Raw genomic sequence first — 115,008 nt, 5'->3', positions numbered from 1 at the left:
CTGGCGGCGCGCATCTGGTCGATCTCGCGCCGCCGCGTGAGGAGGTCGGCGGTCGTCATGGACAGAACAGTACCAGTATTCCTATAGAAATACTAGGAATTCTTAGATGCTGAGAAGCCGGTCAACTGCGGGAGTGGCCGGACTGGTCCGGTACTCCACGTCGCGGCTGCGGGCGAACCGGTAGCCGACACCGCGAACGGTGCCCACGAGTCCGTCGAATTCGCCGAGTTTGGATCGCAGGCGCCGCACGTGGACGTCGACGGTGCGGCCGGGGATGCCCGTGTCCGGTGTCTCCCAGACGTACTCGAGGAGTTCCGCTCGGGTGTGGACCGTCCCGGGGTACCGAGCCAGGAAGGCGAGGAGCTCGAACTCCAAGCGGGTCAGGGCGACCGGTTCGCCGCGCACCAGAACCTCGCGGCCGGGCACGTCGATGACCAGCGCGGGCCGGGGCGCGGAGGCCTGCGGCGGCGCGGTCGGGCCTTCCGGCGCGGCCGGGACGCCCTCGGAGGCGACCGAGACGCGGCCGCCGCTCAGGGAGAGCGCGCCGAGGGCGGCGGTGATCCGCCGCGCCAGACGGGGGTCGTCGGCGGGGACCTCGATGGTGACGGTGATCGTCGCGAGGCCGGAGCGGCGGTGGACCGGGGGTCGGGTGTGGGTCTGGACGGGAGTCATGGCGGCGCCTTCGCGTTCGGGTTCGAATGGAGTACCGGGAAGGGCGACGCCGTGGGCGGGAGCTCGGAGGCCTTGCGGCTCAGCGAGTTGGACCGGCGCCGACGGTGCCGCCCGGGCGACACAGGGCCGAGTCCGAGCGTGAGAAGTCGATGTGGCGGCGCTTGGTCCGCCTCGACTCCGCGTGTTCGCTGATGCGGTTCACTGTGCGAGCATATCCTATCGATCAAGTAGGATTCAAGTCGACGTTCCGTTCCGCCCCAGAACCATGAAGGGAGCCTGGCGCAATGCAGGTCTCCGCACGCGGCGAGTGCGCCGTCCGCATCGCCCTCACCCTGGCGACCGACCATCCGCGCACCATTTCCGCCGGCGCGCTCGCGTCCGCGCAGGGCCTGCCCGGCAAGTTCGCCGAAGTGATCCTCGGTGATCTGCGCCGGGCGCACCTGGTCGCGAGCGCCCGCGGGGTCGAGGGCGGCTACCGCCTCGCCCGCGGGCCGGAGCGGATATCGGTGGGGGAGGTGCTCCGCGCCGTCGACGGGCCGCTCTCCGAGGTGCGCGGGCGCCGGCCCGAGGAGACGAGTTATGAAGGGGCCGCGGTCAACCTGCCTCGGCTGTGGGTCGCCGCCCGCGCGGCGGTGCGCTCGGTCCTCGACGAGGTCTCGCTCGAGCAGGCCGCGACCGGCGAGTTCCCCGTCCGTGTCGCGGAATTGACAGCGCAGGAAGGGGCCTGGTTCCCCCGCTTAGGTTGCGCGGCGGGCACGCGAGACCTAAAATCTACATATCCTATTGAGTAGATAGGATAAGAACCGCTCGGAGGTCACCCATGTCCGACGCCTCGCTCTTCGTCGCGGCCCCGCCCCTCACCGTAGACGCGGCCTTCGACCACATTGCGGCCCAAAGCTTCCGACCCGCACCTCCGGAGCGGATCGGCGCCGAGGTCGAATCGATCGTGAGCAGCCCGGCCGACCGGCGCCGCCGCCTCGACCCCGAATCCCTCAAGGCCCTGCTCGCCGTCCGCGACGCCCTGCCCCGAAGCAGCCGCCTCAGCTTCGAACCCGGCGGGGCCGTCGAACTCAGCTCCCGGCCAACCGCGTCGGTGGGGGAGTGCTTCGCCGAGCTCGAGGCCGACCGGCTCCGCGTCGCCTCGGCCCTGAGCGGCGAGGGCCACGAACTCCTCGGCCTCGGCCTCGACCCGATCCGCCTGCCCCGCAGGGTCCTCCGCACGCCCCGCTACCAGGCCATGGAAGAGCTGTTCGACCAGGACGGCCGCGCCGGGCGCTGGATGATGTCGAACACCGCCTCCGTCCAGGTCTGCGTCGACATCGGCGCCGATGCGCCGGGCCCCCACGGGATCACCGAGCGCTGGCACCTCGCGCACCTGCTCGCACCCGTCCTCATCGCCGCGTTCGCCAACTCCCCGCTGCGCCGCGGCGAACCGAGCATGTGGCGCTCGACCCGCCAGCACGTGTGGGCCGCGATCGACCCCACCCGCTCCCGCCCCGCCGCACAGGGCCTTCCGCACGACCCGGCCGATCCTCGTGAATCCTGGGCCCGGTACGCCCTCGACGCCCGGGTGATGGCCGTCCGCGGCCCCGGCCGCTGGACCGTCCCGCGAGGACTCACCTTCCGCGACTGGGTCAACGGCGACTACCATCAGGCCCCCACCCTCGACGACCTCGACTTCCACCTCTCGACCCTGTTCCCGCCCGTCCGCCCGCGCGGCTCCTACCTGGAACTGCGCATGATCGACGCGCAACCGGGCCCCGACTGGATCGTCCCCGTCGCGGTCGCCGCCGCGCTCTTCGACGACCCGGTCGCGGCCGGACGCGCCCGCGCGGCCCTCGAACCCCTCTGGCACCGCGCCACCGCCGCCGACCTCTACCTCCGCGCCGCCACCGCCGCCCTCCATGACGACCCGATCCACCGCGCGGCGACCGCCTGCTTCGCCGCCGCCCTTGCGGCCCAGACCGATCCGGCGATCGCCGCGATCATCGACCGCTTCACCGGCGCCTACGTGGCCCGCGGCCGCACCCGCGCCGACGACCTCGTCACGACCTGAACCGCGGACCGGGGCGCCAACCTCAAGGCCGGAAGCGGTAGCCCATGCCCGGTTCGGTGAGGAGGTGCACCGGTCGGGCCGGGTCGGCCTCGAGCTTGCGGCGCAACTGGGCCATGTACTGGCGCAGGTAGTTCGTCTCGCGGTCGTAGTTGGGACCCCAGACCCGGTGCAGGAGTTCGCGCTGGCTCACCAGCTTGCCCGGGTTCCGCAGCAGCACTTCGAGGAGCTGCCACTCGGTCTTCGTAAGGCGCACTTCCTCACCGTCGCGCAGGACCTCCCGGGACGCGAGATCGACTGTGGCCGAACCGATCTCGGTGACCGGCGAGTCGCTGGCGGCGTTCCCGCGCCGCGTGGCCGCCCGGACCCGGGCGAGGAGCTCGCCGATGTCGAACGGCTTGGTCACGTAGTCGTCCGCGCCCGCGTCGAGGGCGGCGATCTTCTCCGCGCTCGCGGCCCGGCCCGAGAGCACCAGGATCGGCACGCTCGTCCAGCCCCGCAGACCCGCGATGACCTCGCTACCATCCATATCGGGCAGTCCGAGGTCGAGCACCACGAGATCGGGCATGAGCGCGGCGGCGGCGCGCAGGGCCTGCGCCCCGTCCGGCGCGGTCGCCACCTCGTATCCGTGCGCGCTCAGGTTGATCCGCAGCGCGCGCGCGATCTGCGGTTCGTCGTCAACGACCAGGATCTTGATCACTCCGTGCCCTTCTCATCCGCTTGCGGCAGCGCCAGCACCATCGTCAGCCCGCCGCCGGGGGTCGCCTCCGGGACGAGCGAACCGCCCATCGCCTCGGCCAGCCCGCGCGAAAGCGCGAGCCCCAGACCGACGCCCGTCGTATTGTCGCGGTCGCCGAGCCGCTGGAACGGCGTGAACATCAGCTCGCGGTCCTCGTCGGGCACGCCCGGGCCGCGGTCGACCACCCGCAGCTCCACCAGCCCGCCCTGCTTGCCCGCGATCACCAGCGGCGGCACGCCCTCAGGGCTGAACCGCAGCGCGTTCGCCACCACGTTGACCAGGATCCGCTGCAGCAGACCGGGATCGGCCCGCACCTCCGGCAGGTCCGAAGGCACGTCGAGCCGCACCGCGGCCGCAGCGCCGCCGAGCTCGTCGAGCGCCCAGGGCACCGCGTCGTCCAAGGCCACCGGCACCGGGTTCGCCCCGAGCACTCCGGCCTGCAGGCGGCTCATGTCGAGCAGGTTGTCGACCAGGCTCGTGAGCCGCGCCAGCGAGGTCTCGGCGGCTTCCAGCAGCTCGTCCCGCTCCTCCGGCGTGAACAGGTCCCCGGTGGTCCGCAGGCTCGAGACCGCGACCCGCGCGGACGCCAGCGGCGTCCGCAGGTCGTGCGAGACGGCCGCGAGCAGCGCCGTGCGGAGCTTGTCGGTGTCGGTGAGGCGCTGCACGGCCGCCGCCTGCCGCTCCAGCCGCTCGCGTTCGAGCGCGGCGGCCGCGTGCATCGCGAAGGCCTGCGCGATCCGCCGGTCCGCCGCGTCCAGCGTGTGCCCGCGCAGCGCCAGCGCGAGGTCGTCGTTGATCGGCAGATCGTTCTCGGCCGTTCCCGGGCTCGCGCAGCCCTCGCCCGCGCACGCGACCACCCGCCACAGCTTCGGGTCCTGCCGCTCGGCCGGGCCCGCGCCGGGCTCGATCCGCTCCAGCAGCGTCGCCGATTCGAGCGAGAACGTCTCCCGGAGCCGGTCCAGCAGGTCCTCGACCCGGCTGCCGCCGCGCAGCACGGTCCCGGCGAGCGTCGCCAAGGTCTGGGCCTCCGCGCTGGCCCGCGCCGCGAGCCGGGCCCGCGCCGCCGAGAGGTTCACGACGCTCGCCCCGCCGAGGGCGAGCGCGATGAAGATCGCCAGGGAGACCAGCTGCTCCTGGTCGTGCACCTTGAGCGTGTTGTACGGCTGGGTGAAGAAGTAGTTCAGCAGCAGGCTGCCCGACAGCGCGCCCAGCAGCGCGGGCCACATGCCGCCGGTGAGCGTCAGACCCATGACGGCGGTGAGCACGATGAGGATCATCGTGGTGAGGGAGAGCTCTTCATGCACCGGCAGCAGCGCCATGCACAGCGCCGGAATCCCCAGCAGCGCCAGCGCGTTCCCGAGCAGTTTGCGGCCGCCGCCGATCACGCCCCGGCCCGGCCGCGCCCGTTTCACCGTCGCGACCCGCTCGTGGCTCACGAGGTGGACGTCGATCTTTCCCGAACTGGCCGTGGTCGTCACGCCCACCCCGCGCGAGAGCGCCTGCGCGAACCGGCCTCGCCTGGAGGCCCCGAGCACCAGCTGGGTCGCGTTCACCCCGCGCGCGAACTCCAAGAGCGCGTTCGGGATCGCGTGCCCCACCACCTGGTGGTAGGAACCGCCGAGGTCCTCCACGAGGTTCCGCTGCCGGGCCAGGTTTCGCGCCGACCGGGCGGAGGTGAGCCCGTCGCCGGTGGCCACGTACACGGCCTTCAGATCGGCGCCGCCCGATCGCGCGGCGATGCGCGCGGCCCGGCGGATGAGCGTGTCGCCCTCGTCGCCGCCGGACAGCGCTACGACGACGCGCTCCTTCGACTCCCACGTCGCGGTGATGTGCTGGGCCTCGCGGTACTGCTCCAGCTGGTCCTCGACCTTGTCCGCCAGCCACAGCAGCGCGATCTCCCGCAACGCGGTCAGGTTCCCGACCCGGAAGTAGTTCGCGAGCGCCGGGCCCACCTTCTCCGGCGGGTAGACGTTCCCGTGGAGCATCCGCCGCCGCAGCGCCTCCGGCGTGATGTCGGCGAGCTCGACCTGGTCGGCGCGGCGCACCACCTCGTCGGGCACGGTCTCGTCCTGCGGCACTCCGGTGATCGCGGCGACCACGTCGTTGAGCGAGGCGAGGTCCTGCACGTTCACCGTGGAGATCACGTCGATCCCGGCGTCGAGCAGCTCGTCGATGTCCTGCCAGCGCTGGTCGTTGCGCGACCCCGCCGCATTGGTGTGCGCGAGCTCGTCGACGATCGCCACACTCGGGGCCCGCGCCAGCACGGCGTCCACGTCCAGCTCGAGGGAGCCTCCCAGGACCTTCCGCGGCACGACCTCAAGGCCGTCGAGCAGCTCGGTGGTATGCGGCCGCCCGTGCGCCTCGACGAAGCCCACGACCACGTCGGTGCCGCGCGCGCGGCGCCGGCGGGCCTCCTCGAGCGCGGCGAAGGTCTTGCCGACCCCCGGGGCCGCGCCAAGGTAGATCCGCAGTTGTCCACGTGACACGGACCCATCATTCCCCGCGCGCGGGGAAGCGGCCAGTGCGAAGGCGTGAAAGGTGACCTCGGCCGGTGCCGGCTGCGTCAATCACCCGAATCCATGCCGAACCGGACGCCCGCGACAGGGCGCCCGAGGTCGTCCCCGTCCGCAACGGTCTCGAGTGCCCGCAGGAACTCGAGTGGCCGCGCCGCCGAGCGGGCCCGCGTCCTCAAAGGGCGCTGGCCCGGCGCCTCTCACACCCCGCTGCGTGTGCCGACCGATCACAGGACCGGGTCTGGCAAGATGTCCCCGTCGCGCCGGGAGCCGCAACACGGCGCGCGCGACGACTGACCGTCGATGCGACGAAAGAAGCGCCAATGCACATTTCCCCCTGCAGGACCCGTGCCCGGAAGGAGGCCTCCCGGTGGTCGACATGACCTGGTTCGAGGCCATCGTGCTCGGGGTCGTCCAGGGCCTCACCGAGATGCTGCCGATCTCCTCCTCGGCGCACCTGCGCCTCACCTCGGCGCTGTTCTTCAAGGAGGACGCGGGCGCGTCCTTCACCGCGGTGACGCAGCTCGGCACCGAGACGGCGGTCCTCCTCTACTTCTGGAAGGACATCGTCCGCATCCTAGTGGCCTGGTGGAAAGGCTTGTGGGACAAGGAACTGCGCGGCGAGACCGACTACCGCCTCGGCTGGTACGTCATCATCGGCACGCTCCCCATCGTGTTCTTCGGCCTCATCTTCAAGGACGCGATCCGCGAAGGCGCCCGCAACCTCTGGCTGGTCTCCTTCAGCCTCATCTTCTTCGGCCTGCTGCTCGCGCTGGCGGAGCTGGTGGGCAAGAAGACCCGCACGTGGGACGACTTCCGGATGCGGGACGGCCTCATCCTCGGCTTCGCCCAGGCGGGCGCGCTCATCCCCGGAGTCTCGCGCTCGGGCGGCACGATCACGGCCGGGCTCTTCATCGGCCTCGACCGCACCGTGGCGGCACGGTATTCGTTCCTGCTGGCGATTCCGGCGGTGTTCGGCGCGGGCATCCTGAGCCTTGGCGACGTGTTCGACCCGGCCGCCGAGGGCTCGGTGCCGAGCGGCGCGCAGATGCTGGTGGCGACGATCATCGCGTTCTTCGTGGGCCTGGCCGCCGTGCACTGGATGCTGAAGTGGGTCGCGAAGCACAGCGTATTCCTCTTCGTCTGGTACCGCTGCATTCTCGGCGTCGCCGTCGTCATCATGCTCGAGACGGGCTACCTCTCCGCCACCTGACCCCGAGCACGACAAGGAGGGCCGGTCCGATGGACCGGCCCTCGCTGCTTGCTTCCTAGCGCCGGGATTCGGCCAGCGCGAGAGCCGTGATCGAGCCGAGGAGGACTACCGCGCCCGCAACGGTGGCGACGGTGAGCGGCTCCTCGAGGACCGCGACGGCAAGGAACGCGGCGGTCACGGGTTCGATCAGCATCATCACCGAGGCCGTGGTGGCGCGGACGCGGGCGGCGCCGGCGAAGTACAGCGGGTACGCGAGCGCGGTGGTGAACAGCGCGAGGTACCCGATGACCGCGAAGGTCCGCACCGGATCGCCCGTGGAGGGCGCGAGGCCTTCGAACCAGGCGGGGGCGAAGAGCAGCGCGGCACCGATCCCGAAGGACCACATGGTGAGTGTGAACGGGTTCTCGCCGTCGCTGCGGCGGCCGGTGGCGCGTCCGAGGAGCGTCACGGCGGCGTATCCGGCGGCGGAGAGCAGCGAGAGGGCCACCCCTGCCAGGTCGATGACCCCGGAGCCGTTGCCGAGGACGAGCACGCCGAGCCCGCTGACCGCTCCGGCGACGGCGAGCGCGCCGCCGCGTCCGAGGTGTTCGCCGAGGAGGATCCTGCTGCCGACGGCGGTGAGGACCGGACCCGAGCCGAGCGTGAGGAGCGTCGCGGCCGCTACGCCGGTGGCCTCCACGGCGGCGAAGTACGCGGTCTGGAAGACCGCCATGCCGGTCCCGACCCCGGCCAGGAGCAGCGCCCGCCGGCGCAGCGGGGTTGTCGATGCGGTGCGGGTCCGCTTGGGGCGCAGTGCGGTGAAGGCGAGGAGCAGGACGAGGCCGCCGAGGTGGCGCCAGAACGAGACGGCCGCGGGCCCGAGATCGCCTGCGCGGTAGACGAGTTCGGCGGCGGCGCCGGTAGTGCCCCAGGCGAGGCCGGTGACGGTGAGGTAGCCGAGGCCGCGCCTGGCGGCGGGCACGGCGGGGCGGGCGAGTGTGGACGTGGACATGCGTTCTCCAGATGAGCGTCGCGGATGAGTGGCACTCGTCTGCGGGCATGCCTGGAAAACGCGCCGGGACCCAGCCCTTGCGCGGTCGTTCGGGAGCCCGCCTTAAACGGCGGGCGGGGAGATGCCGAAGCCCATGGGCGCGACTCTATCCCGTCAGTCCTTCGCGCAGCCGCTTCAGGCCCTCTTCGAGCACGTCCACCGGCTTGCAGAACGCGAACCGCACCTCCGGCCGCGCCTCCTGGTCGAGGTAGAACGCCTGGTTGGGGACGGCCACGACCCCGCAGCGCTCGGGCAGTTCCAGGCAGAACGCCATGCCGTCCCCGTAGCCGAACGGCGCGACGCTCGTGGTCACGAAGTAGGTGCCCTCGGGTTCGTGCACCTCGAAGCCGATCGCTTCGAGCCCGGCCACCATGAGGTCGCGCCGTTCCTGGTAGCCCGCGATGTAGTCCCGGTAGTAGCCGTCGCCCGAGGCCAGCGCCTCCGCGATCCCGTACTGGAACGGGGTGCCGGAGGCGAACGACAGCCACTGCTTGACATCCTTGACCCGCGCGATCAGCCCGGCGGGGCCGGTCGCCCAGCCGATCTTCCAGCCGGTGACCGAGAAGGTCTTCCCGGCGGAGCCGATGGTCACCGTGCGGTCCCACATGCCCGGCAGCGACGCGAGCGGCACGTGCTCGCGGCCGTCGAAGACGAGGTGCTCGTACACCTCGTCGGTGACCACGAGGAGGTCGCGCCGGGTCGCGAGTGCCGCGATCGCCTCCAGCTCGTCGCGGTGGAGGACCGTGCCCGTGGGGTTGTGCGGGGAGTTGACCAGCAGCAGCTTCGTGCGGTCGGTGACGGCGGCGGCGAGGCGCGCCGGGTCGAGCCGCCAGTGCCCTTCGGCCCCTTCGGGGGTGTCGAGCCGCACCGGGACGAGGGTCCCGCCGGCCATGGTGACGGCGGCCTTGTAGGAGTCGTAGCTCGGTTCGAGCGCGATCACCTCGTCGCCCGGATCGACGAACGCGAGGATCGCGGCGGTGAGCGCCTCGGTCGCCCCGGCCGTGACCGTGACGCCGTCGTCGGGATCGGGCGCGAGCCCGTACCAGTGCCGCTGATGCGTGGTGATCGCATGGCGCAGTTCGGGAATGCCCGCGAGCGGCGGGTACTGGTTGTGCCCCTCCCGCATCGCGGTCGCGGCGGCCTCGATGATGTGCGCGGGCCCGGACTCGTCGGGGAAGCCCTGGCCGAGGTTCACCGCGCCGTGGCGCTGCGCGAGCGCGGACATGAGCGTGAAGATCGTGGTCTGGGGCCTCCGGCCGGGTCCGTTCATGGTGCCTCCTCCTTGACGAACCCGGCCATCATCCCAGGCGGCCGTCTCAATCGCCGGCAGGCCAGCGCCCGTCGGCCTTCGCCCGCTCGATCTCGGCCAGCCCGCGAGGCCGCATCCGGCCCGCCGCGATGAGCGCCTCGGCGATGCCCCGGTTCCGCTTCGACCAGGGGCTGCGCTTGGTGCGCGGCGAATAGCGCTGCAGGAACGAGTCGCCGTCGAGGCTCTTGCGGTGGCCGTCGATCCACCCGAAGCACAGTGCCGCCTCGAGCGCGGGCCCGATTCGCAGCCGCCCCTCGGGCGAGCGCTCCTTGCCGATGCGCAGCCACACCTCCCGCTCGCCCTGATGGGTTTCGAGCCAGGCCTCCCATGCCTCGCGGTCGGCGAGATCGAGCGGTTCCACGGTCAGGCCCCCTTGCGGACCGAGGCGAGCGTGTCGAGGTAGTGCTGGTTGTACATGACGGCCAGGAGGTTCCCGAAGGGGTCGACGAACGAGGCCGTCTCGAAGCCCTCGCCGCGCACGATCTTCGGCTCGTACTCCTTGGCGCCCATGGCGGTCAGCCGCTCGATGGTCGCGTCGAGGTCGTCGACCTGCCAGTACGCGATGGCGCCGCCGGGCGCGGCGCTCATGTCGTGCGGCGCCCACTCGGCTTGGGCGATGCCGATCTCGTGCAGGTAGTCGCCCACGCGGAACTCGATGTAACCGGGTACCTCGAAGTAGGGCCCGGCGCCGAGCAGGTCCGTGTACCAGGCCTTGGCGGCCTCCAGGTCCTCGGCGAAAAAGCTGATGGTGCTGAATCCTCGCAGCATGTGCGTACCCCTTCGTTGGTTGTTGAGTCCAAGCTATGGCCCATTGCGGAAGATTCGCTTCCTCAATGCGTGCGAGAATCGGGAAATGTTGGAGACCTCCGCGCGCCTGCTCCGGGTCCTCGCCCTCCTGCAGTCTCAGCGCGACTGGAGCGGCGCGGCGCTCGCCGAACGCCTCGGCGTCTCGACCCGCACCGTGCGCAGCGACATCGACCGCCTCCGCCAGCTCGGCTACCGCGTGCACTCCACGACCGGCAGCGCCGGCGGCTACCGCCTGGAGGCCGGGAACGCCATGCCGCCCCTGCTGCTCGACGACGAGGAAGCGGTGGCGGTCGCCGTCGGCCTGCGTGCCGCGGCCTCCGGCTCGGTGGCCGGGATCGAGGAGACCTCGCTGCGGGCGCTGGCGAAACTCGAGCAGACGTTGCCGTCGCGGCTGCGCCGCCGGATCGACATGCTCATCTCGGCGACCGCGTCGGCGGCGGGAGCGGGACCCACTGTGGATGCTCCGGTGCTCACGCTGATCGCCGAGGCGGTGTACCGGCACGAGCAGCTGCGCTTCGACTACCGCGACCGCGCGGGGCAGGAGACGCGTCGCCGGGTCGAACCGCACCGGCTCGTCTACACCGAGCGGCGCTGGTACCTCCTGGCCTGGGACGTGGACCGCGGCGACTGGCGCACCTTCCGCGCCGACCGCGTCAGCCCGCGGATTCCCAACGGCCCCAGGTTCACCCCGAAGGAGCCGCCGGAGGAGGCGGTCGCCCACGTCCTGCGCGGCCTCGGGCACTCGGCCTGGCGCCACCAGGCCGTGATCCGCCTGCGGGCGCCGGTCGAGCAGGTCGCGGCGATGCTCCCGCCGGGCAGCGGCCTCCTCGAACCCGCGGGCGATGCGGAGTGCTTGTGGCGCACGGGCAGCGACTCCTTGCGGGACCTCACGAACTACATCACCGGGCTCGATCTGCCGTTCAGCGTCGAAGCCCCGCAAGCACTCCGCGATCATCTCCAGGACCTCGCCTCCCGGTACACCGAGGCCGCGGGGCTCGATCCGAGAACATCGAAAAAAGTAATGGAATAAAGTATTCCGTTCTGCTATGATGGTGGTGTCGGAAGCGATAGCTACCGCAGACACCGCAACGGAGCATGACATGACCACGACCGCTTGGCCCCTCCTCGCCGAAGCCCACGAGGCACTCCTCAACGCCGTCAAGGGCGTCGGCGACGACCAGTGGCAGCTGCCCACCCCCTGCGACCAGTGGACCGTCACCCAGGTGCTCCAGCACGCCGCGGGGGACCAGCTCGCCTACGCCGCCGCGCTCACCGGCGGCGAGGGCCCGGCCGACAACCCGTTCGCTCCTTCTGGCACGCTCCTCGTCAACCCCGTCGCGCACCTCACGGCCGCGACCGAGGCCGCCGCCGAGGCTTGGGCGAGCGTCGCGGACGACGCCGCGGCCGTGCCGGTCCCGGTGCCGCCGAACACGCTCGACGCGGTGACCGGCGTGGGCGCCTGCGCCCTCGACGCGGCGGTCCACGCCTGGGACATCGCCAAGGCCACCGGCCAGGGCCAACCGCTCGGTGAGGACGCCGCTGGCGCGATCCTCATCGCCGCCAAGCAGATCGTCGAACCGCTGCGCGCGTGGGGCGCCTACGCTCCCGCGCTCGAGCCCCAGCCCGGCGACGACGCGGTCGCGGCCCTCCTGCGCTACCTCGGCCGCGACCCTGAATGGACCGCCTGAGGGTGGACTCTAGGCCGGGTTACGGCGGGCAACGACGAAGAGGCGGCGACGGGGGGCGGGGTGGAGGCGGTCCTCGGGTCGGCTTCGGGACCTGGCGGCGGTGGCCCTCTTGACCGGGGGCGTGTCTCCTTGCGGTGCAACGTGGCCGGTGCGAGAACGTGAGTGGCTTCCACCGTTGCGGGGGATGACGCTCGACCCTGCGCGACGGATACTTGAGGTACGTACAAGGACAGGGAAAACGTACAGGTGTTGAGTAGGTGCAAGCAGACTAAGCCAAGCCTCTGGCCTCTCGCAAACCGGACTGATTCCGAGGCGACGACCCGGTAAGCCAGGGTTCTCCTCCACATGGAGGCGTCCGATCTCATCCTCATCGTGCTATCGCGTTCCGCAGCTGACTACGGCTCCTCACCGGGCCGTACTGGGCGGGAGATCGCTGGCCGGGATCACCTCGACCAGCGGCAGTGCTCCGAACGAGGCACACGCCAGGCGAGCAAGCCCTGAGCGCAGCGGAGGTCTGGTCGGGCATGAGATGACCGGGCAGCAGAGCTGATTGCGCAAGGCACGCACCATCTACAGAGTTCCGTCGCGATTGAAGGAAAGGTAGACGAACGCACATGGATCGTGGCGTCTCAGCGATGGGCGCCGGGTCCCTGGTCGACTTGACTGGGGGACATGAGCAAAGAGAACGACATCATCCTGGTCACCGGCGCGACCGGCAAGGTCGGCCGCCGCCTCACCGCGCAGCTTCATGAAGCCGGGCACAGTGTCCGCGCAGTCTCGCGGAGCACCGAGATCCGCTTCGACTGGCACGACGAGTCGACGTGGGCGGCAGCCTTCGAAGACGTAACCGCCGCCTACCTGATTCCGCCGGACGAGCCGTTCCCGGCAGTGGCGATCGCGGCAGCTGCGGCGGAGGCCGGGGTGCGCCGCTTGGTCGCCCAGTCCGGCCGACGCATCGAAGTGCTCGCCGAAGCGGCGGGCGCCGAACCCGAGGCGATCGGGATGTACGCGGCCCAGGAGGCCGCGATGGCCTCAGGGCTTGAGTGGACTGTGCTGCAGGCCAACAACTTCAACCAGAACTTCAGTGAGGGGGACATGCTCGAGGCGATCCTCGCCGGCGAGCTCCGCCTGCCGGTGGAAGACACTGTGGAGCCGTTCATCGATGTGCAGGAGCGGCCCTGAATCGCTCACCTTCGCCGCAGCGGTCGAAGCGATCGCGGAGGCCACCGGCCGGGACATCGTGTTCCAGGACGTGAGGCCGCAGCGGTCGAAGCGATCGCGGAGGCCACCGGCCGGGACATCGTGTTCCAGGACGTGAGCCCCGAGGACTACGCGGCCGCGCTGCGCGCCGAGCAGCTCCCCGAGGACCTCGTGTTCTTCCTCGACGTCATGTACCGCGTCATGCGCGAAGGCAAGATCGGTGACGTCGCCGACGGTGTCGAGCAGGTCCTCGGCCGCAAGCCGGTCGCCTTCGCCGACTGGGCCAAGCGCACCGCGGCCGAAGGTGCCTGGGCCACCGCTTGACCGCATCCCGGCCGGGCCCGTCCAGGCCCGGCCGGGACTCATTCGTCGAGCGCGGCCCCGAGTTTCGCCAGCAACGCACCCAGCTCCGCCCGCTCCTTCGCTGTCAGGACCTCGATGAGCTTGCGCTGGTTCTGCAGGTGGACTTCCATGAGCGCCTCGGTGAGCCGCCGGCCCGTTTCGGTCAGCGTGATCCTCCGGCCCCGCGAGTCCTCTTCGGTCACCGATCGCGTCACCCATCCGCCCGCCTCCAGGCGGTCCACCCGCTTCGTGATCGCGCCGGTCGTCACCAGCACGGTCCGGCTCAGCTCGCCCGCCGATAGCGCATAAGGCTCGCCCGACCGCCGCAAGGCCGCGAGCACGTCGAAGTCCCCGTTGGCGAGGCCCGCTTCGGCGAAGGGCCCCCGCAGGGACCGGTCCCACCGGTTCGCCAGGTGAAGCACCCTGCCCACCACGAGCATCGGTGAGGCGTCGAAGTCCGGGCGCTCGCGCCCCCACTGCCCGACCATGTGTCCGACCGTGTCGGCCGTCGCTTCCGCATCCATGCCTTGCATTATATCTTCCACGGAAGATAGTATGTCTTCCATGGAAGATAAAACCGCTACGACCGCCGTCGACTGCTACTTCGACCCCGCCTGCCCCTTCGCATGGATCACCTCGCGCTGGCTCATCGAAGTCGAATCCCACCGCCCGATCGACCTCCGCTTCCGGATCATGAGCCTCGCGGTCCTCAACGAGCACCGCGAACTCGAACCCTGGTACCGCAAGTTCAACGACCGCGCCTGGGGCCCCGCCCGCGTCTGCGCCGCCGCCGAGCAGCGGCACGGCACCGCCGTCCTCCGCGACCTCTACACCGCCCTCGGCACCCGCATCCACCGCGACCGCGACAAGGACTACCACCGCGTCATCGCCGCCGCCCTCACCGCGACCGGCCTGCCCGCGGACCTCGCGGACGCCGCGCACACCGACACGTTCGACACGGCGCTGCGCACGAGCCACCAGCGCGGCCAGGACGCCGCCGGCGAGGAAGCCGGCACGCCCCTCACCGTCATCGACGGTATCGGCCACTTCGGACCCGTCCTCACCGCCATCCCCAAAGGCGAGCCCGCCGCGCGCCTCTTCGACGCCGTCCGCACCCTCGCGGCCGTGCCCGCCTTCGCCGAACTCAAACGCCGCCGCGGACCGCTCGACCCCTCCTGAACACCGCCGACCGAACGAGGACCCCATGAACCGCCCCTCTGCCCCCGCCCGCCGCCGCTTCATCGCCGCCAGCTTCGTAGACGCCGTCGGCAACGGCATCTACGTGCCCCTCACCATGCTGTTCGTCCACCACCTCACGGGCCAGTCCCTCACCGCGATCGGCACCGGCCTCACCGTCGCCGGACTCGGCGCCCTCGCCGCGATGCCCGCCGTCGGCGTCCTCATCGACCGCCACGGCGGCAAACGCGTCTACACCGGCGCACTCGCGCTCCGCGCCGTCGCCTTCGCGCTCTACCCCTTCGCCACCACCTACCCGGCCTTCCTCGCCGTGGCACTCGCCGTCGCCGTCGCCATGTGGGCCTCCGCGCCGGGCCAGCAGTCCCTCATCGGCGACATGGCCGACGGCGCCGAACGCGACCGCCTCCTCGCCTGGAACCGCAGCCTCCGCAACGGCGGCATGGGGTTCGGCGCCCTCGCCGCAGCCGCCATGCTCGCCCTCGGCAGCGGCGGCTACCTCGCGGCCGCGCTGGCGCTCGCCGGGGCCTTCGCCACGGCGGCCCTGCTCGTCGTCCGCATTCCCCTGCGGGCGACCAATACGCGCAGGCCTGTGCAAGCCGACGGCGGCTACCGCACCGTCCTCGCCGACCGCCGCTACCGCCGGCTCACGTTCGCGAACTTCCTCATCGGCTTCGGCTACACGGCGCAGGCGATCGCCATGCCGGTGTTCCTCACCCGCGACGCCGACCTCCCCGACGCCATGGCGGGCATCGTCTTCGCCGTCAACACCGCGCTCGTCGCCGGGCTCGGCGTCCCGGTCGCCCGCCTGATGGCCCGGATCCGACGCGGGCGCGGCGCCGCCCTCGGCACCGCCGTCTTCGCACTCTCCTTCGCGGCCTTCGCCTTCCTGCCCGCGCTCGACGGCACCACCGCGGTCATCGCGGTCCTCGCCGTCGCCGTCGTCTACACCGCGGGCGAACTCATCCACTCGGCACCGGCCGAAAGCCTCGCCGTCCACAGCGCACCGGACCACCTGCGCGGCCGCTACCTCTCGACCTACCAGCTCTCGTGGTCCCTCTGCCGCACCCTCGCCCCGATGCTCCTCGGCCTCCTCCTCGACGCCGGCACATGGCAGCTCTGGACGGCGCTTGCCGCCGCGGTCCTCATCGGAGGCGCGATCCTCCTGCACACCGACCGGAGTCCCGCCCGCCCTGCAACGCAGCGGGAACCGGTGCCCGCGACCGCCTGAATCCACGGGACCCTACGCACCGTGATCGGGGCGTAGCCTGGAGAGTGGCCGTGCCCCGATAGGACGGCCGACCCCCTCCGAAGAAGGCCGCCATGTCCAGACTCCTTGTGACCCTTCGCAGCACCGCCGACCGCGACACCGTCCTCGAGACCGGCGTCGAAGTCCTCGCCGAATACCCCGACCAGCTCCTCGTCACCGGCACGCCCCGCCAGGCCCGCGACCTCGACGCGCGGGGCCTCGAGACCACGCCCCTGCCCGAGCAGCCCGTCCAGACCGCGGGCGCCAGCTTCCAGTTCGCCGCCGCCCTCGACGCCCAGGCCGCCGTCACCCTCGCGCCCGAGCCCGGGCGCACCGCCTACTACCTCGTCAAGCTCATCGGGCCGCCCACCGCCGCCTGGCTGGACGAGCTCGCCGGAGCCGGGGCCGAACTCCACGGCAGCCTCTCCGGATTCACCCTGCTCGCCGGGTTCCTTCCCGAACGCGCCGAAGGGATCCGGGCCCTGTCCTGCGTCGAGGAGGTCACCCCCTACCGCCCGGCCATGAAGGTCTCCCCGAAGCTCCATCCGGCGCCGCGCCGCGACCTCGACGCCGCCTACCTCGCGGCGGTCGACCCCGAGGACTTCGCCGACGACGGCCCGCAGATGATCGAGGTCGCCGTCTTCCCCGGCGAGGACACGGTTCCGCTCGCGAGGCGCATCCGGGCCGCCGGGGGCGCGGTGTTCACGGCCCTCCCGAAGTCCCTCGTCGCGAGCGTCCCGCGCTCGGTGATCGCCGAACTCGCCGACCTCGAAGGCGTCCAAGCGATCGTGCCGTACGCGTTCTCGCAGACCAGCAACGACAAGGCCGCCGCGATCATGGGCGTGCCCGCCGACCACCGCTTCGGCGGCCTCGCGCTCGCGGGCGCGGGGCAGATCGTGGCCGTGGCCGACTCCGGGCTCGACAACGGCGACCCCGAGACCGTGCACCCGGACGTGCGCGGCCGGATCGCCGGGATCACCTCGTGGCCGACCCGGGAAGTCCTGGCGCCCTTCACGAACGACCCGCCCGGCCACGACGACGGCCCGGCCGACACGGACTCCGGGCACGGCACGCACGTCACCGGTTCAGTCCTCGGCAGCGGCGAGGCCGCCCGCCGGGCCGGAGCCGGACCGGTCCCCGCCGGTATCGCCCCCGAAGCGACTCTCTTCTTTCAGGCGGTCAATCAAAAAATCCGGTGGAAGACCCGCGCCGAACTCGCCGCGGCGGGCCTGCGGCCGTTCACGTCCCCTTGGCCGCCACCGGAATCCGGCCTCTACGGGATCCCCGGTGACATCGGGGCGCTGTTCGCCGAGGCCTACGAGGCGGGCGCCCGCGTCCACACCAACTCGTGGGGCGCGCCGGTCGCGGGGGAGTACGGGCAGAACTCGCGGGCCGTCGACGAGTTCATGTGGACGCACCCGGACATGCTGGTGCTCTTCGCGGCCGGGAACGACGGCGCGGACGCCGACAACGACGGCCTGATCGATCCCGACTCGATGGGCTCGCCCGGCACCGCCAAGAACTGCCTCACCGTGGGCGCCAGCGAGAACCTGCGGCCGAGCGGTTCCGAGCCGCCGCCCGGGATCGACCGGAACTGGAGCCAGCTCGGGCGCTATCAGAAGCTCGGCGCGGCCGGCCACGTCTCGGACGACGCCGACGGCATGGCCGCGTTCTCCTCCCGCGGCCCCACCGACGACCTGCGGATCAAACCCGACGTGGTCGCGCCGGGCACGAACGTCCTGTCCATGCTCACCTCGGTGTACGCCGGAGACGACGAGCCGCTGTGGGGCCGCCTGCCCGAGGGCCATCCGCTGCGCGAACGCTACTGCTGGAGCGGCGGCACCAGCATGGCCACACCGCTCGTCGCGGGCGCGGCGGCGCTGGTGCGCCAGCATCTCGTCGAGCAGGGCCACACCGAGGAGGGCCGCCGCCCGTCGGCGGCGCTCCTGAAGGCGCTCTTGGTGAACGGCGCGGTCGCGATGCCCGGCCAGTACCCGGGCGAGGTGCCCGCGGGCCCGAACCCGGTGAGCGGCTTCGGCCGCATCGACGTGACCCGCGCGGTCGGCGGAGCCGCCCGCAGTCGCTTCGCCGACGCGCCCGCCGATGCGGTGGCGACCGGCGAGATCCGCCGCTACCGGATCGAACCCGACGACCCGGGCGAGCCGCTCAAGGTCACGCTCGTGTGGACGGACGCGCCGTCCCTCGAAGGCCTCGGCGGCCTGGTGAACGAGTTGTACCTCCAACTCGAGACGCCCGCGGGCGAGCTCCTCAACTGGGACGACAACCCGGCCACGCGCGTCACCAACAACGTCCAGCAGATCATCGTCGCCGCACCGGAAGACGGCGTGTACACGGTCCGCGTGCGCGGCGTCTCGGTCACCCAGCACGCCCCGGGCGCGGCCCCTTCGGACGGCCTCCGCCAGGACTTCGCGCTCGCCGCGTCGAACGCGATCGCCGAAGCCGACGGCGACGCCGCACTCGCACCGATGAACGCCTCCCGGTGAGGCGGGACGGCGGGGTCCGCGTGGAAGCCCGCCGTCCCAAGGGATACGACAGGCCGTGACCGAAGGTGAAAAACCGGGTCGGTCGCGGCTCGAGGCGGTCTGCGTCGCGCTCGGGGACGGCCTCCAAGTGCGGTGGCTCTAATACCCCGACGTCGCCGATGAGCCCCGGGCCCACCTCGAGACGCTGCTCATCCGCTGACGTCCCGGCGGGCCATGGGCGGGCGGAACAGGATCTCCACGTAGACGATCCGCTCGTCGAGGACGTCGAGAACGAGCATGCCCTCCTCCGGATCGAGGAGGACATTCCGGTGCCCCGGCCCGTACGGAGCCCCCTCGGGGTGTTCAGCGGTGCGGATGCTCTGGCAGAAGTCGTCCTTGCACTCGCATTCGGCGACGAGCCGGAGGTCGTGCGCCAGGATCGCCAGGTACCGCTCGCCCTCGGCCTCCAAGAGGCGGGCGAGCTCGGCGACGAGTTCGGGATAGACCTCCCGGACCAGCGGATGCTCCTCCATGACCGCCAGCATAGTGAGGCCGCCTCCCGCCGATACGCCATTGCCCCGGCGCCTCCGATTCCCTAGGCTCACTGCATGGACTGGGTCGAGGACTTCTACTCCCGCACCGGCCGCTGGTGGGCCGAGGCCGAATCGGGCGTCGGCGACCGCGATCGCGGCCGCGTCGAACTGCTGCACCGCGTGTGCGGCCCGGATCCGAGGCGCGTCCTCGAACTCGGCTGCGGTTACGGCAGCACGTCCGCCGCCTTCGCCGAGGCCGGGCACCGGGTCGTCGGCGTCGAACTCACCGACCGCGCCGATCACGCCAAAGCCCACCTGGAGCGGCTCGGACCCGAGCGCCTGCGGATCGTGCGCGGCGACTTCTACACCGTCGACCTCCGCGACCGCTTCGACACCGTCACCTACTGGAACGGCTTCGGGATCGGCTCGGACGCCGACCAGCGCCGCCTGCTGCGCCGGATCGCCGCATGGCTCGAACCCGACGGGACCGCGCTGGTGGACGTGTTCAATCCGCTGGTCTGGGCCAGTTGGCACGGCGAGACCGAACTGCTGCAGGCGAACCCCGGGCGCGGCTACCATCACGAACTCCAGCAGGAGACCGTCTTCGACCCGGTCACTTCCACCGCCGTCGACACCTGGTGGGACGCCGCCGAGCCCGAACGCCGGATCACCCAGCGCCTGCGCTGCTACAGCCCGGCGGACCTGCGGCTGCTCCTCGAAGGCACCGGGCTCGCCCTCGCAGGCGTCCTGGCCGGAGGCGAACCGGTCGATCTCGCCGCCGACCACACCGGCGACGCGGCCTGGCTCAGGGACCACTACGAATACCTGGCCGTCCTCAAGCCTGCGACACGATCTGGTGAAGATCCGCAAGGCGTCTGAGCCCGGAGGGGCACGATCACAGCGACGATCCCGCCGGTGCAGACCGGGGCGGATCCCGTGAGAGTCTCAGTGCCCCGCGGCAGCCGGGCCGCTCGATCGGCGCCGCCGTCTTCGACGGCCCCGGTGTCGTCGACCTCCCGAACCGCGGCCCGTGACCGCGCCACCAGGAGCCCCATGGACCTCGACCGCTTCTTCGCGCCCTTGGGCGCCAACGTATCCGCCCACATCCGCGACCTCTCGGACGGCCGCGGCCTCGGCGTCCGCGAGACCGACCCGGTGATCCTCGTGTCCGTCGTGAAGCTCTTCATCGCCTGGGAGTTCCGGTGCCAGGTCGAAGCGGGCCTGATCGACCCCGCCGCCCCGATCCGGGTCACCGCCGCCGACCGGCTCGGCGGCACCGGCGTCGCCGGGTTCCGCTACGACTCGCAGATCGCCGTGTGGGACCTCGCGTCGCTCATGATGGAGGTCTCCGACAACTCCGCCGCCGACCTCGTCGTCAAGCACATGGGCGCGGGCGCCCTCCGCAGCCTCCCCGCCCGGCTCGGCCTCAAGCACACCCGCCTGCTCGGCTCGCCGCGCGTCATCCTCGAAGAGGTCGCCCGCGACCTCGACATCGCCGACCTTGAAGCGCTCGCCCACGTCCTCCAGAGCGGCGCGGTCACCACCGCGGAACTGCGTGCCACCAGCGCCTGGGACCCGATGCGCACCAACGCGTCCACACCCGCCGACATGACCGCGTTCCTGCGGCACGTCTGGAACGGCCCCGCGCCGGTCGCCGCCGACCTGCGGCACTGGATGGGCCGCCAGCTGACCGGCGGCCGCCTCTCCCGCCTCGCCCCCAGCGAAGTCAAGCCCTTCGGCCGCTCCGGTTCACTCCCCGGCTGGCTCAACGAGGTCGCCGTCTGGGAGTGGCCCGACGGCCGCCGCCACGCCATCGCCGTGTTCGCGCAGGTCACCCGCGGCAACTTCCGCGAAGTCGAACTCGCCATGAGCCGGGCCGCCCTCGCCCTCACCGAGGCGCTCGGTCAGTAGATCGACGACCACGGCCGCGGCGGATCCGCCCGATCCGTGGCGGCCGCCCGGCTCACCAGCGTCCGCATCCGCTGATGCGCGCGCAGCAGCTCCGGCGCCTCCCGCATGAGCACATGCCCTGCGGGCGTCAGGTGGACCTGCCCGCCGCTGCGGTCGAACAGGTCCGCGCCGAGCTCCTTTTCGAGGCGCCGGATGCGCTGGCTCAACGGCGGCTGCTCCATGCCGAGACGCTCGGCGGCCCGCCCGAAGTGACGTTCTTCACCTACCGCCAGGAAACACTCCAAGTGCCGCATGATGTCCACGCGGCAACGATATCAACGCCCGTATCGGCCCATAGGCGCGTTGATATTGGACGGTAGGGGACACGGCGGCTTGAATGTCACCCATGACCACAGCCATCGACCACACGCCACCGATCCGCCGCCGCGGCCTGCTCATGGGCACCGGCGCCGCCGCGCTCGCGGCCACCGCCACCGCGGGCGGCATCGCCGCCGCCCAGACCGACGACGCGACCGCTCCCGCGGTGCGGCTGCGCTGGCTCGGCACGAACGCCTGGGAGTTCACGACCGAGGCGGCCACGGTCCTCATCGACCCGTGGGTGAGCCGCTTCCCCACGGGGGCTTACACCTCCGAAGGGGCTGATCCGGAGACCGAGATCGAGGTCCACGAGGACGTGATCGACGAGCACTTGCCGAAGGCCGACACGATCCTCGTCACCCACGGCCACTGGGACCACATCGCCGACGTCCCGTACCTCGCGGCGCGCACGGGCGCGACGGTGCTCGGCACCGAGACGCACCTGAACCTGCTGCGGGCCATGGACGCCCCGGAGGCCCAGCTCTCGCAGGTCCTCGGTGGCGAGCTGTACCAGTTCGACGGCTACACGGTGGAGGTCTTCCGGTCCTCGCACTCGGCCAGCGGCGAGCACAAGCAGATCCTGTTCGGCGGCACCCGGCCCGGCCAGGTCCCCAAGCGCCCCAAGAAGATCAAGCACCTCATCGAGGGCGGCAGCCTCACCTACCTGATCGACTTCGGCGGCGTCTCGTTCTTCAACGCCGGCTCGGCGAACTTCCACGAGCACGAGATCGCGCACCTGCGTCCCACGGCGGTGTTCGTGCAGCCCGGCGGCGGGCACACGCCCGGGTACGTGGAACGGCTGCTGGAGGCCACGGGCTTCCCGCCGTATGTGATCGCGACCCACTGGGACGACTTCGACAAGCCGCTCACCGAGCCGGCCGTCGCGGGGGGCAATGTGGAGGCGCTGCGCGAGCGGGTAGCGGCCGCGAGCCCCGATTCGGAGTTCCTGCTCATCGACCACTTGGAGAGCCATGACTTCTGAGGTCCACGTCCGCTGGCTGGGCACGAACGCCTGGGAGGTCACGGGGAACGGCGCCACCGTGCTCGTCGACCCGTACGTGTCGCGCACCTACACCGGTGCGACCAAACCGGGCCAGTTCAACCCGGAGACGCCGATCGCGATCGACGAGGCCGCGGTCGACGAGCACATCGGCGCCGCCGACTCGATCCTCATCACGCACGCCCACTTCGACCACATCGCGGACGTCCCGTACGTCGCCGAGAAGACCGGCGCCACGGTCCTCGGCACCGAGACGCACCTGAACCTGCTGCGCGCCATGGGCACCCCGGCGGGGCAGCTGGCGCAGGTGGGCGGCGGTGAGCTGTATCAGTTCGAGGACTACACAGTGGAGGTCTTCCGCTCCTCGCACGGCGTCACCGGGAAGCACAAGAGCCTGCTGTTCCCGGGCACGCGCCCGGGCGAGGCCCCGGACCGGCCCGCGGTGATCAAGGACCTGGTGGAGGGCGGCAGCCTCGCCTACCTCGTGACGTTCGGCGGCGTCTCGCTCTACTTCAACGCGGTGCCGTCGTTCCATGAGCGGGAGATCGCGGGCATCCGGCCCACCGTCCTGTTCATGCAGGGCCCCAACCCGAACTACCCGGACTACGAGGAGCGGCTGTTCGCCGCGGTCGGCAGCCCCCCGTACGTGATCCCGACGCACTGGGACGACTACGAGGAACCGCTGACCGAACCGGCCGTGGACCTCTTCGGCGGCGCGGCATTGGGGGAGAAGGTGGCCCAGTACAGCCCCGACTCCGAGTTCGTGCTCCTCGACCACCTGGAGTCGTTCACGATCGGCTAGAGCGTGTTTGCGAAACCCCGCCGGGGCTTCTCAAACACGCTCTAGATCCAGCCCTGCTCCCAGGCGTGCTGGGCGGCGGCGTGGCGGGTCTTCTTGTCCAGCTTGCGCATCGCGGTCGACAGGTAGTTCCGCACGGTGCCCGGCGCGAGGTGGAGCTGGGCGGCGATCTCCTCGATCGTGCCGCCGCCCCTGGTCGCGCGGAGCAGGTCGAGCTCCCGTTCGGTCAGGGGCGAGCGGTCCTCGGTGAGGGCCGTCGCGGCGATCTCCGGGTCGATGTAGCGGCGGCCCTGACTGATGTCGCGGATGATCTGCGCGAGCCGCTCGGCCGGGGTGGTCTTGGGGACGAAACCCGAGACGCCGGCGGCGAGGGCCCGGCGCAGCACGCCGGGGCGCGCGTGCCGGGTCACGAGCATGACCTTGACGCCGGGGTTGTTCTCGCGGATGCGCATCGCGGCCCAGAGTCCGTCCTGCGGCGGCATCTCCAGATCGAGGACCGCGATGTCGGGGAGCCGGGAGTCGGCGAGCACCACCGCGTCGGCCCCGTTGTCGGCCTGGGCGATCACGGTGATGTCGGTTTCGAGCCCGAGGAGCACGGCCAGCGCCTCGCGCACCAGCGTCTCGTCGTCGGCGACCAGGAGCCGGATCATCGCCGCGTCCGCTTGCGGGCGATCCGCCGCACCGGCGTCCCCCGTCTCGGCTTCGCCGCCTGGCGCTGCGGCTGCGGCGGCACCTGCGGTTTCGGCACGGTTCCCTTGAGGACGAACCGGTCGCCGTCGTGGGTGTGCTCGACGGTCCCGCCCGCTTCGGCGAACCGGTCACGGAGCATCGCGAGGCCGTTGCCGTTCCCGCCGGGCTCGGGCGCCCCGTTGTTGGTCACCGTGACCGTGACCTCGGCGTCGACCTCCACGATGGACATGTCGGCGGCGGTCGGGTCCGCGTGCCGGATGAGGTTCGTGGTCGCCTCGCGCACCAGGAGCCCGAGCAGCTTCTCGGTGTCCTCGTCGAGCGACGGCGCCGCGTCGGGCACCGTGGCCTGCACGCCCGCCGATTTGAGAATCCTTGCAGCCGAGTCGATCTCGTCGGCGAGTGCGACCTTCCGGTATCCGCCCACGACCTCCCGCGCGTCCTTGAGCGCCGCCCGGGCGAGCTGTTCGACGGCCCGCATCTCGGCCTCGGCCCGCTCGGGGTCGACCTGCACGAGCCGCCGCGCGACCTGCGCCTTCAACGTGATCGCCTGCAGGTTCCCGCCCTGCACGTCGTGCAGTTCGCCTGCGAACCGCAGCCGCTCCTCGGCGACGGCGAGCTCCGCCGCGAGGCCGCGCGCCCGCTCGAGCTCCTGCGCCACCTGGTAGTGCCACAACTGGCAGACGACGGCCGTGCTCATGGTGGGCACCATCAGGATCGACACGATCACTGCTCCTGGCGAGAACCAGCCCAGCTGCGCGAACGCGATCACCGCGCCCAGCACGACCGCGCAACCCAGGAGCAGCGCCCGCGCCCGCTTCCCCGGCTTGAACCACAGCGCGAACTCCGCGACAAGCAGACCCGCGGGCGCCGCCCACATGCCCTCGATCTGGCCCGCCCGCGCCTCGACCGCGGCACCGAGCACCAGCGCCACGAGCGCCGCCGACCAGAAGATCTTCCGCCGCCACGGACCCTGCCCGTGCCAGTGGAGCGACAGCGCGGCCGTGCACAGCACCACCGAGACCGTCGCGGCGCCGCCCGCAAGCGCCAGCTCGGTGCCCCCGAGCCCGGATCCGGCGAGCGAGAACGCCGCGAGGAGCAGCACCGTCGGCCCGGTGCCGATCACGGTGAAGAACGTGTACGTGCGCAGGCGGCGCAGATTCCGCGCGGAGGACTCAGTTTCTGGGGGCACCGGGAGATTCAACCACCCCGGCCCCGGATGACATTTGTCAGACCGCCCCCACACGTCCGTCACCTCGACCGATGCGGTTCCGGCACTACCTGCGGCCCTTGGGAACCCGCAGGATTGAACCCATGAACGCGACCCCCCACGAAGACCGGCCCGCCGTCGAGGTCCGCGACCTCGCCTGCCGCTACGGCTCCTTCACCGCCGTCGACGGCGTCTCCTTCACCATCGCCCCCGGTGAGCTCTTCGCGCTCCTCGGCACCAACGGCGCCGGGAAGACCACGACCGTCGAGACCGCGGTGGGACTGCGCCGACCCGCCGCGGGCATCGTCCGCGTCCGCGGGCTCGACCCGTACCGGCACCGCCGCGACCTGGCCGGGCGCGTCGCCGTCATCGGCCAGGAGACCGGCTTCGCCGACGACCTCACCGCGGCCGAGACGCTCCGCCTGTGGACCGACCTGCACCGCCTGCCCTCACGCGGGGAGCTGATCGGCCGCGTGGACCTCTCCCACCGGGCGGGCGTCCGCGTCGGCGCGCTCTCGGGCGGCGAGCGGCGGCGCCTCGACCTGGCGCTGGCGCTGGCGACGGATCCGGTGGTGCTGTTCGCGGACGAGCCGACCACGGGCCTGGACCCGGCGTCGCGGCGGCGCACCTGGGCGCTGCTGCGCGAGCTCACCGATCGCGGGACGGCGGTGCTGCTGACCACCCACTACCTGGACGAGGCCGCGGAACTCGCCGATCATGTGGCGATCATGGACCGGGGCCGTATCGCCCGGTTCGGCACGGTCGAGGAGATCACCGGCGCCCACGAGGCCCGGATCACGGTAAGCCCCAAGCCGTTCGATCCGCTGGACCTGCCGGCGCTCGCGGGCCGTACCGCCGTGGCCGACGGGCGGTTGACGATCCGCACCACCGAACTGCAGGCGGACCTGCACCGCCTCCTCGACTGGGCCGCCCGCGCCGGTGTCGACCTCGGCGACCTGCGCGCCGGACCGGCCACGCTGGACGAGATCTTCGCCGAACTCGAAGCCCAGCCCGCCGCGTGAACCGCTCCCCGAACGGAGTCACGAGGGACCAGCCCTCATCAGCCACACCCAGCCCTCCCGTGCTGCCTAGTACCTTATGGAGACACTCATGACCGCCCTGACCCTCGCCGTGGCCGAGTCCCGCCTGATCCTGCGCAACCGCACCGTCCTCGTGACCGCCGCGATCCTCCCGATCGCCATGGCGTTCTTCGTGAGCCGCTCGAACATCGAGAGCCTGTCCGACCCTGGCACGCTCGCCTCCATGCAGCTGGCGATGCTGCTCGTGTTCGGCGTGTTCATGACGAGCACGATGACGCTCGCCGCCCGCCGCCAGCAGCGCTACTTGAAGCGCCTGCGCAGCTCGCCGGTCTCCACGACCTCCATTGTGGCCGGGTTGACCGGCCCGCTGGTGCTCGTCGCCGCCGTGCAGACCCTGGTCGTCCTCGCCTACACGGCTTGGGAGTCCGGCGTGGCCCCGGAGCATCCCGAACTGCTGGTCCTCGCCTTCGCCAACGGCGCCGTCACCTCGGTGGCGCTCGGCTTCCTCACCGCCTCGTTCACGAAGAGCCCCGAGGCCGCCCAGATCACGGTGCTGCCCGGCACGCTGGTGTTCATGGCCGGGATCGCCTTGGGCCTGTTCCCCTTCGAAGGCGTGAAGTCGGTCCTCGTCGCGGCGGTCCCGGGCGCGGGCATGGCCGAGCTGACCCGGCACGCCTGGGACGGCTCGCCCGACGGCTACGCGGCCGCCCTCGAACCGCTGCTGCTCTCCACGATCGTCGCCATCGCCGCCGTCGTCATCGCCGCCAGGCTCTTCCGCTGGCAGCCCCGCCCCTGAACCAGCGCGCCGAACGGGATCCCTTGGGCCCGCCGATGGGGCCAGGCCGCATCGACTGAACACCTGATTTACCAAACCGTTGCGCCGCGGACCTTGCCGTCCGTGGCCGCCGGCCATAGCTTGAAAGCATCGCGTCAATCGCGACCGGACCCCGTCCCCCGTGCACTCCGGTGCCCGCTCCCCAGATCCGGGGGAGCGGGCACCGGCTTTCTGTCCTAAGCCGAGGAGCAGGTCACCTTCGGCGCCGCGCTCGGCCCGGACGCGATGAACCCGAAGGCCTCCCGCGTCTGGCCCGCCGCGACACTGCCGTTCCAGCCCACGTCGCCGGCGGTCACCGCCGTCCCCGACTGCTGCCAGTCGACGTTCCACGACGAGCTGACCTGCTGCGAGCCCGGCCAGGTCCAGGTGAGGCTCCAGCCGCTCAGCGCGGCGTTCCCGGCCGTCACGTCGACGCGGCCCTGCCAGCCCGAACCCCAGTCGCCCACCACGGTCACCACGGCCGTGCAGCCGCTCGACGGCGGCGGCGTGGTGGGCGGCGGGGTCGTCGGCGGTGGCGTCGTCTCGCCGGTCCCGCCGCAGTCGGGGCTCGAGTTCGTCTGCGTCAGCAGCCCCAGCCGCCACGGCAGGCTGTTGTAGTCGCCCGACGCGTTCGGATCCATGCCCTGGTAGAGGTACTTCATGTTGCAGGGGTTGATCTCCATCTTCTGGTTCACCCCGGCCCGGATCATCTCGCCGTGGCTGATGTCCTTCGTCCACACCCCGCCCGGGAACGTCACATTGGACGCGGCCGCGAACGGGTTGGCGTTGCTGTCGGCCAGCGGCGTCCAGGGCCCCGCGATGCTCGTCGACGTCCACGACCGGAAGTAGCGGCCGACCGACCCGAAGGCCTCCACCAGCAGCAGGTACTGGTTCGTGCCCTGCACCTTGTAGATGTTGCTGGCCTCCCACAGCGCGTACTTGTTGTCGTCCTGCATGGCGATCACGGGCTGGCTCATGCCGTTCGGGAAGTTCGCGACCGAGGTCTGGGACCGGTAGAGGTGCCCGTTGTCGTCGGAGGAGAACAGGTGGCAGTTCACGTCGTCGCACGTGACCCACATGTCGACCCAGTAGCCCGAGCCGATGTTGTCCTGGATGATCTGCGGCATGCCGGAGTAGAAGTGCTTCGGCGCCGACCACCCGGCCGGGTTGGCGATGTCCGGGTTGGTGGAGTAGGCGGCGTTGCCGTCCTGGTACACGAGGTACCACAGGCCCTGCGGCTCGTAGTAGAACACCTCGGGCGCGGCCCGGTAGCCGGTGCCGATCGCGGACCGGTCGAGGAAGTAGTGGCTGGCGCTCGCCGCCTGCGACCAGTCGGCGAAGTTGAAGTACACCATGTTGTATCCGGCCGAGCTCGCGATCGACGCGAACACGTGCCACTTGCCGTTGTGGAAGACCACCGAGGGGTCCTTCAGCCCGGCGATGTTCGGGTGGGCCGAGTCGGGCTTGGGGCCCGCGAGGACGCCGCTGGAGCTCCAGGTGAAGCTCGCGGGGAGCGCCTCGGCCTGCACCGGGGCGGCCGCGTCCTCCTCCGTGTTCTGGGCGTGGGCCGTGAGGCCCGCCGCCATGGTGGCGGCCATCGCGGCGGCGAGCAGTGCGATGCGCACCGCCCGCAGCCGCGTTCGGATCGAGATGCTCATGGTTCTTCTCTCCTTGGGGTACAAGGCGTCCGCGCGTGCAATCCGAAAGTTTCAGGAGATTTCGGAATTATCGCGGACCGCACGAACAGGTTACCGATAAACATCGATACATGTAAATGGATGCTGAAGCAGTGAATAGTTTCGGAACTTCCGGACGGTGCCGATTAACGGCTCGCAAGCGTCGCCGAGGCCCGAGTACAGTCCAGCCATGACCATCATCGACGCCCAAGGCCGCCCCGAACCGCCCGCCGGCGGCGACGAGGCCGCCACCCTCCTCGGCTTCCTCGACTTCCAGCGCGCCACCCTCGCCTGGAAGACCGCCGGACTCGACAGCGCCGCACTCAACACCACCATCGCCGCCTCCACCATGACCCTCGGCGGCCTCCTCAAGCACATGGCCTATGTGGAGACCAGCTGGTTCAGCCGCTCCCTCTACGGCCGACCCATGGGCGAACCCTGGGACTCCGTCGACTGGAAGGCCGACCGCGACTGGGAATGGCACTCCGCCGCCGACGACACCCCCGAAGCCCTGCACGCCATATGGCAGCACAGCATCGAAGGCGCCCGCGCGTCCGTCGCCGAGGCGCTGGCGAACGGCGGCCTGGGCACGAGCGCGCGCTTGGTCTGGCCGAACGGGCTCAGCCCTTCGCTGCGGTGGATCCTCTGCCACATGATCGAGGAGTACGCGCGCCACAACGGCCACGCCGATCTCCTCCGGGAGGCGATCGACGGCGAGACCGGCGAATGATCGAATCCGACTGAATCAGTCTGAAATGGAGGTAGGGGCCGTGGCGGCGCGAATGCGGCAGAACGCTTCTCGCGCAGGACTTCAAACGGTGACCCGGTTGCGCTACGCTCCGGGGGCGTTACCCCCTTTGGCGTCGAATGCCAACGCAGAGAGGACATTCCATGCGCCGGACCACCGCACGATTGCGCCTTGTCAACGCCCTCACCGCTCCCGCCGCGCGGGCGCGCCACGATCCCTACCGCTTCTTCGACCGCCTCATGGACGCCCAGCGCTCCGCGAGCGCCGGTGTGTCCCTGACCGAGGAGGACGAGTCGGAGCTGCAGCACCTGCGGCGCTTCCTCGGATTCGTCGCCGAGGTCCCGTCGCTCAGCGGCGTCGGGTGGCTCTCGGTGCAGGACATGGTGAAGACCCGCATCCGCAACCGCTTCCTGGTGCGCCGCCTGCAGGCTGAGCACCCGGCGATCCGCGAGGAGCGGATCGAGGCGCCGGTGTTCGTGATCGGGCTGCCGCGGACGGCGACCACGTTGACCCACAAGATCCTCGCGAACGCGTCGGGCGGGCGCGGGCCGTACATGTGGGAGATGGACAATATCGGGCTGCCCCGGCCGGAAGCGGAGGTGGCGAGGCTCCGGCGCCAGACGCAGAAGCGGCTCGACCAGATCCTCATGCTGAGCCCGTCGTGGTCGCGCATCCACCCGGTGCGCGCCGACTGGGTGGAGGAGATCTACTTCCTGCTCAACCAGAGCCGTCTGCACAACACGATGGCGCCCATGCCGAAGTACGTCGAGTTCCTGCGCACCTATGACGCCAGGCCCGACTACCGGTTCGTGCGCGACGTGCTGCAGGTCCTGCAGTACGGGCGCGAGACGCCGCGCTGGATGCTGAAGCACCCGGACTGCCTGGGGGAGACGGCGGCGATCCACCACGTGTTCCCGGACGCGAAGTTCGTGTGGACGCACCGGGATCCGCACACGGTCATGGGCTCCATGTGCTCGATGGCGGAGTCACTGGGGTACCTGCACAACCACCCGAAGTCGGTGGATCCGGCCGCGATCGGGCGGATCTGGCTCTCGATCCTGCCGGAGATGGTGGAGCGGGCCCGGCGCGAGCGTATCCAGATGCCCCGCGAGGCGACAGTGGACGTCGCTTATCACGCGATGATGGCGGACCCGTCCAAGTACGTGCCGGAGCTGTTCGAGAAGCTCGACCTGAAGTGGACGGACGCCGACGAGGCCAATCTGAGCGAGGCGCTCAACCGGCCGCGGGACCAGCGCGGCCACGAGTACTCGATGGTGCACTACGGTCTCGAGCCGGCGATGATCGACGAGGCCTTCGGCGACTACGGCCTGTTCGTGGACAACCTGACGGCGAGCATCCGCTGATCCTCGCTCCTGGTCCTTAGGAGAAGTCGAGGCCGGTGAGGGGGACACCGCGGAACGCGGCGAGCTTCTCGGCCTCGGCCTCGATCGTCTTCCGCTCGGGCGCTTCGAGGTCGCGCCAGGGTTCGACGGCGACGGTGAACTTCTTCCCGGACTTGCGGGGGCGCCACAGGCAGGCGATCTCGCCGTCGAGGAGGACCGCTCCGGGCCGCCCGAGGACGGGCCACAGGGCTTTGACCTTGGCGGGGTCGGCGACGAGGGTGGACCGATCGCGGGCCTGGAGGTACAGGTCGTAGGGGCCGAGGAGCCGCGTCCCGGAGGCCGAGGCGTCCTGCAGCGCGGGGACGTCGGCTTCGAGCATCCACCGGGTCTCCCCGTCGACCTGGACCTCGACGGCGTCCTCGGGCCAGTGGGCCTTGACTTCGCGGACGGGCGCGTCGACGTATTCGGCGACCTGCTTGTGGGTGGCCGGTCCGAGCAGGTGGAGGTAGGCGCGGACGGGGTCGAGGCGGTCCTCGTAGGCGTCGGCGACGGTGAACTCGGGCATGGGCTGCAGCACGGGTGGGGAGGTGTCGGGGACCAGTTCGAGCCCGGCCTGCACGGCCGAGAGCCGGAACGGCATCTCGTAGAGGTGCACGGCCTGGCAGGAGCGGCAGTACCGCTGGTAGGGCTCGGGCATGACCTCGTGGAGGCGGGTGGACAACTCGCCTTTGACCATGGGCTCCTTGACGATGGTGCGCATCTGCCCGGCGACGGCGTCGAGCGCGTCGAGCACGGGGATGTCGGCGTCCTTCAGTGGCTTGGAGGCGTCGAAGATGCGTTTCGACGCGTCGGACTCGGACCAGGGGGCGACGGCGGCGGCGACCTGGGCGGCGTCGGCCCGCCGGTAGCAGTGGGGCGCGCCGCGCAGGGTCCAGAGCCACACGAGGTCGCCGTGGTGCTCGGCCGCGGCGCCGAGCCCGGCGGTGTCGACGCCGCGGGCTTCGAGGGCCCAGAGCGCGCCGTCAGGGCCGGTGTCCTGCACGCCGAGGTCGAGGACCGCGGTGTCGGCGATGGTCCCGTGCTCGCGGTCGAGCTGCTGTACCTGGACGCGGTAGCGGCGCACGTGCTGGCGTTCGATCATCCCTTCACGCTAGCGCCGGGTACCGACAAGCGGCGTCCGTTCCACACGTGGTCCCTTCGATGTCTGAACGATTTTCCGCCGGCGCGATGAATCCGGTCGGCGGGGCTCGTCTACATCAGCAAGAGCCCGATACTCCCGGCTGTTCCTCTTGAAAGGCGAACCCATCATGTCCACCTACGACCGCACCGCGGACGAGACCGTTCTCACCACCACTGCAGGCCCCGGGCGGGCTCTGGGCATCACTACCTGGGTGTTCCAGATCCTCCTGGGCGCGTTCATGATCGTCGCCTCGGGCGCGCCGAAGCTGTTCGGCGCGGAGGCCGCCGCCGAGGGCTTCGACCTCATCGGCTGGGGCGACTGGTTCATGTACCTCGTGGGCGCCTTGGAGATCGCGGGCGGCGTCGGCCTGCTCATCCCTCGCGTCTCGGGCCTGGCCGCGATCGGCTTGAGCCTGCTCATGGTCGGCGCCGCGATCTTCAACGTCGCGATCCTCGACTTCCCGGTCCTCACGCCCCTGATCCTGCTGGCCCTCTTCGCGGGGGTCGCGTGGGTGCGGCGGCACCAGACGCGCCGGTTCTTCGAGCACGGCTTGAAGTCCGTGCGGTGACCCCGCGCGGCAAGGGCCGGTGGCGCTGCCACCGGCCCTTTCGCGTGCCCGGCGCACGGCATGCAAGATACTCACGGCACCTGCTAACATCTGTTGGCAGGTATTTGGAGGCCGTATGGACGAAGGCATCCCGACCGGGGACGACCTGGTCGCGCTCCTGGCGGCGCTCGCCAGCCCCCACCGGCTGCGCGTCGTGGCCGCGCTCGCGGGAGGGCGCAACTACGTGAGCCAACTGGCGCGCGACCTCGGCATCAGCCGGGCGCTCCTCCAGGTCCACTTGAAGAAACTCGAAGCGTCCGGCCTGGTCACCTCCACCCTCGAAGTGTCGGAGGACGGCAAGGCCTTGAACTACTACGAGGTCGTGCCCTTCGCGGTGCACCTCACCCCCGCAGTCGTCGAGCGCGCCTCGGCGACGCTCACCCTCTGAGAAAGGACCGACATGGACAGCCCCTACGACTGGCAGGAAATCATCGGCACCATCGGGCTCTTCACCCTCCTCATCACCGTCGTGCTGTCCCTGATGTGGCGCAAGGCGTTCCTCAAGCGCGCCGAGATGCAGATCCGGCAGGACGACCGGTACAAGAAGCTCGCCGAACGCGCCGACGCCCACCAGGCCGAGCTCGCGCAGCAGCTCGCGGCGCTGGGCGAGCGCATCGCCCGCATCGAGACCAGCAACGCCGCCATCGAGGAGACCCTCAAAGTCGTCGAATAGCGCCGGTGCCCACCAAGCGCACCATCCGATAGCGACAAAGGCCCGGATACGGTCCGGACCGCCGAGCGGCAACTCGACGGACCGGACCCGGGCGCAGACCGCCGGGCGGCAACCCGGCGCCGCAAACCCAGGGAGACGAACCACCTCGCCGCCGCAACGCGACGGCGAGTTCCGCAGGGACGCCCCCAGAACAGGAAAGCAGATCGTGCTGCACGACTTCACCGCAGACCCCCGCACACGGCACACCCCGCACACCCGCCCAGGCGTCGTCGCCGCGATAGCCGACTGGTCCGCCCGGCACCGGGCCCTCGCCATCGGCGGCTGGCTCGCCCTCGTCGCCCTCGCCGTCCTCTCCGGCGCGCTCCCGCTGGGGGAGGACGCCAGGGCCCAAGACCCGGGCGAAGCGGGCCTCGCCGAGGACCTCATCGACGCCGAAGGCGGCTACGCCGTCCGCGAGAACGTCCTCATCACCGGCACCGACGCCGACACGCAGGCGGCCGTCGCCGAGCTCGTGACCGCACTCGACGCCGCCCCCGAAGCGGTGAGCGACATCGGCTCCCCGCTCAGCGAACACGGCGAGCGCTGGCGCGCCGACGACGCCGTCCTCGTCACCTTCGCGATCCTCGGACCCGACGCCGACTACGACGCCCACTACGCAACCGTGACCGACGCCGTCGCCGCCGTCCAAACCGACCACCCGGACGTCGAAGTCCTGCAAGCGGGCGATGCCAGCCTCTCCGGCGCCGTCGACGCCGGCATCAAGGACGACATGCGGCGCGCCGAGGCCACGTCATTGCCGCTCACGATCCTCGTGCTCCTCGCCGTCTTCGGATCGCTCGTCGCCGCCGGCCTCCCGCTGCTCCTCGCCGCCACCAGCGTCGCCGGGGCCTTCGGCCTCCTCGCGCTCCTCGGCCACTGGGTGCCGTTCAACGGCGCGGGTTCCGCCATCGTCCTGCTCATCGGCATGGCCGTCGGCATCGACTACTCGCTGTTCTACCTGCGCCGCTTCCGAGAAGAACGCGCCGCCGGCCACGACCCCGACGCGGCCCTGCGCACCACCGCCCGCACCTCCGGGCACGTCGTCGCCGCCTCCGGCCTCACCGTCATCGTCTGCATGGCCGGGCTCCTCATCACCGGCATCGACGTCCTCAAAGGACTCGCACTCGGCACCGTCCTCGTCGTCGGCCTCGCCGTACTCGGCTCCGTCACCTTCCTCCCCGCACTCCTCGCCGCCCTCCGCCACCGCGTCGACGCCGCCCGCCTCCCCTGGCTCGGCAAACGCCGCATCCAAGCCGCACCCTCCCGCTTCTGGGCCCGCACCGCCGCCACCGTCGTCCGCAGGCCCCTCGTCACCGGCGGCCTCGCCGCCGTCCTCCTCCTCATCGCCGCCACCCCCGTCATCGGCCTCCGACTCCAGGACGCCGCCGTCACCGCCAGCCTCCCGCCGGGCATCGCACCCGCCGTCGACGCCGCCGCGACCATGCAGGAGCACTTCCCCGGCGCCGCCACCACCGCCCGCGTCGTCATCGCCCCCGCCGGCGACGACACCCTCGACCCGACCGCGATCGACACCGCCGTCGAAACCCTCCACACCGAAGCCGCCGCCAGCAACGGGCGACTCCTCGAACCCATCACCACCACCGCAGTCGGCGACCTCCTCGTCATCCGCGTCCCCCTCGCCGGCGACACCACCGGCCCCGAAGCCGACGCCGCCCTCGCCTACCTGCGCGACCAAGCCCTCCCGAACGCCTTCGCCGACGCCGCAACCCGCATCGCCGTCACCGGCAAGACCGCACTCCCGCACGACTTCACCGAGCAGCTCACCGCCCGCACCCCCTACGTGCTCGCGTTCATCCTGCTGCTCGCCTTCGCACTCCTCGCCCTCACGTTCCGCTCCTGGGCACTCCCACTCGCCTCGATCGCCCTCAACCTCCTCTCGATCGGCGCGGCCTGCGGCGCCCTCACCTGGGTCTTCCAGCACGGCCACCTCGAAGGACTCCTCGGCTTCGCCTCCTACGGCGGCGTCGTCAGCTGGATCCCCCTCTTCATGTTCATCATCCTGTTCGGACTGAGCATGGACTACCACATCTTCGTGCTCTCCCGCGTCGCCGAACGCCGCCGCGACGGCGCCTCCAACCCCGACGCCGTCATCGGCGGCATCGCCGCCAGCGCGGGCGTCGTCTCCAGCGCCGCGCTCATCATGACCGGCGTCTTCTCCATATTCGTGACCCTCTCCGCGATCGAGTACAAGATGCTCGGCCTCGGCATGGCGCTGGCGATCCTCATCGACGCGACGGTCGTGCGCGGTGTGCTGCTCCCGGCTGCGTTGGCGCTCATGGGCGACCGCGCGTGGGGCCGGTCGACCGCTACCGGGGGCTGACCGGCGGGAACGCGGCTACCGCGCGGGTTGCGACCGTGAGGCGACTCCAGGGGGACGCGCGGCACCGGCGCCTCCCTCTAGCGTCGGTCCCCAACGACGAGAGGAGGCATCATGCGGGCCAAAGGCATGAGGAGGATCGGGGCCGTCGCCGCGGCGGTCGCGGTGACGCTCACCGCGGGCACGGCGGCGTCGGCGGGCGACCGGGGCCGCCTGAGCGACAAGGAGGCGTTCGACGCGATCCTGGAGCGCCAGCAGCAGGCGTGGGTCGACGAGGACGGGGCGGCGTTCGCGGCCACGTTCCACGAGGACGGCGACATGGTCACGTTCAACGGCGACTACTTGGCGGGCCGGGAGGCCATCGCGGAGGGGATGCAGTACTACTTCGACGGGTACATCGAGGGCAACCGGATCGCGATCCTCGACGAGCACGTGCGGTACGTAGAGCGGGACGTGGTGGTCATCGTGCGCGAGACGTGCCTGATCAACGACGGCGAGTCCGAGTGCCGCGCGGACTCGCTGTCCACTAACACGAACGTGCTTACCCGCGAGCGCGGCGAGTGGCTGCAGACCTCGTTCCAGAACACCCGGCAGTTCAGTTTCTGAGGGCGGAGCATGAGGGGCCGCCCCGTTCGCAGGCTGGGCTGCCCCTCGCGGGGGGTGCGCAACCGCGCGCCGCTCGCCCAAGGGCGTATCACGGCCTCCGGTCCGCCGACGGCGGTCTTCACCGCCGAGCGGCTCAGCGAGGTGTGCCGCCAGCACAAAGCGGAAGTGGATGCGGAAACCGTTGTGCTCCATGTGATCCCCCTGCGGTGATCTGTCCGATCGGGCCTGTCCCGATCGGTCGCCCAAGCATGGACCTCCGAACCTGAAGCCACCCTTAAGCCGCCTGAAGCCGACTTCAGGAATCGCGGCGCGGCACCGGCTCGCGGCCCCGCGCCTCCCGCCACTGCGCCGTGAGTGAGGCGGATGGGCTTTGAGTGTGTACCGGACCCCGGTGCGAGGTGGTGTCTGCTAGAAACCTCCCATGGCTCAGAAACCCGGATTGCCCCTGCGCAGAAGTCTCGCGAACACCCCGCCGCTCACCGCCGGCGTCCTCTTCGGCGCCGGCCTCGCCGTCGTCTCCGCCGCCGTTTGGGCCGTCCAGGAGCTCGGCACCGTCATCACGGCCCTCGTCGTCGCCGCGTTCCTCGCAGTCGGCCTCGAGCGCATCGTCGGCGGGATGACCAAGCGCGGCATGCCCCGCTGGCTCGCGATGGTCCTCCTCTTCCTCGGCGTCGCCATCGTCTTCTGCGGCGGCATCGCCGCGATCATCCCCGCGATCGCCCGCGAGGCCACCGAGTTCATCGAAAAGGCACCCACCTACTACCAGACCTTTATGGACAGCACTCTCGCAGACCGCTTCGGCGGAGAGGGCGGCCTGCTGAAACGCGCCGAGGGCGCCCTGACCGCCGCGAACATGACGAAGGTGTTCGGCGGCGTCGTCGGAGGGGTCGCCTCCTTCTTCGGCGGGCTGGTGTGGACGGTCACGACGATCCTGCTGGCCATCTTCATCCTCGCCTCGTACGTCCAGCTCCGCCAAGGCATGGTCCGGCTCTTCGCCGCCTCCCAGCGCGAGCAGACCGACCGGATCATCGACGGCATCCTCCGCCAGATCGGCTCCTACCTCATCGGCGCGCTCGCCATCGGCGCCCTCGCCGGGATCTCCTCCTGGATCTTCATGGCCATCGCGGGCATCCCGTACGGCGCGCTGCTCGCCCTCCTGGTCGCGCTGCTCGACCTCATCCCGCAGATCGGCGCCACCATCGGCGCCGTCGTCGTCACGCTCGTGGCGCTCGCCATCTCGCCCATGACGGCCCTGGCCTCGGCAATATTCTTCGTCGCCTATCAGCAGCTCGAGAACTGGGTCATCTACCCGACCGTGATGCGCAGCGCGGTGAAGGTGTCGAACCTGGCGGCGATCGTCGCCGTGCTCGTCGGAGGCACCCTGTTCGGCGTCGTCGGCATCGTCCTGTCGGTCCCCGTCTATGCCGCGATCCGCTTGATCGGCAAGGAGATCGTGATCCCGCGCCTCGACAACTCCTGATCCGACCCGAACACGACGAGGCCGGTGGCGTGTACCCGCACGCGCCCCGGCCTCGTCTTCGCGTCCAGGATATGCGGCTCGTGCCAGCCCGCCCGCTCTGAGCTCTCCGAACGTCCGCAGGCGCGAGTCCGGTTCTGCCGCTCATCGCGGGCATCTGGGCAAACGCTTGCGCGCCGTTGCCGCCGCCGCGAGACGCGGCGCAAGCGCCGGCGGGTCACCTAGACTTGAAAGATCAGCCCTCGGAAAGCACGAAGCCCAGCGTCGAATGCATCAGAGGAGATGAGGACCGTGCAAGCGAAAGTGGGCGACCGGCTGCGCTTCAAAGGACGCCAGGTCGGCATGAAAGAACACACCGCGGAGGTAGTCGCGGTACTCGGAGAGGACGGGCAGCCGCCCTACCGCGTTCGCCACGACAACGGACACGAAGCCGTCGTCGCCCCCGAGTCGGACTGCGTCGTCGAACACCACGACGAGCGCGGAACCGGCTGACCGCCGTCGGTCGCCGCCCCGCGGCTGCAACGCACCGAACCACCGCGCCGCTGCGGCCGCTCCGCGGGCCCGGCTACAGTCGAGGGGAGCGGAGCCCTTGGGCGCCAAGGGTTCCACCCCGCGAAAGGACACCCCCATGAGCGACGACCAGACCACCGCGTTCTTCGAGCAGATCGGCGGCGAGGACGCACTGCACGCGACCGTCGACGCCTTCTACGGCTCGGTCCTCAAGGACCCCGTCCTCCAACCTCTGTTCGGCGCGGGCGCACCCCACCACGTCGACCACCTGACCGCGTTCCTCGCCGAAGTCTTCGGCGGACCCTCCCGCTACACCGACGACCTCGGCGGCTTCGACACGCTCCTCACCGCCCACCGCGGACTCGCCATCACCGACGAGCAGCGCGCCCGGTTCATCGAACTCTTCGACCGCGCCGTCACCGAGCACGGCCCCGCCGACCCAGGACTGCGCACCTCGCTCCACGACTACATCGTCTTCGGCACCGAAGTGGCCCAAGTGAACTCGCACGCCAAAGGCGACGACGACCTCCACCCCTGCCAGGAAGTGCCGCGCTGGCCGTGACGGCAGCCGGGTGTCAGCCCGTGGCGAGCTTGGCGGCGAAGGCGATCATGACCGCGCCGACGACGCCGTTGCCCGCCGCGGCCAGACGCCTCCGGCGCCGGAACGTCTGCGCCAGGCCGTCACCCGCGACGATGAGCGTCGACAGGTACACCATCGAGCAGACCTGCAGGATCACGAAGAGCACGCCGTAACTGAGCACCGGCCACGCATAACCCGGGTCCACGAACTGCACGAAGAACGCCACGAAGAACAGGATCGCCTTCGGGTTCAAGAGGCTCGCGATCAGCGCGCGCACGAACGGCCGCTCACCCGCCCGCTCCGCCTCCACGGCCTTCGCCACCACCGGCTCGCCGCGACGCGCCGCCCGCCACGTCCGCCAACCCCCGCGGATCAACCCGAACGCCAGGAACGCCAGATACGCGACACCCGCCCACCGCACCAGGTTGTACAGCACCGGCGACGCCGCGAACATCGAAGCGAGACCCGCGGCCGACGCGACCATCAGCACCGAATCGCCGAGGAACACCCCCGCCGCAGCCTGGAACCCGGCCCGCCGGCCCTTCCGCGACGCCACCGACAGCACGTACAGCGAGTTCGGCCCCGGCAGCAGGATGATGAGCACGGTGGCTACGACATAAGTCCACAAATCGACGGTGCCGAACACGGGCGGATCCTCTCAGGGGCCTGACAGCGGGGGCGAGGAGCGTGAAACCCCGCCAGTCTATGACCGCCCGAACCACGCCGGCAACCGCGATCTCACCCGCCGCCGATCCGCCGCTGGCGCACCATCCCCCGGAACAGTTCCTTCGGGCCCGGCGCGGGCGGCAGCGGCTCCGAACCGCTCTCCGAGAACGCCCGCAGCATCTGGCCGACCAGCCGCTTCGACGCCGCAGGCCCCGCATCGCCGACCGTCCCGAGCACCCCCGCATTGGCCATCAACAGGATCGGCAGGTCCTCGGGGGAGAAGTCCTCCCGCAGCCGACCCTCCCGCTTCGCCCGGCCGATCAGCTCGGTGAACGCCTCGAACGCCTCCTGGCGCTGGCGTTCGAGCACCTTCGCCGTGCCGTAGTTCATGGTGAGGACCTCCGCGAAGCCGCGGTTGACGGCCTGCAGCCCGCAGACCGTCTCGACGTAGCCCCGGAACCCCTCCCAGGCGCTCTCCTCGTCCCGGGCCGCCACCGCGGCGTCCCGGTTGCGCCGCATGGGCTCCTCGAAGACCGCCGCGATCAGCTCCATGCGGGTGGGGAACCGCCGGAAGAGCGTCGCGATGCCGACCCCGGCCGCGCGCGCGATGCTCGCCATCGAAGCGCCGAGCCCCTCGCGCCGGTACACCTTCCGGGCCGCCTCGATGATCCGGTCGCGGTTCTGCTCGGCGTCGCTCCGAAGGCGCCGGGCGCGCTTGCACATGCCGCTCTCAGAGCTCGGTTCCATGCACACATCCTAACCAAGTGGAATGCCCTATCCGATTGTGTTGTTACACTGACCGCCGATTAACGGATAGGCCGCTCCACTTCCCCGGGGCGGTCCGGAACGATCGCCTCTCAAGGAGACCACCCGCATGAACGTATTCCTCTGGATCCTGCAAGGCCTGCTCGCCGCGGCCTTCCTCGCCGCCGGCACCATCAAGGCGACCCAACCCAAGGAGAAGCTCGCCGCGAACTTCACCTGGGTGACCGATTTCTCCGCGGGGACGGTCAAGCTCATCGGCGCCTCGCAGGTCGCCGGCGCGCTCGGTCTCATCCTGCCCGCGCTCACCGGCATCGCGGTGATCCTCACCCCGCTCGCCGCCGTCGGCCTGGGCCTGATCATGGTGTTCGCCGCGATCTACCACCTCCGCAAGGGGGAGTACTCCAGCATCGTGATCAACGCCGTCATCCTGCTCATCGCCGCGGTCATCGCCTGGGGCCGGTTCGGGCCCTACCAGTTCTAGTCGAAGCGGCGGCGGGCCCGCCGGGCCTGCCGCCGTTCACTTCCCCGCGCCCGCGCGCAGCCGCCTGAGCATCCGGGCGTCCGCGAAGCCGACCGCCCGGGCCGCCGCATCGACCGTGGCGCCCTGGCCGATCAGGTGCTCGGCGCGTTCGAGCCGCAGCACCGACTGGTACCGCAGCGGCGACATGCCCGTCGCCTCCGCGAACCGCCGCGTGAGCGTCCGCTGCGAGACCCCCGACTCGGCCGCGAGATCGGGGAGCCGCAGCGGCTCCGCGAAACGGGCGTCGATGCGGTCCTGAACCCGATGCACCGCATCCGACAGGTGCGAGCGGTACCGGAGCATCGCACTCGCCTGCGGCTCATCGCCGTTGCGGCGCGCGAACACGACCATCTCGCGCGCCACCCTCCCCGCCACGGCCGGCCCGTGGCGCACCGCCACCAGATGCAGCGCCAGGTCGATGCCGCTCGCGATCCCCGCGGAGGTCACCACTCGGTCGTCCTCGGTGAATAGGACGTCACGTACTACCGCAGCGTCAGGGAAACGCCGCGCCAGCTCCTCCTGCAGATCGTGGTGCGTCGTGCACCGGCGCCCGTCGAGCAGGCCCGCCTGCCCGAGTGCGAACGCCCCCGAGCAGACGCTCGCGACCGTGCCGCCGCCGCGGTGATGCTCGAACAGGTGCCGCGGCTGCGACGCGGAGAGCCGCGGCCCACCCGCGGTCCCCGGTGAGCGCCAGCCCGGCACCATGACCAGATCCGCAGCGCCGAGTTCCGGCCACGCCGTCTCGGCCCTCACCGGAAGACCTTGGGCCGTAAGCACCTCCGGCGCCTCGGCGACGTACCGCAGCCGATAGGCCGAGGGCCCGCCCGCTTCGGTCAGCACGTTTTCCGCGGTCGAGAAGACCTGCGCCGCGCCCGCCAGATCGAGCAGGTGCAGCTTCGGCACGAGCAGGAACACCACCTTGGACACGGCACCCCGCCTTCGCTCAGCTCACCCGGAAGCACGATCCTGCCACTCGCGCACGAGCGCGTCCACTCCCGTCACCGTCGCGAAGCGGCCCGAGAGCGCGTACTCGGTCCGCTCGATGATCGCGTCCGTCCCGAGCGTGCGCGGGTCCGCCAGGATCTCCTCCAGACTCCGGCCCTCGGGCGCGTCGCGGTGCTCGATCGGGTTCGTCGAGGTGGCGTCCGTGACGAACACGGTCCGGTACCCCAGGTCCGAGGCGACACGCGCGGTCGTCTCGCAGCACTGCTCGGTGCGGATGCCGGTCACCGCGACCTCGCCGACGCCGTGCTGCACCAGGAGCTGCTGCGCGTTCGTGGTGGTGAACGGGTTGTGCGAGGTCTTGAACAGCTCTGGTTCGCCCGCAAGGGGTTTGAGCCCGGGCAGGTACTCGACGAAGCCGCGCGCCGGGTCGAACACGTTGCCGGTGCCGGGTTCGATGTGTCGGACCCACACCACCAGGTCGCCGTTGCCGCGCGCGGTCTCGACGAGCGGGTTGATCGATGCGGCGAGGTCGGGGTTCGACATGGCGGCCCACATGGGGCGGCGGCGGAAGGATTCCTGGGCGTCGATGACGAAGAGTGCGGTTCTCATGCGGTCAATCGTCGTCACCGGGAAGCCGCACGGCCAGACACGATCGCGCCGTGCAGCGGAACGATCTGGTCAGCGAGGCAGCCGTGCCGCCCGATCCGCTCCAGCCCGGTCTCGACCCGGTCGGGCTGCGTCGGATCGGACGGCACGGCAGCCATTGAGGAGTGCCTTACAGGCTGCCGAGGGTCCGCAGCCCGGGGAGCGCCTTGCCGTCGAAGTCGAACAGTGCCTGGTTCTCCCAGCCATTCCCGCTGGCCGGGTCGGCCGGGTCCCAACCAGCGCCCGCGACGCCCGTCCAGGTCGCCTCCCACCAGAACAGGCCCTTGCCGAGCCCGTTCGGCACTGCCTTGACCACGTCGGCGATCGCCTCGATCCAGTACGACTGGTTCTCGGGGCTCGACGGGAAGCCCGCCACCGGCTCGGGGTCGGTCATGATGTTCGCGAACCCGTCCGAGTCCGACGTGGTGAACGGGTACGCCGTCTCGACCACGTACAGCGGCTTCCCGTACCGGGTCGCCAGGTCGTTCAGGTTCGCGGCCAGCCCCGACAGCTCGCCGTGCCAGTACGGGTAGAACGAGGCGCCGATCGCGTGGAAGGGCACGCCGTTCGCCGCCGCGTTGTCGAAGAACCACTGGAACGCGCCGCTGTTGCCGCCCTCGGCGAGGTGCAGGATCGTCTGCGCCTTCGGGAGGACGTCGGCGACGGCGTCGCAACCGGCGGTCAAGAGCCCGGCCATCTGCTCGAGCTGGTCCCAGCGGCCGTCGGGCCAGAGGAGCCCGCCGTTGGTCTCGTTGCCGACCTGCACGAGTCCCGGTTCGACGCCCGCGTCCTTGAGCGCGCCGAGCACGTCGGCGGTGTGGTCGTACACGGCGGTCTTCAGGTCGGCGAAGCTCAAGTCGGCCCATGCGGCGGGCTTGTACTGCTTGCCCGGGTCTGCCCACGTGTCCGAGTAGTGGAAGTCGACGAGGAGGTCCATCCCGGCCCGCTTGGCGCGCTTGCCGAGTTCGACCACCTGGGTCTTGGTGTTGTAGCCGTCGGCGGGGTCGACCCACACCTTGGCGCGGATGCAGTTGACGCCGTTCTCGGCCAGGATCTTCACGGCGTCGCCGCGGCGACCGTCGGCGCGGCGGTAGACCGCGCCGAAGTCCTCGTTCTTGATGAGGCCGGAGATGTCGGCGCCGCGGACGAAGGGGCGCTTCGAGGGTCGGCCGGGTGCGGCGCCGAGCGCTTCGGCCAGGGCGGGGGTCGCGGCGGCAGCCGCACCGAGGCCGAGGACGCCGGCCCCGGCGGCGGTGAGGGCGGTTCTGCGCTTCATGGAGTTCGGTTCCAATCGTCGAGGGATCGAGGGATCGAGGGATCGAGGGATCGAGGGATCGAGGGATCGAGGGATCGAGGGATCGCCCGGGTCCGGGCCCGCGAAGTGCGTCGCAGGCCCGGACCACCGGGGGGAGACGGGTCTAGAGGGTGCCGAGGGTCTTCAGCGCCGGAGTGGCCTTCCACGCGAAGTCGAACAGGGCCTGGTTCTCCCAGCCGTTCTTGCTGTTCGGGTCGTACGGGTCCCAGCCGTTGCCCGCCACCGCGGTCCACGTGGCCTCCCACCAGAACACGCCCGCGCCGCGGCCGTTCGGCACGGCCTTCACGACGTTCGCGATCGCCGTCAGCATGTTCTGCTGCCCCGCGTAGCTGGCCGGGTAGCCGGACACCGGCGTCGAGGCGCTGATGATGTTGCCGAAGCCGTCGCGGTCGCCGGGGTTGAACGGGTACGCGGTCTCGACCACGTACACCGGCTTGCCGTAGCGCGAGGCCATGTCGTTGAGGTTCGACTGCAGGCCCGAGAGCGAACCGTGCCAGTACGGGTAGTACGAGGCGCCGATGGTGTCCCACGTGACGCCGCGGGCCTTCATCGCGTCGAAGAACCACCGGAACACCGAGTTGTTGCCGCCCTCGGCGAGGTGCAGCATGACCTTCGCGGCCGGGACGGTCGCGCGCACGGCGTTGGCGCCCGAGATGAGGAACTGCGCGAGGTTGTCGAGCTGGTCGTAGCGGCCGGTCGGCCACAGCATCCCGGCGTTGAGCTCGTTGCCGACCTGCACCATCTGCGGGGCCGCGCCCGCGGCGACCATCGCGCCGAGGACGTCCCGGGTGTGGTCGTACACGGCGGTCTTCAGCTGCGCGACACTGTAGTTCGCCCAGGCCGCGGGCTTCGTCTGCGCGCCCGGGTCGGCCCACGTGTCGGTGTAGTGGAAGTCGACGAGCACGTTCATCCCGGCCGCCCGGGCGCGCTTGGCGACGTTCACGACGTGGGTCTTGTTGTTGTAGCCGTCGGCGGGGTTGACCCAGACCTTCAGGCGGATCCAGTTGACGCCGCTCTTCTGGAGGATCCAGATCGCGTCCTCCTTCCAGCCGTCGGCCCACATGTACACGCCGCCCTTGGCCTCGGACTTGGCGAGGCTGGAGATGTCGGCGCCGCGCGCGAACGCGGTCTGGGCCTGGGCGGACTCGGCCGCGCCGAGTGCCAGGGCCGGCGCGGCGAGCGCCGCCGCGGCGGTGGTGAGGGCGGTCCTTCGCTTCATTGCGATCACTTCCTTGTGAAGGTAAAGCCTGGTGATGGGGGAGCGGCCTGTGCCGCGGAAGGGTTCAGTTCCCCGCGTGCGCGAGAACGACGACCTCTCCGGCGGGTACGAGTACGCCGCTCTGATAGACGGCGCCGGTGAGGGCGTCGGTGCCCCGGAGGTCCGGGACGTGCTGGTCCTGACCGGTGTGGTTGATCAGGAAACTGAGGGGGCCGCGGCGGACCGCTTCGAGCCCGTCGGGAATGCCTTGCGGGCGTTGGACACCCGCGGTGTCGAGCACTTCGGCGAGGAGCTCGCGCAGGCCCGTCGCGTCATCGAGCGCGGTGGCCGCGTACCAGGCGGTGCCGGACCCGACGCGGTGCCTCGTGATCGCGGGGCGGCCCGCGTCGGGCCCGTCCGCGTCAGTGCCTTTCGCAAACCAGGCCACCGCTTCCGCGCCGTCGAGGCGCACATGCTCGGACCAGATGCGGCCGGTCCCACCAGAGCTGAGGGCGAGCCGGGCGCCCTCGTGCACCGGGTGGAACTCCTCGACCCACAGGCCGAGCGTCTCCCGCAGCACGGAGCCGTGCGCGCCGGGGTGGACGGTGTCGTACTCGTCGACGACACCTGAGAAGTAGGAGACGAGCAGGTGGCCGCCGCCTTCGACGTACCCGTGCAGGTTCTTCGCCGCCGCGGCGGTGAGCAGGTACGAGGACGGCGCGATCACGGCCTTGTAGCGGCCGAGGTCGGCCTCCGGGTGCGCGAAGTCGACCGTGACGTGCTGCTTCCACAGCGACGAGTAGTAGGCCTCGACGCGCTCGCGGAACTCGAGCTCCACCGAAGGGCGCCATTCGAGTTCGAGGGCCCACCAGGACTCCCAGTCCCACAGGACCGCGACCTCGGCGCGCACGTCCGCGCCGACCACAGTGGAGAGCTTCTTGAGGTCGTTGCCGAGGGCGGCGACATCGCGCCACACCTCGGTGTCGGTGCCGCCGTGGGGGAGCATCGCGGAGTGGAACTTCTCGGATCCGGCGCGGGAGGCCCGCCACTGGAAGAACATGAGGCCGTCGGCGCCGCGCGCCACATGGGACAGCGAGTTGCGGCGCAGTTCGCCGGGGGTCTTGGCGATGTTGCGCGGCTGCCAGTTCACCGCGGAGGTGGAGTGCTCCATGATCATCCACGGGCCGCCGGCGACGGCGCGGGTGAGGTCGGCGCTCATGGCGAGCTCGATCTCGTGCTCCGCGCGCTCGGCGATGAGGTAGTGGTTGTTGGAGACGACGTCCACGTGCTCGGCCCAGCGGAAGTAGTCCATGTCCTTGCAGTTGGGCACCATGAAGTTCGTGGTCGCGGGTGCCTCGGAGTGCTTGGCGATGATCTCGCGCTGGAGCCGGTAGTTGGCGATGTGAGCGTCGTTCGAGAAGCGCATCCAGTCGAGCTGCAGGGCGGGGTTGACGCCGGGCGGGGCGATCGCGGGGGCCTCGACCTGGTCGAAGTCGCGGTAGGTCAGGCCCCAGAAGGCGGTGCCCCAGGCCTCGTTGAGCGCGTCCACGTCGCCGTGCTTGTCGGCGAGCCAGCGGCGGAAGTGCGCGGCGGAGACGTCGCAGTAGCACTGGACGTTGGCCCAGCCGTACTCGTTGTGCAGGTGCCACATCTCGACCGCCGGGTGCTGGCCGTATCGGGCCGCGAGCTGCTCCACGATGGACGCGCACGCGTCGTTGTAGACCGGGTGGGAAGGGCACACGCCGTGGCGTGAGCCCGAGGCCATGGTGCGGCCCTCGAAGTCGACGAGGCGGATCTCGGGGTGCGCGCGGCGCAGCCACGAGGGCGGGGCCGAGGTGGGGGTGCCGAGGTCGACGCCGATGCCGTTCTCGTGCAGCAGCCCGATGACCTTGTCGAGGCCGGTCCAGTCGTACTCGCCGGGGGCGGGCTCGATGAGACCCCAGTTGAAGATCCCGAGGCTGACGAGGTTCACGCCTGCTTCGCGCATGAGGCGGACGTCTTCGTGCCAGACCTCCTCGGGCCACTGTTCGGGGTTGTAGTCGCCTCCGTAGCGAATGGTCTGCACCGTGTCTCCTGTGAGGTTCCTTGCATCAATGCCTGTGAACGTGCACAGTACTCGATGCGTGCCGATCACGCAACCTGAGGTTCTGTCGAGCGCTGTTTCAAAATTGTGATCGTTTCATGAAGAATCTTTGTTCTAGAAGCGGACATTAGGCGCATAACTTGGTTGCTAAGTGAGTCTTGAGTCGCTAGATTCGTGTAAACGTTCACAGCCTGGTGGCGCGCTTCATACGCCCAGCGCCGACCAGGCCACCACTCACCGAGACAAGGACTTGACATGCGCAGCAAAGGTGCTCACGCGGGACCCTCCCTCAACCGCCGCAACCTCCTCGCCCTCGGCGGCGGCGTCGCCGCGGCCGGAACCCTCGCCGCCTGCGGCAGTCCCGAGGAAGATGAGGCTGCCCAGAGTGGCGGCCTCGAGTGGGACGCCGACGCCCAGCAGTACGTGATGGAGGACGACATCGCCTCCGGCAAGGCCGCCCTCAAGGTCTGGTTCGAGCAGGACTACGTCGCCGAGGCGATCATCGCCGCCTTCACCGAGCAGTTCAAGGGCGTGAAGGTCGAGTACGAACTCGTGCCCCAGAACGACGCCGTCGAGAAGATGACCACCGCGGGCGAGGCCGGCCAGGGCGCCGACGTCTACATGTCCTTCTACGACCAGCTCTCCCGCGCCATCGACCAGGGCGTGGCCGCCCCCCTCGGCGAGTACGAGACCGTGCTCAAGGGCCGCATGAGCGAGACCTTCACCGGCGTCGTCTCCGGCGGCGAGGACGGCACCATGCACGCCGTCCCGGTCACCACCGAGTCGATCGCCCTGTTCTACAACAAGACCCTCCTCAAGGAGCTCACCGGCTCCGACGCCCCGGCCGCCACCTGGGAAGAGATCAAGGCCCTCGCCGCCGAGTACAACGACGCCTCCAAGAACCAGTGGACCGTCCAGTTCACCCCCGGCGAGATCTACCACGCCTACTCGATCCTCTCCGCGGTCGGCTGGCAGCTCTACCCCGACCTCGACCCGGCCGAGCCGAACTTCGACGACCCGAAGCTCGTCGACGCCCTCGACTACTACGCCGGCCTCCGCGAGGTCTTCAACGTGCCCGCCGCCGACGCGACCGAGGAGAACATCCGCCAGGAGTTCGCCGCGGGCAACACCCCCTACGCGATCAACGGCCCCTGGGCCTTCGCCGACTCCGACGCGGGCGCCGAGGCCAACGGCTTCGAGTACGGCGTCACGGTCCTCCCGAGCGTCTCCGGCGGCCAGCCCGCGAGCTCCTTCGCCGGCATGCACACCGCCGTCGTCTCCGGCTACACCAAGTACCCGGCCGCCGCCCGCGTCTTCGCGGCCTTCCTGGCCTCCGACGCCGGCGCCGCCGCGCTCTACGCCGCGACCGGCCAGATCCCGGCCCTCAACGCCGATCTGCTCGCGGGCATCGAAGGCCTCGCCGACGACCCGCACGTCGCGGGCATCGTCGAGCAGTCCGCCCAGGCCGACCTCATCCCGCAGGTCCCCGAATACTTCTGGGAGGTCGGCAACACCCTCGCCGTCGACGTGTGGGACTCGCTGAGCTCCGCCGCCGACGCCCAGACCAAGGCCGTCGACACCTACAACGAGCTGCACGGACTCTAGGAACCCTCACACGATGAGCAACGCTCCAAGCAGCAAGCTCCCCGCACTGGTGCCGGGCCTCGCCTCGGCACTGGTGTGGGGGGCCGGCCAGCTGATCAACCGCCAGGCGGGCAAAGCCGCCTTCTACTTCGCGTTCTTCGCAGGCCTGGTCGGCTGGGAGATCGCCTCCGGCAACTACTACGCCGGAATGGACTTCACGCCGCGCGGCAACGGCGGGTTCTTCATCAAGGGCCTGTGGGGCCTGTTCACCCTCGGCACCCAGTCCCGGCAGATGACCCTGACCGGACTCTCCGAAGGCGACAACTCCATCACCCTCCTGGCCAGCGGCCTTATCGCGCTGCTCGTCCTCGCCCTCCTGGCGATCATCTGGATCTGGGGCATCCGCGACGCCGCCGCCTACCGCACCGCACTCAACGCCGGCGGCCCCCGGGAATCCTCCGCGGCCTACTACCGCCGCCTTTGGGACAGCGCGTTCGCGTACATCATGCTCTCCCCGGGCCTCGTGCTCGTCGTGTTCATGTCCGTGCTGCCGGTCCTGTTCGTCATCCTCGTCGCCTTCACCAACTACAACCGCGACCACCTGCCCCCCAAGAACCTCGTCGAATGGACCGGCTTCGACAACTTCGGCGCGATCCTCTCCGGCTCCGCCTGGACCGACACCTTCCTCGGCGTCCTCGCCTGGACCTTCGTGTTCGCGCTCGTCACCACCGTCGCCTCGTACGCGCTCGGGTTCTTCCAGGCCGTGCTCCTCGCCAATCGAAGGACTCGTTTTCCGCGGGTGTGGCGCTCGATCTTCCTGCTGCCCTGGGCGGTCCCCGCGATCGTCTCGGCCCTGGTGTTCCGCTCCATGTTCAACGGCCAGTTCGGGCCCGTCAGCCAGTGGCTCGTCGACGTCGGCCTCACCGACGACCGCATCTACTGGTTCACCGACGCCTCCAACCCGAACCTCGCCCGAGCCGTGGTCCTCCTCATCAACCTGTGGCTCACCTTCCCGTTCTTCATGGCCCTCGTCGGCGGCGTGCTCACCAACATCGACGCCAGCTACTACGAGGCCGCCCGCATGGACGGCGCCAGCGCCCTCCAGCAGCTGCGCCACATCACCCTGCCGGTGGTCCACAAGACCGTCGCGCCGCTGCTCATCCTCTCGTTCGTCTCCAGCTTCAACAACTTCGGCGTGGTCTACTTCCTCACCGAAGGCGGGCCCGACAACGCCGACTACCGGTTCGCGGGCAGCACCGACCTGCTCGTCACGTGGCTGTTCAAGCTCACATTCGAGACCCAGCTCTACAACATCGGCGCCGTGATGAGCCTCTTCATCTTCCTCATCGTCGGCACCATCTCCGTGTGGAACCTCAACCGCTCCAAGGCGATTCGGGAGCTCTGACCATGACCAAGATTGCCGAGCGCGCCGCGCCGCGCACCGCAGCCCCCGCGGCCCGCCGCCGCAAGAGCACCCGCCGGGAGGGCCTCTCCACGGCCCTCATCCACCTCGAGCTCATCGTCGTCGCCGCCATCGTGATCTTCCCGCTCCTGTGGGTCGTCGGAGCCTCCCTGAGCCCGGGAGACGGACTCGGCGAGGTCTCGCCGTTCCCGTCGGAGGCGACCATGGCCCACTACGCCGACCTCTTCACCGAGACCGCCTACGGCCGCTGGTACCTCAACTCGCTCTACGTCGCCGTGCTCAACATGGTCGGATCGGTCGTGCTCGCCGCGATCTGCGGGTTCGTGTTCTCCCGCGTCAAGTTCAAGGGCCGCAAAGCGGGCCTGCTGAGCATCCTCATCCTGCAGATGTTCCCGGCCTTCCTGGCCGCCATCGCGGTGTACATGCTCTTCCTGAACTTCGGCCTGCTCGACTCGCTCACCGGCCTCGCGCTCGTGAGCATCGCGGGCGCCCTGCCGTACAACATCTGGCTCATGAAGGGCTACACGGACAACCTGCCGGCGAGCCTCGACGAGGCCGCCGCGATCGACGGGGCCGGGCGCCTCACGATCTTCGTGAGGATCATCCTGCCGCTCATGCGCCCGATGCTCACCTTCGTGGCGATCACGCAGTTCACGCTGCCGTGGATGGACTTCATCCTGCCCCGGCTGGTGCTGCAGAGCGCCGACAAGCAGACCGTGGCCCTCGGCCTGTTCAACATGATCAGCTCCGAGTACGCCAACTCGTACACCACGTTCGCGGCCGGCGCCGTGGTGCTCGCCCTGCCGATCACCATCCTCTACATCGTCCTCCAGCGCTACCTGGTGACCGGCGCGAGCGCCGGGGCCGAGAAGGGCTAGGTCCGCATGACCAAGCCGATCAGAGGCGCCGACGTCTCGATGACCGCCGAGATCGAACAGCTCGGCGTGGTCTTCCGCGCCGACGGCGCGGCGCACGACCTCTTCGAGCTCCTCGCCTCACAAGGCGTCAACTGGATCCGCCTGCGCCTGTGGGTGGACCCGCGCGACGAATCCGGCGCGCCGTACATGGGCGGCACGAACGACCTGGCGACGACGATCGCGCTGGCCCGCCGCGCCAAGGCGGCGGGTCACGCGGTCCTGCTCGACCTGCACTACTCGGACTTCTGGACCGACCCCAAGAAGCAGTCGACGCCGAAGGCGTGGCGCGGCCTCAGAGGCGCGGATCTCGAAGCGCGCGTGCACGACTGGACTTCCGACGTGCTCGCCGCACTCGCGGCGGCCGACGCGTCGCCGGACATGGTGCAGGTGGGCAACGAGATCACGAACGGGATGCTCTGGCCGGAAGGCAGGACACCCAGGTTCATCGACGCCGAGCGGCGCTTCGAACGCGACGATCCGGCCGCGTTCGACCGGCTCATCGGGCTGCTCGAAGCGGGGGTCGCGGCCGTGCGCGCCGCGACCCTCGAGCGCGGCGCAGACCCGCGGGTGATGATCCACCTCGACTTCGGCGGCGCCAACGAGCTGTACCGCGGCTGGTTCGACCAGGCGACCGCGCGCGGCCTCGACTTCGACGTGATCGGCCTGTCCTACTACCCGTACTGGCACGGGACCCTGAAGGACTTGGGCGCCAACCTGAACGACCTCGCCGCGCGCTACGGCAAGGACCTCGTGGTGGTCGAGACGGCGTACGCGTGGACGGGGGCGTCCCCGGCGGGGCACCACCAGGTGTTCAAGCCGGAGCTGGCCGAGGCGGGCGGCTATCCGGCCTCACCGGAGGGCCAGGCCGCGTACCTGCGCGACCTGTACGCCACTGTGGATGACGTGCCCGGAGGGCGCGGCCTGGGCATCGTCTACTGGGAGCCCGCGTGGCTCCCGGTCGACGGCACCACCTGGGCTTCGCGGGCCGGGATGGAGTACGGCGACGACGTGGTCGACGAGTCCGGCAGCTCGTGGGCCAACCAGGCGCTGTTCGACTTCGACGGGAACGCGCTGCCGTCGATGCGGGCGCTCGGCGGCGGTTGAAGCCGCAGCCGTGCAGTCGTTCGCACGCATCGTGCGGCAGGGGCGGAGAGGCCGCCGTCCCCTTGGGCGGCCTCCCCGCACACCGCTCGACCGGCGCATCGGAGCGGGCCTCGGCCCGTGCCGATGGCCGGGGCGAGCGATAATCGAGTGAGACACAAGGGAGAGCTGAGCATCTTGACACGGAAACGACCGACGATCCACGACGTGGCCGAGGCCTCGGGCGTCTCGCGCGGCACGGTCTCCCGCGTCCTCAACGGCAAGGCGAACGTCTCGCTGTCGGCGGAGGCGGCGGTGCGCCGCGCGGTCGCCGAGACCGGGTACGTGGTGAACCGAGCCGCGCGAAGCCTGAAGACGAGCCGGACCGGCTCGATCGTCATGGTGCTCTCGGAACCGCAGGAACGCCTGTTCGAGGACCCGAACTTCTCGGTGCTCATGCGGGTGGCCACGAACCAGCTCGCCGACCGCGACATGTCGCTGGTGCTCATGATCGCCGGCGACGACGGCGGTCGCGACCGGGTGGCCCGCTACCTGCGCGGCGGCCACGCCGACGGCGCGCTGCTCATCTCGACCCATGCGGGGGACCCGCTGCTCGACGAGATCGAGCGGGCGGGCGTGCCCGCGGTCGCCTTGGGCGCGGTCCTCGGACGCGAATCGGTCATCCCCTACGCCGCGGCCGACGAGCGCGGCGGCGCCCGAGCCATGGCTGAATACCTGGTCGAGCAGGGGCGCCGGAAGATCGGCATGATCACCGGCCCGCTCGACACGCCCGGCGGCTCGCTGCGCCTGGAGGGCTTCACCGGGGTGCTCGGCCGGAAGGCCGGAAAGCAGATGGTCGTGCACAGCGACTACACGCAGGCCGGCGGCGAGGCCGCCATGCGGCAGCTGCTGCGGAACGTGCCGGACCTCGACGCGGTGTTCGTCGCCTCGGACCTCATGGCCGCCGGTGCGCTCCAGGCGCTGCACGCGGCCGGACGCCGAGTCCCCGAGGACGTCGCCGTCGGCGGCTTCGACGACTCGGCGATCGCCTCGGCGACCCGACCCGCGCTGACCACGGTCCGCCAGCCCCTCTCGAAGGTCGCGGAGGAAACGGTGCGGCTCCTCATCGCGCTGCTGGACGACGAGGAAGTCGAGCCGGTGATCCTGCCGACCGAGCTGATCATCCGCGACAGCGCCTGACACCGGCTCGGCCTGAACGCTCCGGTTCCGGCGCCATCCTGTCCAAACACGACTGCCGCGGCCCGACCCCTTGCTAACCTTTCGTCACTGTACGTAACAGGACGATGTGGACAAGGTGGTGGCGGGCTTGACCGCTTGGATGGGCCGAGTTCCCGCGCTGCTGGCGGCGTTGGTCATCGCGACTATCGGCATGCTCGCCGTCCCCGCCCCTGCCGGGGCCGGCACCTTCGCGTCCGAGATCGTCGGCACGTACATCACGCCGACCGCGCACCCCGACCTCTGCATGTCGGCCTCCTCCGCGAGCAACGGCGGCACAGTCAGGCTGCGCAGCTGCGGCGAGAACGACGCCTTGCAGCAGTGGACCATCACCATCGACGACCGGCTGCTGCTCACCTCGAACCCCTCGCTCTGCCTCGACAACTCGGGGAACCAGAGCAACAACAACGCGCCGCTCCGACTCACCAGCTCGTGCTCCTCCGGTGCGAACAACGCCACCTGGCCCTACCAGCTCAAGGCCGTCGCCGACACCGGGACTCCCGAGGGCGCCTTCCGCAACACCTACGCCGGCGTGTGCCTGGCGGTGAAGGACGGCGACTTCAGCTCGTCGGTGCTGCTCGTCCGCCGCGCGTGCAGCAGCACCGCCGTCGACGAGCAGTTCTCCATCGGCGGTGCCGACATGAAGGTCACAGGAGTCGCGGGCGTCTCGGGCAGGCCCGGTGCGACCGTGGAGCCGCAGCTGCGGATCGAGAACCTCGGGCCGCAGGACGCGACCTTCAACAGCCTCGCGGTCACCGCCGATCCGGGCCTCACCGTCAACAGCCTCCATGGCTACCACGCCGCCAGCACCGGCTACGGCGACTGCGCCCTCGCCTCCGCCACGGCAGGGTCCTGCCCCGCCGGTTCGACCTGGTCGGTGGGCGCCATGGGCATGGTCTACGTCAACGCCACCATCCCCGCGAACGCCGCGCCCGGCACCACCTACGACGTCTGCGGCACCAACACGCTCGCCCCGACCAACGACGCGAATCCCTCCAACGACACCGGGTGCGCCCAGATCACCGTCGCCCACCGCAGCTCCGACCTGGCGATGACGGACACCGGCACCGGGGCCCGGACCACCGCGACCGCGGTCGATCCCGGTGCCACCGCCACCATCCCGTTCACCCTCACCAACAACGGCACTGATACGGCCGGCATCCCCAAGGCCACGTTCACGGCACCGGACGGATTCACTGTCACCGGCGTCTCCGGCCCCGGCGGCTGGACCTGCGACCTGCCCGCCAAGACCTGCACCGGACCGACCGACGCATTCGCGTCCACCGCCACCGCCGCGTTCACCGTCACTGGCACCGTCGCCTCAGGACTGACGGCTGGAGGCGGCATCGGCGACGTCACCGCCACCGCCTCGGTCTCCGGCAAGTCCAGAGACACGGTTCCGGGCAACAACACCGCCACCAACACGCTCTCCGTCGACGGCGACGTGACGGTCGACGTCGCCAAGACCGGAGCGCCCGCGGCCAATCCCGGCGACGACATCGAATACGTCGTCACCGTCGCCAACGGCGGCGACTCGGGCCTCGTCGGAGCCGAGATCGCCGACACCGTCCCCGACGGCGTCGCCGTCTCCTCATGGACCTGCACCGTCACGGGAGGCGGCTCGTGCGGCGCGGCCTCGGGCACCGGCAACGACATCGCCACCACACTCGACATCTCCGCAGGGGAGCAGTCCGTCATCACCATCAGCGGCGCCGTCGAGACGGCCGCGGCCGGGACGACGCTCACCAACACCGCCATCCTCACGATGCCCTCCGGCCTCGTGAACAGCGGCGGCGCCAGCGCCTCGGTGGACACGGCCGTCAACGCCCTCACCAATCTCGCGATCGCCTCGGAACCGATCGAACTCGCACCCGGGACCGGAGGCACCGTCACCACCACCGTCGAGAACACCGGCACCGCCGCCACCGTCGGCTCCGCCACCGTCACGCTCGAACTCCCGCCCGGCCTCACGGTGTCGAATCTGGACTCGCGCTGCACCGACGACGGAAACCTCACCGCCACCTGCACCCTCACCGGCTTGGAGGAAGGGGCTTCCGCCGAATTCAGCTACACCGCGGCCGTTCCGGCCGACACCGCGCCCGGCACCGCATTCTCAGGCACCGCCACCCTCGCCTACGACCTTGACAGCGACACCGGCGACAACACCGCCGAAATGCTCGTGAACACCGCAGACGCGGTCGCCGACTTCGGCATCACGGCCTCAGACGCGTCCACCGTCACCCCGGGTCGCAGTGGCGCCGTCATGTTCGCCGCCACCAACCACGGGCCTTCCACCTCGATCTCCGACACCACCGTGACCCTGAGGGCTCCGGCCGGGACCACCTGGGATTCCGGCAGTCTGCCCACCGAGTGCACCGCCTCCTCAGGCACCGATCTCACCTGCCTCATCGCTTCCGGGGCCGCGCCAGGAGCCGCGACGGAATTCGGTCTCGATTACATCGTGGACGCGAACGCCGCCTCGGGCACCGCCACCGGTACCGCCCGCGTCGTCAACGCCGAGGACGGCGAAGCCGCGAACGACTCCGCCGAATGGCAGGTCGACATCGCCGCCGCCTCCGCCGACCTCGGTATCGCGAAGACCGCTCCCGTCGACGCCGTCAGGCCCGGCGACCAGTTCTCCTACACGCTCACCGTCGACAATGCCGGGCCCTCCACCGCGGCGGGCGTCACCGTCGCGGACACGCTTCCCGCGCAACTGGCCTTCGTGTCCGCCACAGGCGAGGGCGCGACGTGCTCCCCGTCCGGTCAGACCGTCACCTGTGCCTACGCCCAGCTGGCGCCGGGCGCCCGGAGCGTCACGCTCACCGTGCGGGTGGACGCCGCTTACACCGGCACCGGATCCGACCTGCCCAACAGCGCCACCGTCGACGCCGACACCGACGACCCCGGCGCGTCGAACAACACTTCCGGCGCCGTCACCCCCGACGTCGCCGAGGCGAGCGCGGACCTCGTCCTGACCAAGCAGACCACGACAGAGGCGCCGGTCGCGCCCGGCGAGACCTTCACCTACCTCCTCGACGTCGTCAACGACGGCCCGTCGACCGCCACGGGCGTCGTCGTCACCGACACCCTCCCCTCGGCGCTCGCGTTCGCGGCCTCCGACTCGGGATGCACCGGCACCGCAGGGGCATACGGAGGCACCGTCACGTGCGCGGCAGGGACCCTCGGGGTCACTGACGAGGCGGCCCTCCTCGTGACGGTCCGGCTCGATCCCGCCTATGCCGGGACCGGTTCGGACGCCGCGGTCACGAACACGGCCGTGGCGAGCGCGGACACCGCCGACCCGGACAGTGCCGACAACAGCGGCACCGTCGGCCTGCCCGGCGGGGCGGCCGCCGCCGCGAGCGCCGACGTCGAGGTGGTCAAGGAACAGGTCACGGCCGGCACGGTCGCGCCCGGCGAGCCCGTCACGTACACGATCGCCGTTGAGAACGAGGGGCCCTCGACCGCGGTCGATGTGGACGCCACCGACACCCTGCCGGCCGGGATGACCTTCGTGTCGTCCCCGGACGGGTGCACCGCCTCGGGCCAGTCCGTCACCTGTCCGCGGATCGCCTCGCTCGCACCGGGTTCGGCCACCGCGTTCCACGTGGTCGCGAACGTCGACGCCGGCTACACCGGAGACGGCGCCGACCTCGTCAACGCGGCGGCCGCGGCCTCGCAGGCCACCGCCGACCCCGACACCGCGAACAACGCCGATTCGTCGCCGCTGCCCTTGGGCGGGTTGGCCGATCCGTCCGCGGATCTGTCCGTGGCCAAGTCGAGCGCCGCCGACGCCGGTCATGTCTCGCCCGGCGAGACGTTCACCTACACGCTCACGGCGGCCAACAGCGGCCCGAGCGACGCGTCTGACGTGGTCGTCACGGATGTCCTCCCCAGCTCGGTCTCGTTCGTCTCCGCCGACGACTGCACGGGGGTCGTGGGCGAATTCGGCGGCACCGTCACCTGTGGACCGCTCGGCGCGCTCCCCGCGGCGTCCGGGAGCAACACCGTCGACTTCGCCGTCACCGTGCGGCTCGACCCCTCGTACTCCGGCACCGGCGCCGACGTCGTGAATGCCGCGACCGTCGCCTCCGCCACCGCGGACCCCAACGGCGCCAACGACAGCACCGACCTGGCCGGCGTGCCGGCCCTCGCCGACGGCAGCGCCGACCTGGAGATCGCGAAGTCCGTGGTCGGCACGCCCGAGATCGCGCCGGGGGAGACCTTCGACTACCAGATCGGCACCACCAACCTGGGCCCGTCGACGGCCGTGAACCCGACGCTCACCGACACGCTCGGCGCGGGCATGTCGTGGGAGTCGTACCCGAGCGACTGCGTCGTCGACGGACAGACTCTGACCTGCCCGCCGAGCGCTCTGGGCGTGCTCCAGCTCCCGGTGGCGCAGACGGCGACGGTCACGACCACGGTCAAAGTGGACCCCGGCTACACCGGGGGCGATCTGACCAACACCGCAACGGCGGCCTCCGACACTGCCGACCCGGTGCCGGGCAACAACACCGCGACCGCCACCGGCGGCGTTACCGTGACCGGCCCGTCTGCCGACATCCAGACCACGAAGACGCTCACGACCACTGAGGAGGTCGCCCCTGGCGACCACCTCGACTACCGGATCTCGGTCCACAACGCCGGGCCGTCGAACGCCGCGGACGTGACGGCCCAGGACACCCTGCCCGACGGCCTCACTTTCGCGGGCGCGACGAACGGCTCCTGCACCGGGGACGGGCAGACCGTGACCTGCGGACCGACTGGCACGATGGCGCCGGGGGACACCGTCGTCCACCTGTATCAGGTCACCGTGGACCCCGGTTACACCGGCTCTGGCGCCGACCTCGGCAACAGCGCCACGGCGACCTCGTCGTCCACCGCCGACCCCGACACCGCGAACAACACCGCCGCCGCCGTCCTCCCGACCATCGGCGCGCCTTCGTCCGACCTGCAGCTGGCCATGCGGCGCGACGGCTCCGGCGCGGTGACGCCCGGCGACACCTTCCGGTACGCGCTCACCCTCCAGAACGCGGGCCCGTCCGCGGCGCAGAACGCGACCATCACCGACACGCTCCCGGCGGAACTCACCTTCGTCTCGTCCACACAAGATGAATGCTCGGCCGCGGGACAGATCGTCAGCTGCGGGCCGCTGGCGTCGATCCCGGTGGGATTGCGGACGATCGTGCTCACCGTGCGCCTCGCCGCGGACTACACCGGTGACGGCTCCGAGATCGCCAACACGGCGGTCGTCGCCGCCGACACGGCCGACCCGGACACCGCCGACAACACGGGCACCGCCGGGGCAGGGACCCTCGGCGCGGCCGCACCGAGCGCCGATGTCTCCCTCACCAAGGCCGCCATCGGATCCGACCCCGTCACCCCCGGCGGCCAGTTCGACTACACGCTCACCACGGCGAACGCCGGGCCCTCGGCCGCCACCGGCATCGTCGTCACCGACACGCTCCCGCCCGGCCTCGGCTTCGTCGCCAGCGACGACTGCACCGCCGTCGGCCAGGACCTCACCTGCACCCAGATCGATGCGCTCGCGGTCGGTGCGCAGAACGTCCACACGGTGACCGTCCAAGTCGACCCGGGCTACACCGGCACAGGCGGCGACCTGGTCAACACCGCCGCCGCGACCTCGGCCACGGCTGACCCCGACAGCGTGAACAACACGGGCACCGCGACCGTGCCCGCCGGGTCCGTCGCGGCGCCGAGCGCGGACGTCAGCATCACCAAGACCGCGCTCGGCACCGACCCGGTCACTCCGGGCCAGACCTTCGAGTACCAGCTCACCGTCCACAACGCCGGACCGTCGACCGCCAGGGACATCGCCGTCACCGACGCGCTCCCCGCGTCGCTGGCGTTCGTGTCAGGCGCGGACTGCACCAGCAGCGCCGGCTACGGGGCCACCGTCGCCTGCGCCACCATCGGCGAGCTCGCCGTCGGCGCCGACGCGGTCTACACCCTCACCGTGCGGCTCGACCCCGCCTACACCGGCACCGGGGCCGACCTGGTCGACCTCGCGACCGCCGCCCCCGCGACCGCCGACCCGGACTCCGCGAACAACACGGGCACCGCCACGGTTCCGAGCGGCAGCACGGCAGCGCCGCAGGCCTCGGTGTCGATCACTCAGACCGGCGGCTCCTCTGCGGCAGCCGGCGGCGGCAGCGAGTTCGCGGTGACCGTCTCGAACACGGGGTCCTCGACCGCGCAGAACGTGACCGTCATCGACACGCTTCCCGACGGGCTCGCTTTCGCGTCCGCGTCGGGCGCCTCCTGCACTGCGAACGGCGGCACCGTCACCTGCGACGTCGGCACGCTCGCCCCCGGTGAGTCGGCCGCCATGACGATCGCGGTCGAAGTGGACTCGGCCGTCCCGGACGGGACGGTCCTCACCAACGCTGCCGAGGTCACCACGAGCACCGCCAACAGCTCCGGCGACACCACCGCGAACGCCGAGCTCACCGTCACCGCTGAAGCGGGCCTGTCCCTCTCCCAGTCTCCTCCGGGGACAATGACCGCCGGAGCGGCGGCGGTCTACACCTTCACCGTCCAGAGCTACGGCCCGTCCGACGCGACCGGCGTGACGCTCGCCGATCAGCTCGACGACGGACTGACGTTCGCGTCCGCCGACGGCGCGACCTGCGCGGTCGACGGCGCGAACCTGCTCACCTGCGATTTCGGGACAGTGCCGGATGGAGCGACGGCCGACCTCGCCGTCACGGTCATGGTCGATGCCGCCACCGCCCCGGGCACGCAGTTCACGAACACGGCCACGCTCGCCACCGCGACGCACAACACCTCCACCGACACGAGCGCCGAGGCCACCGGCCCGCCGGTGAGGGCGAGCGCGGACCTCTCGATGACGAACGCCGCCATCGAGACCACCGCCGTGGCACCCGGAGAGACTTTCTCCTACCGCCTGACGGCCGAAAACAGCGGGCCTTCCGCCGCGGTGAACCCGGTCGTCAGAGACCGGCTCCCCGCAGCCCTGGCCTTCGTGTCCTCCGCCGACGGCTGCACCGGAAGCGCGGGGGTGTACGGCGGCGCCACGGTCACCTGCGGGGCCGGCGCGAGGCTGCCGGTCGGGGGCGAGGCGTCCTTCACGATCACGGTGAGGCTGCACCCGGCCTTCACCGGTACCGGCACCCGCATCGTCAACCGGGCTACCGTCGCCGCTGTCACGCCCGACCCGGTGCGCGCCGACAACACCGCGAGTGCCGGCCTGCCGACCGGCGCCGCCGCCGCGCCGAAAGCCGACCTCTCGGCCGTCATGACGCTGGATCCCACCGGCCCGGTGACGCCCGGCGGCACCTTCACGTACACGTTGACCCTCGCCAACGCGGGGCCGTCGGCCGCCGCGGGCCTGACCTTCACGGACACGCTGCCCGCGCCGCTCACCTGGGTCCAGGCCGTCCCGCCCGGCAACGCATGCAAGCGCGACGGCCAGACCGTCAACTGCTCCACGACCCAGGTCATCCCGGTCGGTGCCACCAGGACCGTCACTGTGACCGTGGCGCTCGACCCCGCGTACACCGGCGACGGCTCCGACCTCGTCCATTCCGGGGTCATCGATTCAGCCACCGCCGATCCGGTGCCGGCCAACAACACCACCACCGCCGCGACTGTCGACTCGGCCGCACCGCAAGCCGACCTCATGCTCACCAAGGGCTTCGCCGCCTACCCGGGGAGCCCGGTCGCGCCCGGCGACTCCATCGACATCCTGTTGAGCGTCAACAACTACGGGCCCGGGACCGCGACCGACGCGGTCGTGACCGACACGCTCCCGCCCGAGGTCGCATTCGAGTACTCGGACTACGGCTGCACCGGCGATCCGGGCGTATACGGCGGCACCGTCACCTGCGAGGTCGCGGACGCCATCGCCCCACGCGAGGCCCTCGCCTTCGTCGTCACCGTGCGCCTGCATCCGGACTACGTCGGGGACGGGTCGGACATCTTGAACACCGGCGTCGTGACCGCCTCGAGCAGCGACCCCGCCCAAGGGAACAACACCGCAGCCGCGAACATGGCGGGCGGCACGGCGCCGACCACGGTCGCGGAGACGGACGTGTCGATCGCCAAGACCGCCCCGGACCAGATGGTCGCCGGAGAAGCAGCGGTCTGGTCCGTGACGGTGGCCAACGACGGCCTGTTCCTCGCCACCGACGTCACGGTCATCGACGAGCTGGATCCGGGCACGACCTTCGTCTCGGCCTCTCCTGCCGTCTGCTCGGCCGTCGGACAGGTGGTCAGCTGCGACATCGGCAATCTCGGTGTCGACAGCACCTCCACGATCGACCTCACCGTCGCGGTCGACGAGGACGCGGCGGTCGGCGAAACGATCGCGAACACGGCCACAGTGGAGGCCCGAAACGATCCGACCCCCGACGAGGCGACCGCGGTCGGCCCGCCGGTCCAGAGCCGAGCCGACCTGGCCCTCACGAAGACGTTCGACCCGGACACGACGGGGCCGATAACGCCGGGCACCGCCTTCGACTACCTGGCCACCGTCGACAACCTCGACACCGCCGACACCGTCGAAGGGGTCACCGTCACCGACGCGATCCCCGCCGGGCTCGACTTCGTCGAAGCCCGGGACGCGGCGACCGATGATCTGGTCGACTGCACCGAAACCGCAGGGACCGTGGTGTGCCCGGTTGCCGACGCACTCGAACCGGACTCGTCGGCGACCATCGCCCTCACCGTCGAACTCGACCCGTCCTACCGGGGCGACGGCCAGGACATCACCAACACGGCGACGGTGTCCTCGGACGCGGTCGACCCGAACGACGGCAACGACACCGCCTCGATCACGGGCCTGCCCGGCGGCGCGGGTGATCCCGTCTACGACCGGATGGTCACGACCTCCGACGAGACCGCCGAACCGGGCGCGACCACCGAGGTGGTCGTCGCGGTCGAGTCGCGCGGCCCTTCGACCGTCGATGCATCGGTCACCGTCACGATCGGGATGCCCGAGCACGTCGGCGCGGTCGCGTCCGAGTTGCCGCCCGCATGCACGGCCACCGCCGACGGCGACACCGTGACCTGCGAGTTCGACACCGACCTGGCTCCCAGCACCGAAACCGACGCGACGGGCCCGCTGGAGCGGCTGATTGAGGCGGTGGCGCTCGCCGAAGCCGGTCCCGCGACCTGGTCGGCGTCGATCCTGGTCCACATCGACGAAGACGCTCCGGTAGGAGCCGAGCTGACCGGAGGGTCCACGGTGCTCAACGCTGACGCGAACGACCCGGACGGCTCCTCCGACGCCGACACGTGGATGATCCGCACGATGGACGGCGACGGGGACGGCGACGGCGACGGGGACGGCGACGGCGACGGCGACGGCGACGGCGACAACGGTGGCGATGGTGACGGCGACGGCGACGGCGGTGGCGGCAACGGGGACGGTGACGGCAGTGCCGACGGAGGCGACGACGGCGACAACGGCGACACCGACCGGGACCTGGCGTCGACCGGCGTCGGCGTCCTGGCGCCGATCCTCACTGGACTGGGCGCGATCGTGATCGGCCTTGTCGTCACCGCGGCGGTTACCAGTCGCCGCGCGCGGCGATAGGTCCCGTGTACACGGCCGTGTCGTCCGGCTCGGGGGCGGCAGGTGGGCTACAACGGACTCGGAACAGTGCACGAGGGATGCGGGAGAACACCATGCGGTACAGGTACATTGCGGCAGTGGGACTCGCGGCCGCGGTCTTGGGCGGCGCCCCGGCGCACGCGGAGGACGGTCCGATCGCGATCACCGTCCTGCGCGGCGGCGACCCTCAAGCCGAGATCCGCGAGGGCGACACCGTCGCTTACGCCATCACCGTCGAGAACACCGGCGACGAGGCCTACGAGGATCTGAAGGTCTCACATCTGCTGCCCGCCGGATTCACCTTGAGCGGCTCCGAGCCGGTCGGAGTGCGCGGCGGCGGCGGGGTCGACTGGGTCCTCTCGCTGGAACCCGGTGAGCGCGTCGAGATCGAGGACACCGTCCGGGTGGGCAGCGGCGACCAGATCGAGCAGGGGCAGCTCGTGGTCGTCGAGCAGCCCGACCTGTCGGCCGCGCCGGCCGAGGGCACGGGCTTCACCACGACCGTGTGCGCGGCGACCGCCGGAGGCGGGGAGATACTCGGCTGCGTCAGCGACCAGGCGGCACTGCTCGACCGCGAGGCTCCTGTGAGCCCCTGGCGGTGGGTCGCTGTCGCCGTCGGCGCGGCAGTGGTCGCGGCGGCGGCCGTCCTGTTCGGCCGCAGATGGCTCAAGGCCCGCATGCGTCGCGCTTGATCGGCGCCCGTCCCGCAGCGGCGGACGCCGATCGGGTGCGAAGCCTCCTCAGAGGGAGGCCTTACCGGTCCGCCGCTGAGCTGCGGGCTCGGGGATGTTGGCGGCCAACGCCATGACGGAACCTGCGGTGAGCAGGAGCAGGCCGAGGGCGGCCGCGACTTCGCCCGCGGCGAGGGACCCGGCCGGGAGGTCTTCGCTGATGCGGAGGTCGCCGCCGTACAGGATCATGGCGCCCGCGAGGCCGCCGAAGGACCAGGCGGTGCGGGTCTCGTGCGTGTGCAGCGTGAAGTACAGGGCGCACCACACGAGGAGCAGCAGCATGAGCCCGAGGGACATGGCGTAGGTCCGGGTGTCGGGCTGGACGCCTGCGACGCCGGAGAGGTGCCAGTAGTCGAGGGAACCGCCTCCCGCGGTGTCGACCCAGGGCATGAACATCGAGCCGACCGTGAGGACCGAGCCGCCGAGTGCGGCCAGGCCGCCGATGCGGGAGTACAGGGTCGAGGGCGTGCGCTCCATCTTCCACCTCCGGTTGAAACCGTTGAGATCTCAAGCGCACCACTGGCGGACGGCGGCGTCAACGTTCTTGACGGGTTCTTGACGCGAAAGGGATGGATCTGTCAGGAACTGGACAGATCGGCACGGCGCTCACTGCTTCGCGGCGAGTCTGACCAGATGGGCATGGGCGTATTCGCAGACGACGGCGTGCCGGTAGACGGCGTGCGGGACGTCGGTGTTGGAGTCGGCGCGGATGGAGAGGTCGCCGTTCTGCCAGCGCAGGAACGTCGGGTCGCCGGTCAGGTCGGCCAGGATGGCGAGGATCGAGTCGTCGAAGCGCATGGAGTGCACGGCCCGCCGGTACTCGTCGGGGGTGAGGCAGGCGGCGAACGGCAGGTTCATGAGGCACAGGGCGGTCTGGATGTCGAGGCGCATCAGGCGGAACCGGTACCGCTCGGGGTCGAGCGCCGGCATGTCGAGGCCGCTGAAGTCCAGCGTCCGCGGTGGCCCGATCCGGTTCCCGTCGAGTGCGATGAGCACTTCGTAGACGTTGATGTCGTGCTCGATGACGGCGCGGTCGCCGAGTCCGGCGAGGTTCAAGGGCCGGAGCGCGACCGGTTCGATCCCGGAGTCGGTGTTGCGGACGATGAAGTTGAGGAGGTTCGTCTCGATCACGAAGTGGCGGATGAGGAGTTCGACCGCGAGTGGGGAGACGAAGCGGCGCAGGAACCACAGGCAGAGCCGGTCCATAAGCCGGTGCGCGGTCCAGCGCACCGGTGTGAGGCGTTTGAGGGCGACGATGACGAGCGCGAGCACCCGCGAGACGGGCCGCAGGACGGGGTAGATCCAGGTGCGGGTCCACCGCTGCTGGTCGTCGGTGACCATGCGAGCGACGCCGGGTTCGAGGGGCATGGCGGGGTCGGCGCACATTGCGTCCCACAGTGGAGGGTCGGCGAGCGGCCCGCCGGCCTGTGCTCGTTTTGGCTGTGCCTCTTTAAACACGGTCGAGTTCTTCCAGTTGGAGGGCGTAGAGGCGGGCGACGACCTTGGCGGTCTTGACGATGGCATCGGCGGCCGCGGCGTCGATGCGGGGTGAGGCGAGGATGGCCTGGAGTTTCGCGAAGTGGTCGTCGTCGGCTTCACCGTGGTAGGCGAGGAAGCTCACCTGGTCGTCGCGGAGTCCGAGGGTCTCCTTGAACCGGGCGGCCCAGCCGGAGGCCTTGCCGGTGCCGAGCCCTTCGATGATGAACATCGCGCCGAGCAGGCCGATGGGGTCGGGCTGGCTCGAGGTATGGAACATAAACGCCGACAGCGCCTCCGAGCCGATGTTCTTCTCGCCCGAGCGGATGTCCTCTATGGATCCACCGCAGGCGGCGTAGTCGCGTTCGATCATCATGAAGTCGCGGTGTTCTTCGGCGGCGTGGCCGATGGCGGCGCTGCGCAGGTCGAACAGCTCGACGGAGAAGTTGGAGGCGGCCCGGGAGATCCAGCGGGCGCCGTCGGCCACCTGCTGGCGCAGGTTGAACAGCAGCCGCCGGTAGTCCTCCATGCTGGCGGTGCCTTCGTTGAGGCGGTGCATGACGGGCACCTGGTCGAGCCGCTGTTCGAACTCCTGCCATACGGCTTCCAGGCGGTCGTGGATGCTCCCCGATTGCGGCGCAACGGGAGTCACCACCGGCGTCGCAGCCTGCACGACGGGCTTCGCGACGGGAACTGCCGCAGGCGCCTCCGTTTCAGCGTCCACGCAGGTCAGATGGGCGAACCCGAACGAGAACCGGCCCGATTCGGGGACGGCCAGCAGCACCGTCTGGCCGGGCTCGAACCGCCCGGTCCGCCAGCATTCCTCCAGCGCGATGAAGATCGAGGCCGCGCCGGTGTTGCCCCGCGTCTCGAGGTTGGAGAACCACCGGTCGGTGTCGATCTGCGCCCCGGCCGAGGCCAGTTGGTCGAAGACGATGTCGCGGAAGGCGTTCGTCGAATAGTGGCACAGCACGTGGTCGAGCTTGCCGAGGTCGATGAGGCCTTCGCGGGTGAGCGCCTGGAATTCGCGCAGCCCGGCCTCCGCGAGCGCCCCGAGCGCGCTCGTGTCCTGGCGCAGCAGCATCATCCCGGCCTGCTCGGCCGCGGCGGCGCTGCCCATGTCCTGCCAGGTGCGTCCCGCGACGGGGGAGGAGCCTTCTCCCATGCCGGCCCGCATGCACACCGGGTGCGCGTGGGCGAGTGAGACGGTGCGGACCCAGTCGACGCGCAGCGAGGGGCGGTCGGGGCGCGGCTGCGCTTCGACCAGCACGGCCCCGGCGCCGTCGGAGAGCATCCATCGCAGGAAGTGCGCGTCGCCGTCCCCGCCGCCCCCGTGGAACCTCGAGCTGCGCAGCCACCGGCTCGACAGCTCGCTGCCGACGACGGCCGCGCGCCGCCGGTCGCCCAAGCGGACCTTCGCCACGGCCGCGTCGAGCGCGGCGAGGCTGGTGGAGCAGACTCCGGCGGCCGAGAGCACCTGCATCGGCCCGCCTCCCAAGCGCCCGTGCACCATTGACGCGAAACCGGGCACCAGCAGGTCCCCTTGGGTGGTCGCGGTGGCGAGCATGTCAAGGTCGGCGGCGCCCAGTCCGCGCTCGTCGAGGGCGGCGTGGAGGGCGTTCGCGGCCAGCTCCTCGTTCAGCTCGGTCGTGCGCCCCTGCGCGTCCAAGGCGTAGTGGCGCTTGGCGATCCCGTTGGCGGCCAGGATGCGGCGGCGCAGCCGGTCGCCGCGCTCGTCGACCCCGCCGAGGCGCGCCGCGATCTCGTCGTTGCCGACCGGGGGACCGGGGAGGTAGGCGCCGGCGGCGGTGATGTAGGCGTTCATGCCTCCATTGGACAGGACCGGTGCCGCGAGCGCCATCGGCGCTTCTACTCAAAAAGCGAGGGTGAAAGTACTCAGCGCACCGCCGCTCCAGTGCAATTGCCGGGTCGGCGCTCAGTCGCCGTCTATGCCCTGCTCGATCGCGTATCGCACGAGCTGCGCCCGGTTGTGCAGCTGCAGCTTGGTGAGGATGTGCTGCACGTGGTTCTGGATGGTCCGCTGCGACAGGACCAGCCGTTCGGCGATCTCGCGGTAGTTCAGGCCCTTCGCGACGAACCGCAGCACCTCGGTCTCGCGCTCGGAGAGCTTCGGCCGCTCGGCTTCGCCCGCGTTCGCGAGCCGCCGGAACTCGCCGAGCACCAGCCCGGCCAGGCCGGGTGTGAACACCGCGTCCCCGGCCGCGACCCGCTCGACCGCGTCCGCGAGTTCGGCCGCCGACGCGGACTTGACGAGATAGCCCCTCGCCCCCGCCTTGATGGCTTCGAGCACATTGGACGATTCTCCGCTCGCCGAGAGGATGAGCGCCGCCGTCGGGCAGTCCTCCCCGAGCCTTTGCAGCACCGCCACACCGGAGAGGTCCGGCAGCTGGAGGTCCAGGATCGCCACGTCGGGCCGCAGCTCCCGGATCGCGGTCAGCGCCGCCTTCCCCTCGCCGAACACCCCGAGCACGAGATGCCCTGCCCCGGTCAGGTCGCGGGCGATCGCCTCCCTCCAAATCGGATGGTCATCGACTACGATGAGCGTCGCCATCGGCCTCCCCTTCCGTTCTCGGACGCGGCACCCGCATCTCGACCTCCGTCCCCAGTCCGGGGCCCGACACCACGGTCACGGTCCCTCCGAGCTCGCGCACGCGCCCCTCGATCGACTGGGCCACACCGAGACGGCCCTCGGCGGCGGCCTCGGCCAAGCGGCCCGGTGCGATGCCCGGCCCGTCGTCGCGCACGCTCACCGTGACCGCCCCGCCGTCGTCCTCCACCAGCAGCCACACCCGCGTCCCCTCCGGGCAGTGCTCCCGCACATTGTCGACCGCGCTCGCCACGGCCGCCGCGACCTCCCGCGCCGTCGCCGCCGGCAGCCGCACCGGCGTCGCCGGGGCCGCCACGGTCACCGAACCGCCCGCGTGCCGCCCCACGAGCTCCCGCAGATCCCGCCGCCCGTCCAGCGGATGCTGGTACGCCTCAGAGGAGATCAGCGCCCGCAGCGCCTCCTCCTGCCGTCCGGCGAGCCGCCCCAGCTCGGCCGCCTCGCCACCGATCTCGTTGCCGCGCCGCTGCACCAGCGCCAGCACCTGCAGCACCGAATCGTGGATGTCCCGCGCCAGCCGCTCGCGCTCCTTCGCCGCGGCGGTCCGCTCGGTCGCGCGCCGCGTCCGCTCCTCGGCTTCGACCCCGAGCCGCACCAGGTGCCCGACCGTGAATCCCGTGAGCACCAGCAGCGCCGCCTCGTTCACCGTGTTCTCGCTGACGCCGCCCCGGAACACCATGCCGAACAATGCGATCACCCCGCCCGCCACGGCCCCGCTGCGCCGCCCCCACGCCGCGCCCCACGCCAGCACCACCCCGGCAAGCCACGGCCCCAACGAGATCGGCACCGCCCGCCCGTCCACCGCCAGCGCCCACGCCGACACCGCGACGGCCGCGGCCGTCACCGCCAGATCCGCGTAGACCACGAGGTCCTCGTACCCCTTGCGGGTGTACCGGTGGCTGACCGCCGCCGTCCACGCCACAAGCACGACCACCAGCAGCGCCGCCGCCACCGGGTGCAGCAGATCCTCGAACGCCAAGGCGCCCAGCAGCACCGGATAGCCCAGGGCGACGAACCGGAACACCGCGACCGCCCGCCGCAACTGCGTCTGCAAACCCACCCGGGCATTCTCCCAGGAGCCTCGAAAGCACACGGGCCCAAGTGGGATGGGAGTTCCCTACACATCGGCCGGTGGCCCCCGGTCACTACAGTTACGGCATGTCCTTCTCCAGCCCCCGACCCGCCTCGATCAGCGTCGACTTCGGCACCTCGCACACCGTCGCCACCATCCGCCGCGCCGACGGCCGCGTCCACCAGCAGCTCTTCGACGGCTCCCCGCAACTCCCCTCCGCGGTGTTCATGAACGACGAGGGAGGACCGGTCGTCGGCGCCGACGCCGTCCACTCCGGACGCCGCAAACCCGACCGGTACGAACCGAACCCCAAGCGGCGCATCGACGACGCCCAGATCCTCCTCGGCGAGACCGAAATCCCCGTCACCAGCGTCATCGCCGCGGTCCTCTCCCGGGTCGCCCGCGAATGCGAGCAGACCCTCGGCACCCTCGGCCCGGTCACCGTCACCGTCCCGGCCGCGTGGGGCCCCACCCGCCGCCACGTCGTCGCCGACGCCGCCACCGCCGCCGGGCTCGGCACAGTGGACCTCGTGGCCGAACCCGTCGCCGCCGCGAGCTACTTCGTCGGGACCATCGGCGCGAACGTGCCGCCCGGCAGCGGCGTCGTCGTCTACGACCTCGGCGGCGGCACCTTCGACGCCACCGTCCTGCGCCGCGCCACCACCGGCTTCGACGTCCTCGCCGTCGACGGCGCGGACGACCTCGGCGGCCTCGACTTCGACCAGGCCCTCGCCGAGCACCTCGCGAAGCAGGTCCAGCCCGACGACGAGCGCTGGACACGCCTGACCAGCCCCGTCGAACCCGCCGACCTGCGCCACCGCACCGCCTTCATGGACGAGGTGCGCGGCGCCAAGGAACGCCTCTCCCGCAGCGCCTCGACCGAACTGACCATCCCCCTCCTCGACGTGGACGCCCACCTCACCCGCGAAGAGGTCGAACAGGTCTGCGCGCCCCTGGTCGAGCGCACCATCCGCGTCACCCAGGGCGTCATCCGCGAATCGGGCCTCGCCAAGGAGCAGATCGCCGGGCTCTTCCTCGTCGGCGCCGCCAGCCGGATGCCGCTCGTCGCCACGCTGCTCCACCGCGAACTCGGCATCGCCCCGTCCGCGATCGAACAGCCCGAACTCGCCGTCTCCGAAGGCGGCCTCCTCGCCCAGCACACCGTCAGCACCCCCATCTCGGTGCCCAGCCCGGCCCTGCCGCCCCAGACCGCCACCCCGGTCGCCGCCGCGCCCGCGCCGAGCCCGGTGAGCACCCCTACCGGCCAGACGATGCGGCTCCCGCACCCCTCGGCCCCGCCGACGACCTCCCAGCCGACACCGCAGGCCGTGCCCGGCGTCCCGCAGCAGCAGATGACCCAGCCGCACATGACCCCGGCCATGCCCCCGGCGCCGTCGCCCGGCTACCCGACCGGTCCCATTGCGCCGCAGAAGGGTCCGTGGATCAAGTCCAAGCAGGGCATCGCCGTGCTCGCCTCGGCGGCCGCCGTCCTCGTCCTTGCGGTCGGCGCGCTGGCCGCGCTGCAGTACCTGCCGAAGGACAAGCACGATGAACTCTCGGCGAGCGAGAGCCAGCAGGCCGACGAGGGCACCTCGGCCGGCTCCGAAGGCGAGTCGGACGACACCGACGGCTCGGCCTCCACGGGCGATGAGGACGGCCTCGTGGCGCTCGGCGATGCGGTGCAAGGCGATCAGATCGCCCAGATGGCGTCCGGGCACGTCGGCGCGATCACGCACGTCGAGGTCGCCCAGCTCGACGGTGCGAGCGTCGTCCTTACCGGCGGCGACGATGCGATCGTCCGCATCTGGAATCCCGTGGACGGGTCGCTCATCGACGAGTACCGCGGGCACGAAGGAGCGATCCAGAGCCTCGGCGTCGTCACGGAGGCCGGCGGCCGCGTGGCCGTCTTCTCCAGCGATGGCACGACCGACGACACCTGGTACCTCGACGACCCGGCCACAACCGTCGCCGACCGCGATTCCCTCTACGACTCCATCTACTGGTACGGCCTCTGGGACGGCACTCCCGCGTACGCCACCGACTTCGATGTCAAGCAACTGTTCACCGGCAACGTGATCACCGACATCTCCACCTCGTACGGCGACGGACTCCGCTTCATGGAGGTGGGCGGCACGCTTCGCGCCGTCACCCACTACGAGAACCGCGTCGTACTGACCGATCTCGCCAGCGGCGAGCCCGTCGGCGGGACCTTCGACCAGCTCTCCTACGACATCATGGCCCTCGCCGCGGGCCAGGCGGCGGGGAAGAGCCTCGCTGTCACCGTCACGGGCGAAGGCGCAATCCAGGCCTGGGACCTCGCCGCCGCGGAACCGTTCGGTAAACCGGCCCAGGAGCTCTACCAGACCGTGACCGGCTTGCGCGTGGTCGAGATCGACGGCAAAGCCCATGTCCTCGCGTTCGGCGACCAGGGACTCAGCCTGTTCTCGCTCGAGACCGGCGAGCAAGTGGGGGAGAGCTTCGCCGAGCACACCGGCGACGAGGCGATCGCCGCCGCCGAGGTGACCGAGATCGACGGACACCAGGTCGTCGTAGTCGGCACCGCCACCGGCGAAGTCGAGGTCTGGAGCCTCTAAGAAAACGGGCGCGGGGGCGGGGGGGGGCGCGCCCCCCCCCCCCCGGGGGGGGCGGGGGGGGGGGGCCGGGCGGGGGGGGGCGCGCCCGCCCCCCCCCCCCCCCCCCCCCCCCCCCCCCCCCCCCCCGGCCCCGCCCCCCCCCCCCGCCCCCCCCCGCCCCTCTCGGTGCTTACTGGGGAGGTCCCTCGTGGTTAGACGAGGCCCTTCTTCTCCAGGGCGGAGCAGACCGTGTCGACGATCTTGCCGGTGACCAGGTAGGGGTCCATGTTCGCGTTGGGGCGACGGTCCTCCAGGTAGCCCTTCTTGTCCTTCTCGACCTGCCACGGGATGCGGATCGAGGCGCCGCGGTTGGAGACGCCGTAGGAGAACTGGGTGTAGTGGGCGGTCTCGTGCGCGCCGGTGAGGCGGTCGGCGATGCCGTCGCCGTACACGGCGATGTGCTCGGCGGGCTTGTTGTCCTGGCCCAGGGCCTCGCACGCGGCGATGATGGGCTCGTAGTCCTCGCGCATCGCCTTGGTGGAGAAGTTGGTGTGGCAGCCGGCGCCGTTCCAGTCGCCCTTGGCGGGCTTCGGGTCGATGGTCGCGGAGACGTTCCACTCCTCGGCGGTGCGGTAGAGCAGCCAGCGGGCCAGCCACAGGGCGTCGGAGACCTCGAGCGCAGAGGCCGGGCCGACCTGGAACTCCCACTGGCCGGGCATGACCTCGGCGTTGATGCCGGAGATCGGGAGGCCCGCGGCGAGGCAGTTGTCGAGGTGCTTCTCGACGATCTCGCGGCCGAAGATCTCGTCGGCGCCGACGCCGCAGTAGTAGCCGCCCTGCGGGGCCGGGAAGCCGCCCTCGGGGAAGCCGAGCGGCCGGTCGCCCACCATGAAGGTGTACTCCTGCTCGATGCCGAACCAGGATTCCTGGCCGGCGTACTGCTCGGCGAGCTCGGCGGTCTTGGCGCGGGTGTTGGTCGGGTGCGGGGTGAAGTCGGTGTCGAGGACCTCGCACAGGACCAGGATCGAGTCGCCGCCGCGGATGGGGTCCGGCACGACCTTGACGGGGCGCAGCACGCAGTCCGAGGAGTGGCCCTCGGCCTGGTTGGTGCTGGAGCCGTCGAAGCCCCAGATCGGGGGCTCCTGGCCCTCGTCGAGGATCTTGGTCTTGGAACGCAGCTTGGCCGTCGGCTCGGTGCCGTCGATCCAGATGTACTCGGCCTTGATAGCCATCAGGTAGGAGCCCTTCAAACGGTGACGCGGTCCAGCCTGGCTCGATCCGCGCAGTGAAGCAGGCGAGCCGTGAAGCTGTGCTGCCACGCTCCCAAAAAGCAATTTCTCGTTCGTTGAAGTCATGTAAACAGTCTGTTAACCGCTGCTGTGCGTGAGCAGTGAAGCGCTGTGAGTCCGGCTCACCCTATTTTTCAGGGATAAAATCTGTTTCACCCCGTATCCCCGATCAGTCCCTTTTCGTTTTATCCATTGCGAGCGGCCAGAACGCTCGCGCTCAGGATCAGGACGACGGGGGAGACGATGGGACGCATCGCCGGAGGCAGCGAGGTCACTCGCCGCTTCAGCGTGCTCCGATTCCTCCTCGGCGCCGCGCTCATCGCATTCGGCTCCCTGCTTCTAGGGGCCTTCGCGTTGGCCGCATCCGCTTGGGCATCAGATGATTCCGCAGCATCGCAGGGCCTTGCCGCGATGACCGACCCCCTCTCCGCAGAGGTGTCCGACATGTCGCGCCTGGCCGCGCGACTGGTCCCGCAGAACCAGCAGGGACATCGGGCAGCGGCGGTGCAGGGGGAGGTCTCGGGGCTGGTGTCGGGCCTGGACGAGCCGGTGGGATCGCTGATGGACGAGGCGGACGGGGCCGTGCGCACTGCGTTGCAGCGCGATGCCGTGCCTGGCCTACTCGACTTGGATGACGAGTCCGTCGGAGACCGCACTGCCGAAGTAGTGGCACCGCTGGTGGGAAACCTCGTGAAGGGAACGGCCTCCATTGCGGACGGCCCGGCCCGCGCGGTGCCCGGTGTCTACGAGACTGTCGCGCCCGCGACCGATTCGGTCGACGTACTGGCGCGACTGGTGACCGATGGCCTGCGCCTCGGCGATGGGACGACGCCCGGGAGCGTCCCCGTCGGAGACGCAGGACAACCGAGCTTCACCATGCTTGCGGCAAATCAGGCCTCCAACGAGGTGGCGGCGTCGCTCCAAGGAGCGAACAGCGGCCGGCCGGCCGCCGCCGCCGAGTGCTCCGCCGAACATGAGCGGGGGACGGACCGATCCGCTGTCGAGGACGTGCGCGGCCTGCCGCGCACCTCGGCCAGGCCGTGGCTGTACGACGGCCCCGGACTGCCTGACCTGAAGATCATCCCCGGTGGAGCCACTGGCTCAACCGCCGGTATCAGCGTCGACAGCGGCTACAACGCTGTCTGCGTCTCCCCGTCAGCCGCGGGGGAAGAGGTGTCACTCTCCCGCACGGTGATCGGGGAATTGGGGCGGCCGTTGGACCGCGCCGCCGAGCTGTCCGTCGCCCCAGACTAGGGCCTCCGCGCGTCGGCGCGCGGGGAACTTGAAGTCCGCCTTCGAAACTCCCACCGGTTGCAGCGCTTGAGCATTCGCTCGCCAGCGCTATCCGGAGCGCCGACGCGCGGTCAGGCTACATCGGCTGCCTTCACATGAAGTCCGGTCGAATCCAAGAAGGAAGACGCCCGAACGCTCGGGCGCACAACCAAGAAGGAAACGAAAAGCATCATGCGCAAGGTTCTCACCGTCGCCGCCGCCGCTGGTATCGCCGCTCTCGGCGCCGCAGCACCCGCCGTCGCCGCGGGCTCGGGCGTGGACGCCGGCGCTCTGTCGCTGGCCAACATCAACGCTTCGGATGCGGCGCAGTGGCAGATCTGCGGCCAGAACGCGCTCGCCCAGCCGGGCGGGCAGGACTGCGACAACAGCGGAAACGGCTCGGAATCGGGCACGTCCGCCGGCGCGCTGTCGCTGGTGAACGCCGACGGCTCGGACGCGGCGCACTGGCAGATCTGCGGCCAGGAGATCGGTGCGCAGCTGTCCGGCTCGATGTGCGACAACGCGGGCCGCTGAGCCGCCCGCACGGCATCGGGGGCGGGCCGCGCCCGCCCGACCAGTCCAATCCAGAACTCACGAAGTAGGGGAACAACCATGCGCAAGTCCACCATCGTCCTCGCCGCCGCCGCGGGCATCGCCGCGGTCGGCGCGGCCGCTCCGGTCATGGCCGCCGACTCCGGCGTCAACGCCGGTGAGCTCAGCCTGGTCAACGTCGACGCTTCGGATGCGGCGAAGTGGCAGGTCTGCGGCCAGAACATCCTGGCCCAGCCGGGCGGGCAGGACTGCGACAACTCCGACGGCGCCGACTCGGCCGGTGTGGACGCCGGCGCTCTGTCGCTGGTGAACGCCGACGCTTCGGACGCGGCGCACTGGCAGATCTGCGGCCAGAACGTCGGCGCGCAGCTGTTCGGCCAGATGTGCGGCAACAACTGAGCCTTACGGCCCAGCACCGCAGTGAGACCCAGGGGCGGGCCGATCGGCCCGTCCCACCAAACATCGAAAGGAACTGCAACATCATGCTTAAGACCACCGTTGCCGCCGCCGCGGCCGCCGGATTCGCCGTCCTCGGAGTGGCCGGTTCGGCTATGGCGCAGGGCGTCGACGCCGGCGACCTCAGCCTCGCCAACATCGACGCTTCGGACGCCGCTCAGTGGCAGGTCTGCGGTCAGAACATCCTGGCCCAGCCCGACGGACAGGACTGCGACAACAGCGGCTCGGACGCGGGCGGCTCGGGTGTGGACGCCGGCGCCCTGTCGCTGGTGAACGCCGACGCCTCGGACGCGGCGCACTGGCAGATCTGCGGCCAGAACGTCATCGCCCAGCCCGGCGGGCAGGACTGCGACAACTCCGACGAGACCGGTTCGGGCGCGGGCAGCGGCAGCGACCTGTCGCTGGTGAACGGCGACGCCTCGGACGCGGCCCAGTGGCAGATCTGCGGCCAGAACGTGCTCTCCCAGCTCAGCGGTCAGGACTGCGGCAACGGCGCGGAGATCGACGGCCCGGGCAAGGGCGACGACCAGGGTGACTTCTAAGCCCCGCGTCCCAACCGACGATTAGATCGATCGAGCAATGCGATATCAGATCATTGCTGCGGCAGGCGTCGCAGCGGCGGCGATCATCCCGGCAGGGTCGGCCGCGGCATCGACACCGGACTGGCTCACGCTGGCCTCGGTGGAAACCGGGCCGACGCCGGTGTCCGCGCTGTGCGAGGAGGCCGAGGGGTCGTACATCGATCCCGCCTGCGCCAACATCGTCGGCAACGGAGGAGACCGGGCCGCCGAGGTGCATGGCGAGTCGATGCCCGAGACGCACGAAGGCCCCGGCGGCATGCCGACGGTCGCGAACGTCGATCTGCGCGACTTCGCCAAGTGGCAGGTCTGCGGGGTCAATGTCGCCGCAACCGGGACCGAAACGGACTGCGACAACTCGACCAGCGCTGATCGCGAACCGGTCGGTGCGGACAACGGGATGTCGCTCGTCAACGTCGACGCCACCGGCGCGTTCGAGTGGAACGTCTGCGGCGTCGCGGTGCTCCAGGCCGATTCGGCGACCGACTGCTGACCTGAACTGGATCTACATACTGTTCATACCCAACGGCCGGGATCCCCTGTGGGGGGTCCCGGCCGCCCCCTTCGCCACTACAGGCTCCAGCGCTCCCCTGCGCGCAGTCGCACCTCGCGGACCTCGGCGCCCGGCACGGCCACCCGCACCCGCGCCTGCGCGGACGCCTCGAGCTCCAACTCGGTGACTTCCCCTGCGGTCCAACGCAAGCGGCGTATGGTCACGGCACCCCTGGCGCGCAGTCCGCTCACCTCGCCGTCGGGCCAGGCGCTCGGCAGTGCCGGCAGCAGGTCGAGTACGGGGACGCCCTCCTCGGTGCGGTGCGATTGCACGAGCATTTCCGCGATCGCGGCGGTGGTCCCGAAGTTCCCGTCGATCTGGAACGGCGGGTGCGCGCACAGCAGCGAGGCGTAGACCCCGCCGTCCGCGTACTCGGCGCCTTCGCCGCGGAAGCCCACCGGCGTGAGGAACTCCCCGAGCAGGCGGTGCGCGCGGTCGCCGTCGCCGAGCCGGGCCCACAGCGCGGTCTTCCACGCCAGCGACCAGCCGGTGCCCGCGTCGCCGCGCGCTTCGAGGCTTCGCCTTGCGGCGTCGAGCAGTTCCGGCGAGTCCGCGAAGGAGTCGCCGGGGTAGACCCCGTACAGGTGCGAGACGTGCCGGTGGTGCGGCTCGGACTCCTCTCGCTCGTCGGCCCATTCGAGGAGGCGCCCGTCGGCGCCGATCTTCGGCCCGGCGAGGCGCGGCATGGCCTCTTTGATGCCCTTGACGAGCTGGAGGTCCTCGCCGTGGAGGATCTCGGCGACCACGTCGGCGGCTTCGAGGATGAACGCGAAGAGCTCGCGCACGAGGGTCGAGTCCATCCCGGTGGTCTCGTCGACCGCCGAGTTCCCTTCGGGGGTGACGAACTCGTTCTCGGGGCTGGTGGCCGGGCTGGTGACGAGCGTGCCGTCCTTGCCTTCGGAGAGGCGGTCGAACGCGAACCGGGCCGCGCCCAGGGCGATCGGCAGGTGGTCGGCGAGGAACTCCTCGTCGCGGGAGAAGCGCCAGCGCTCGGCGAGGTGCATGGAGAGCCACAGGCCGGCCATGGGCCAGTTCTGCCAGCATGCCCGCTGCTGCACCGGTGTCGTGATGCGCCAGTAGTCGGTGTTGTGGTGGCAGCACCAGCCGCCCGCGTCGTAGAGGCGGCGCGCGGTCTCCACGCCGGTGCGCGCGAGGTCGCCGACGAGGCCGAAGAGCGGCTCGTGGAACTCCGGGAGCGCGCAGGTCTCGGCGGGCCAGTAGTTCATCTCCACGTTGATGTTCGTGGTGTAGTCGCAGTTCCACGGCGGGGTGACCTGGTGATTCCAGATGCCCTGCAGGTTCGCGGGCTGGGTGCCGGGCCGCGAGGAGCCGATGAGGAGGTATCGGCCGAATTGGAAGGCGAGCACGGCGAGGTCTTCGTCGTGGCCGCCGGCGGCGCGGCGGCGCAGGCGCTCAGCGGTCGTCGCGTCGTCCGCAGGGGACTGCGGACGGAGGTCGAGGCTGACGCGGTCCATGATCTCGCGGTGCGCGGCGACGTGGGTGTCCAGAACGGCGGCCCAGCCTGCGGCCGCGGCCCCGCGGGCGTCGTCGCGGGCCGCGTCGAGCGCGGTCTGCTCGTCGAATTCGGAGCGGAGGCCGATGTAGACCTCGACGCTGCGGGCGCCCTGGATGCGGTGGCCGCCTTCGGTTTCGGCGATGTCGCCGTCGCAGCGCACCTGGGCGTTGAGGCCGAGCCGACGCACGCCTTCGGTCTTGGAGTAGTCGGGGTTGCCGCCGACGACGCTGACCGGCGCGATGCCGGTGAAGTCGAATTCGGTGGCGCCCGCAGCGGCGGTGCCGCCTTCGTGGGGCCACTCGAAGCGCAGTTCGAGGTCGAATGCCTCGTCGGCGGTCCAGCGCAGGGCGATGACCTGGTAGGCGGCGGAGGCGAAGGCCCGGTGGGCGACGCGGCCGCGCACGATCGTGGCGACGCCGTCGCGCAGGTCGAGTTCGCGCCACTCCGCCGATGGACGGCTCGCAAGCGTCGCCGAGTCCGACTCGGTGTCGCCGGAGTGGGTCACGACGAAGGCCCCGGCGGGCTGGTAGGCGTCGGCCTCTTTGCCGGTCATGCCGGTCACGAGCTGGTCGGCGGCGAAGTAGTCGCCGCGGCGGACCGCTTCGGCGGCCTGGGCCGCGAGGCCTTCGGCGCCTTCGGGGACGCTCCAGGAGCCGTCGCCCGCCCAGAACTCGTCCTCGTTGAGTTCGATGCGGGGGCCCCACAGCATCGCGCCGATGCGGCCCTCCCCGATGGGAAGGCCCTCGTGCCAGGCGCCGGGGGCGGTGTCATACGTGAGCTTCAATGCTGCAGACATGAGCACGATCCTATAGGATCTTTCTGCCGAGAGCCGGAGCGCGGCCCGGCCGGTCCGCCCGATCCTTTTCCGTCCCCGCCCGGGAAACGGTCTCGCTATAGCGCACGCGGAGCAGGGGACTCGGCGGCGATTTCGTCCTTTTTAGACTCTGACTGCCGGGCGAGCATTCATGGTCCCCGTTATGAAATCGAAACAGCTCAGCAGGACCGCATCCGGATTCGCACTCGCCACCGCCGGCGCACTCGCAGGCTCCGCGGTGCACACGTGTCCCGGCAACCCGAGCGGCGGGACCCAGCCCCGCGTTAGCGTTTCGCGGCACCGAGGCGGCTGATCGCCTCCGGTGCCGACCACGGCAGCCAGTGCCCCCGCGGCCTTCCCGCGGGGGCACTGCCGTGTCCGCCTCCCCGTTCGGCTGCCCTCCGTTACCAGAATGTGCTGCAACCTCGCGTTCTCCGTGCGCGTTATGCAAATGCCCATCACGAATCCGGCACATTCGCTCCCATGGCAGATGAAAAACGGAGAGCAACTCAAGTGGAACTCAAGCAATCCCTCGCGCCCCGCAAGGGTCTTCGACTCGCGGTCGCGCTGGGCCTCCTCGGCGCCCTCGCGCTGGGCTCGCCCGCACAGGCGGCCGATCTGACCGTCCCCATCAACGAAGACCACGTCGGCAAGCCCGCCACCTACTTCGAAGAGGGATGCGGCAGCGACAGCCAGCTCCCCGACGACCTCGGCGCGGACGAAGACGGCTGGGTCTTCGTGCTCCCCGGCGGCAACGACATCTTCATCTCGGTCTCGGTGACCTTCCTGGACGAGGACGGCGGCGAGCACGCCGAAGAGGGCACCGTCGTCACCACCGGTGGCAGCGGCAACCTCAAGCACGCCTACATCATCACGCCCGCGGGCTGGACGATCAAGGAAGCGTCGGCCGTCATCGAGGGCGACAGCAAGTTCTTCAACGTGACCCACACCTGCCCCGGCACGCCGGGCGAAGAAGAGCCCAGCAGCCCCGGTGAAGAGCCGTCCTCCCCGGGCGAGGAGCCCTCGCCCCCGGGCGAGGAGTCCTCGACCCCCGGCGAGGCCTCGACCTCCCCGGCCGGCTCGAACCTGCCCGTCACCGGCACCCCGCTGACGATCGCCCTGGTCTCTGCCGCTGCGCTCGCCGCCGGCGGCGCCGCGCTGTACATGATCCAGCGCCGCCGCCGCGAGGCGCAGGACTGGTAGTCCGCCGATTGGCAGCACGTTGACCGGAGGCGCACCGATCTGGTGAGGACCAGCGGTCGGTGCACGAACCGGCAAGTCCGCCAAGGGGTCACGACTGCCCGGGTCCCCACAGCCCGGCCCGCAAGGCCCTGACGACGCCCCCGAGACCGGTCTCGGGGGCGTCGTCGCGTCCGCCCGAGTTCATCCCGTTTACGCAGGTCAACCGTTCGGCTGATGCCGTTATCAGCCGAACGCGACGCAACGTCGCACCCGGCGCGGGCGTGAATGCAATGCCCACTTCCCGGTCCGGCGTACCCGGTCCGTCCGAACCGGACATTTGTTGCGCACAGGCGTTATCGAACCGGCACTTTCGATTGCTCCGGCCACCCATCACGGAGAGCGAACCCATGAACCTCACACGACGCCAGAAGCGCCTCGGCATCCTCGGAGCCGCAGGCCTCGCCGGAGCGACCGCGCTCGCGATCGGCATCCCCGCCTTCGCCGGCCAGGGCGGCGGCGGTGGTGGCGGCAATGGCGGTGGCGGCGGTGACGAAGACACCGACACCACCGTCACCCTTGAACTCAAAGACGCGCACACTGGCCAGTTCGCTGAGTCCGACCAGTTCCCGCAGATCTGCGGCGAGGCCAACCAGATCCCCGGCGACAAGCCCGCCGACTACGACGGCTGGGTCTTCGTGCTCCCCAACAACGCCGGCGACGAGTTCATCTCGGTCACGGCCGTGTTCGAGGACGAGGACGGCGACGAGCACACCGAGCAGGCCGCGGTCGTCACGGCCGGGAACAGCGGCAGCGCCAAGCGCGCCTACGTGGGCGTGCCGGCGGGCTGGATCCTCGTCGACGCCTGGGCCGAGGTGAAGAACGGGGAAGAGGGGGAGACCTTCCACGTCACCCACACCTGCCCGGGTGAGGCGGAGGAGGAGCCCACCACCGACGCCCCGACTTCGGATGCGCCGACTTCGGATGCGCCCACGAGCGATGCGCCGACCTCCGACGCTCCGACATCTGACGCGCCGACCTCGGATGCGCCGACCTCCGACGCGCCGACGAGCGACGCCCCGACCTCCGACGCGCCCACGTCCGACGCCCCGACCTCCGACGCGCCGACTTCGGACGCACCGACGTCCGACGCCCCCACCTCGGACACGCCGACCTCGGACGCGCCCACCTCGGAGTCCGAGTCCAGCACCTCCCCGGCCGAATCCAGCCCTGCCGAGTCCAGCCCGGCCGAGTCCAGTTCAGCTGCACCGTCCTCCGAAGTGCCGTCGAGCTCCACTCCGGCCCAGGCTTCGACGTCCCCGGCCGGGAGCCAGCTGCCCACCACCGGCTCGTCGCTGACCTACTTCCTCGCCGGCGCGGGCGCGCTGCTCGTTGGGGGCATCGTCCTTCTCGTGCTCATGCGCCGCCGCGCCGAGGACGCCGAGGGCGCGTGACCTGGGGTCGGCGCGAGACCCGCGGGGGTCCCGCGTCGAAGCCCGGTCCGTTACCCAACTGTTATGCAACCGCTTGAGCCGCCATCGCGTTTAGCAGTTGTCTCAAGGCAGGAAGCCCGATTCGTCGGGTAGAGGCCCTTCGACTACCGCCCGCTGCTTGACGGTGCGGTCCTTGTCGAGCCCCCGGAATCCTGCCACCGGGGGCTCGACCCTAAGTCGACGCCCCGGAGCCGTCCCCCCCTTGGCTCCGGGGCGTCGCTTGTTTTCCACGTCATATCGGGCGCGTAAAACTCACATTCGCGGGACCCGAACACTTTCCTTCAATTGGCGGAGCCGGTACATTACCGGCAGGTTCAGACCTGCCCCGTTACCCTGTTTCCCGAGGTGCCAGCTGCCCGGCATCGCACCCGCGCCCGCACAGGAGTGCCCGCCACATGGCCACTGACGCCACAGAGAAGAAGGACGCGCCGCCGGTCGGCAGCGTCGACAAGTTCTTCGGCATGACCGAGAACAAGACCAACTGGAAGCGCGAGGTCCTCGCCGGGACCACGACCTTCCTGGCGATGGCGTACATCCTCGCCGTCAACCCCGGCATCCTCAGCTTCGATCTCTCCGCGGCAGGGGTCGACGCGCCCAACCCGGGCGCGGTCTTCACCGCGACCGCGCTGGCCTCCGCGCTCGGCTGCCTCGTCATGGGCCTGTGGGCCCGCTACCCGATCGCCACCGCTCCGGGCATGGGCCTGAACGCGTTCTTCGCGTTCACCGTGGTCCTCACGCTCGGCATCCCGTGGCAGACGGCCCTGACCGGCACGCTCGTCTCGGGCGTGCTGTTCTTCATCCTCGCCGTCACCGGTGCGCGCGAGGCGATCGTGAACGCGATCCCGGCGCAGCTGAAGCTCGCGGTCGGGGCGGGCATCGGCCTGTTCATCGCGTTCATCGGCCTCAAGGGCGGCGGCATCGTCGTCGACTCCCCGGCCACGCTGGTCACGATCGGCGACTTCACCTCCGGTCCCGTGCTGCTCACCGTGTTCGGCCTGATCGTGACCGCGGTGTTCATGGTCATGGGCTGGAAGGGCGGCGTCTTCTACGGGATGCTCGCGACGCTCGGCCTCGGCATCGCCACCGGCGTCATCGACCTGAAGCTCGCCGAGGGCTTCACCCCGAACCTCGACTCGTTCGGCGCGGCCTTCACCGGCTTCGAGGACGCGTTCACCGTCCACATGATCGCGGTCATCCTGACCATGCTGTTCGTGGACTTCTTCGACACCGCCGGCACCCTCTTCGCGGTGGCCGGCCAGGCCGGGCTCGTCAAGGACGGCAAGCTGCCGCGCGCGGGCCGCGCCCTCGCCACCGACTCGATCGCGACCTCGGCGGGCGCGGTGCTCGGCACCTCGACCACGACGGCGTACATCGAGTCGACGGCGGGCGTCTCGGTCGGCGGCCGCACCGGCCTCACGGCGGTGACGACCGGGTTCTGGTTCCTCGTGTCGCTGGTGGCGTTCCCGGTGTTCGGCCTGGTCGCCAACAACCCCGAGGTGACCGCGCCCGCGCTCATCGTCGTGGGCGTGCTCATGGCGAAGGCGCTCGGCCAGATCGTCTGGGACGAGCTGGAGTACGCGATTCCGGCGTTCCTCATCGTGGCCGTCATGCCGCTGACCTACTCGATCTCGAACGGCATCGCGATGGGCCTGGTGTTCTTCCCGGTCATGATGGCCGCCAAGGGACGCTGGCGCGAGGTGCACCCGATCGCGTGGGTGCTCATGCTCGCATCGATCGGGTACTTCCTCTTCCTGACCGAATAGCTCCGCCCGACTGAGTAAGCAGGACAAGCGAAAAGGGCCCGGGAGCAGTTCCCGGGCCCTCTTTTCGTCGCTTACGCCGTGCGGCGCAGTGCCTCGCTCAGCTTCAGGCGCGAGCCGGTGTACAGCACGCTGCGCTTGTACAGTTGCGCGCCGAGCGCGAGCGCCCCGGCCGCCGCGAGCACGAGGAGCGCGATCGAGAGCGCGATCTCCCAGGCCGGGACCGTGGTGATGGCCATGCGGGTGGGCATGGTGATCGCGGAGAACGGCGGCACGATCGACAGGACCTGCGCGAAGGTGCTCGTGGGCGCGTTCAGTGTGAAGATCGCGCCGATGTAGCTCAAGGTGAGCGACATGATGAGCGGAGTCAGGACCGACCCGGACTCCTCCTGGCGGGAGACGAGCGAGCCGACGCCGCCCGCGAGCGTCCCGAAGAGAACGAGGGCGATGAGCCACCAGCCGATGGTGGAGATCGCCGCGGAGGCGGTGCCCGGCGGCAGGTCGGCGAGCACACCGGTGGCGGCGGAGACGCCGAGGCCGACCGCGACCATCGCGACGAGGTTGACCAGGGAGATCACGCCGAGTCCGATCACCTTGCCTCCCAGCAGCTGCCAGGGCTTGAGGCTGGTGAGGAGGATTTCGACGATGCGGCTGGACTTCTCCTCGACGACGCCCATGGCGATGTACTGGACGGGGGTCATGAGCATCATGAACATGATGATGGAGATGACGAGGCCGGTGAAGTAGCTGGTGACCGGGTCGGTCTCGCCTTCGGCGAGGGTGACGGTCGCCAGCGGCCGCGGCGTGAGCGCGGCGGCGATCTCGGCGTCGCTGAGTCCGGCCTCGGCGAGGCTGGTCTGGACGGCGGCGGCCTGCCAGGCGGCGTCGAGCCGGGTCTGGAGGCCCTGGTCGGGGTTCTCCTCGCTGTAGAGGGTGCCGTCGGCGACGGCGGTGTCGACATCGCCGTCCTCGACGGCCTGCTCGGCCTCGCCAGCGGAGTCGTACATGGTGATGTCGAAGCCGCCCGCGGCTTTGAGCTGGCTTTCCATCGCGGCCGCGTTGGTTCCGGCGAGGCCGATCGTCTCGGCTTCGTCCTCGCCGCCGCCGAGGATCGTGGGCAGTGCGGCGAGCACGCCGACGATGACGACGGTGACGATGAGGCTGACGAGGTTGGCCTTGGAGAGACCGCGGACGCGGATCTCGCGTCCGGCCACGAGCATCAGCCCGCGCATCCGCGAGGTCTCGGGAGTCGGAGAGCTCATCGGGTCACGGCCTCTCTGAAGATCTCGGCGATGGTGGGCTGGTCGTAGGCGAAGTGGGTGACTCGCCCGGCGGCGGCGGCGATGCGCAGGACCTCCTGGTCGTCGGCGTCCTCGACGAGGTAGTCGTCGCCGTCGCGGGTGACGGTGCCGGGGAGGGATTCCGTGAGGTCCTGGGGGGTCTGGACGCTCACGCGCAGCTGCTTGACCTCCTTGGCTTTCAGCGCTTCCACGGACCCGGCGGCGATGATCTTCCCGTTGCCGATGATGACCACGGAGTCGCAGAGCCGCTCGATGAGGTCGAGCTGGTGGCTGGAGAAGATGACCGGAGCGCCGTTCGCGGCGCGGTCCTTGAGGGCGGTGCCCATGACGTCGACGGCGAGCGGGTCGAGGCCGGAGAACGGCTCGTCGAGGATGAGCGCCTCGGGGTCGTGCACGAGCGAGACGGCGAGTTGGACGCGCTGCTGGTTGCCGAGCGAGAGGTCCTGCACGAAGTCGCCGGAGCGCTCGGTGAGGTTGAGCTGCTCCAAGAGGGCGGCGGCGGCGCGTTTGGCCTCGGCGCGGCTCATGCCGTGCAGTTCACCGAAGTAGGCGATCTGCTCGGCGGTCTTCATCTTGGGGTAGAGGCCCCTTTCGGAAGGCATGTAGCCGAACCGGCGCCGTGCGGCGACGTCGAGCGGGGCGCCGTTGTAGACGATCTGACCGCTGTCGGCGGCGAGGACGCCCATGGCGATGCGCATCGTGGTGGTCTTCCCGGCGCCGTTCGCGCCGACGAACCCGACCACTTCCCCGGGGGCGGCGGTGAGCGACACTCCTTCGAGGGCAACGGTGTCGCCGAACCGCTTGTGCAGGTCCTTGATTTCGAGCATGGCTTCACATTAGGACGCGGATCGGGCCGGATCCTCCGCCTTGAGAGGGATTCCGGCCCGGCCGCGTTCATTCGCGAGGAGTAATCGGGGTCGGCTTCGGGACCATCCGGAACGTCTTCACCGTGAACAGCCCGACCAGGAGCGCGGTGACCGAGAGCAGCAGCAGGCCGATCGTGTAGTCGCCGTTGGCCTGGTAGTTCGTGCCCATGATGAGCGGCGGGAAGTACCCCCCGAGGCCGCCCGCCGCCCCCACGATGCCGGTGACGCCGCCGACGCGGGCGGGGTCGACGAGTTCGGCGACGAGCGCGAACACGCCGCCGGTGCCGAGGCCGAGGAACAGGGCCATGAGGACGAACGAGGTCCCGGCCGGGATCTCCAGGGGCGGTTCGAACGCGAGGACGACGGCCATGACCGCGGCGCCGAAGAACGCGGTGACGCAGACCTTGAGCGGCCCGACCTTGTCCGAGAGGATGCCGCCGGCCGGCCGCGCGATGACGGCGGCGAGGCTGAATCCGGCGGTGCGCAGTCCCGCCTCGGTCTGCGCGAGGTCGTACTGGGCGACCAGCATCGTCGGCAGGTAGGTCGAGAAGGCCACGAAGCCGCCGAACGCGACGGCGTACAGCAGCGACATCTGCCAGGTGACCTTGAGCTTCATGACGGCTTTCAGTCGCGGTAGCGCGGGCTCGGTCGAGGCCCGCCACAGCGGGGCGTTGCGCGCGAGCGTCCAGGTGACCATGCCCATGGCGGCGAGCGCGGCGCACATGAGCAGGTGCGTCGCCAAGAGCCCCATGCCGTCGACGAGCCGCGGGGTGAGGAACGCCGAGAGCGCGGTGCCGCCCATGCCCGCGCCGAAGATCCCGGTCGCGAAGCCGCGCTTCGCGGGCGGGTACCAGGCGTTGACGAAGGGGATGCCGACGGCGAACGAGGTCCCGGCGATGCCGAGGAGGAAGCCCGAGACCAGCAGGGCCGCATAGGAGTTGCCGGAGAGGCCCACGAGGAGCACCGGGACGACGGCGACGAAGCAGGAGGCGGTGAGCATGACCCGCCCGCCGAGCTTGTCGGTGAGGATGCCCGCCGGGATGCGCCCGACCGCGCCCACCAGCACGGGGAACGCGACGAGGACCGAGACCTGCGTCGGGTCGAGGTCGAGCCGGTCGGCGTAGGTCTTCGAGAGCGGGCCGATGAGGTTCCACGCCCAGAACGTCAGAGCGAAGGCGGCGGTGGCGAGGGCCAGGTTGCGCCCGGCCCCGCGCTGCACGGCGGTGGACTGGTCGGCGGTGGCGGTTCCCATCTGGCCTCCTCGTCGCGGCGGATCGTTCACCGCCGCAGCACTCCCAGGGTCTGCGGTGCGCGGGACCGGGTATCGGGTCCTTCGACAGTATGCCGATTAGTCCTCTTTGACGGGACCAAAGACCCTAATCTGGGCAGCGGGCGCCTGCTTCGATTCAGGGGTCAGCCAGCCGTCCGATGGGAGCCAGTCGCATGCCGCGAACCGACGAGGCCGCCTCCGCCGCCGATCTCCTCCTGCGCACAGGCGTCTACCTCACCCGCTCCGAATCCACAGAGGACATGCGGGTGGTGTTCAAGGAGGGCGGCCGCGAAGGCGACGTGTTCTACCGCGACCGCTGGAGCCACGACAAGGTCGTGCGCTCCACCCACGGCGTCAACTGCACCGGCTCCTGCTCGTGGAACGTCTACGTCAAGGACGGCATCATCACCTGGGAGACCCAGGCGACCGACTACCCCTCGGTCGGCCCCGACCGCCCCGAGTACGAGCCGCGCGGCTGCCCCCGCGGCGCCGCCTTCTCCTGGTACACCTACTCGCCGACCCGCGTGCGCTACCCGTACGGCCGCGGCGTCCTCGTCGAGATGTTCCGCGAAGCCAAAGCGCGCCTTGGCGACCCGGTCGCCGCGTGGGCCGAGATCACCACCGACCCCGGAAAGCGCCGCCGCTACCAGTCCGCGCGCGGCAAGGGCGGCCTGGTGCGCATCACCTGGGACGAGGCGGTCGAGATCGCCGCCGCCGCGCACGTCCACACCATCGGCGCGTACGGCCCCGACCGCATCGCCGGGTTCAGCCCGATCCCCGCGATGTCGCAGGTCTCGCACGGCGTCGGGGCGCGGTTCGTGAACCTCCTCGGCGGCTCGATGCTGTCGTTCTACGACTGGTACGCCGACCTGCCGGTCGCGTCCCCGCAGGTCTTCGGCGACCAGACCGACGTGCCCGAGTCCGGGGACTGGTGGGACGCCGCGTACCTCATGCTCTGGGGCTCCAACGTGCCCGTCACCCGCACCCCGGACGCGCACTGGATGGCCGAGGCCCGCTACCGGGGCCAGAAGGTCGTCACCGTCGCGCCCGACTACAACGACGCCGCGAAGTTCGCCGACGAATGGCTCGCCCCGCACCCGGGGACCGATGGCGCGCTGGCGATGGCGATGGGCCACGTGATCCTCAAGGAGCACTTCGTGGACGAGCGCACGGAGGCCTTCGACGCTTACGTGCGCAAGTACACCGACCTGCCGTTCCTGGTCGAGCTCGTCGAGCGCGGCGGGAAACTGGTGCCGGGCAAGTTCCTCCGCCGCGACGCCCTGCCCGGGGAGGAGCCGTACGCCGAATGGAAGCCGGTCTTCATCGACGGGCGCAGCGGCGGGGCCCGCGCCCCGCACGGCACCCTCGGACACCGCTGGGACGAGGAGCGGCCGGGCAACTGGAACCTCGACCTCGAAGGCGCCGAGCCGCTGCTCAGCTGCTACGAAGAGGGATGCGAGGTTGAGGCGATCGCCTTGCCGCGCTTCGACGGTGCTTCCGACGACCGTGACGGCGGCTTCTCCCTGCGGGGCGTCCCGGTCCGCAGGGTCGAGGGCCGCCTGGCGACCACCGTGTTCGACCTCCTGCTCGCCCAGTACGGAGTGGCCCGGCCGGGCCTGCCGGGCCGGTGGCCCACCGGATACGACGACGCCGCCGAGCCGTGCACGCCCGCCTGGTCCGAGTCGATCACCTCGGTGAAGGCCGACCGGACCATCCGCATCGCCCGCGAGTTCGCCGCCACCGCCAGGGATTCGGGCGGGCGCGCGATGATCGTGCTCGGAGCGGGCACGAACCAGTGGTTCCACGGCGACACGATGTACCGCGCGTTCCTGACCCTGCTGCTGCTCACCGGCTGCCAGGGGAAGAACGGCGGCGGCTGGGCGCACTACGTCGGCCAGGAGAAATGCCGCACCCAGACCGGTTGGGCCGCTTACGCATCGGCGATGGACTGGACCCGGCCCGCGCGGTTCATGGCCGCGACTCCGTACTGGTACCTGCACACCGACCAGTGGCGCTACGACACCTACAAGTCGGACGCCCTCACATCGGCCACCGGCCCAGGCGATCTCGCCGCCACCCACACCGCCGACCTCGTGGCCGCCTCAGCCCGCATGGGCTGGATGCCGTCGTACCCCACGTTCAACCGCAACCCCCTGCTCATCGCGCAGGAGGCGCGCGAGGCCGGGCTCGAGCCGGCCGACTACGTCGCCCGCGAACTCGCCTCCGGCGACCTGCGCTTCGCGTGCGAGGATCCGGACGCGCCCGAGAACTGGCCGCGCGTCCTCACCGTCTGGCGCGCGAACCTGTTCGGCTCCAGCGCGAAAGGCGACGAGTACTTCCTCAAGCACCTGCTCGGCACCCAGCACTCGGTGCAGGGCGAGGAGGCCGGACCGAAGGACCGCCCGGCCGACGTCGTCTGGCACGGCCAAGCGCCCCGAGGGAAACTCGACCTCCTCCTCTCGCTCGACTTCCGCATGACCAGCACGACGCTCCTTTCCGACATCGTGCTCCCGGCCGCCACCTGGTACGAGAAGCACGACCTGTCCACAACGGACATGCATCCGTTCGTGCACGCCTTCTCTCCCGCGATCGACCCGCCCTGGCAGGCCCGCACCGACTTCGAGTCCTTCCAGGCCCTCGCCCGCCGCTTCTCCGAACTCGCCGAAGACCACCTCGGCACCGCCACCGACCTGGTCGCCGCCCCGCACCAGCACGACACACCAGGGGAACTCGCCCAGCCCGGCGGCATCGCCCCCGACTGGAAAGCGGCGGGCATCCCGCCCGTCCCCGGCAAGACCGCGCCCGCGATCATCAGCGTCGAACGCGACTACCCGGCCGTCGCCGCCAAGATGCAGGCCCTCGGCCCGCTCGCCGAGACCATGGGCCTCCCCGTCAAAGGCGTCTCGTTCACGCCCGACGTCGAGATCGACTGGCTCGCCGGACGCTGCGGCACCTCCGCCGAAGCGCCCGCCGCGGGCAGGCCGCTCCTCGACACCGACGTCAAAGTCTGCGAGACGATCCTCGCCCTCTCCGGCACCAGCAACGGGCGCCTTGCCGCCCAGGGCTTCCAGCGCCTCGCCGCCCGCGTCGGCACCGACTTCGACGAACTCGTCCACACCTCGCTCGAGCGCCGCGTCGTCTTCGCCGACACCCAGCACGGCCCCACCCCCGTCGGCGCCAGCCCCGAATGGTCCGGCAAGGAGGCGCACGACCGCCGCTACTCGCCGTTCACCATCAACCTCGAGCACGACAAGCCCTGGCACACCCTCACCGGCAGGATGCACTGCTACCTCGACCACGACTGGATGCACGAGTTCGGCGAGGCCCTGCCCGTCTACCGTCCGCCGCTCAACATGCACCAGCTGTTCGGGGAGCCCGAGGTCGGGCCGACGGGGGAGCGGGCCGTCGCGGTCCGGTACCTCACCCCGCATTCCAAGTGGTCCATCCACTCCGAATACCAGGACAACCTGCTCATGCTCACCCTCTCGCGCGGGGGCCCCAACATCTGGATGAGCCCGCAGGACGCCGAGGCCATCGGCGCCGAGGACAACGACTGGGTCGAAGCGGTCAACCGCAACGGCGTCGTCGCCGCCCGACTGGTCGTCTCGCACCGCATGCCGCAGGGGACCGTCTACATGTACCACGCGCAGGAGCGCGTGGTCGACGTCCCGAAGACCGAGACCACCGGCAAGCGCGGCGGCATCCACAACTCCCTCACCCGCCTCCTCGTCAAACCCACCCACCTCATCGGCGGATACGCCCAGTTCTCATACGCGTTCAACTACATCGGCCCCACCGGCAACCAGCGCGACGAGGTCACCGTCGTCCGCAAGCGCACCACGGAGGTCCAGTACTGATGAGCCAGCGCATCGGCAAGGTCATGGCGCAGGTCGCCATGGTCATGAACCTCGACAAGTGCATCGGCTGCCACACCTGCTCCGTCACCTGCAAGCAGGCCTGGACCAACCGCTCCGGCGTCGAATACGCGTGGTTCAACAACGTCGAGACCCGCCCCGGCCAGGGCTACCCGCGCCGCCACGAGGACCAGGAGCGCTGGCAGGGCGGGTGGAAGCGCACGGCCGCAGGCAGGTTGAAGCCCCGCGCGGGCGGCCGCCTCAAGAAGCTCGCCACGATCTTCGCCAACCTCGAGATGCCGTCCATCCAGGACTACTACGAGCCCTGGACCTACGACTACGAGCACCTCGTCTCCGCGCCGCTCGGCGACGACATGCCCGGCGCGCGGCCGCGTTCGCTCATCACCGGAGACCCGATGCAGATCAAGTGGAGCGCCAACTGGGACGACGACCTCGCGGGCGGCGAGGAGCTCGGCTCCCAGGACCCGATCGTGCAGAAGATCGGCGACAAGGTGAAGTTCCAGTACGAGCAGAGCTTCATGTTCTACCTGCCGCGCATCTGCGAGCACTGCCTCAACCCCAGCTGCGTCGCCTCCTGCCCCTCCGGAGCGATGTACAAGCGCGCCGAGGACGGCATCGTGCTCGTGGACCAGGACAAGTGCCGCGGCTGGCGCATGTGCGTCACCGGCTGCCCCTACAAGAAGGTGTACTTCAACCACAAGACCGGCAAGGCCGAGAAGTGCACGCTCTGCTACCCGCGAGTCGAGGTCGGCATGCCCACGGTCTGCTCCGAGACCTGCGTCGGGCGCCTCCGCTACCTCGGCGTCATCCTCTACGACGTCGAGCGCGTCGGCCGGGCCGCCGCCGTCAAGGACGAGCAGGCCCTCTACGCGGCCCAGCTCGACACCTTCCTCGACCCCGACGACCCCGCCGTCCAGATCGCCGCCCTCCGCGACGGCATCCCGAGGCGCTGGATCGACTCGGCCCGCCGATCGCCGATATACATGCTGGCCAAGCGGTTCCGCGTCGCCCTGCCGCTGCATCCGGAATACCGGACCATGCCCATGGTCTGGTACATCCCGCCGCTCTCGCCCGTCGTCGACGCGCTCAGCGAGACCGGCCACGACGGCGAGGACGCCGGCAACCTGTTCGCCGCTATCGACACGCTCCGCATCCCGGCCGAATACCTCGCCGAGCTGTTCACCGCGGGCGACGTCGAACCGGTCAAGCAGGTCCTCGCGAAGCTCGCCGCGATGCGCTCCTATATGCGCCGCATCAACCTCGGCGAGGAACGCGACGAGTCCATCGCCGCCGCCGTCGACCTCACCGGCGACGACATCGAGGCGATGTACCGCCTCCTCGCCCTCGCCAAATACGACGACCGGTACGTCATCCCCACCGCGTACGGCGTCGACGAGGCCGACCGAGGCGTCATCGAGGAGATCGGCTGCTCCCTGGACTTCGAAGGCGGCCCGGGCATGGGCGGCATGGGCGGCCAGGTCCCCTTCGGCGAGGCCTCCGGGCGGCCGCAGCCCGCGAGCGTCGAGACCTTCCACGCCCTCCGCGACCGCCAGACCAGCGACGGCCACTCCGGCCCGGCCCGGCGCCTCAACCTCCTCAACTGGGACGGCAAGGGCCGCCCGCCCGGCTTGTTCCCGGAACGGGGCCAGAAGAGCACCCCGGACAGCACGTACCTCACGGGCACCCAGAGCGAGGAGGCGAAATGAACGCGGTGATCCGCCAAGCCGCGGCGATGCTGCTCTGCTACCCCGACCGCGGCTTCTACGAACGCCTCCCGCTGGTGCGGGCCGCCGTCGCCGAGACCGGACCGGGCGAGGCCCGCGAAGCCCTCACCGCGTTCTGCGCGTACGCGGACGGCAAGACCGACCTCGAACTCGGCGCTGCATACGTGCGCACCTTCGACCTCAAGCGCCGCAGGGCGCTGCACCTCACGTACTACACCGACGGCGACACTCGACGACGCGGCCACGCGCTGGCCCGGATCAAGGAGATCTATGCGGCCTGCGGATGGCACCTCGACCCCGGCGAACTCCCCGACCACCTGGCGGTGGTCCTTGAATTCGCGGCCAGAGGCGATGCCGCCCAAGGACAGCGGCTCCTCGAGGCCTTCCAGCCCGGCATCGAGCTGCTCCGCGCCGCCCTCCACGACTGCGGGAGCGCCTACGCCGCTGTCTTGGACGCCGTGGCCGCAACCCTCCCGCCCTCCGACGAAGCCCGCCGCGAGGCCACGCGCATGGCCGCCGCCGGACCACCGGTCGAAGACGTAGGCCTCGACCCCTACGGCACTGGCGCGGTGCCGCTCGGCATGCCGGCCGCGATGGGAGCCGAGCGATGAGCGCGACCGCCCTCGACTACATGCTGTGGGGCGCACTGCCCTACGTCGTGCTCGCGATCCTGATCGGCGGCACGGTCTGGCGCTACCGCTACGACCGCTTCGGCTGGACCACCCGCTCCTCCCAGCTCTACGAGTCCCGGCTCCTGCGCATCGCCAGCCCCGTATTCCATTTCGGACTGCTGGTGGTGATCATCGGCCACGTCGTCGGCCTCCTGATCCCCGAGACCTGGACGGACGCCGTCGGCATCACCGACGACATGTACCACGTGGCCGCACTGTCCTTGGGCGCCATCGCGGGTGTGACCACCCTCGGCGGCATCGCCCTGCTCATCTGGCGCCGCCGGACCACCGGCCCGGTCTTCAGCGCCACCACCGTGAACGACAAGGTCATGTACCTCGTCCTGGTCGCCGCCATCCTCGCGGGCCTGACCACGACCCTGCTCTCCGCCGTCGCCGGCCTCACCGGCGGGCACGAGGTCGACTACCGCGAGACCGTCTCGCCCTGGTTCAGGAGCATCTGGATCCTCCAACCCGACGTCGCCGCCATGGCCGCGGCCTCGAACGCCTTCAAGGTCCACGTGCTCATCGGCCTGGTCCTCTTCGCGCTCTTCCCCTTCACGAGGCTCGTCCACGCATTCAGCGCCCCCGTCTGGTACCTTTTCCGCCCCTACGTCGTCTACCGCTCCCGCGACGACTACAAGCCCCTGACCAGGCCGGTCCGCCGGGGCTGGTCCTAGATCGTTCCCCGCTTCGGGGGACGGTCTTCTTCGGGTCACTCGGAGTCGCGTTGTGAAGGCGGGACCGGCTCTCGGTTGGAGTTCGGGCAGTCAGCGACGAATGAGCTGAACGAGAGTCGGGGCGTGACGCCGGGGCCGGGCCCCGTTTCGGGCGAGCTTCAGGCGGGCAGCGAAGAAGAGCTGAGTGGAGACCCCGGGGCGTCGCCGTCATAGAGGTTGCAGTATGAGGGGGGCCAGCCCGGTCTCGTGCCAGCCGAAGGCGAAGCACCGCAACCTCACCGACCCCGCTCAGGCGAAGTCCCCGACGACCCGGTCCGGAAGTGCTCGCCGAGCGCGTAACCGACCACTTCCGAGGCGTTCGCCGCTTACTGCCGCCGCTATGGCCTGCGCAAATTCGTTGGCAGGACAGGGGTGTGCTGGGACAACGCGATGGCCGAGAGCTTCTTCGGGGTGTTGAAGATCGAGCTGGTGTCGCGTGTCTCATGCGCCTTCTCCTTCTTGGCCGCTGTCCCTGCGCGTCCGCTCTCGGAAGGTTGCCTCCCAGAGGACACCCCGGCTCCAGGGCGGTGGCGTCGGCTCCCCGCGCACCATGAACTCAGGTGCGGGGTCATGCATCCGGGGCACACCGTGGTGTACCGGCCGAGATGGTCCTTCCCGCGCGCACCAAGCTGATGCGAGTGCGGGAGGACGGTGCCGCTGTGCGTGTGGCGTTGCCGAGCCAGGTCCTCAATTGCCTGGTCTGGCATTGCCGCCCGCGCCGGCGGGTCTTGCTCTGATGTGCCTCGTTCTGGACACTGCCTCCGGTCGAGGTGATCCCGACCGGCGATCTCCCACCCAGCACGCCCCAAGGGAGGGTCGTGGTCCGCTGTGGATCCCGATAGCACGCGGGGATTGAGCGCGACGCCCTGAGAAGGAGCGTCGGCTCGGAATCGGTCCGGTTTGGGTTTCGGCCAGAGGCTTGTCGTAGTCTGCTTGCACCTACTCGCCACCTGTACGTTTTCCGTATCCCTGTGCGTACCTCAATCATCCCTCGCACAGTCCCGACTGTCATCACCTACAGGGATAGAGGGTCCTCATGTTTCGCCCCAGGCTGCCTGCACGCCAAAGGAACAGACCGCGCCGACCCCCGCAGCCGGGGGTGTCGCCCGCCGCCCACACCACACCCGCCACCCGCCAACCAACCCCACCCCGAATCCCACCGCTTCGTCGCCGCCCGCCTGAACCGCAACCGAATTCAACCGTCACCACTCCAACGCCGTCCGCGCACCGCCTGCCCATGGAAGTGGAATCAGCGGTGATGGGAGTTTCGGACTTCCGAGAGACCCCCGAATCGGGTGACCGCGGCCGAGGCAGCGGCCAAGCGACGAGGGGATCCCAAGGCAGGCACTTTCAGTCTTGGGCGGATGCTGCCGATCTTACCGAGGTAAGGGATCATGCACGGGTCACCGATTCGGAAGGGGCGCGCGAATGGCGAACGATCGGGAGGTCCGCGCGCGGCTGCGGCACGTGTACTGGATCGGCGGCGGGAGCGGGGCCGGGAAGTCCACCATCGCAAGGGCCTTGGCCGAGCGGCACGACCTGCGATACTGCGGCACCGACGAGTCCATGCAGGACCACGCGCGGCGGACCACCGCCGTCGAAGCGCCGCACCTCCACGACTTCATGGCGATGACCATGGACGAGCGCTGGATGCTCCGCTCGCCCGAGGTCATGTACGAGACCTTCCACTGGTTCAGGGGCGAAGGCTTCCACCTCATCGTCGAAGACCTGCTCGCCATGCCCCCGGATCAGGGCATCGTGGTCGAAGGCTTCCGGCTCCTGCCCGCGCTCGTAGCGCCCCTGCTCGCCGACCGGAACCGAGCAGTGTGGCTGCTGCCGACCCCTGACTTCCGCGCGTACGCGGTCGACAGGCGGGCGAAGGCGACCGACCGGCCCGGCTTCATCCAGCAGACCAGCGACCCCGAGCGCGCCGCCCGCAACCTCGCCGCGCGTGAGCGGTACTTCGTCGAGCACCTCCGCGCCGAGACTCGCGAACTCGGCCTCCAGGCGATTACAGTCGACTCGGCCGCGGGCGAAGGCGGGTCGATCCGGCGCGTGAGCGGGCGATTCGGGCTTTCGTGAAGCGGCCCAGCTGAATCCCCTTGGAAGGAACCCCATGCCCCAGGTCGTCATCGTCGACATCGACGGGACCGTAGCGCTCCGCCTCGGCGAGAAGCCCCGGTCGCCGTTCAATTTCCGCCGGGTCGGCGAGGACGCGCCGAACCCGGCGGTCATCGCCGTCGTCCAGGCGCTGGCCGAGGCGGGGCACAAGATCGTGTTCCTCTCGGGCCGCGACGAAGTGTGCCGCACCGAGACGCTCACGTGGCTCAAACTGCACGTCGGCCTGGCCGATGTCGAGCTGTACATGCGCAAGGCCGGGGACGGCCGCCGCGACTCGACCGTCAAACGCGAGCTCTACGACGCGCACCTCGCCCACCGCAATGTCCTCTGTGTACTCGACGACCGGGACCAGGTCGTGCGCATGTGGCGAGAAGAGCTCGGCCTGACCTGTCTGCAGGTCGCATACGGCGACTTCTGACCCCGACCGACCCTCGCCGGAGCGAGCGATTCGCGTATGGGGGATTGCGGGCCCCGTCGGTGGGAATCCGCCGAATGATCCCGATCGCGCGGGATCGCGGGACAATGGGGCCGACCCGCCGCCCGTCGAGCCTGAGGTGCTCACGAGCGGCCTTGTCGATATGGGGGACGCAGATGAACAGTGCACCGTACAAGGAGACGTCGAGCACCGCACCGTACGTCATCGTCGGGGGCGGGCTGGCCGCCTCGAAGGCCGCTCAGACGCTGCGCGGCGAGGGTTTCGAGGGCGATCTCGTGGTCGTCACGGGGGAGGCGCACCACCCGTACGAGCGGCCGCCGCTCTCCAAGGACTACCTGCGCGGCGAGGTGAACCGCTCGGCCGTGTTCACCGTCGACGAGGGCTGGTACGACCACAACGCGGAGCTGCGCACCGGTGAGCCCGCGACCGGGCTCGACACCGCGATGCGGCGGCTGACCCTGGCCGACGGGTCCACCCTCGACTACAAGAAGCTGCTCATCGCCACCGGCTCCAGCCCCCGGCCGCTGCCGATCCCGGGCGCGGACCTGCGGGGCGTGCACTTGCTGCGTACCGTCGAGCAGTCCGATCTGCTGCACGCCGCGATCAAGGACGCCGAGCACGTCGCGATCGTCGGCGACGGCTGGATCGGCATGGAGGTCGCCGCCTCCGCGCGGCAGCTCGGCCGCGAGGTCACGGTGTTCGGGCTCGGCGCGCAGCCGCTCGAACGGGTGCTCGGCCCGGAGATGGGGCTCGTCTTCGGCCGCCTGCACACCGATCACGGCGTGGAGCTGCTGCGGCGCACCCAGGTCGCGAAGATCCTCGGCGAGGAGGGACGGGCGTTCGGCGTGGAGACCGACGAGGGGCGGCGCGTCGACGCCGACGTCGTGCTGCTCGCGGTCGGCGCCACGCCCAACACGGGGCTCGCCGTCGAAGCGGGGATCAACCTGCGCCCCAAGGAGCTCGGCGGCGGGATCGCCGTCGACGGGACGCTGCGCACGAGCGGCCCGGACGTGTGGGCCGCCGGCGACGTCGCGAGCATCCCGTCAGTCCACTACGGACGGCCGATCCGGGTGGAGCACTGGCAGACCGCGCTCGATTCGGGACCGCACGCCGCGAAGGCGATGCTCGGGGACGAGGCGCCCTACGACAAGCTGCCGTACTTCTTCACCGACCAGTACGACCTCGGCATGGAGTACCTCGGCTTCGTGGCCGGGCCCGACGCCTACGACGAGGTCGTGGTCTCGGGGAGCATCGAGTCGCTCGAGTTCGTGGCGTTCTGGACCAAGGCGGGCCGCGTGCTCGCGGGGATGGCCGTGAACACGTGGGACCGGATGGCCGAGATCGAGGCGCTCATCCGCGCGGCCGAGCCGCCGAGTCCCGAAGCGCTGCAGTCATTCCGCTGAGCCGCGTTCCAGGATCTCCTTGAGGTGCCGGTGGCTCACGGGCGCGCCCTTCTCGGCGGCGCGGCGCACCATCGGGAGGAGCGCGGCGCCCATGCCGTGGCTCTCGAAGTCGAGGGTGAACACGACCCTCGAGTGCGCGCCGTCGTCGCGCGGCGAGACGGTGACGGTGGCGTGGGGCCGGACGGCTCCCTCGACGCCTTCGGCGGCCCAGTGCCGCGGCGGGTCGCTGGTGGTGATCCGCTGGAGCGTGGTGCGCTCGGCGCCCACGAAGCGGCGGACCGTCACGAACTCCTCGTCGTCGAGGACCTGGACGCGGACGACGTCGCGCTGCCACTCGGCGAAACGGGTCGGATCGGTGGCGTAGGCGAACACGACGTCGGGGGGCCGGTCGATGTCGATCGTCGAGATCAGCGGGGCCATGATGACTTCCTCGTCGTTGCAGGGCCGGTTGCTCCATCAAGCGTCCCACCGATCGGCGCGGGTGTCGCCCCTCCGGCGGCCGATTAGGCCGCATCAGAGGGGGCATCCTCTCGTCCGGCGGCAAGCGGCCGCCGGGTGATTGGAGGATGAGATGGCCAGGCTACCCATGCGCAGGGGCGCTATCGAGCGCTCCGACCCGATGTCCGTTCTCGATGACTTCGCCGGGTACATGAACCGGATGATGGGCCCGTACTTCCCGGCCGGGGACATGGGCGATCAGACGTGGACACCGCTGGTGGACATGTCGGAGAACGACAAGGAGTACCACATCGACATCGAGGCGCCCGGTGTCATGCGGGAGGACCTCTCGATCGACATCGAGGGCCAGGAGCTCTCGGTGAGCGGCAAGTACCGCAGCGAGGACCACCACGAGGGCAACGACGTTCGCCGCTCGAGCCGGCGGAGCGGCCAGTTCGAGTACACGGTGCGCCTGCCGCACACGGTGGACGCGGGCAAGTCGAGCGCCGAGCTCAAGGACGGGGTGCTGTGCATCTCGGTTCCGAAGAAGGAGTCCGCGGGGCAGAAGAAGATCGCGATCAAGTAGGCGCGTGGACGACCGGGGCCACCCTTCGAACCCCAGGGTGGCGGCCCGGTCGCGGTAGTTCTAGCCGATCGCGTGCTCGTCGATCGCGGCGAGCTCCTCGTCGGAGAAGTCGAGGTTCCCGAGCGCGCCGATGTTGTCCTCGAGCTGCTTGACGCTGCTGGCGCCGATGATGACGCTGGTCATGCGCTCGTCGCGGAGGGCCCAGGCGAGGGCCGTCTGGGCCAGGGTCTGGCCGCGTCCGGCGGCGATGTCGTTGAGGGCGCGCACGCGCGCCATCGTCGTCTCCTCGAGGGCATCCTCGTTGAGGAAGACGCTGGTGCGCACGCGCGAGTCCTCGGGGATGCCCTTGAGGTAGCGGTCGGTGAGGAGGCCCTGCGCCAAGGGGCTGAAGACGATGCAGCCCGCGCCGACCTCTTCGAGGGCGTCGAGGAGCCCGTCCCGTTCGGTCCAGCGGTTGAACATGGAGTACGACGGCTGGTCGATCAGCAGCGGCGTGCCGAGGTCCTTCAGGATCGTCGCGGCCTGCCGCACCTGCTCGGCGTTGTAGTTCGAGACGCCCGCGTACAGCGCCTTGCCCGAGCGCACGATCGCGTCGAGCGCGCCCATGGTCTCCTCGAGCGGGGTCTCGGGATCGGGCCGGTGGTGGTAGAACACGTCCACGTAGTCGACGCCCATGCGCTGCAGGGACTGGTCGAGCGAGGAGACCAGGTACTTGCGGGAGCCCCAGTCGCCGTAGGGGCCGTTCCACATGTGGTACCCGGCCTTGGAGGAGATGACGAGCTCGTCGCGGTACGGCTTGAGGTCCTCGGCGAGGATGCGGCCGAAGTTCTCCTCGGCGCTCCCGGCCGGCGGGCCGTAGTTGTTGGCGAGGTCGAAGTGGGTGACGCCGAGGTCGAAGGCGCGGCGGATGATCGCCCGCTGGGTTTCGAGGGGCCGGGTGTGGCCGAAGTTCTGCCACAGGCCGAGGGAGATCGCGGGGAGTTTCAGGCCGCTGCGTCCGGAGCGGCGGTACTGCATGGTCTTCTCGTAGCGGTCGTCCGCGGGAAGGTAAGTCACGAGTGCAGCCTATCCGGTCCGGCAAGCGTTGTATTCAGGGTGAACGGCAGGTGGACGGCGCCTGGGGCCGTCGGGCGCGCTAGGCGTGCGGGTCGAACTTGTAGCCGAGTCCGCGCACCGTCACGAGGTGGCGGGGCTTGCCCGGCTCGGGCTCGATCTTGGAGCGCAGCCGCTTGACGTGCACGTCGAGGGTCTTGGTGTCGCCCACGTAGTTCGCGCCCCAGACGCGGTCGATGAGCTGGCCGCGGGTGAGCACGCGCCCGGCGTTGCGCAGCAGCATCTCCAGCAGCTCGAACTCCTTGAGCGGCAGCTGCACGTCGGCGCTGTTCACCGTGACGGTGTGGCGGTCGACGTCCATGCGCACCGGCCCGGCCTCCAGCACGGTGACGATCGGGTCGTCGGGCTCGGCCGAGCGGCGCAGCACCGCGCGGATGCGGGCCACCAGCTCGCGGGAGGAGTAGGGCTTGGTGATGTAGTCGTCCGCGCCCAGCTCCAGTCCCACCACCTTGTCCACTTCGGAGTCGCGGGCGGTGACCATGATGATCGGCACGTTCGAGTTCGCCCGCAGCTCGCGGCAGACCTCGGTGCCGGACTTCTCCGGCAGCATCAGGTCGAGCAGGACGACGTCGGCACCGGCGCGCTCGTACTCCTTGATGGCGGCGTCGCCGTCGGCGGCGACCGCCACCTCGAAGCCCTCCTTGCGGAGCATGTAGGAGAGGGCATCGGAGAACGATTCCTCGTCTTCAACTACGAGCACGCGGGTCACGAGTGAACCTTTCTACAGGCCGGCTTGCTGGGTTGTTCCGATTGCATCCGATTCCGGTGCCGTGGCGTCGGACGGAAGGGAACGAGCAGGCAACATCAAGGTAAACACTGATCCAGCTTCAGGCATACTGGACACTTCGACCCTACCCCCGTGATTGACCGCGACATGCTTGACGATCGCCAGGCCGAGGCCGGTGCCGCCGGTCGAGCGCGAACGCGCCGCGTCCACCCGGTAGAACCGCTCGAAGATGCGGTCGAGTTCCTCGGCGGGAATGCCGATCCCCTGGTCGCGCACGGCGATGCACACCATCTGGACCCCCGCCAGATGCCCTGTCGGGGAGGCGATCGAGGTCGAGACCTCGACTGACGTGTCCTCAGGTGAATAGGAGATGGCGTTGCCCACGAGGTTCTTCACGGCGGTCACCAGCTGGGACTCCGAACCGAGCACTTCCGCGCCGCGCACGCCCGAGTAGGTGAGCTCGATGCCCTTCTCCTCGGCGGCGATGCGGGTCTGGTCGAAGGCCTCGGCGATGATCCGGTCGACCTCGACGGGCTCGGGGTCGGGCAGCTTCTCCGCGCCCTGCAGCCGCGAGAGCTCCAGGAGGTCGGTGACCAAGTGGTTCATGCGCTTCGACTCGGACTGGATGCGGGCGGCGAACCGCGCCGACGCGTCGGGGTCCTCCGCGGCGTCCTTGAGCGCCTCGGCGAGGATCTGCATGGCGCCGACCGGGGTCTTCAGCTCGTGGCTGATGTTCGCCACGAAGTCGCGGCGCACCCGCTCGACGCGGTGCAGTTCGGAGATGTCCTGGAACTCGGCCACGGACACGCCGTCGGGCAGCGGCGTGATGCGCACGCTCACAGCGCTCGGCTCGCCCATGACCTGCTTTGGGACTTCGATCTCGGCGTCCCGGTAGCGGCCGGACCGGCGGGCCTGCGCGAGCAGCGCCCGCAGCGTGAGCGAGATGATCTCGTGGTCGTCCACCAGGCCCAGGTCGCGGGCGGCCCGGTTGGTGTAGAGGACGCGGTTGTGGTCGTCGACCAGGCACACGCCGGTGCGCAGCAGGTCGGTCGCGGCCTCCCACGGGCGGGAGTCGGCGACGGGGGCGGTGCGGACTTCGGGGCGGGGCGTGCCGCGGTGCCGGGTGCGCAGGAGCGCTGCGGCGGCGGCGCCGAAAGCGGCTCCCGCGGCCAGGCCGGTGAGGACGCGACCTGCGCTCTTGCGCAGGCCCTCGAGCGGCGGCGAATCGTTGTGGGCCACGACCCCAGCGTAAGCGCGAAACAGCCCGGCGTCGAACGCCGGGCTGTTTCGCATGTCACCCTCTGTTAACCCAGAGTGCGCATTCAGGCTATTTCTTCCCCTGCGCGGCCACCGCGGCGGCGGCTTCGGCGGCGGCCTCCGGGTCGAGGTACTCGCCGCCGGTCACCGTGGGCTTGAGCGTGGACTCGTCCAGTTCGTAGCGCAGCGGCATCCCGGTGGGGATGTTCAGCTTGACGACGGCCTCGTCGGACATGCCGTCGAGGTGCTTCACGAGCGCGCGCAGCGAGTTGCCGTGCGCCGCGACCAGCACGGTCTTCCCGGCCTTGAGGTCGGGGACGATGCCGTCGTACCAGTAGGGGAGCATCCGCTCGAGGACGTCCTTGAGGCACTCGGTGGCCGGGAGGATCTCGGGGGCCAGGTCGGCGTAGCGGGCGTCGCCGTCCTGGGAGAACTCGGAGCCGGCCTCGATCGCGGGCGGCGGCACGTCGTACGAGCGGCGCCAGGTCATGAACTGCTCCTCGCCGTACTCGGCGAGCGTCGCGGCCTTGTCCTTGCCCTGCAGCGCACCGTAGTGGCGCTCGTTCAGGCGCCAGGAGCGCTTGACGGGGATCCAGGAGCGGCCGGCCTCGGCCAGCGCCAGCTCGGAGGTGTTGATGGCGCGGCGCAGCAGCGAGGTGTGCACGACGTCCGGCAAGAGGTCGGCCTCGGCGAGCAGCCGCCCGCCGCGGCGGGCCTCGTCCTCGCCCGACGCCGACAGCTTCACGTCGACCCAGCCGGTGAACAGGTTCTTGGCGTTCCATTCGCTTTCGCCGTGGCGAAGCAGCACGAGAGTAGCGGTCATACCCCTATCCTGCCGCCTCGCCCACTGCCCTGCCGCCCGGTCAAGCCACAGGTGTGGCGGGCGTCGCCTCCTCACAGGCGGGGGCGACCAGAGGTGCGGCCGCGATCGGGGGTGGTTCACGCGGCGGTGAAGTCGAGGCCGTAGGACTGGGCCACGGGGCTCTCGGAGGCGTGGAACCACTTTTCGAGTCCGCGGTCGTAGGCGCTGTCCTGCAGGTCGAACTCGAACGCGAACTCGGCGAGGTCGGCCGGGACCGTGAACACCGCGCCGACCGCCACCCACGTGTCGTCGCCGTGGTCGCCTGCCGCCCTCGTCACTTCCTCGGCGGTGACCTGCGGGAGGACGGTCTGGTCGCCGGCCTGCACCCGTACGGCCTGGGCGGCGTCGAAGGGCCAGTCCTGGTCGTACTCGGCGGAGTAGGTCCTGATCTCGAAGACCGCGGTGAGCACCGCCTCGTCCGGTTCGCAGAGCCAGCCGAGGTCCTCTCTGAACACCGACCGGGAGACGGCCACGTGGTCCCGGTACACCACGCCGTCCATGAACCACGAGTCGTCGACGGTCGCGAACGACAAGGTGGCTTCGACGACGAATTCCCGTTGGGCGAGTTCGCCGTGGTAGTAGGCGGCCACCGGGTCGGCGACCTGGCCGGTGGCGAGGTCGAGCGTCTGCGTGCGTTCGGCGTCGGTGACGGCCACCTGGAGCGGAGCGTCAGCGTCGACCACGGCCGCGTACACCGCGTCGGCGGCCGGGACGCCGTCGAGTTCCCAGGTCTGATCGCCGAACGTGACCGCACTGTGCACTGTGTACTGGTCCGTCGGATTGGCGTCGCCGGTGGTGAAGTGGACGATCGCGAGCCGTTGCGATCCCGTCAGGGCCGGGACCTCTCCGAGGAGGTCGGCCGCCGCCGAGGCGTCTTCGGGCGCAAGGATTGTCAGGCACGTCGGGGCCGACGTGAAATGCGGCCCGTACAGGGCGCCGGGCGCGTCGAGGGGCGCCGCGAGCCCTTCGGGGCAGGCCGCGTCGGCCGTGCCGGTCAGCGCCTCCGCGTACGGTGCACCGCCCCCGGTGCCTCCGGCTTGCCAAGGCTCCCAGTTGAACAGCGCGGACACGCCGACCAGTGCGAGCGCCAGGAGGGCCGCCGCGACGGCGGCGATGCGCTTCCTGCCCCGAACGGACCGCGGCGGCGGTGGAGGCAGCGGAACCGTCGCGGGCTCGACCGCCGCGGCCGGCGGCGTCTCGACCGGAACGGGGGCGTACTCCGCGGCAGTCGCCGCCGAGGACTCAGGCTCCGCAACGGCGGCAGGGGAAGTCCCGTCGCCGACAGGCGCCGATGCGACCGCCGCGCCCTCGGCCACCGCCAGTTCGGGCTGCTCGATCACGACCGGGGCGACATCGAGCGCGTGATGGATGAGGTTGGCCGCCAGCGGCATCCGCGAGGCGCCGCCGACGAGGAACACCGCGCCGAGCCGGTGCCCGGCCGCCTCCGCCGCGTCCCGGACCCGTACGACCTCGTCGATCACCGGTTCGAGCAGCGGCCTGCTGATGGCGTCCAGCTCGGTCCGGGTCAAGTGCAGCCCGGCCTCGATGCCGGCACGCCGACCGGCGCGACGGTGAACCGCGACAGCATCTCCTTGGTCTCGCGCACGTCGGTCCACAACTGGAGCCGCCCGCGCCGCTGCGAGCCGGTGCGCGGATCGTCGATGGCCGCCCAGGCCTGCGGGTGCCCGCCGATCGTGATGGCGCGCAGGTGGTCGACGATCGCGGCGTCGACGTCGACCCCGCCGAAGTCGGCGACGCCGCCCTCCGCCGCGATCGCGAGGCCCCCGCCGTCATCCGCCGCGAGCACCGCGACATCGACCGTGCCCGCCCTGAAGTCGACGACCGCCAGCGCCTCCTCGGCGCCGATCTCCCGACCCAGCACGCCCCGGTAGTAATGGGCGGCGGCAACGGGTTCGGTGACCAGCCGCACCGGCCCGAACCCGGCCTGGGCGGCGGCCTCCTCCAGCACCTCCCGGCGCTGCCCGCTCCACGAGGAAGGGCAGGTCAGCACGGTCTCCGGCAGCACGCCGGTGGACTGCGAGCACACCGCGGCGATGCGCCGCAGCGCGGCGGCGAACATGGCGGCGACGCCGACCTCCCGGTCAGCGAGCAGCACGGACCCTTGCGCCACTTGCCGTTTCGGGTTCGGCTCGAACCGGTCGGGAGACACCGCGGAGAGCCGGACGGCGTCCCGTCCGACGTGCAGTTCACCGGACTCGTCGCAGTACACCCCGACCGGCAGCACCGGCTGCCCGTCGAACAGCAGCGGCCGCGTCCGCCCGTCGGGCCACCTGAGCACCGCGACGGCATGCGAGGTGCCCAGATCGACACTGAGCAGATACGAGGAGGGGTGCACAGCCCGATGATATAGCCGCCGCGCACCCGCCGTCGCGACGCGAAAACCCCTGCGGCGCAGCTCAGTCCATGCGCCGACCTCCGCTGCCCGCACCGGCGGCGGCCGCGCGCCGCATGAGGGGCGCCGGTCGCTCGTGTTGTGCCGGTTCATGATGGATGGTCCACGTTGTGGGACGGTGTGCCATATCCGCCACTGCACCTTGTGGACGTCCGAGGGTGCCGATAGCGTCTTGTCAGCGCGCGGTCACAGGCGCCAACCGAGATGACCGCGCGCCGTGAATCACCCTGCCCTGGAAGGAGTCCGAATGAACAGGGGACCTCGGTCCACTCTAACCCTCGCGCTGCGCCGGCTCGGAGCGGCGACCGCGCTGGCCGTGCTCGTGGCGGGCGGCATGGCCGCGATACCGTCCGCGGCGAGCGCCGGGGGCGTCACCTACACGATGTCATGCGACGACTGGTGGTCCGGTGTCTCGACCACGGTCGGCGACGACTACGGCGAGACGAACCGGTGGCGCTCGCGCCTGACCTCGTGCAGCTCGCACTACGCGTGGGTCAACGTCTACTACGCGAACTCCAGCGGCGGCGGCAGCACCGGCAAGCACCAGTCCTCCAGCCAGGCGACGGTAGGCGACCCGGTGACGCTGCGGTACTACCGCAACGGCGTCTACAAGTCCTGGCATTCGGGCTGCGGCTCAGGCTGCCACACCGAGATGTCCTATGTCTGACCTCCGGGGTCTCCGGGGCCGGGCCGCTCTCGGCGTCCCGGCCCTGCTCGCGGCGGCGCTGCTGGCCGCCTGCGCCGAGCCCCCCGAACCGATCGACCGCGCCACCGCCGAAGCCGTCCTCGCCGACAACATGGCCTCGGCCGACCAGGTCCAGCAGGCCCTCGACCGGGTCGCGCGGCTGTGCGTCGAGCACCTCGGCTTCACGGTGCACCCCCTCGCGGCCGAGTACGAGCCGGACCCCGGCCTCGACGACCTGCTCGGCCCCTGGGTCTACTCCGCGCCCGACCCCTCGCTGCCGCCCGGCGAGATCTACGGCCTCCGGGTCGACAACCCGAACATCACGCTCATGTACGAGGGCGACGACGGCGAGGACGTGCACACCGAGCCGGACCCGTTCTCCGAACTGCCGCAAGCGGACCGGGACGCCTACAACGAGGCGTACTACGGCTCGCCCGGCATGGAGGCCGAGATCGTCCTGCTGCCCGACGTCGGCGAGTCCGAGCGCGCCGGCGGCGGGTGCATGCGCGAGGCCGAGGACGCGCTCGCCGACGGCGCCTACCCCGACTACCTCAACCACGCCGGGCTCGCGGGCGCGCGCGGCGGCACCGACTGGGAGCGGGACGACCGCGTCGCCGAGGCCCGGGCGGCCTGGTCCGACTGCATGAACGAGCGGGGCTACGACTTCGAGGAGCCGATGCACCTGCGCGACGCGCTGTTCAGCCGGTCCGGGGATCTCAAGGCCGCCTGGCAGATCGAGCAGTCGATGTCCCTCGAGGAGGCCGAGGCCGCGCTCGCCGAGGAGGTGCTGGCCGCCGCCGGGGACGACGCCGCATGCCACGCCGAGACCGGCCTGGAGGACGTGCAGGTCGAGGTCTTCTGGGAGTACCTGATCAGGTACGTCAGCGGCCACGAGGAGGCGTTCTACTCGTTCCACCGGCGAGCCGAGGACATGCAGGCCCGCGCCCAGGAGATTCTGGCCGACGGACTCCTCTGACACCCCGGCAGAAAGGGCCGCGGCGACCAGGCGTTCCGCATCGCCGAGCGCCGCTGTCGAGCTGGCTCGGGAAGGCCGTCGAGCCGCACGTCCGGGAAGCGCTGCTCGCGGCCGCGCTGGCGGGAAGACCGCCGGTCGCGGTCTCGCGTTCCGGTGTCGACAGCCGCGTCGACCGCGATCGGTTCGAGCTGTCCGGGGCCCGGACGACATGCTCGAAGCATGGCGGCGCTGAGCTTCGCCGCCGGTCATGTCAGTCGCGAGGGCGGAGGTGCTCGAAGGCCTCGAGGTTCCTCGTGGACTCGCCGCGGGCGAGGCGCCAGGCCCATTCCGCTTCGATGGAGGTCTTGAAGCCCAGTTCGAGGATCACGTTGAAGCTCTCGTCGGCCGCTACGAGGACCTGCCCGAGGACGCGGTCGAGCTCGTCCGCGTCGATCGAGGCGTGCGGGAGGCGGCCGACGAGGTGGATGTCCTCGTTCTCGTCGGTCGCGAACGACACCGCGTACAGTTTCCCGTTGCGGCGCAACAACTCCGCCCAGACCGCCTCCCGGTCCTCCTCGGGCCTGCGCGCCACGAACGCCTCCACGCGCAGGGCGTGGTCCTCGATGACCAGGCCGCAGGCGATCGCGAGCTTGCGCTGTCCGGGGAGCGTGACGACCGCAGCGCGGGGTCCGTCCTGCCGGTAGTCGGCGCCGATCTCGTCGAGGGCCGCGGTGAGTTGCTCGATCACCGGTTCAGGGTAATGGCCTGGGAGCGGGCGAGGAGCGCGCGCCGGTAGGCGCCGCTGAGGCCCTCGGCGGTGGACTGCCAGGAGAAGAGCGCGGCGTGGGCGCGGGCGCCGGCGGCGAGGCGTTCGCGGAGGGCGCCGTCGCCCATGAGGCGGCCGAGGGCGGCGGCCCAGTCGTCGGAGGAGTGGGAGTCGACGAGGAGCCCGGAGGCGCCGTCGCTGACGGCCGTGGTCAGGCCGCCGACTTTCGCGGCGAGGACGGGGGTGCCCGCCGCCTGGGCTTCGAGGGCGACGAGGCCGAACGACTCGTTGTAGCTGGGCACGGCGACGGCGTCGGCGGCCCGGTAGACCTGGGCGAGCGCTTCGCCCGAGCGCGGGGTGCGCCATTGGACCCTCTCGGCGAGGCCGAGCTCCCCGGCGAGTTTGGGCAGCCAGTACAGGTCGGTGTTGGAGGGCCCGCCGACGAAGACGGGGACGATGCGCTCGGCCAGCAGCGGATCGGTCTCGCGGAGGCGCGCGAGGCCGCGCAGCAGCACGTCGGGTGCTTTGGCGGGCTGGATGCGGCCGACGAACGCGACGACGAGGGCGTCGTGGGGGAGGCCGAGGGCCTGGCGGGCGGCGTACCGGTCGCCGGGGCGGAACACCCCGAGGTCGACGCCGGGGTGGATGACCTCGACGCGGCGCTCGTCGGCGCCGTAGTAGCGCTGCAGCTCCCCGGCTTCGGCGGCCGTGTTGGCGATGAGGAGGTCCGCTTCGGTGGTGATCTGCTCCTCGCCGACGACGCGGCCGATCGGCTCGGGCGAGTCGCCTTCGGCGAGTTGCGCGTTCTTCACCTTGGCGAGGGTGTGGAAGGTCTGGACGAGCGGCACCCCCCACCGGTCGGCCGCGACCCACGCGGCCTGGCCGGAGAGCCAGTAGTGGGCGTGGATGAGGTCGTAGTGGCCGGGCCGGTTGTGGGCCTCGGCCCGCAGGAGCCCGCCGGTGAACGCGCACAGCTGCGTCGGGAGGTCGTTCTTGGACAGGCCCTCGAAGGGCCCGGCGGGGAGGTGGTGGACGAGGACGCCGGGGGCGGCTTCGACGGTAGGCGGTTCCTCGGAGCTGGTGGCGCGGGTGAAGACCTCGACTTCGACGCCGGAGCGGGCGAGCTCGCGCGCGGTGTTGAGGACGTAGACGTTCATACCGCCCGCGTCGCCCGTACCGGGCTGCGCGAGCGGCGAAGTGTGCACCGAGACCATCGCTACGCGACGGACGGTCTGCTTTCGGCATCGTGCCCTGAAGGCCGGCGTGCGCCGCTGCTGCATCTGGTTGTCCTCTCCTCGCGGGGCTTGGCGAAGCTTGCGAGCCATGAGTCGGCACTGCTTGGCGAAGCCCGCGAGCCATCGCGCTGCTTGTCCCCTGAAGCAACGCGCAAAACCCTCGCAATCCTTCCGTGTCCGGGTGTTCACGCACAACCGCCGCAACCGTGAGAGTGATGAACTCCGCATTTCGTCAAGCCGTTTCGCGACATGACGGTCGAGACCGCCTGATCGCACCAGTACGGGTGAAGTTGGAAATTCCCTCGCGACACGACCGGGAATGAGCCTCAAATCCGGGCAAGTCGTCCATGATGGGGATACTTGTCATCACAGGGGGGAGACAACACCATGAGCACTGCTACCGTGCCGGCCGCGAGGCAGCCCACGATGTCACCGGTGTCCAAGTTCGGTGCCACGCATTCACTGCGGCGCCTGCCGGTCCAGGAGCGATCGGCCGCCCGCGTGCGCCGAATGCTCGACGCGGCCGCGGACCTGATCGAAGAGGTCGGCTACGACCGGCTCTCGACCACCGCCATCGCCCAGCGCGCCGACGTCGCCATCGGCTCGGTCTACCAGTTCTTCGGCGACAAGCGCTCGCTCGCCGAAGCGCTCAGCCAGCGCTACATCGACCTGTACTTCGAGCGCCTCGCCGCCCGCTTCGACGCCGAACCGCCCGCCGACTGGCGCGGCGGGGTCGAGGCCGCGATCGACGAGTACGTGCAGATGTACCGCACCGCACCCGGATTCCGCGTGCTCCACCTGGCCGACGCCATCGACCCGGGCCGGGCCGACGCCGTCACCACCGGCGGCGACGTGATCGCCGACCAGATCCTCGCCGGACTCGCCCAGCGCTTCGGCATCGGCGGCGACGACGAGCTCAACAAGACCGTCACCGTCGCCGTCGAGACCGGGCAGGCCCTGGTCCGCCTCGCGTTCCGCCGCGACCCGGAGGGCTGCTCCGCGTCGATCGCCGAAGCCGCCGACGTCGTCTGCGACTACCTCGGCCGCCGCCTCTAGCCAGAGGGGTCCCAGGCCACTCAAACGACCGCGCCGGGGCATGGGACCGCACCGGGCCGACTAGTCTCGTAGTCGACCCGGTGCGGTCTCTGACTTTCGAGGAGCAGCATGGCGAACACCCTTGGCGACATCCAGACGGTGCTGCGGATCCGCCCGTTCAGACGCCTCTGGACCGTCCTCGGACTGGCCTCCTTCGGCGACTGGCTGGCCATCTTCGCCACCGCCGGATTCGCGCAGTCCCTGTTCGACGACCCCGCTGCCAAGGGCGCGGCGTTCTCCGCCACCATCGTGCTGCGGCTCCTGCCCTCCCTCGTGCTCGGCCCCGTCGCGGGCGTCTTCGCCGACCGCTTCGACCGGCGCAAGACCATGGCCGCCTGCGACACCGCCCGCTTCCTGCTCATCGCCTCCGTCCCGACGGTCTACCTCGTCACCAACAACACCGCGGTCACCGTCGCCTGGCTCGCCATCGCCCAGCTCTGCATCGAAGGCGCGGTCCTCATCTGGTCGCCCGCAAAGGAAGCGGCCGTCCCGAACCTGCTCCCGCCCGAGAAGTACGAGGCCGCCAACCAGCTCAGCCTCGCCACCACGTACGGCATCGCCCCGCCCCTCGCCTTCGCCGTCCTCGCCGTCCTCGAACGCGGCTCCGCGGTCTGGTCCAACCTCGGCGCCTGGGCCGAGCCGATGGTCATCGCGCTCTACCTCACCGCCGCGATGTTCGCCATCCTCGCCGTCACCGTCTACTTCTTCATCCCGCAGATCTCCGGCCGCATCGGCCACGTCGCCGCCAAGTCCTCCACCGTCTGGAACGACTTCGTCGAAGGCTGGTCCTACCTGCGCACCTCCGAACGCGTGCGCGGCCTCATCGTGGGCATGCTCGGCGCGTTCAGCGGCGCGGGCATCCTCATCGGCGTCGGCACCGTCTACGCCACCACCCTCGGCGCGGGCGAAGCCGCGTTCTACACCCTCGCCGTGTTCCTCTTCCTCGGCCTCGGCTGCGGCATCGCCTTCGGTCCCAAACTCGTCGGCGAACTCTCCCGCCTCCGCTGGTTCGGCATGAGCATCGTCCTCGCCGGCAGCGGCCTCGCCCTCGACGCCGTCGCCCCGCACATGGTCTTCTCCGTCATCGGCTCCCTCATCATCGGCCTCGGCGCCGGCATGGCCTTCCTCGCCGGGATCACCCTCCTCCAGCGCGAGACCGAGGACGAGATCCGCGGCCGCATGTTCGCGTTCATCGCCGTCTCCGCACGCGTCATCCTCATGCTCTCCATGACGATCGCCGCGCCGCTCGCCGGCTGGCAGGCCGCCCGCCAACTCGACCTCGGCTTCACCGAAGTGCAGATCTCGATGAGCCGCATCCTGCTCTTCGTCGCCGCCGCCCTCGTCGTCTGGCTCGGCGTCACCGCCTTCCGCTCCATGGACGACAAACCCGGCGTGCCCGTCTTCGCCGACCTCTGGTCCTCCCTCCGCGGCCGCCCCCTCACCGCCCCCGACCCGGCCCCCGGCAGCGGCTTCTTCGTCGTCTTCGAAGGCGGCGAAGGCGCCGGGAAGTCCACGCAGGCGGTGAAACTCGCCGCCTGGCTCAAGCTCCGCGGCTACGAGGCCGTCCTCACCCGCGAACCCGGCGCCACCGACATCGGCGCGCGCATCCGCTCCCTCGTCCTCGACTCCCCCTCCAAGGACCGCGGCGGCGACGCCGCGCCCACCCCCCGCGCCGAAGCACTCCTGTTCGCCGCCGACCGCGCCCAGCACGTCGACAAGGTCATCCGACCCGCCCTCGAACGCGGCGCCGTCGTCGTCTCCGACCGCTACATCGACTCCTCCATCGCCTACCAGGGCTCGGGCCGCGCCCTCGGCAAGAGCGAGATCGCCTGGGTCTCCGCCTGGGCCACCGGCGGACTCAAACCCGACCTCACCGTCCTCCTCGACGTCGACCCCGAGAACGGCCTCCACCGCGCCAAAGCCGGCGGCGACGGCGACCGCCTCGAACAAGAGCAGCTCGACTACCACGAGAAGGTCCGCGAGACCTTCCTCCAGCTCGCCGCCGCCGAACCCGGCAGATACCTCGTCATCGAAGCGGGCGGCACCCCCGACGAGATCGCCGCCAGCGTCCGCGACGCCGTCGCCGAACGCCTCGACATCCGCACCCAGACCGCCCGCGCCGCGACCGGCTGGCCCGGCCTCGACAGCACCAAGGACGACACCGGAAAGCACACCGCCACCGCCGACACGCCCACCGAGACCAAGGACTACGGCTGGGACACCGTCGCCGAGGAGGCCGGACGGCCGTGAGCGTCTTCGACGAGCTCGTCGGCCAGGACGAGGCCCAACGGGTCCTCGCCGACGCCGCCCGCGGCCTCGGCATGACCCACGCCTGGCTCTTCACCGGCCCCCCCGGCTCCGGCCGCTCCACCGCCGCTGTCGCCTTCGCCGCCGCACTCCAATGCCCCCAAGGCGGCTGCGGCGAGTGCCACACCTGCCACACCGTGCTCGGCGGCACCCACGCCGACGTCACCCGCGTCATCCCCGAAGGCCTCACCCTCGGCGTCGACCAGGTCCGCCGCCTCATCCTCGAAGCCAGCCGCGCACCCACCGCGGGGCGCTGGCAGATCCTCATCGTCGAAGACGCCGACCGCTTGACCGAGGCGGCCGCGAACGCGCTGCTGAAGGCCGTCGAGGAACCGCCGGAGCGGACTGTGTTCCTGCTGTGCGCGCCGTCGACGAACCCGGCCGAGATCTCGGTGACCATCCGGTCCCGCTGCCGCGTCATGGGACTGCGGCAGCCGCCCGCCGGGGCGATCGCCGACCTGCTGGTCAACCGCGACGGCCTCGACCGGCGGGAGGCCGAGCTCTATGCCGCTGCGGCGCAAGGGCATGTCGGCCGGGCGCGGCGGCTCGCCACTGACCCCGAGGCGCGGGCGAAACGCCACGACGTACTGCAGATCCCGCGCCGCCTGACCGGCCTCGGGGCGTGCTTCACGGCGGCGGTCGAGCTGATCGAGGCGGCCGAGGCCGAGGCGTCGGGCGTGTACACCGAGCGCTCGGCGGCCGAGAAGGAAGCGCTGGAGACCGCGCTCGGCAAGGGCGGCACCGGGAAGGGCGCGTCGAAGGCGGCGCGCGGATCGGCGGCGGCCCTGAAGGAGCTGGAGAAGCGCCAGAAGACGCGCGACACGCGCGCCCAGCGCGACTCCCTGGACCGGGCGCTCGTGGACCTCGCGGCCTTCTACCGCGACGCCCTCGCGGCCGGTTTCGGCGCCCGCGTCGCTCCGATCCACATCGACATGGCCGACACGACCCGGGCGGCCGCCGCGAAGCTCAGCGCCGAGTCCCTGCTCCGCCGCATCGACGCGATCCTCGAGTGCCGCAAGGCGATCGAAGCGAACGTCCGCCCCCGCATCGCGGTCGAGGCGATGATGACCCGCCTCTGGCAGAGCTAGTGGCGTGTAGGAACCCCTGACGGCCGCTATCCGGCCCGTTCGCCCGCTCGCTTCGTTGTCGGCCCTCCGAATACAACACCGGTATTCGGAGGGCCTTCCGCGGCCTCGGCGACGCTCGCGAGCGATGACGCCCCGTGCCGTTCCAGTGCCACCGCGTGCGATGCGGACTGATACGGTCCGAATCATCCGTTCGGACACCGATATCTGACCGTTCGGACGATGCACGCCGGACTGCGGTGCCACGTCTTGATGGAGCCGACCCCTATGCGCCCCAGGCGATAGCGAGCCGACCGGCCACCCCGCAGCAGGTGAGCGGCAGGAACCGGTCGAGCGGACGGGTCGGCGCATTGACAGCAGGTGAGCGCTGCGTGCCGCTGCAGCGGGCGCGCAGTTGAAATGGAGATGATGGTGCAGATGAACCGACGTCGGCTGCTGGCCGCCGGAGCCGGGGGCGCGGTCGCGCTCGGACTGCCGGGGATCTCGTTCGCGGCCTCGCGGCCGCAACTGACCCATGGCGTCCAATCAGGGGACGTGAGCGACCGCGGCGCCGTCGTATGGACGCGGGCCGACCGGGCCTCGCAGATGCGCGTCGACATCGCCACGCGCCCGGACTTCAAGCGGGCCAGGACGATCACCGGACCGGCGCTGACCGAGGCCACCGACTTCACCGGGAAGCTCCGACTCCAGGGCCTCGCGCCCGGGACGACGTACCACTACCGGATCACCGCCCTCGCCGACCACTGCTCGGCGCCGCTCAAGGGCTCCTTCACCACCGCGTCGGACGCTCCGGCCGACATCCGCTTCCAGTGGTCGGGCGACCTCGCCGGGCAGGGCTGGGGCATCAACCCCGACCTCGGCGGCTACCGGATCTTCGACACCATGGCCGCCTCCGAGCCGGACTTCTTCCTCTGCTCGGGCGACTTCATATACGCCGACAACCCCATCGCCGCCGAGGTTGTCCAGCCCGACGGGACCGTCTGGCGCAACGTCACCACCGAAGGCAAGTCCAAAGTGGCCGAAACCCTGCCGGAGTTCCGGGCCCAGTTCCAGTACAACCTCATCGACGACAACCTCCGCGACTACCTCGCGAAGGTGCCGATGGTGAACCAGTGGGACGACCACGAAGTGGTCAACAACTGGTACCCCGGCGAGATCCTCGACCTCCCCCAGTACACCGAGAAGAACGTCGACGTCCTCGCCGCGCGGGCCCGCCAGGCGTTCGCCGAGTACACCCCCGGCGCCGTCGGACTCCCCGGCAGCGACCGGATCTACCGCAAGATCGCCTACGGGCCCCTGATGGACCTGTTCGTGCTGGACATGCGCACCTTCAAGGACGCCAACGGCCCCAACAACGCCCCCGAAGGCGGCCGCCTCCTGGGCGACGAGCAGCGCGCCTGGCTCAAAGCCGAGCTCTCGGCCTCGACCGCGACATGGAAGATCATCGCCGCCGACCTGCCGATCGGCCTGATCATCGGCGACGGCACCAATATCTACGAAGGCATCGCCCAGCGCGACAACGGCGCGCCCCTGGGCCGCGAGTTCGACATCGCCGACGTGCTCGCCCACTGCCGCCGCGACGGCGTGCGGAACCTGGTCTTCCTGACCGCGGACGTGCACTACACCGCCGCCCACCACTACAGCCCCGACCGGGCCGCGTTCCAGGACTTCGACCCGTTCTGGGAGTTCGTCTCCGGGCCGCTCAACGCCGGCTCCTTCGGCCCCGGCCGCCTCGACGCCACCTTCGGCCCCCAAGTGGTCTTCCAGAAGCCGCCGCCGGCCGCGAACACGAACCCCGCCGTCGGCTACCAGTTCTTCGGCGAGGTCCACATCGACGCCGAGACCGAGGTCTGCGAGGTGACCCTCAAGGACCTCGACGGCAACGACCTGTTCACCCAGGCCATCGAACCGGCGGCCTAGGGCCGAAACGCCGCCGCGCACCTCGCCCGAACGCAAACGGAAGGTCAGACACCAATGGCAGCAATCGAAGCCGGAGACGGTCGCGCGGGCGACCGCCTGGAGACCGCCGCGCGCTGGCTCCGCGGGCTGATGGCCCTCGCACTCGTGAACCTCGTCGCCAACAGCGCGTACTTCCTGGTCGCGCTGTACCGGGACATCGAGGTGTTCCCCGACAACGAGGGCGGGCTCGCCGTCTTCTCCTGGTACGACTACTCGCTGTTCGTCGTGCCGCCGGCGTTGGCGATCGCGGCGCACTGGCCGCTGCTCCGCGCGGGCTCGAAGCGGCTGGCGGGGCTGCGGGACGGCGACGACCGCGCGCGGCGCGTAGTGCACCTGCTCGCGTACGTCAGCGCCGCCGGCCTGGTCCTGTACGCCTGGGCGACCGTCCAGTACCTCGACATCGGGAACCACGCGGACGGCGTCGCGGTGCTCCATCCGGACATCGCGATGCCGCAGCTGGCCTCGGGTGGCGTCAACGTGCTCGGCTGGACCGGAGTGCTCTCGCTCCTCGCGATCGTCGTCCTGTTCACCGGAGCGCTCGCGGTCGCCGTCCTGACACGCCGCGGCCGCGACTAGGACCGTCCGGTGCGGCGCGCGGCCC

The 115,008-nt window shown here is 70.6% G+C and carries 99 protein-coding genes and 1 pseudogene; 58 read left to right on the top strand and 42 right to left on the bottom strand.

The features are described 5' to 3' along the window. Positions 1-102 precede the first annotated feature (102 nt). Positions 103-672, bottom strand: a complete 570-nt coding sequence (locus O1R50_RS07745) for a winged helix-turn-helix domain-containing protein (protein ID WP_270109351.1) — start codon at positions 670-672, stop codon at positions 103-105. A 284-nt stretch (positions 673-956) separates the two neighbouring features. Between O1R50_RS07745 and O1R50_RS07740 the strand changes: the two genes are divergently transcribed. Both O1R50_RS07740 and egtA read left to right on the top strand, forming a co-directional pair. Further along, entirely contained in the window at positions 957-1,463 is a 507-nt protein-coding gene (locus O1R50_RS07740; protein WP_270109350.1) for an RrF2 family transcriptional regulator, read from the top strand. Positions 1,464-1,492: 29 nt separating this feature from the next. Continuing rightward, complete coding sequence (gene egtA / locus O1R50_RS07735; protein ID WP_270109349.1) at positions 1,493-2,728, top strand: ergothioneine biosynthesis glutamate--cysteine ligase EgtA; 1,236 nt, start codon at positions 1,493-1,495, stop codon at positions 2,726-2,728. A 22-nt stretch (positions 2,729-2,750) separates the two neighbouring features. Here egtA and O1R50_RS07730 read toward each other — a convergent pair whose 3' ends face one another. Further along, positions 2,751-3,425, bottom strand: coding sequence for a response regulator (locus tag O1R50_RS07730; RefSeq protein ID WP_270109347.1), 675 nt, complete (start codon positions 3,423-3,425; stop codon positions 2,751-2,753). Continuing rightward, on the bottom strand, positions 3,422-5,950 hold the full coding sequence (locus O1R50_RS07725) for a sensor histidine kinase (protein ID WP_270109346.1): 2,529 nt from the start codon (positions 5,948-5,950) through the stop codon (positions 3,422-3,424). The genes O1R50_RS07730 and O1R50_RS07725 overlap by 4 nt, the downstream gene beginning before the upstream one ends. 406 nt (positions 5,951-6,356) lie before the next feature. Between O1R50_RS07725 and O1R50_RS07720 the strand changes: the two genes are divergently transcribed. Beyond that, on the top strand, positions 6,357-7,190 hold the full coding sequence (locus O1R50_RS07720; RefSeq protein WP_270109594.1) for an undecaprenyl-diphosphate phosphatase: 834 nt from the start codon (positions 6,357-6,359) through the stop codon (positions 7,188-7,190). Between the two features lie 55 nt (positions 7,191-7,245). On the opposite strand, the gene O1R50_RS07715 is transcribed toward O1R50_RS07720, so the two are convergent. The 4 genes from O1R50_RS07715 to O1R50_RS07700 all read right to left on the bottom strand — a co-directional run bounded on the left by O1R50_RS07715 (position 7,246) and on the right by O1R50_RS07700 (position 10,297). Then, positions 7,246-8,181: a DMT family transporter gene (locus tag O1R50_RS07715; protein WP_270109345.1), complete on the bottom strand. Its 936-nt coding sequence runs from the start codon at positions 8,179-8,181 to the stop codon at positions 7,246-7,248. A gap of 145 nt (positions 8,182-8,326) precedes the next feature. Next, the gene (locus O1R50_RS07710) at positions 8,327-9,490 is read right to left on the bottom strand and encodes an aminotransferase class I/II-fold pyridoxal phosphate-dependent enzyme (RefSeq protein ID WP_270109344.1); all 1,164 of its coding nucleotides are present in this window, start codon (positions 9,488-9,490) and stop codon (positions 8,327-8,329) included. 46 nt (positions 9,491-9,536) lie between these two features. Next, positions 9,537-9,890, bottom strand: coding sequence for a YdeI/OmpD-associated family protein (locus tag O1R50_RS07705; protein ID WP_270109343.1), 354 nt, complete (start codon positions 9,888-9,890; stop codon positions 9,537-9,539). 2 nt (positions 9,891-9,892) lie between these two features. Then, entirely contained in the window at positions 9,893-10,297 is a 405-nt protein-coding gene (locus tag O1R50_RS07700) for a VOC family protein (RefSeq protein ID WP_270109342.1), read from the bottom strand. A gap of 85 nt (positions 10,298-10,382) precedes the next feature. Between O1R50_RS07700 and O1R50_RS07695 the strand changes: the two genes are divergently transcribed. The 4 genes from O1R50_RS07695 to O1R50_RS07680 all read left to right on the top strand — a co-directional run bounded on the left by O1R50_RS07695 (position 10,383) and on the right by O1R50_RS07680 (position 13,548). Further along, the gene (locus O1R50_RS07695; RefSeq protein WP_270109341.1) at positions 10,383-11,366 is read left to right on the top strand and encodes a helix-turn-helix transcriptional regulator; all 984 of its coding nucleotides are present in this window, start codon (positions 10,383-10,385) and stop codon (positions 11,364-11,366) included. A gap of 70 nt (positions 11,367-11,436) precedes the next feature. Beyond that, complete coding sequence (locus O1R50_RS07690; protein ID WP_270109340.1) at positions 11,437-12,024, top strand: TIGR03086 family metal-binding protein; 588 nt, start codon at positions 11,437-11,439, stop codon at positions 12,022-12,024. Between the two features lie 672 nt (positions 12,025-12,696). Further along, positions 12,697-13,206 carry an SDR family oxidoreductase gene (locus O1R50_RS07685; RefSeq protein ID WP_270109339.1) on the top strand — a complete coding sequence of 170 codons (510 nt, stop codon included), beginning with the start codon at positions 12,697-12,699 and terminating at the stop codon, positions 13,204-13,206. Between the two features lie 120 nt (positions 13,207-13,326). Beyond that, positions 13,327-13,548, top strand: a complete 222-nt coding sequence (locus tag O1R50_RS07680; protein ID WP_270109338.1) for a Rossmann-fold NAD(P)-binding domain-containing protein — start codon at positions 13,327-13,329, stop codon at positions 13,546-13,548. A 38-nt stretch (positions 13,549-13,586) separates the two neighbouring features. Here O1R50_RS07680 and O1R50_RS07675 read toward each other — a convergent pair whose 3' ends face one another. After that, the gene (locus tag O1R50_RS07675) at positions 13,587-14,090 is read right to left on the bottom strand and encodes a MarR family winged helix-turn-helix transcriptional regulator (RefSeq protein WP_270109337.1); all 504 of its coding nucleotides are present in this window, start codon (positions 14,088-14,090) and stop codon (positions 13,587-13,589) included. A gap of 40 nt (positions 14,091-14,130) precedes the next feature. Between O1R50_RS07675 and O1R50_RS07670 the strand changes: the two genes are divergently transcribed. From O1R50_RS07670 to O1R50_RS07660, 3 genes are all read left to right on the top strand, one after another. Continuing rightward, a complete protein-coding gene (locus O1R50_RS07670) occupies positions 14,131-14,745 on the top strand; it encodes a mycothiol-dependent nitroreductase Rv2466c family protein (RefSeq protein WP_270109336.1) in 615 nt (204 codons plus the stop codon). A 25-nt stretch (positions 14,746-14,770) separates the two neighbouring features. Then, positions 14,771-15,991, top strand: a complete 1,221-nt coding sequence (locus O1R50_RS07665; RefSeq protein ID WP_270109335.1) for an MFS transporter — start codon at positions 14,771-14,773, stop codon at positions 15,989-15,991. A gap of 92 nt (positions 15,992-16,083) precedes the next feature. Continuing rightward, positions 16,084-18,513, top strand: coding sequence for a S8 family serine peptidase (locus tag O1R50_RS07660; RefSeq protein WP_270109334.1), 2,430 nt, complete (start codon positions 16,084-16,086; stop codon positions 18,511-18,513). 188 nt (positions 18,514-18,701) lie between these two features. Here the strand turns inward: O1R50_RS07660 and O1R50_RS07655 are convergent, their stop codons facing one another. Then, entirely contained in the window at positions 18,702-19,025 is a 324-nt protein-coding gene (locus O1R50_RS07655; RefSeq protein WP_270109332.1) for a hypothetical protein, read from the bottom strand. A 75-nt stretch (positions 19,026-19,100) separates the two neighbouring features. Between O1R50_RS07655 and O1R50_RS07650 the strand changes: the two genes are divergently transcribed. Both O1R50_RS07650 and O1R50_RS07645 read left to right on the top strand, forming a co-directional pair. Beyond that, positions 19,101-19,904, top strand: coding sequence for a class I SAM-dependent methyltransferase (locus tag O1R50_RS07650; protein WP_270109330.1), 804 nt, complete (start codon positions 19,101-19,103; stop codon positions 19,902-19,904). A gap of 174 nt (positions 19,905-20,078) precedes the next feature. Beyond that, positions 20,079-20,936 carry a serine hydrolase gene (locus tag O1R50_RS07645; protein WP_270109329.1) on the top strand — a complete coding sequence of 286 codons (858 nt, stop codon included), beginning with the start codon at positions 20,079-20,081 and terminating at the stop codon, positions 20,934-20,936. Here O1R50_RS07645 and O1R50_RS07640 read toward each other — a convergent pair. Further along, positions 20,930-21,229: a LysR family transcriptional regulator gene (locus tag O1R50_RS07640; RefSeq protein ID WP_270109593.1), complete on the bottom strand. Its 300-nt coding sequence runs from the start codon at positions 21,227-21,229 to the stop codon at positions 20,930-20,932. The genes O1R50_RS07645 and O1R50_RS07640 overlap by 7 nt on opposite strands. A gap of 92 nt (positions 21,230-21,321) precedes the next feature. Here O1R50_RS07640 and O1R50_RS07635 point away from each other — a divergent pair, with 92 nt between their 5' ends. Both O1R50_RS07635 and O1R50_RS07630 read left to right on the top strand, forming a co-directional pair. Beyond that, positions 21,322-22,275, top strand: a complete 954-nt coding sequence (locus O1R50_RS07635; RefSeq protein ID WP_270109328.1) for an MBL fold metallo-hydrolase — start codon at positions 21,322-21,324, stop codon at positions 22,273-22,275. Beyond that, positions 22,265-23,095 (top strand): MBL fold metallo-hydrolase, encoded by an 831-nt coding sequence (locus tag O1R50_RS07630; RefSeq protein ID WP_270109327.1) that lies wholly within the window; start codon positions 22,265-22,267, stop codon positions 23,093-23,095. Before O1R50_RS07635 ends, O1R50_RS07630 begins: the two co-directional genes overlap by 11 nt. Positions 23,096-23,136: 41 nt before the next feature. Here the strand turns inward: O1R50_RS07630 and O1R50_RS07625 are convergent, their stop codons facing one another. Then, positions 23,137-23,742, bottom strand: coding sequence for a response regulator transcription factor (locus O1R50_RS07625; protein ID WP_270109326.1), 606 nt, complete (start codon positions 23,740-23,742; stop codon positions 23,137-23,139). Beyond that, positions 23,739-24,971 carry an ATP-binding protein gene (locus O1R50_RS07620; protein ID WP_270109325.1) on the bottom strand — a complete coding sequence of 411 codons (1,233 nt, stop codon included), beginning with the start codon at positions 24,969-24,971 and terminating at the stop codon, positions 23,739-23,741. Before O1R50_RS07620 ends, O1R50_RS07625 begins: the two co-directional genes overlap by 4 nt. A gap of 122 nt (positions 24,972-25,093) precedes the next feature. Between O1R50_RS07620 and O1R50_RS07615 the strand changes: the two genes are divergently transcribed. Both O1R50_RS07615 and O1R50_RS07610 read left to right on the top strand, forming a co-directional pair. Further along, a complete protein-coding gene (locus O1R50_RS07615; protein WP_270109324.1) occupies positions 25,094-26,011 on the top strand; it encodes an ABC transporter ATP-binding protein in 918 nt (305 codons plus the stop codon). 88 nt (positions 26,012-26,099) lie between these two features. Beyond that, positions 26,100-26,825 (top strand): ABC transporter permease, encoded by a 726-nt coding sequence (locus O1R50_RS07610; protein ID WP_270109323.1) that lies wholly within the window; start codon positions 26,100-26,102, stop codon positions 26,823-26,825. A gap of 215 nt (positions 26,826-27,040) precedes the next feature. Here O1R50_RS07610 and O1R50_RS26295 read toward each other — a convergent pair whose 3' ends face one another. After that, entirely contained in the window at positions 27,041-27,319 is a 279-nt protein-coding gene (locus O1R50_RS26295) for a cellulose binding domain-containing protein (RefSeq protein ID WP_408612641.1), read from the bottom strand. Between the two features lie 90 nt (positions 27,320-27,409). After that, positions 27,410-28,366, bottom strand: a pseudogene (locus tag O1R50_RS07605) (non-reducing end alpha-L-arabinofuranosidase family hydrolase); the annotation flags it as partial. A 343-nt stretch (positions 28,367-28,709) separates the two neighbouring features. Here O1R50_RS07605 and O1R50_RS07600 point away from each other — a divergent pair. Both O1R50_RS07600 and O1R50_RS07595 read left to right on the top strand, forming a co-directional pair. Then, positions 28,710-29,249, top strand: a complete 540-nt coding sequence (locus tag O1R50_RS07600) for a DinB family protein (RefSeq protein ID WP_270109320.1) — start codon at positions 28,710-28,712, stop codon at positions 29,247-29,249. A 161-nt stretch (positions 29,250-29,410) separates the two neighbouring features. Further along, positions 29,411-30,631, top strand: coding sequence for a sulfotransferase family protein (locus O1R50_RS07595; protein ID WP_270109319.1), 1,221 nt, complete (start codon positions 29,411-29,413; stop codon positions 30,629-30,631). A 16-nt stretch (positions 30,632-30,647) separates the two neighbouring features. On the opposite strand, the gene O1R50_RS07590 is transcribed toward O1R50_RS07595, so the two are convergent. Beyond that, positions 30,648-31,751 (bottom strand): winged helix DNA-binding domain-containing protein, encoded by a 1,104-nt coding sequence (locus O1R50_RS07590; protein WP_270109318.1) that lies wholly within the window; start codon positions 31,749-31,751, stop codon positions 30,648-30,650. A gap of 166 nt (positions 31,752-31,917) precedes the next feature. Between O1R50_RS07590 and O1R50_RS07585 the strand changes: the two genes are divergently transcribed. From O1R50_RS07585 to O1R50_RS07550, 8 genes are all read left to right on the top strand, one after another. Then, a complete protein-coding gene (locus O1R50_RS07585) occupies positions 31,918-32,358 on the top strand; it encodes a DoxX family protein (protein WP_270109317.1) in 441 nt (146 codons plus the stop codon). Between the two features lie 115 nt (positions 32,359-32,473). Continuing rightward, positions 32,474-32,785, top strand: coding sequence for an ArsR/SmtB family transcription factor (locus O1R50_RS07580; RefSeq protein ID WP_270109316.1), 312 nt, complete (start codon positions 32,474-32,476; stop codon positions 32,783-32,785). 12 nt (positions 32,786-32,797) lie between these two features. Next, complete coding sequence (locus O1R50_RS07575) at positions 32,798-33,070, top strand: hypothetical protein (RefSeq protein ID WP_270109315.1); 273 nt, start codon at positions 32,798-32,800, stop codon at positions 33,068-33,070. A 205-nt stretch (positions 33,071-33,275) separates the two neighbouring features. Next, complete coding sequence (locus O1R50_RS07570) at positions 33,276-35,450, top strand: MMPL family transporter (RefSeq protein ID WP_270109314.1); 2,175 nt, start codon at positions 33,276-33,278, stop codon at positions 35,448-35,450. A gap of 111 nt (positions 35,451-35,561) precedes the next feature. Continuing rightward, entirely contained in the window at positions 35,562-36,053 is a 492-nt protein-coding gene (locus tag O1R50_RS07565) for an SgcJ/EcaC family oxidoreductase (RefSeq protein WP_270109313.1), read from the top strand. 421 nt (positions 36,054-36,474) lie between these two features. Beyond that, positions 36,475-37,533 carry an AI-2E family transporter gene (locus O1R50_RS07560; RefSeq protein ID WP_270109312.1) on the top strand — a complete coding sequence of 353 codons (1,059 nt, stop codon included), beginning with the start codon at positions 36,475-36,477 and terminating at the stop codon, positions 37,531-37,533. Between the two features lie 288 nt (positions 37,534-37,821). Next, positions 37,822-38,022, top strand: a complete 201-nt coding sequence (locus O1R50_RS07555; RefSeq protein ID WP_270109311.1) for a DUF1918 domain-containing protein — start codon at positions 37,822-37,824, stop codon at positions 38,020-38,022. A gap of 136 nt (positions 38,023-38,158) precedes the next feature. Continuing rightward, entirely contained in the window at positions 38,159-38,602 is a 444-nt protein-coding gene (locus tag O1R50_RS07550; RefSeq protein ID WP_270109310.1) for a group II truncated hemoglobin, read from the top strand. 13 nt (positions 38,603-38,615) lie between these two features. Here the strand turns inward: O1R50_RS07550 and leuE are convergent, their stop codons facing one another. Then, a complete protein-coding gene (gene leuE / locus O1R50_RS07545; protein ID WP_270109309.1) occupies positions 38,616-39,266 on the bottom strand; it encodes a leucine efflux protein LeuE in 651 nt (216 codons plus the stop codon). Between the two features lie 92 nt (positions 39,267-39,358). Next, complete coding sequence (locus tag O1R50_RS07540) at positions 39,359-40,033, bottom strand: TetR/AcrR family transcriptional regulator (RefSeq protein WP_270109308.1); 675 nt, start codon at positions 40,031-40,033, stop codon at positions 39,359-39,361. Between the two features lie 127 nt (positions 40,034-40,160). Here O1R50_RS07540 and O1R50_RS07535 point away from each other — a divergent pair, with 127 nt between their 5' ends. Next, on the top strand, positions 40,161-40,532 hold the full coding sequence (locus O1R50_RS07535; RefSeq protein ID WP_270109307.1) for a DoxX family protein: 372 nt from the start codon (positions 40,161-40,163) through the stop codon (positions 40,530-40,532). Between the two features lie 36 nt (positions 40,533-40,568). On the opposite strand, the gene O1R50_RS07530 is transcribed toward O1R50_RS07535, so the two are convergent. The 6 genes from O1R50_RS07530 to O1R50_RS07505 all read right to left on the bottom strand — a co-directional run bounded on the left by O1R50_RS07530 (position 40,569) and on the right by O1R50_RS07505 (position 46,739). Then, positions 40,569-41,498, bottom strand: a complete 930-nt coding sequence (locus O1R50_RS07530) for a GlxA family transcriptional regulator (RefSeq protein ID WP_270109305.1) — start codon at positions 41,496-41,498, stop codon at positions 40,569-40,571. Positions 41,499-41,519: 21 nt separating this feature from the next. Continuing rightward, positions 41,520-42,125, bottom strand: coding sequence for a cysteine hydrolase family protein (locus O1R50_RS07525; protein ID WP_270109304.1), 606 nt, complete (start codon positions 42,123-42,125; stop codon positions 41,520-41,522). Positions 42,126-42,139: 14 nt separating this feature from the next. After that, positions 42,140-42,280 (bottom strand): hypothetical protein, encoded by a 141-nt coding sequence (locus O1R50_RS07520; protein ID WP_270109303.1) that lies wholly within the window; start codon positions 42,278-42,280, stop codon positions 42,140-42,142. Between the two features lie 11 nt (positions 42,281-42,291). Beyond that, a complete protein-coding gene (locus tag O1R50_RS07515; RefSeq protein WP_270109302.1) occupies positions 42,292-43,437 on the bottom strand; it encodes a glycoside hydrolase family 53 protein in 1,146 nt (381 codons plus the stop codon). Between the two features lie 142 nt (positions 43,438-43,579). Then, positions 43,580-44,695, bottom strand: a complete 1,116-nt coding sequence (locus tag O1R50_RS07510) for a glycoside hydrolase family 53 protein (RefSeq protein WP_270109301.1) — start codon at positions 44,693-44,695, stop codon at positions 43,580-43,582. Between the two features lie 64 nt (positions 44,696-44,759). Further along, on the bottom strand, positions 44,760-46,739 hold the full coding sequence (locus tag O1R50_RS07505; protein ID WP_270109300.1) for a beta-galactosidase: 1,980 nt from the start codon (positions 46,737-46,739) through the stop codon (positions 44,760-44,762). A 273-nt stretch (positions 46,740-47,012) separates the two neighbouring features. Here O1R50_RS07505 and O1R50_RS07500 point away from each other — a divergent pair, with 273 nt between their 5' ends. The 7 genes from O1R50_RS07500 (at position 47,013) to O1R50_RS07470 (ending at position 63,293) form a co-directional block, all read left to right on the top strand. Further along, on the top strand, positions 47,013-48,362 hold the full coding sequence (locus O1R50_RS07500; protein ID WP_270109299.1) for an extracellular solute-binding protein: 1,350 nt from the start codon (positions 47,013-47,015) through the stop codon (positions 48,360-48,362). A 13-nt stretch (positions 48,363-48,375) separates the two neighbouring features. Next, a complete protein-coding gene (locus O1R50_RS07495; protein ID WP_270109298.1) occupies positions 48,376-49,746 on the top strand; it encodes a carbohydrate ABC transporter permease in 1,371 nt (456 codons plus the stop codon). 2 nt (positions 49,747-49,748) lie between these two features. After that, positions 49,749-50,642, top strand: coding sequence for a sugar ABC transporter permease (locus O1R50_RS07490; RefSeq protein WP_270109297.1), 894 nt, complete (start codon positions 49,749-49,751; stop codon positions 50,640-50,642). A gap of 6 nt (positions 50,643-50,648) precedes the next feature. After that, complete coding sequence (locus tag O1R50_RS07485; RefSeq protein ID WP_270109296.1) at positions 50,649-51,785, top strand: glycoside hydrolase family 53 protein; 1,137 nt, start codon at positions 50,649-50,651, stop codon at positions 51,783-51,785. 123 nt (positions 51,786-51,908) lie between these two features. Beyond that, positions 51,909-52,961: a LacI family DNA-binding transcriptional regulator gene (locus tag O1R50_RS07480; protein ID WP_408612640.1), complete on the top strand. Its 1,053-nt coding sequence runs from the start codon at positions 51,909-51,911 to the stop codon at positions 52,959-52,961. Between the two features lie 127 nt (positions 52,962-53,088). Beyond that, complete coding sequence (locus O1R50_RS07475) at positions 53,089-62,583, top strand: ricin-type beta-trefoil lectin domain protein (RefSeq protein WP_270109294.1); 9,495 nt, start codon at positions 53,089-53,091, stop codon at positions 62,581-62,583. 116 nt (positions 62,584-62,699) lie between these two features. Beyond that, positions 62,700-63,293, top strand: coding sequence for a hypothetical protein (locus O1R50_RS07470; RefSeq protein ID WP_270109292.1), 594 nt, complete (start codon positions 62,700-62,702; stop codon positions 63,291-63,293). A 48-nt stretch (positions 63,294-63,341) separates the two neighbouring features. Here O1R50_RS07470 and O1R50_RS07465 read toward each other — a convergent pair whose 3' ends face one another. The 5 genes from O1R50_RS07465 to macS all read right to left on the bottom strand — a co-directional run bounded on the left by O1R50_RS07465 (position 63,342) and on the right by macS (position 68,494). Further along, entirely contained in the window at positions 63,342-63,809 is a 468-nt protein-coding gene (locus tag O1R50_RS07465; RefSeq protein ID WP_270109291.1) for a hypothetical protein, read from the bottom strand. A gap of 129 nt (positions 63,810-63,938) precedes the next feature. Continuing rightward, positions 63,939-64,790, bottom strand: coding sequence for a DUF6999 family protein (locus tag O1R50_RS07460; RefSeq protein ID WP_408612628.1), 852 nt, complete (start codon positions 64,788-64,790; stop codon positions 63,939-63,941). Further along, entirely contained in the window at positions 64,783-66,633 is a 1,851-nt protein-coding gene (locus O1R50_RS07455; protein ID WP_270109289.1) for a 3-oxoacyl-[acyl-carrier-protein] synthase III C-terminal domain-containing protein, read from the bottom strand. Before O1R50_RS07455 ends, O1R50_RS07460 begins: the two co-directional genes overlap by 8 nt. A gap of 111 nt (positions 66,634-66,744) precedes the next feature. Further along, positions 66,745-67,380: a response regulator gene (locus O1R50_RS07450; RefSeq protein ID WP_270109288.1), complete on the bottom strand. Its 636-nt coding sequence runs from the start codon at positions 67,378-67,380 to the stop codon at positions 66,745-66,747. Then, complete coding sequence (gene macS / locus O1R50_RS07445) at positions 67,355-68,494, bottom strand: MacS family sensor histidine kinase (protein ID WP_270109287.1); 1,140 nt, start codon at positions 68,492-68,494, stop codon at positions 67,355-67,357. The genes O1R50_RS07450 and macS overlap by 26 nt, the downstream gene beginning before the upstream one ends. 98 nt (positions 68,495-68,592) lie before the next feature. Between macS and O1R50_RS07440 the strand changes: the two genes are divergently transcribed. Then, positions 68,593-71,100 (top strand): Hsp70 family protein, encoded by a 2,508-nt coding sequence (locus O1R50_RS07440; protein WP_270109286.1) that lies wholly within the window; start codon positions 68,593-68,595, stop codon positions 71,098-71,100. 191 nt (positions 71,101-71,291) lie between these two features. On the opposite strand, the gene glnII is transcribed toward O1R50_RS07440, so the two are convergent. Further along, the gene (gene glnII, locus O1R50_RS07435; RefSeq protein WP_270109285.1) at positions 71,292-72,311 is read right to left on the bottom strand and encodes a glutamine synthetase; all 1,020 of its coding nucleotides are present in this window, start codon (positions 72,309-72,311) and stop codon (positions 71,292-71,294) included. Between the two features lie 300 nt (positions 72,312-72,611). On the opposite strand from glnII, the gene O1R50_RS07430 reads away from it, so the two are divergent. From O1R50_RS07430 to O1R50_RS07410, 5 genes are all read left to right on the top strand, one after another. Next, positions 72,612-73,622 (top strand): hypothetical protein, encoded by a 1,011-nt coding sequence (locus tag O1R50_RS07430; RefSeq protein ID WP_270109284.1) that lies wholly within the window; start codon positions 72,612-72,614, stop codon positions 73,620-73,622. A gap of 210 nt (positions 73,623-73,832) precedes the next feature. After that, positions 73,833-74,174, top strand: a complete 342-nt coding sequence (locus tag O1R50_RS07425; protein WP_270109283.1) for a hypothetical protein — start codon at positions 73,833-73,835, stop codon at positions 74,172-74,174. Between the two features lie 78 nt (positions 74,175-74,252). Then, complete coding sequence (locus tag O1R50_RS07420) at positions 74,253-74,591, top strand: hypothetical protein (protein WP_270109281.1); 339 nt, start codon at positions 74,253-74,255, stop codon at positions 74,589-74,591. An 83-nt stretch (positions 74,592-74,674) separates the two neighbouring features. Beyond that, positions 74,675-75,190, top strand: coding sequence for a hypothetical protein (locus O1R50_RS07415; RefSeq protein WP_270109280.1), 516 nt, complete (start codon positions 74,675-74,677; stop codon positions 75,188-75,190). A 37-nt stretch (positions 75,191-75,227) separates the two neighbouring features. Further along, on the top strand, positions 75,228-75,719 hold the full coding sequence (locus O1R50_RS07410; protein ID WP_270109279.1) for a hypothetical protein: 492 nt from the start codon (positions 75,228-75,230) through the stop codon (positions 75,717-75,719). A 77-nt stretch (positions 75,720-75,796) separates the two neighbouring features. Here O1R50_RS07410 and O1R50_RS07405 read toward each other — a convergent pair whose 3' ends face one another. Continuing rightward, positions 75,797-78,091 (bottom strand): glycosyl hydrolase family 95 catalytic domain-containing protein, encoded by a 2,295-nt coding sequence (locus O1R50_RS07405; RefSeq protein WP_270109278.1) that lies wholly within the window; start codon positions 78,089-78,091, stop codon positions 75,797-75,799. A gap of 531 nt (positions 78,092-78,622) precedes the next feature. On the opposite strand from O1R50_RS07405, the gene O1R50_RS07400 reads away from it, so the two are divergent. The 3 genes from O1R50_RS07400 (at position 78,623) to O1R50_RS07390 (ending at position 82,544) form a co-directional block, all read left to right on the top strand. After that, positions 78,623-79,312 carry a hypothetical protein gene (locus tag O1R50_RS07400; RefSeq protein WP_270109277.1) on the top strand — a complete coding sequence of 230 codons (690 nt, stop codon included), beginning with the start codon at positions 78,623-78,625 and terminating at the stop codon, positions 79,310-79,312. 386 nt (positions 79,313-79,698) lie between these two features. Then, positions 79,699-80,742, top strand: coding sequence for an LPXTG cell wall anchor domain-containing protein (locus O1R50_RS07395; protein WP_270109276.1), 1,044 nt, complete (start codon positions 79,699-79,701; stop codon positions 80,740-80,742). A 434-nt stretch (positions 80,743-81,176) separates the two neighbouring features. Further along, positions 81,177-82,544: an NCS2 family permease gene (locus tag O1R50_RS07390; RefSeq protein ID WP_270109275.1), complete on the top strand. Its 1,368-nt coding sequence runs from the start codon at positions 81,177-81,179 to the stop codon at positions 82,542-82,544. Between the two features lie 71 nt (positions 82,545-82,615). Here the strand turns inward: O1R50_RS07390 and O1R50_RS07385 are convergent, their stop codons facing one another. From O1R50_RS07385 to O1R50_RS07375, 3 genes are all read right to left on the bottom strand, one after another. Then, on the bottom strand, positions 82,616-83,803 hold the full coding sequence (locus O1R50_RS07385) for an ABC transporter permease (RefSeq protein WP_270109274.1): 1,188 nt from the start codon (positions 83,801-83,803) through the stop codon (positions 82,616-82,618). Beyond that, a complete protein-coding gene (locus O1R50_RS07380) occupies positions 83,800-84,669 on the bottom strand; it encodes an ABC transporter ATP-binding protein (protein WP_270109273.1) in 870 nt (289 codons plus the stop codon). Before O1R50_RS07380 ends, O1R50_RS07385 begins: the two co-directional genes overlap by 4 nt. A 67-nt stretch (positions 84,670-84,736) precedes the next feature. Continuing rightward, entirely contained in the window at positions 84,737-85,960 is a 1,224-nt protein-coding gene (locus O1R50_RS07375) for a nitrate/nitrite transporter (RefSeq protein ID WP_270109272.1), read from the bottom strand. Positions 85,961-86,151: 191 nt separating this feature from the next. Here O1R50_RS07375 and O1R50_RS07370 point away from each other — a divergent pair, with 191 nt between their 5' ends. From O1R50_RS07370 to O1R50_RS07340, 7 genes are all read left to right on the top strand, one after another. Next, positions 86,152-89,835: a nitrate reductase subunit alpha gene (locus O1R50_RS07370; RefSeq protein WP_270109271.1), complete on the top strand. Its 3,684-nt coding sequence runs from the start codon at positions 86,152-86,154 to the stop codon at positions 89,833-89,835. Further along, entirely contained in the window at positions 89,835-91,559 is a 1,725-nt protein-coding gene (narH, locus tag O1R50_RS07365) for a nitrate reductase subunit beta (protein WP_270109270.1), read from the top strand. The genes O1R50_RS07370 and narH overlap by 1 nt, the downstream gene beginning before the upstream one ends. After that, a complete protein-coding gene (gene narJ / locus O1R50_RS07360) occupies positions 91,556-92,188 on the top strand; it encodes a nitrate reductase molybdenum cofactor assembly chaperone (RefSeq protein ID WP_270109269.1) in 633 nt (210 codons plus the stop codon). The genes narH and narJ overlap by 4 nt, the downstream gene beginning before the upstream one ends. After that, the gene (narI, locus tag O1R50_RS07355) at positions 92,185-92,925 is read left to right on the top strand and encodes a respiratory nitrate reductase subunit gamma (protein WP_270109268.1); all 741 of its coding nucleotides are present in this window, start codon (positions 92,185-92,187) and stop codon (positions 92,923-92,925) included. Before narJ ends, narI begins: the two co-directional genes overlap by 4 nt. 1,467 nt (positions 92,926-94,392) lie before the next feature. Then, complete coding sequence (locus tag O1R50_RS07350; protein WP_270109267.1) at positions 94,393-95,046, top strand: nucleoside/nucleotide kinase family protein; 654 nt, start codon at positions 94,393-94,395, stop codon at positions 95,044-95,046. A 34-nt stretch (positions 95,047-95,080) separates the two neighbouring features. Further along, entirely contained in the window at positions 95,081-95,503 is a 423-nt protein-coding gene (locus O1R50_RS07345; protein ID WP_270109266.1) for a phosphatase domain-containing protein, read from the top strand. Positions 95,504-95,676: 173 nt separating this feature from the next. Next, the gene (locus O1R50_RS07340) at positions 95,677-96,924 is read left to right on the top strand and encodes an NAD(P)/FAD-dependent oxidoreductase (RefSeq protein ID WP_270109265.1); all 1,248 of its coding nucleotides are present in this window, start codon (positions 95,677-95,679) and stop codon (positions 96,922-96,924) included. Here O1R50_RS07340 and O1R50_RS07335 read toward each other — a convergent pair. Further along, complete coding sequence (locus tag O1R50_RS07335; protein ID WP_270109264.1) at positions 96,913-97,344, bottom strand: SRPBCC family protein; 432 nt, start codon at positions 97,342-97,344, stop codon at positions 96,913-96,915. The two genes, O1R50_RS07340 and O1R50_RS07335, sit on opposite strands and share 12 nt — an antisense overlap. A 151-nt stretch (positions 97,345-97,495) precedes the next feature. On the opposite strand from O1R50_RS07335, the gene O1R50_RS07330 reads away from it, so the two are divergent. Beyond that, complete coding sequence (locus O1R50_RS07330) at positions 97,496-97,948, top strand: Hsp20/alpha crystallin family protein (RefSeq protein ID WP_270109263.1); 453 nt, start codon at positions 97,496-97,498, stop codon at positions 97,946-97,948. Positions 97,949-98,008: 60 nt separating this feature from the next. On the opposite strand, the gene mgrA is transcribed toward O1R50_RS07330, so the two are convergent. The 6 genes from mgrA to O1R50_RS07300 all read right to left on the bottom strand — a co-directional run bounded on the left by mgrA (position 98,009) and on the right by O1R50_RS07300 (position 104,263). Continuing rightward, positions 98,009-99,004: an L-glyceraldehyde 3-phosphate reductase gene (gene mgrA, locus O1R50_RS07325; RefSeq protein ID WP_270109262.1), complete on the bottom strand. Its 996-nt coding sequence runs from the start codon at positions 99,002-99,004 to the stop codon at positions 98,009-98,011. Positions 99,005-99,083: 79 nt separating this feature from the next. Further along, complete coding sequence (locus tag O1R50_RS07320) at positions 99,084-99,770, bottom strand: response regulator transcription factor (RefSeq protein ID WP_205325813.1); 687 nt, start codon at positions 99,768-99,770, stop codon at positions 99,084-99,086. A 12-nt stretch (positions 99,771-99,782) separates the two neighbouring features. Then, positions 99,783-101,027, bottom strand: coding sequence for a sensor histidine kinase (locus O1R50_RS07315; protein ID WP_270109261.1), 1,245 nt, complete (start codon positions 101,025-101,027; stop codon positions 99,783-99,785). 88 nt (positions 101,028-101,115) lie between these two features. Beyond that, positions 101,116-101,868 carry a phosphoglyceromutase gene (locus O1R50_RS07310; RefSeq protein WP_270109260.1) on the bottom strand — a complete coding sequence of 251 codons (753 nt, stop codon included), beginning with the start codon at positions 101,866-101,868 and terminating at the stop codon, positions 101,116-101,118. A 116-nt stretch (positions 101,869-101,984) separates the two neighbouring features. Then, positions 101,985-103,436, bottom strand: coding sequence for an Hsp70 family protein (locus O1R50_RS07305; protein WP_270109259.1), 1,452 nt, complete (start codon positions 103,434-103,436; stop codon positions 101,985-101,987). Then, positions 103,433-104,263, bottom strand: a complete 831-nt coding sequence (locus O1R50_RS07300; RefSeq protein ID WP_270109258.1) for an Hsp70 family protein — start codon at positions 104,261-104,263, stop codon at positions 103,433-103,435. The genes O1R50_RS07305 and O1R50_RS07300 overlap by 4 nt, the downstream gene beginning before the upstream one ends. A gap of 304 nt (positions 104,264-104,567) precedes the next feature. Between O1R50_RS07300 and O1R50_RS07295 the strand changes: the two genes are divergently transcribed. Continuing rightward, on the top strand, positions 104,568-104,987 hold the full coding sequence (locus tag O1R50_RS07295; RefSeq protein WP_270109257.1) for a hypothetical protein: 420 nt from the start codon (positions 104,568-104,570) through the stop codon (positions 104,985-104,987). Next, positions 104,980-105,981 (top strand): hypothetical protein, encoded by a 1,002-nt coding sequence (locus tag O1R50_RS07290; RefSeq protein WP_270109256.1) that lies wholly within the window; start codon positions 104,980-104,982, stop codon positions 105,979-105,981. Before O1R50_RS07295 ends, O1R50_RS07290 begins: the two co-directional genes overlap by 8 nt. A 250-nt stretch (positions 105,982-106,231) precedes the next feature. Here the strand turns inward: O1R50_RS07290 and O1R50_RS07285 are convergent, their stop codons facing one another. Both O1R50_RS07285 and mshA read right to left on the bottom strand, forming a co-directional pair. Continuing rightward, positions 106,232-106,708 carry a type III secretion system chaperone family protein gene (locus O1R50_RS07285; RefSeq protein WP_270109255.1) on the bottom strand — a complete coding sequence of 159 codons (477 nt, stop codon included), beginning with the start codon at positions 106,706-106,708 and terminating at the stop codon, positions 106,232-106,234. After that, positions 106,705-107,940, bottom strand: coding sequence for a D-inositol-3-phosphate glycosyltransferase (gene mshA, locus O1R50_RS07280; protein WP_408612639.1), 1,236 nt, complete (start codon positions 107,938-107,940; stop codon positions 106,705-106,707). Before mshA ends, O1R50_RS07285 begins: the two co-directional genes overlap by 4 nt. A gap of 456 nt (positions 107,941-108,396) precedes the next feature. Here mshA and O1R50_RS07275 point away from each other — a divergent pair, with 456 nt between their 5' ends. The 5 genes from O1R50_RS07275 to O1R50_RS07255 all read left to right on the top strand — a co-directional run bounded on the left by O1R50_RS07275 (position 108,397) and on the right by O1R50_RS07255 (position 114,983). Beyond that, positions 108,397-109,017: a TetR/AcrR family transcriptional regulator gene (locus O1R50_RS07275; RefSeq protein WP_270109254.1), complete on the top strand. Its 621-nt coding sequence runs from the start codon at positions 108,397-108,399 to the stop codon at positions 109,015-109,017. A gap of 108 nt (positions 109,018-109,125) precedes the next feature. After that, on the top strand, positions 109,126-111,306 hold the full coding sequence (gene tmk, locus O1R50_RS07270; RefSeq protein ID WP_270109253.1) for a dTMP kinase: 2,181 nt from the start codon (positions 109,126-109,128) through the stop codon (positions 111,304-111,306). Next, positions 111,303-112,451 (top strand): DNA polymerase III subunit delta', encoded by a 1,149-nt coding sequence (locus O1R50_RS07265; protein WP_270109252.1) that lies wholly within the window; start codon positions 111,303-111,305, stop codon positions 112,449-112,451. The genes tmk and O1R50_RS07265 overlap by 4 nt, the downstream gene beginning before the upstream one ends. 405 nt (positions 112,452-112,856) lie before the next feature. Then, positions 112,857-114,368, top strand: coding sequence for an alkaline phosphatase D family protein (locus O1R50_RS07260; RefSeq protein ID WP_408612638.1), 1,512 nt, complete (start codon positions 112,857-112,859; stop codon positions 114,366-114,368). 54 nt (positions 114,369-114,422) lie between these two features. Next, on the top strand, positions 114,423-114,983 hold the full coding sequence (locus O1R50_RS07255; protein ID WP_270109250.1) for a hypothetical protein: 561 nt from the start codon (positions 114,423-114,425) through the stop codon (positions 114,981-114,983). The last annotated feature ends 25 nt before the right edge of the window (positions 114,984-115,008 follow it).

The sequence above is a fragment of the Glycomyces luteolus genome (assembly GCF_027622875.1).
Taxonomy (GTDB): domain Bacteria; phylum Actinomycetota; class Actinomycetes; order Mycobacteriales; family Micromonosporaceae; genus Glycomyces; species Glycomyces luteolus.
Note: the sequence above shows the minus strand (reverse complement) of the source record. Positions and strands in the feature narration are given on the sequence as shown.

Coding starts and splice junctions, on each gene's coding strand:
- O1R50_RS07395 (WP_270109276.1), top strand. CDS start 79,699: ATGAACCTCACACGACGCCAGAAGCGCCTCGGCATCCTCGGAGCCGCA.
- O1R50_RS07295 (WP_270109257.1), top strand. CDS start 104,568: ATGAACAGGGGACCTCGGTCCACTCTAACCCTCGCGCTGCGCCGGCTC.
- glnII (WP_270109285.1), bottom strand. CDS start 72,311: ATGGCTATCAAGGCCGAGTACATCTGGATCGACGGCACCGAGCCGACG.
- O1R50_RS07310 (WP_270109260.1), bottom strand. CDS start 101,868: ATGACCGCTACTCTCGTGCTGCTTCGCCACGGCGAAAGCGAATGGAAC.
- O1R50_RS07575 (WP_270109315.1), top strand. CDS start 32,798: ATGGACAGCCCCTACGACTGGCAGGAAATCATCGGCACCATCGGGCTC.
- O1R50_RS07720 (WP_270109594.1), top strand. CDS start 6,357: ATGACCTGGTTCGAGGCCATCGTGCTCGGGGTCGTCCAGGGCCTCACC.
- O1R50_RS07580 (WP_270109316.1), top strand. CDS start 32,474: ATGGACGAAGGCATCCCGACCGGGGACGACCTGGTCGCGCTCCTGGCG.
- O1R50_RS07625 (WP_270109326.1), bottom strand. CDS start 23,742: ATGATCCGGCTCCTGGTCGCCGACGACGAGACGCTGGTGCGCGAGGCG.
- mshA (WP_408612639.1), bottom strand. CDS start 107,940: ATGGTCTCGGTGCACACTTCGCCGCTCGCGCAGCCCGGTACGGGCGAC.
- O1R50_RS07630 (WP_270109327.1), top strand. CDS start 22,265: ATGACTTCTGAGGTCCACGTCCGCTGGCTGGGCACGAACGCCTGGGAG.
- O1R50_RS07495 (WP_270109298.1), top strand. CDS start 48,376: ATGAGCAACGCTCCAAGCAGCAAGCTCCCCGCACTGGTGCCGGGCCTC.
- O1R50_RS07500 (WP_270109299.1), top strand. CDS start 47,013: ATGCGCAGCAAAGGTGCTCACGCGGGACCCTCCCTCAACCGCCGCAAC.
- O1R50_RS07390 (WP_270109275.1), top strand. CDS start 81,177: ATGGCCACTGACGCCACAGAGAAGAAGGACGCGCCGCCGGTCGGCAGC.
- O1R50_RS07375 (WP_270109272.1), bottom strand. CDS start 85,960: ATGGGAACCGCCACCGCCGACCAGTCCACCGCCGTGCAGCGCGGGGCC.
- O1R50_RS07255 (WP_270109250.1), top strand. CDS start 114,423: ATGGCAGCAATCGAAGCCGGAGACGGTCGCGCGGGCGACCGCCTGGAG.
- O1R50_RS07515 (WP_270109302.1), bottom strand. CDS start 43,437: ATGAAGCGCAGAACCGCCCTCACCGCCGCCGGGGCCGGCGTCCTCGGC.
- O1R50_RS07385 (WP_270109274.1), bottom strand. CDS start 83,803: ATGAGCTCTCCGACTCCCGAGACCTCGCGGATGCGCGGGCTGATGCTC.
- O1R50_RS07340 (WP_270109265.1), top strand. CDS start 95,677: ATGAACAGTGCACCGTACAAGGAGACGTCGAGCACCGCACCGTACGTC.
- narH (WP_270109270.1), top strand. CDS start 89,835: ATGAGCCAGCGCATCGGCAAGGTCATGGCGCAGGTCGCCATGGTCATG.
- O1R50_RS07595 (WP_270109319.1), top strand. CDS start 29,411: ATGCGCCGGACCACCGCACGATTGCGCCTTGTCAACGCCCTCACCGCT.
- O1R50_RS07740 (WP_270109350.1), top strand. CDS start 957: ATGCAGGTCTCCGCACGCGGCGAGTGCGCCGTCCGCATCGCCCTCACC.
- O1R50_RS07655 (WP_270109332.1), bottom strand. CDS start 19,025: ATGGAGGAGCATCCGCTGGTCCGGGAGGTCTATCCCGAACTCGTCGCC.
- O1R50_RS07465 (WP_270109291.1), bottom strand. CDS start 63,809: ATGGAGCGCACGCCCTCGACCCTGTACTCCCGCATCGGCGGCCTGGCC.
- O1R50_RS07675 (WP_270109337.1), bottom strand. CDS start 14,090: ATGGATGCGGAAGCGACGGCCGACACGGTCGGACACATGGTCGGGCAG.
- O1R50_RS07485 (WP_270109296.1), top strand. CDS start 50,649: ATGACCAAGCCGATCAGAGGCGCCGACGTCTCGATGACCGCCGAGATC.
- O1R50_RS07440 (WP_270109286.1), top strand. CDS start 68,593: ATGTCCTTCTCCAGCCCCCGACCCGCCTCGATCAGCGTCGACTTCGGC.
- O1R50_RS07330 (WP_270109263.1), top strand. CDS start 97,496: ATGGCCAGGCTACCCATGCGCAGGGGCGCTATCGAGCGCTCCGACCCG.
- O1R50_RS07745 (WP_270109351.1), bottom strand. CDS start 672: ATGACTCCCGTCCAGACCCACACCCGACCCCCGGTCCACCGCCGCTCC.
- O1R50_RS07260 (WP_408612638.1), top strand. CDS start 112,857: ATGGTGCAGATGAACCGACGTCGGCTGCTGGCCGCCGGAGCCGGGGGC.
- O1R50_RS07650 (WP_270109330.1), top strand. CDS start 19,101: ATGGACTGGGTCGAGGACTTCTACTCCCGCACCGGCCGCTGGTGGGCC.
- O1R50_RS07715 (WP_270109345.1), bottom strand. CDS start 8,181: ATGTCCACGTCCACACTCGCCCGCCCCGCCGTGCCCGCCGCCAGGCGC.
- O1R50_RS07685 (WP_270109339.1), top strand. CDS start 12,697: ATGAGCAAAGAGAACGACATCATCCTGGTCACCGGCGCGACCGGCAAG.
- O1R50_RS07405 (WP_270109278.1), bottom strand. CDS start 78,091: ATGTCTGCAGCATTGAAGCTCACGTATGACACCGCCCCCGGCGCCTGG.
- O1R50_RS07525 (WP_270109304.1), bottom strand. CDS start 42,125: ATGAGAACCGCACTCTTCGTCATCGACGCCCAGGAATCCTTCCGCCGC.
- O1R50_RS07640 (WP_270109593.1), bottom strand. CDS start 21,229: ATGCGGCACTTGGAGTGTTTCCTGGCGGTAGGTGAAGAACGTCACTTC.
- egtA (WP_270109349.1), top strand. CDS start 1,493: ATGTCCGACGCCTCGCTCTTCGTCGCGGCCCCGCCCCTCACCGTAGAC.
- O1R50_RS07335 (WP_270109264.1), bottom strand. CDS start 97,344: ATGGCCCCGCTGATCTCGACGATCGACATCGACCGGCCCCCCGACGTC.
- O1R50_RS07585 (WP_270109317.1), top strand. CDS start 31,918: ATGTCCACCTACGACCGCACCGCGGACGAGACCGTTCTCACCACCACT.
- O1R50_RS07345 (WP_270109266.1), top strand. CDS start 95,081: ATGCCCCAGGTCGTCATCGTCGACATCGACGGGACCGTAGCGCTCCGC.
- O1R50_RS07420 (WP_270109281.1), top strand. CDS start 74,253: ATGCGCAAGTCCACCATCGTCCTCGCCGCCGCCGCGGGCATCGCCGCG.
- O1R50_RS07425 (WP_270109283.1), top strand. CDS start 73,833: ATGCGCAAGGTTCTCACCGTCGCCGCCGCCGCTGGTATCGCCGCTCTC.
- O1R50_RS07540 (WP_270109308.1), bottom strand. CDS start 40,033: ATGGAACCGAGCTCTGAGAGCGGCATGTGCAAGCGCGCCCGGCGCCTT.
- O1R50_RS07535 (WP_270109307.1), top strand. CDS start 40,161: ATGAACGTATTCCTCTGGATCCTGCAAGGCCTGCTCGCCGCGGCCTTC.
- O1R50_RS07590 (WP_270109318.1), bottom strand. CDS start 31,751: ATGATCGAACGCCAGCACGTGCGCCGCTACCGCGTCCAGGTACAGCAG.
- O1R50_RS07645 (WP_270109329.1), top strand. CDS start 20,079: ATGGACCTCGACCGCTTCTTCGCGCCCTTGGGCGCCAACGTATCCGCC.
- O1R50_RS07610 (WP_270109323.1), top strand. CDS start 26,100: ATGACCGCCCTGACCCTCGCCGTGGCCGAGTCCCGCCTGATCCTGCGC.
- O1R50_RS07550 (WP_270109310.1), top strand. CDS start 38,159: ATGAGCGACGACCAGACCACCGCGTTCTTCGAGCAGATCGGCGGCGAG.
- O1R50_RS07695 (WP_270109341.1), top strand. CDS start 10,383: ATGTTGGAGACCTCCGCGCGCCTGCTCCGGGTCCTCGCCCTCCTGCAG.
- O1R50_RS07700 (WP_270109342.1), bottom strand. CDS start 10,297: ATGCTGCGAGGATTCAGCACCATCAGCTTTTTCGCCGAGGACCTGGAG.
- O1R50_RS07635 (WP_270109328.1), top strand. CDS start 21,322: ATGACCACAGCCATCGACCACACGCCACCGATCCGCCGCCGCGGCCTG.
- O1R50_RS07710 (WP_270109344.1), bottom strand. CDS start 9,490: ATGAACGGACCCGGCCGGAGGCCCCAGACCACGATCTTCACGCTCATG.
- O1R50_RS07520 (WP_270109303.1), bottom strand. CDS start 42,280: ATGGCTGCCGTGCCGTCCGATCCGACGCAGCCCGACCGGGTCGAGACC.
- narJ (WP_270109269.1), top strand. CDS start 91,556: ATGAACGCGGTGATCCGCCAAGCCGCGGCGATGCTGCTCTGCTACCCC.
- O1R50_RS07510 (WP_270109301.1), bottom strand. CDS start 44,695: ATGAAGCGAAGGACCGCCCTCACCACCGCCGCGGCGGCGCTCGCCGCG.
- O1R50_RS07480 (WP_408612640.1), top strand. CDS start 51,909: ATGGCCGGGGCGAGCGATAATCGAGTGAGACACAAGGGAGAGCTGAGC.
- O1R50_RS07290 (WP_270109256.1), top strand. CDS start 104,980: ATGTCTGACCTCCGGGGTCTCCGGGGCCGGGCCGCTCTCGGCGTCCCG.
- O1R50_RS07455 (WP_270109289.1), bottom strand. CDS start 66,633: ATGAACGCCTACATCACCGCCGCCGGCGCCTACCTCCCCGGTCCCCCG.
- O1R50_RS07410 (WP_270109279.1), top strand. CDS start 75,228: ATGCGATATCAGATCATTGCTGCGGCAGGCGTCGCAGCGGCGGCGATC.
- O1R50_RS07490 (WP_270109297.1), top strand. CDS start 49,749: ATGACCAAGATTGCCGAGCGCGCCGCGCCGCGCACCGCAGCCCCCGCG.
- O1R50_RS07350 (WP_270109267.1), top strand. CDS start 94,393: ATGGCGAACGATCGGGAGGTCCGCGCGCGGCTGCGGCACGTGTACTGG.
- O1R50_RS07600 (WP_270109320.1), top strand. CDS start 28,710: ATGACCATCATCGACGCCCAAGGCCGCCCCGAACCGCCCGCCGGCGGC.
- O1R50_RS07565 (WP_270109313.1), top strand. CDS start 35,562: ATGCGGGCCAAAGGCATGAGGAGGATCGGGGCCGTCGCCGCGGCGGTC.
- O1R50_RS07670 (WP_270109336.1), top strand. CDS start 14,131: ATGGAAGATAAAACCGCTACGACCGCCGTCGACTGCTACTTCGACCCC.
- O1R50_RS07660 (WP_270109334.1), top strand. CDS start 16,084: ATGTCCAGACTCCTTGTGACCCTTCGCAGCACCGCCGACCGCGACACC.
- O1R50_RS07415 (WP_270109280.1), top strand. CDS start 74,675: ATGCTTAAGACCACCGTTGCCGCCGCCGCGGCCGCCGGATTCGCCGTC.
- O1R50_RS07665 (WP_270109335.1), top strand. CDS start 14,771: ATGAACCGCCCCTCTGCCCCCGCCCGCCGCCGCTTCATCGCCGCCAGC.
- O1R50_RS07380 (WP_270109273.1), bottom strand. CDS start 84,669: ATGCTCGAAATCAAGGACCTGCACAAGCGGTTCGGCGACACCGTTGCC.
- O1R50_RS07450 (WP_270109288.1), bottom strand. CDS start 67,380: ATGGCGACGCTCATCGTAGTCGATGACCATCCGATTTGGAGGGAGGCG.
- narI (WP_270109268.1), top strand. CDS start 92,185: ATGAGCGCGACCGCCCTCGACTACATGCTGTGGGGCGCACTGCCCTAC.
- O1R50_RS07370 (WP_270109271.1), top strand. CDS start 86,152: ATGCCGCGAACCGACGAGGCCGCCTCCGCCGCCGATCTCCTCCTGCGC.
- O1R50_RS07690 (WP_270109340.1), top strand. CDS start 11,437: ATGACCACGACCGCTTGGCCCCTCCTCGCCGAAGCCCACGAGGCACTC.
- O1R50_RS07615 (WP_270109324.1), top strand. CDS start 25,094: ATGAACGCGACCCCCCACGAAGACCGGCCCGCCGTCGAGGTCCGCGAC.
- O1R50_RS07560 (WP_270109312.1), top strand. CDS start 36,475: ATGGCTCAGAAACCCGGATTGCCCCTGCGCAGAAGTCTCGCGAACACC.
- O1R50_RS07430 (WP_270109284.1), top strand. CDS start 72,612: ATGGGACGCATCGCCGGAGGCAGCGAGGTCACTCGCCGCTTCAGCGTG.
- tmk (WP_270109253.1), top strand. CDS start 109,126: ATGGCGAACACCCTTGGCGACATCCAGACGGTGCTGCGGATCCGCCCG.